A 115,343-nucleotide genomic window follows, 5' to 3' on the forward strand; every position below is an offset into this window, starting at 1 on the left:
AATAAAAATTTCGTGTGGCTAATTCTCATTATTATCTGGTTTTGCTGGCTTTATTTATGAAGTTAGTAACAAAACAGATAATCTTGCGTGATTCAATTTTATACGGCACTTTACAAACCCGTACTCATTGAAGTAAAATTCCGCACCATTTTAAATGATGGCTGGTGAACCAAAACCAGCGACAAACCGATTTCTATTGAGGTGAGAGGCACATGCCGGTAATTAAAGTACGTGAAAACGAGCCATTCGACGTTGCACTGCGTCGTTTCAAACGTTCCTGTGAAAAAGCAGGAGTTTTAGCTGAAGTTCGTCGTCGTGAATTCTATGAAAAACCAACGACTGAACGTAAACGCGCTAAAGCATCTGCTGTAAAACGTCACGCTAAAAAACTTGCTCGTGAAAACGCACGCCGTACTCGTCTGTATTAATTGATTGCGATCTTAATCGCAACCAACACAGACAGTACTAGTAAGCAGTTAAAGGCCGTGCTTTCCTAAAGGAAGCGCGGCTTATTATCGTTCATCAACAGGCGAAAAAAGAGGCTTATGGCTGGACGAATTCCGCGTTCATTTATCAATGATTTATTAGCAAGAACCGACATCATTGATTTAGTCGATGCAAAAGTCCCGTTAAAAAAACAGGGTAAAAACCATCACGCTTGCTGTCCTTTTCATAACGAAAAAACACCTTCATTTACGGTGAATGGTGACCGACAGTTTTATTATTGTTTTGGTTGTGGTGCCCATGGTAACGCCATCGATTTTTTGATGAATTACGACAAACTCGATTTTGTTGAAGCAATAGAAGAGCTGTCTGCACTACACGGTCTTGATGTTCCTTACGAAAAAGGAACTGGAACAAGCCAAATTGAACTCCATCAACGTCAAAATCTCTACCAATTGATGGAAAAGATTAATCAGTTTTACTGCGCTGCCTTAAATCATTCATCGGCAAATAAAGCCAAGGATTATTTAAGCCAACGTGGTTTAAGCCCGGAAATTATTGCTCATTTTTCTATTGGTTTCGCCCCAGCAGGTTGGGATAACCTCTTAAAGAAATTTGCGGTAAACCCAGAAAACCGTCAGCAACTTGATGAAGCGGGCATGCTGGTGACCAACGATAATGGGCGCGTTTATGATCGCTTTAGAGATCGCGTCATGTTCCCTATCCGGGATCGCCGAGGTCGCGTTATTGCATTTGGTGGACGAGTATTAGGCGATGGTGTCCCTAAATACTTAAACTCCCCAGAAACCGATATATTTCATAAGGGTCGCCAACTTTTTGGTCTTTATGAAGCGACACAAAATAGTAGTGAGCTGGCAAAATTACTTGTTGTTGAAGGCTATATGGACGTTGTAGCACTCGCACAGTATGACATCCGCTATGCGGTTGCATCACTTGGCACCTCTACAACTGCAGAGCATATTCAGTTGCTCTATCGTTCAACAGATACGGTGATTTGCTGTTATGACGGAGATAGAGCAGGAAGAGAAGCCGCATGGCGTGCTCTCGAAAATGCCCTTCCCTATCTCACCGATGGCCGCCAAATTCGTTTTATGTTTTTGCCTGATGGCGAAGATCCAGATTCATTGGTACGCAAAGAAGGAAAAGACGCTTTTGAGCAACGCATGGAAAATGCGCTAAGTCTTTCCACATTTTTATTTGACTCTTTAGTCCCACAGGTGGACTTAAAAACCCAAGAGGGTCGAGCAAAAATTAGTAAACTTGCTATCCCATTGATAAAGCAGATACCGGGTGAAACTCTGCGCCTGTATATGGCCCAAGAATTAGGAAATTTTATTGGTATACCGGATATTTCTCAGGTTCTTGCTATGATTGATAGAGAGAACACCGAGCAAATTAATTATCAGGCACCAAAGCTAAAACCGACAACAATGCGTATCCTTATCGCCTTGTTGGTACAGAATCCGAATTTTTCGGAGTTCGTTCCCTCGTTAGAGGGAATTGCCCACATCCAGATGCCGGGGCTTTCTCTATTTCAGGAATTGGTTGAAGTTTGCCGTTCCACCCCCGGAATGACCACAGGGCAGCTGCTAGAGCGTTATCGCGATAATAAATTTGCGAAACAGCTTGAAAAACTAGCAACGTGGAACGATATAGAAATAGAGGAAATAGCGGAAAATACCTTTATAGATGCTCTAAATCATCTATTTAATAGCGCCCTCGATGAGCGTTTCGACTATCTAATAGCGAAAGAACGAACACAAAGGCTGACACCTGAAGAGCGCGAGGAAGTCCGTCTAATCACTCTTTCACGAGTGAAAACATAAAGCATCCAAAATAGTACATAAAACGGCTTAAGTGCCGCAAATAACAAGGCAATTGCCTGTAAAATGCTACGAAACATAAAGGGCGTAGCACAGAGAAAAATGTCCCTTTGAATGTTCTTGTTGGCCGTTAGTTTCGCCGACCGACACCAATTTAAATACTCAGAAGTGTGGATACCGTCTTATGGAGCAAAACCCGCAGTCACAGCTTAAGCTACTCGTCACCAAGGGTAAAGAGCAAGGTTATTTAACCTATGCTGAGGTAAACGACCATCTGCCGGAAGATATCGTCGATTCAGATCAGATCGAAGATATCATCCAGATGATTAATGACATGGGCATCCAGGTCATGGAAGAAGCACCTGATGCCGATGATTTAATTTTGGCTGAAAATACTTCCGACACCGATGAAGATGCGGCAGAAGCTGCTGCACAAGTACTGTCCAGTGTTGAAAGTGAAATCGGCCGTACTACCGACCCTGTGCGCATGTATATGCGTGAAATGGGGACTGTCGAGCTTCTCACCCGTGAAGGTGAAATCGACATTGCTAAACGTATCGAAGATGGTATTAATCAGGTTCAGTGCTCTGTTGCTGAATACCCTGAGGCTATCACCTACCTGTTAGAGCAGTATGACCGCGTTGAAGCGGGCGAAAGCCGTTTATCTGACTTAATTACCGGATTCGTTGACCCGAATGCGGAAGAAGATTTAGCCCCAACAGCAACCCACGTTGGATCTGAACTTCCACAAGAAGAGTTAAATAACGACGAAGAAGAAGAGGAAGATGAAGACAGCGAAGACAGCGATACCGATGACGATAACAGCATCGATCCTGAATTAGCTCGTCAAAAATTCTCCGATCTTCGTGAACAGTATGAAAAAACGCGTTCACATATCAAACAATATGGGCGTAGCGACGCGAAAACTGTTGCAGCAATTAATCAATTGTCTGACGTTTTCAAAGAGTTCCGTTTAGTACCAAAACAGTTTGACTATCTGGTCAACAACATGCGTGAAATGATGGAGCGCGTTCGTCAACAAGAACGTACCATTATGAAGCTGTGTGTTGAGCAGTGCAAAATGCCTAAGAAAAACTTCATCACCTTATTCGGTGGTAATGAAACCAGCGAGACTTGGTTAACCGCAGCAAAAGCGATGAACAAGCCATGGTCTGAAAAACTGCTGGATGTTGAAGAAGACGTTTTACGTTGCCTGCAAAGACTGCGTCAAATTGAAGAAGAAACTGGCCTGACCATTGAACAGGTTAAAGATATCAACCGTCGTATGTCTATCGGTGAAGCGAAAGCTCGTCGTGCGAAGAAAGAGATGGTTGAAGCAAACTTACGTCTGGTTATCTCTATCGCGAAGAAATATACCAACCGTGGTTTACAGTTCCTCGACTTGATTCAAGAAGGTAACATCGGCTTGATGAAAGCGGTTGATAAGTTTGAATACCGCCGTGGTTATAAGTTCTCAACTTATGCAACTTGGTGGATCCGTCAGGCTATTACCCGTTCTATCGCCGACCAAGCACGTACAATTCGTATTCCGGTTCACATGATCGAAACGATCAACAAACTGAACCGTATCTCTCGTCAAATGCTGCAAGAGATGGGTCGTGAACCATCGCCAGAAGAACTGGCAGAACGCATGCTGATGCCGGAAGATAAAATTCGTAAAGTATTGAAGATTGCCAAAGAGCCAATCTCAATGGAAACGCCAATTGGTGACGATGAAGATTCACATTTAGGTGACTTTATTGAAGATACCACATTAGAGCTGCCATTAGATTCTGCAACTTCAGAAAGCTTACGTTCAGCAACTCATGAAGTGCTGGCTGGCTTAACTGCTCGTGAAGCGAAAGTTCTGCGTATGCGTTTCGGTATCGACATGAACACTGACCACACCTTAGAGGAAGTGGGTAAACAGTTTGATGTAACCCGTGAACGTATCCGTCAGATTGAAGCGAAAGCGCTGCGTAAATTACGCCACCCAAGTCGCTCAGAAGTTCTGCGTAGCTTCCTTGACGAATAATGCATTAAAATAAATAAAACACCTGCAAATGCAGGTGTTTTTTTATCCGCTACTTTCCCCTGACAATCTGGCTTGTTTTCATCATCAACGCGAGACAAAGCATAATTGATATCGCTCCCCCCAGCATCGCCAAATTAAAACCAGAAACAAATGCGGATTGTGTCGCTTGTTCGATAAAATGAGATGATGCCGCCACAGATCCTTTAATCAACCCGTCAACTTCTCCCTCTGATAACAGCCTACTTATTTGCGGGTCTTCCATTAATTGGTCAATAGCCCGATGGGTCATTAATGTTCCTAGCAAAGCGATCCCCAGAGTCATTCCCGTTTGCCTCAAAGCATTCATCACCGCAGAAGCTATCCCTGAATACGCTTTTTCAACACTCGCCATCACCAATGCACCAATTGCTGGTGTTGCCATACCCATTCCAGCACCAAGAATAAATAAGATAGCGGCAATTGGTAAATATTCGGTATCTGAATTAACGCGCGTCAGTAGCATCGATGCCGTCGCGATCAATAAAAATCCGATGACCATAATATTGCGCACACTTAACGTACGTGAAAGCCGTCCAAAGCTAAAGGAAAACAGCGCCATGGCAATAAATTCGGGTGCCATGCGTAGCCCTGCCTCAAAGGCTCCCCACCCTTGCCCTTTTTGCAAAAACAGCGCAATAAAAAACACGTTGCTATACGTGGCAAATCCCAAGGCAAAAGAGGCTAAATTGTATTGCAAGAAATAGGGATTTTGCTTGAAGAGAAAAATAGGCAACAAAGGGCGTGGGACGTTTAATTCCACAATCACAAAACCGAGCGCGGCAATACCGCCAATCATCAATCCAGCTATTGTGGGTAAACTCGTCCAGCCCATATCCCCCGCTTCTATCAATCCATAAGTGAGCCCTGCCAGCGCAACGACGCTAAGTAGCTGACCAAGAGGATCTAACGCCGCCTTATCCGGATCAGCACTTTCTTTGATCCCTAACCCCCAAGTAATAACGTTAATAGCCCAATGGGAAGATTGATCATAAAAATAAAGCTCCACTCGAAGGTATCGACTAAGAAGCCCCCTAAAATAGGTCCGATAATCAAAGAGAGAGCGCTGACTGCCGACCAAATGCCGATCACTTTAATCCTTTCGATATCATTACTAAAAGCTTGTGTAATGATGGATAGCGCCCCAGGAATCAATGCTGCGGCAGCAATACCTTGGATCACCCTGCCAAATAACAGCATTTGCGCACTCAGCGAAAAAGCGCAAATCAGCGATCCCACCGTGAAGATCACGATTCCCGTTAACCAAACTTTCTTGCGTCCATAGCGATCACTGATTGGGCCAACCGATAGGATCAATGCTGATAAACAGAGTGCGTAAGAATCAATGATCCACTGCAACATCGACAGATTAGCATTCAGCTCCTGACCTATCGCCGGTAGTGCAACATTAACAATGCTGATGTCGAGCGTTGCCATAAAAGTGCCGAGGCACACCGCTACGATCAAAAAAATTCGCTTCATTCTCTTTAACCTTATTGTCGATCTTTACTGCATGTTAAATCACGACCGACCGACGGTCAATAAAAATGAGAATAGAAATCATTTATAATTATTCTTATTGATATTGTTATAGAACCAAATATAAAAAACGGTCTATTGACCGTTTGCATGTTTCACTAAGTAACTATTTAACTGGAGTTTCATGAAGATATTGCCAATAACATTTTCCAGCTTCAATTTTTAGACCTACGGTTGAAGTGCGTAAGGTTCTCAGCCCCTCGACCGTTTGGTATTCTTGGTAGCGTAGCCAATATTGGTTATCTGCACACTCAAATAACGGCTCAATATTTTGAACCGTAATATCCAGCGAAGGCTTAGCACCAACATTATGACTAAATAATTCAGTCACTTGCTCCAAGCCAATACAAGCGCCTTGAATAGTCACCATTTTAAAATCTTTATCAAAGCTGGCTAATAGTGGCTGAAGGCTCTTCCCCTGATGACGCCCTGTAAATACATCCTCAATAAGCACATGAACATCAATGATGCTCTGTACGGCTAAAGCCATTTGCTGATCCATCTTATTTTCCTTTAATCACTGAAATTAACGATAACAGCCCCAGAAGTGCTGCAATAAAAAAAGTATATTGATAACGAACTAGATCGCTTGAAGAGGTCATCAAGTTAAAAATTGAAATTAATACCACGGTCCCCACACTGAATGCCACCTGTCGATTAATATTCCACAGCACGCTACCTTGTAATAAATCGCGATCTTTAAAATCAATCAGTGCACTAATTTGCGCCGTATTTGCGCTCATTCCACCGCCCATTCCCATTAATAAATAGGCAATAACCAGTAATCCTAGTTGGCTTTGGTTATCAATCCAGAATAGAGAAAATATCCCTAAACTGTGTAGCGTAATCCCCACAATAAATAAACTACGCTTGCCAAGACGATGATAAAAATGGCCACCGGATATCATGGAAAATAATGCCCCCGCAGCGTACAGCAACATAAATAACCCGGTCTGTTGAGCATTAAAGCCAATATTGGTTTGTAGGTTAAATATATTAAGTAAGTTAACCCCCGTAAAAATTCCCGGTACAGCGTAATAGACAATAAATCCATTACGTAAATTGTAATTTTTGAGTAGCTGCAAATTTAAAATAGGCGCTCGGCATTTTTTGGCATACCGTAAATATATCGCCAATAGCAATGCTGAAGCCCCAAAACTCAATAGTGCCAATATAAGATTTTGATAATCGTTATACAGGGAAAAAGACATTAATAAGCCCAGTAGACTAAGGCTAACTAATAGTAGACCGAAAATATCCGGTTTTTCACGAGCCTGTTTTTCACCATTTTTTACCCATCCCCAGGCTAATAATGCCGCTAAGAGAGAAAATGGAATATTGGCAAAAAATACCCAACGCCATGAGAAAGAATCAATGATCATGCCGCCAATCGCTGGGGAAAATGCAGGGGCAATCAGCGCTACCGTCATAATCATGGTCGATATTTTTTGGCGTTCTTGATTAGGAAATAAGCTAAAAACTAACGCTTGCCCTACTGGGATTAATAGCCCACCAGAAACCCCTTGAATAAAGCGCCAAAAAATTAAGCTATAAATAGAATCACTGATACCACACATTCCCACTGCAAGGGTAAATAGCAGCATGGAATAAGCGAGTAGCTTGCGCTCGCCGAGCCGCCCTGAAAGCCATAAGCTAATTGGCATAATCAGCACCAACCCTAAAATATAGGCATTCGCGACCCAAGCCACCATCGATTGGCTGGTTGAAAAATGCGTTGCGATATTGGGTAACGCAATGGCGGACATAAAAATATTAATACAATCAATGAAGAAACCGAGAAGAAATACTGTAGCAATTTGATAACGATAGGACATAACTACCTCCGGTCGCAAAGAGTAAGGCTGAGGGCTTTCTTTGTCGATGCAAGGGAAGTAAAATCATTGTTTAATACAATCAAACAATCGAGCTAATTATGCAAAAAAATCTCAAGCAAATTACCAGTTTTCTTCAGGTGGTCGATTCAGGATCTTTCACGAAAGCTGCTGAAATTTTGGGATTAAGCCGCTCGATGGTGAGTATTGATATTAAGCAATTGGAACAGCGCCTGAACGTCAGTTTATTGACGCGAAATACCCGCAATATTGCCCTCACAGAAGTGGGAAAACATTTCTACGATGACTTTAAACGCATTCAGTTGCAAATTGAGGAGGCATTTGAAAAGAGCCAAAATCTAGGATTGAATATCACAGGAACATTGCGTTTTTCTTCAACTAATGAATTTGGTCAGCGTTATATTTTGCCTTTATTACCTGAATTTTGTCGCCTATACCCCAAGCTACGTCTGCAATATACCTTCAATTCTTCTCTCGATGATTTGATCTCAGAAAAATTAGATATTGCTATTCGCTTAGGTAATTTGAAGAGTTCGTCATTAAAAGTACGTAAGCTGGGAGAATATGCCATTCATTTGGTAGCAACACCGCAATTTGCTCGCCAATACCCTATTGAACACATCAGCGATTTGGCCGAGATTCCGTGGATCACTCATTCATTATTAAATTGGCAGGATACCGAATATTTTTTGCAAAATAATTCCGGTGAAAAATTCGAATTACCGCTGATCAATAGCCAATATTCATCCAATTCAGCGGAGATTATCCATCAAATGGCTTTAGCTTCTTTAGGCGTTGCGATTTGCCCAGATTGGTTGGTAGAAGAAGATATTAAACATAACCGATTAATTCGTTTATTACCTGAGTTCAGTCTTCCAAAAAGAAACATTCAATTGCTTTACCCTAATACCAGTAACCTCCCCGCTAAAACACGGGCATTTATTGAGTTTTTGGTGGGTAATATTTCAGTAAAGTAATCCCTATTTAAAATAAAATTAAATTATCTATATTAATATTACTCGATAATTTATTATTTTTATTCCATGTAAACATAAATAGAGTCAAATCATCTTTAATCAGAAGTGAATGCCCAGCTAAAATTAATTGCTGTTGCTCATGAGAACATTCAGCCCAGAAACCATCGGTAGCAATGACTATATTCCCCTCGAATAACTCAATCTCATCCAGAAAATCCAATATCAAATCTCTTTGTAAATTAAAATTTCTAGTAACAATTTTTCTTTTTTCATCTTTAAGCATTTGGATATTAAAAAATCCCCCTAGTGGATTTGCTCCTGTATGAACATTTGTAACCCAATGAATAGGAGCATTTCCATTATATATTCCCAGCCTGACATCCCCTGCATGAAAACAAAAAAAAGATTGTTCAAGTTTACCAAATATTAAAATACTCGCTTTACCAATCTGATACTGTTTTTTCGTTTTTTCAAACGCTAATTGAATACAAAAATGAATAATTTCATCACTATATTCGGTTAAGGAATCTACTGTATTTGAAAGTATTTTAGAGAAAAAAACTGCCATTTCAGGCTGGGCTGGTGATGAAGTTGATATATCAAAAGCAATAATAAGGGTTATTTTTTCTCTGAGAATAAGCGCAAAAACATCTTTATTACACGCTCTATCCTGACCAATAACAGAATAAAATTCCCATGAAAAATCATTATCCTGTATTAATTTATGCATGCATTTAACCTATCATAGATAATATCTTCTCGCCGACGATCACCTTGAGTCGCACTCTGTACAACCATTTCAAAATCATATTCATTGATTATTTTTAATAATTTTTTTGAAATATATGTTTTTAACTCAATATCAGCGTGTGCAATATCATCTACAATACTTTCTCTTCCATCAAAGAGATTCAAAATATCTTCAATATCATGGCTACTCAGTAAGTCGCCATTTCCTCTACCAAGATAAGCTTCTAATTTAGTTGCAATAAAATACTCAGGGCGAATAAGTTTGATGATAATGCCACTTTCTATTGTGTAATCTAATGCTGTTTCTGCGGCTCTCTTATACCAAGAATTACTAAATCCTAATGCTTGCTCATCTATTGGCATAAAATCGACTTTTAATTCCCCCAATAACATTCGGCATATCACATCATCGGTTGGGTCTTCTTTGAATCCTTTACATCTCAGCTGCTCTTGCAACTTAGCAAATTTTGCATATCCAGTAATATTAACGATTAAATCGACATCATCAGTATATCGAACCTGCTCGCGAGTAAATTCATCTGTTACAAATAATCCCGTTGTACACCCACCGACAAATATAACTTGCTGTAGTAGCTCATTTCCTAATGCTTTAGCTACCGTTAAAAGCATCTCTTTCTGTAAATTAATTGTATTCACTTAACTCCCTCAAAAATAACTTTTAGCTTTTCTAAAGCTAAGTTATGTTCCCTTGGTCGACCAATTCTGATGGCGTCAACTAATGCTAACATCGCGTATAAGCGATTATCGTTTTGTATAGCTTGAAATATATTAGGGTGAAGTGGTGTAATCATCACTCCCTTAGTTTTTCCTCTAGGATCTGGCCATACAGGAGGAATTTCTCCTGATGACATTAGCTCCCCTTTTAATACAGGGGCGGCAATAGAGGTTGCGATTCCCCTAGATAAAATACCTTCTTTTGCTGGAAATACATATTTAATACCATATGCAATAAACTCTAATAGCCCTTTTATATTCACTTTTGGAATACCTAGGGTTCGATCTGGTTTTGCCAACCCTACTTCGTACATACGATTTAAGCTTAAACTCACTTGTGACTTACTAATCCCTGTGTATAGTTCAAGATTTCTAACCGTAAAATGGCTCTGGATATCATTTTCCCAGTCAATCCTACTCCCATGTAAATTGATAATCTCACTATCAGTATTACGATCATTCATCTCAATATACATAGACATAATTTTGAGAAGAAGCAAAATATCTTGGCTTTTCATCTTTCCTCCAATTTATCGTCCCGCATCCTAGGACTAAGGACAATTATCATAGCAAAAAAATTTATGTCAAGGAGGGAAGCTTTACGGGTATAACACAAATAAAATTTTAAACGTTTAAAACAGAGTCACACACTTTTTCCAGCAGTGCTTTGTTATGACTAAAAATAATCATAGCGAGGGGACGTTGTTGAGAGAGGCGGATCAAATGTTGCCAAACCTCTTTTTGCAAATGAGCATCGAGCTGGGCGGTGATTTCATCCGCGATCAGCACTTTTGTTCGAGGATCTAACGCTCTTAATAACGCAATGCGGGCAAGCTCTCCACCGGAAAGCTCGCTAGGGCGGCGAGTTAACCATTCAGATTTAATAGAGAGCATCTCCAAATATTCAGCACCAGGCTCCCACGCATCACGGACACTAGCACCCACCGTACGATAAGGATTAAAACTCTTTTCAGGGTGTTGAGGAACTAACTGAATGGGGCAATATCCATGACGCGGGAGTGGTTTACCATTAAACAAAATTTTCCCTTCGGTGGGCAATTGCCATTGACCGAGCACACGTCCAAGCGTGGTTTTCCCAAATCCACTGGGTGCAGAAATACCTAAACGTTCATTATCAGCGAGTGATAAGCAAAGGTCGTCCCACAATACGCGCCCCGCTTGCTCGATACGCAAATTTTGAACCTCTAGCATCCTATTATCTCCACTCATCCATCATCATAAACTGGTGCTCAGGCAACGCATTCCAGAGGGATTGGATCCACTTTCCTCCGCCACCTTGTTTAAGCTTTTGGCTACTGAGTACTTCTTCCAAAGTCCCATTACGCAACAGTGCAACTCGGTCAGCAAACCGTACCGCCATGGACAAATCGTGAGTCACCCACAGTACGCCCCGCCCATCACGGCATAAGGATTTGATATTTTCGAGTAACTGCAAAGCATGCTCATCATCCAACCACGAGGAAATTTCATCTGCTAAAATATATTCCGCACGGGATAGCGTGGCGCTGCTTGCCAGTACCCTTTTTGCCATGCCCCCAGAAAGTTGGCTGGGGTAGCTATTCACCAAACTGGACTGTAAGTTGTATTCCTGTAAATGCCGAGCCACATCATGCATTTTAAGATGCTGACCACTCAATACTGCGGCACGTTCTAGCTGAGGGCCAATCTGGATAAGTGGGTTTAAGGCGCTCACCCCTTGAGGCACATAGCACAAAGAATTGCCTCGATGCTGGGGCTTAGTTTTCTCCGTCAGCGCTTGACCATTTAGCTCAATACTTCCTTGGCAGCGCATATTCTCCGGCAGCAATCCGAGAGCGCTTTGTAGCAATAAACTTTTGCCTTCACCGCTTCCACCAATCAGTGCAACCATTTCACCCGGTTGCACATCCAGAGAAATATCTTGCAGTAGCGGAGACCAACTTTTCTTACCGAGCCAACGATATTGCGCGACGTCGATCGTCAAATTATCAAACCTCAGCATGTTGCTCCCCTTAGCCACAATTGTTGGGTGGATTTTGCAAACTGATCAAATAACAGAACCAGCCCCATCAGAGCAAGCCCCGGAAATACCACCATCCACCATGCACCGGTGCTTAAATAGCGTAAGGCCTCAGAGAGCAAGATACCTAACGAAGGCTCGTGTGGCGCTAATCCAAATCCCAAAAAACTGAGTGCGGCACTGTGTAAAACAGAGTGAGGAAACATTAATAACGTTCCGACCATCCATTGTGGCAACAGCATCGGTAAATAGTGATAGCGCAGGCGCTGGAAGGCACTGTTACCGATACGGCGAGATAACATAATATAATCGGCTTGCTGAACTCTCAGTAATTCAGAGCGTAGGATTAATGTAAGCTTAGGCCAGTGCGTTAACGCAACCGCCCAAATTACGCCCATCTTCCCCCCCCCAGCGTGAAACAAATCAAAACTAATAGCAGCAAATGCGGCAATGCGAGCAGCGAATCAATCACCCCGCGCACCATATAATCCATACTTTTACTAAGAGAAGATAATCCAGCCATAATCAAGGCAATCGCCCCGCTAGTCACGGCGGCGGTTAAACCAATTTGTAGACTGGTTGCCAATCCTTGAAACGTGCGGTCAAACAAATCACGACCCAGATTATCAGTACCAAATAGGTGCGCTAGCGAAGGCGCTTGTCGCCTATCCATCAAGTTCATTTCAACATCGGCGGATAGCAACCAAAAAGCATACACACCGAGCAGCGTTAAGCAGGTCAGTGAGATAATTAATTTTATTAAGGCGCGGTTCGGATTATAGGTCATGCTCCTCTCATTACTCCCTTATTTACCTTTCTGAGCAGCAGATCCGCAATGGTGTTACTGAAGAAAATCAGTACCGCACACAACATCACAATCCCCATAAGTAACGGAACATCCCCGCGTAGCCCAGCATCAATAGTCGCCTGCCCTAACCCTGGATAAGCGAACACTTTTTCTGCCAATAATGCCCCACTCAATAACTCCCCAACGGAAGCAAACTGCAAGCAGATGGCTGGAGTAATAGCATGCTTTAGAACGTGAAACCGCATCATTGACCAGCCTTGATCCCCCTGCGCTTTCGCATAATGGATAAATTCGCTGTTCATCACTTCCACGACTTTAGAACGCGTGTGCAGTGCAATGGTGCCGACACCCAGCATTCCCAGCGCAATAACTGGAAGAACTAAATGATGGAGTTTTTGTGAGAAAGTGGCGGTTTGCTCATCTAGGCCAATCGGCCATGCACAGCAGATAGGCGCCCATTTTAAAGACACCGCAAATAGGGATAGCAACAATAGCCCAATCCAGAACACCGGAATGGAGGCAAGAAGGTAGCAAAAAGCAGAGATAATTTTGTCAGGCCAGCGATTAAGGTAGCGCCCAGCAACTAACCCAAGTCCAAAACCCATGACCCCAGAAAAGATCCACGCGCTGCCCAGTAATGCCAGCGAGGGAACTAAACGGTCGGAAATCACTTGCAGAACTGGGGTATTGTATAGCATCGAATACCCCAAATCCCCCTGAATCATTTGCGAGAACCAGCGCCAAAACTGCATCCATAGCGGCTGATCAAGCCCCCAGCGCGCCGCAATCAGCGGATACTGCTCTGGGGGAACATGCATCAGGTCATTACCAATATAGGCTTTAATCGGATCAATTGGCGAGTAACTTAGTAGGATAAAAATCCCCACTGCCGTTACGGTTAGCAGACAAATAAATCGCAATAAAAGCCCAAGAGTGCTACGCATTACTTACACGTCCACTTCCATTCGTCGACATTATTAAGCACTGACCAAGAACCGTGAATTTCTGGCGCACTCTTACCTAAATCAACACACTGGTTAGAGAGATAGACATGCTGAACATTCATTAGCCAAGCCCATGCCGCATCACCTTTGATGCCAACACCCACTTTGCCGTTCCAATCCACTTGTTGCCATAATGGAATTGCCGCATCTTGGTCTGGCTGACGTAACGCTTCTTCGATAATTTCATCAACAGCAGGATTTTTATAGTAACCCGCATTGTAAAAACCGACACCCGCCGCTTTACTGCTGTAGTTGTGGACTAATTCCATTGGGTCAAGGCTTCCCCAACCAAATAGGGTTGGATTCGCATGCATATGTAACTCAACGGTTTCCCAGCTACCTGATTTTAAATCCATTTCAATACCAAGAGGTTTCAGGCTTGAACGAATCGCTTGTGCTAAGTCACGGCGAGTCGTGTCACCGCTGGCGTACCATAACGTCAACTTAGCCACTTTACCGTCTTTCTCTCTTAAACCGTCTTTATTCAATTTCCAACCAGCTTCTTCCAGAATGGCTTTCGCTTTCTCTAGGTCACCATCTTTAAATGCAGACTCAGGATTATTCCACGGAAGCCCAGCAACCCCAGTGTAAGCAGGAACTGCAAAGCCTTCTAATACAGATTCTGCCAATAATTTACGGTCTAACGCGTAGTTAATCGCTTTGCGGATAGCCACATCGGAGGTGATATCGTTACCAATCGGATTACCTTGCGCATCTTTTTCACCCGCTGGTGGAATCGGGAATGAAATCCCACGGTTTTCCACGCTGTAGCGCTCAATCAGCTTCATGTTTTTCACATCCCCTGCATGGCTTGCCACTGCAGGTGGAATTCGAACGACTTCAAGTTGAGCACTTTGCGCTGCGGCAAAAGCGGCATCTTCATCAAGGAACACAAACACCATTTTGCCATAGTCATTTTTTGGACCGGCGTAGTAAGGGTTTTGTTCTACAATCAGTTGTTGGCCCGGTTGAAATGCCACCAAACGGTATGGTCCTGCACCAATCGGATTATGGGCATAGGTTTTCGCGTCATATTTATCGGCAGAAACAATCCCTAAAGAGCCCAGCACATTGATAAAGGTACTTTGTGGGGAAGATAAGGTAATTTTAACGGTTTGCGGGTTAATTTCTTCGGCTTTGGCAAAGTTACCCATATCCACTTTACCGCCACTGGCTGCGGCATTGTTGTAGCTAAATACCACATCTTTTGCCGTTAATGGGGAGCCATCCGAAAATTTCAGCCCTTTTTTCAGGGTTAGCGTCCACTCTTTACCATCATCATTATGTTTATAGCTTTCCAGCATATAACTGTGCCAAGAGAGGTCGGCTTTTTGCTTCAACAATGGGCTGTGCAGGAGTAAATAACTTCCGTGACTCCAACCCAACATTGGGTCAAAACCTTCAGTGGGTTCTGCACCAATGGCAAGTCGTAGTGTATGTGAAGATGAAGCCGGTTCCGCCGCTTGTGCTTGGAGCGTTAAGCCCATTAAGCACATAGCAACTGCTAATTTTTTAATCATATCACCCTCTAATCCGTGGTTTTTATTTTCAAAAATTGCCAATCACTAACAAATTCTTGGTAGTGGCTCGCTGTGAGGTAAGTCTAATAATCTTGATGCGCCAAAAATACCCACCAATTTGACCTGTTTATGTTCAGTCACCGTACCGATGGTTGCTGCATTTTCACCTAATGGATGTTGACGTAATGCCGCCAAAACTTGTTGCTCAACGTCAGGTTTCACCACAATCACCAATTTGCCTTCATTAGCGAAATTCAGTGGCTCTAAACCGAGTAATTCACAGACGCCACGTACGGCAGAAGAAACGGGTAAATCCCCTTCATTGATCGAAATCCCGCAGCCGCTTGCTTGTGCAAACTCATGCAAAATGGCATTAACCCCACCGCGAGTGGCATCACGCAATGCACGCACACCGTCAATGTTACGCAGAGGTTCAATCAGTGGCGTTAAGACCGCACAATCGCTGCTAAGCTGGCCTTCCAGCCCCATCTGCTCACGCAGATTTAAGATTGTCGCGCCGTGATCACCCAATGTTCCGCTGACGATCACTTTATCACCTGCTTGAATTTGTTGAGCACCCCAATGAATATCTGTTGGGATCACACCGATCCCCGCCGTATTGATAAAGATTTTATCTGCGGCGCCGCGCTGCACGACTTTGGTATCCCCAGTAACAATTTGTACCCCTGCCGCTTTGGCCGTGGCCGCCATCGATTCGACAATCGTGGTTAATTCAGCAAGAGAAAATCCCTCTTCAAGGATAAACCCACAAGACAAATATTTAGGCACAGCACCGCTGACGGCAACATCATTCACCGTGCCACAGACTGCTAATTTACCAATATTGCCGCCGGGAAAGAAAATCGGATCAATCACATAGCTATCGGTACTGAAAGCTAGACGATCCCCTAACGCGGTGAGTTCCGCTAAAGATAGGCGGGCTTGGTCTTCACGTTCATCCAGCGCTTGGTTAGCAAAAGCCTGCAAAAACAGCTGTTCAATTAGCTGCTGCATCGCCTGCCCGCCACTACCATGAGCCATGGTGACGACATCGTTATGATTCATGCTCATTTTACGCCTCCCGACGATACTGATAATACGCGGCGCAAGCTCCTTCGGAGGAGACCATCAATGCACCAAATGCCGTTTGTGGTGTACAACGTTGACCAAATAATGGGCACTCATTCGGCTTACAACGACCGGTTAATACATCCCCACAACGGGCTTGAGGATCATCAGAAACCTGATGCGGCTGAACATGGAAACGCAGTTCAGCATCAAACGATTGGTAATCCAATGTCAGTTGAACACCGGAACCCGCTATTTCACCTAATCCACGCCATTCGCTCGTGGCTTTCAACTCAAACACATCGTCCAGCGCTTTCAGAGCCAGCAAGTTACCTTTGTCTGCGACAATACGTTTATATTGGTTTTCCACTTCACAGCGTCCATCTGCAATTTGATCCACCAGCATGGCGAGCGCTTGCAAAATATCCAGTGGCTCAAACCCAGTCACCACCAACGGTTTATGGAATTCTTGTGTAATAAATTGGTAGGGATGAGCGCCAATCACCATACTGACATGACCCGGCGCAAGGAAACCATCAATGCGTACATCAGGTTGTTCCAGCAGGCTACGCAGCGTAGGAATAATGGTGATATGTTGGCAAAATATACTGAAGTTTTTCACCTGACGCAGACGGGCTTGTTGCAAGGTAAGCGCCGTGCTCGGCATGGTGGTTTCGAAACCCAAGGCAAAAAATACCACTTCGCGGTCGGGATTTTGCTGAGCAAGGTTTAACGCATCCAGTGGCGAATAGACGATCCGCACATCCGCACCACGGCGTTTGGCATCTAATAAAGAACCATTTTTACCCGGCACGCGCATGGCATCGCCATAAGTGCAGAAGATCACTTCAGGGCGTTCAGCAATTTCAATACAGCCGTCAATTCGCCCCATTGGCAAGACACAGACCGGGCAACCCGGTCCATGGACAAACTCAATTTCAGGGGGAAGCAGCTGGTCAATGCCAAACTTAAAAATCGCGTGGGTATGTCCCCCACACACTTCCATTAATTGCAATGGGCGCTGCTTCGCTTGAGGAATTTGGGCTACCCGTTTACGGATATGCTCCAACAAAACTTTCGCTAAAGCAGGGTCGCGAAACTCATCGACATACTGCATCTGTTGCTCCCGAATTCAACCCACTAAAATCCCCCACTTCATGGTCTAATTGGCTCATAGCCATTAGCGCATCAAGGGTGGCTTGAGCCTCTTCTTCGTTAATGATACTCATCGCGAAGCCAACGTGTACCAAGACCCATTGACCTAATAGTTCCGCGGTGTCACCCTCGCAAATCAGCCCAATATTGACGTCGCGTTTTACACCACAAACGTCGACTTGAGCCAGTTGGTGAATATCTTCACCGACCGCGACAATTTTTCCGGGAATTCCTAAGCACATAACTGGGTCTCCAGCCACGCTAACCAAGCATCCATTCCCTCGCCACTTGTCGCGGAGACTTTGATCACTTGAATATTTGGATTAACGCGTTTGGCATTGGCAATACACTCTTCAACATCGAAATGTAGATAAGGCAGTAAGTCAATTTTGTTGAGGATCATAATATCTGACGCCGCAAACATGTGCGGGTATTTCAAGGGTTTGTCTTCACCTTCAGTCACAGACAATACCGCAACTTTATGACGTTCGCCGAGGTCAAAGCTTGCTGGACAAACGAGGTTACCCACGTTTTCAATAAACAGTAAGCTGTTGTCGTCCAAACCTAAACGGTCTACAGCATCATGAACCATTTGTGCATCTAAATGGCAGCCTTTACCGGTATTCACTTGAATCGCAGGTACACCCGTTTCACGAATACGCTGAGCGTCGTTGGTGGTTTGCTGATCCCCTTCAATCACGGCGCAGTTCAGTTTGTCGCGCAGACGTAACAAGGTTTCAGTCAATAAGGTGGTTTTGCCTGAGCCGGGGCTAGAAACTAGGTTCAATGCCAGAATATTTTTTGCCGCAAAATCTTCACGGTTATGTTCGGCTAGATGGTTGTTTTTATCGAGAACATCCATCTCAATTTGTAGCATGCGTTTTTGGCTAATGCCTGGGGCATGGGTGCCCGCTTCACCGTGACCATAATCAAGGTCGTGGTGCTCACCCGCAGGTTCAAAAGTCGTTTCAACCTCACCATGAAGATGCTGATGTTCGTGTTTATGTTTATGCTTATGTTTTTCTACTTTAACGCCGCTCGTTGCAGCTTCAGCTTGGTAGTAATGGTTAACATCACCTTGGTGATAATAGTGATGATGAATAATTACTGTTTTACCACTTTGTTGAGGAGCATGCTCATGGTCGTGATGGTGGTCATGATCGTGATGATGGTCGTGATCATGACTATGACCATGATGATCATGATCGTGATGATGATCATGAGAATGAGGATGCTGATGGTCATGTCCATGGTGATGCTCATGATTATGGTCATCACCTTCAATTCTGCGCTCTCCCGATGCACAGCCACAAGTACTACACATGGTATTACTCCTTAGTCGAGTGTTATCACGTCAGCTTAGTTCAAGCCCCAAAAAAAAGGTTGATTCACCGCAAGGTCAATCAACAAATTTCACGCTAAATCACACAAAAGGTTACTAGATCAAAATTCTACTCAATTTCAAGTTCTTTGATTCGAAGGCTATCCCCGTTTTCAACTTTCAGGTTGAAACCGTGACATTTTGGGCAAGGAGTCTCGTGGGTATGGATTTCAACACTTTCACTACAATCCCAACACCAAGCTTGAGCAGGACGATACACAATATGTAATTGGCTACCGTGTGCCACGGTGTCGCGGCACGCGATATCAAAACAAAAACGTAGCGCACTCTCTTCTACGCAAGAGAGCGCACCAATTTCTAACCAAACTCCCGTCACTTTATTCACGTTATGCTGCCGCGCCTGCTGCTCAATAATGTCAACGGCACTTTGGCACAAAGAGACTTCATGCATTATTTATCTCCCAAGTAACGGGCAAACACGGCTCTACGCTCTGGTGATTTCGGTACATTTGGATCTGTCACTGGCAAGGATAGCAACATCCGAGCACAGTCATCCGCCAGATGCACACCTTGTTCCGCCGTCAGTTTTCTGTCTAACGGCGACATCAATGAGCATGCTAAATACTGAGTTAACCCTTCAAGTTCCCCTACCGTGTAGGTCATTTCGCCATACGGTAGGATCAACCCAAGTTTTTCGCCAACCGTACGATGCTCCCAATACTGATCGGGTCCCGGCAGAATAATGGCACTCAGCATCCATGGGGTGATAACCACCCCAACCCACTGATTTTCAAACACGCTAAACGGACTGGCATAAATGCCCATCGTTGGGTGCAAGAAAGATAAATCATGCATCGACTGTTCAGAAACCCGTTCAAACGCAGCCTGAACTAACGGCTGCGGATTGTTTGAGTAACCTTGAATATCACTAGGCATAGTTTCATCAGGCATGGAGACTCTCTTCTTTTTCGATAATCTCTAACCCCTCACTACGTAATACTTCAATGACTTTTTGCAGTGCGGGTTCTAATGCGGCTTTACCTGTTTCTGTTAAACCAATACGTGGCTCCAAAGATTCAGGCACAATACCGACCAACGTTAAGCGCTTAGGGAATTCATCGGTAAGATGCAATGCGGACAACACGTCAGATAGCCCTAACTGATGAGGCGAAATTTTACGCGTAAACAGCGCAGGAACTTCCTCATCCCGTAACACCAAAATGTTACCAGGTTGCTGGCTCGACAAGACCACATCTGCAATAATCAAATGATCGCGATCCGCCATGGCGCCAATCAGCTCCATGCCTGCGGTTCCCCCATCCAATACTTCGACACATTCTGGCAAGTGATAACGTTGTTCGAGTGCCTCGACAATGCGGACACCGATCCCTTCATCACTGAGCAAAATGTTGCCTACACCTAAGACTAAAATTCGCATTAAAGCACCTTCACCTTAGTCACTTCGGAGCCTTCCGTATCAACGATATGCACCGCACAGGACATACATGGGTCAAATGAGTGGATAGTACGCACCACTTCCAATGGTTTAGATGGATCAGCCACTGGCGTTCCCACCAATGCTTGTTCGTAAGGACCCGGTTCGTCATTGAAGTTACGTGGGCCTGAGTTCCATGTTGATGGCACTACTGCTTGATAGTTTTCAATTTTGCCATCTTTAACCACGACCCAGTGGGATAACAGACCGCGAGGAACTTCACCAAAACCGACCCCTTTGATTGCCACATCTTGCGGGAAGTTTGGTTTGATAAAGGTGGTGTGGTCACCTTTCGCAATGTTATCCACCAGCGCTTGCCATTGGATGGATAAGGTTTCATTCAACACGCAGCAACGTACTGAACGACCAATAATACGGCCAAAGGTAGACTCTAATTGGTTTTTGGTAATTGTGTTGCCGGTTAGGGCTTGGTACAGACCCACAATTTGGTTGAAGTGTTTTTCTGTCGGCTCATGTTTTGCCGCCAGTTTACACAGCAAATCAGCTAATGGACCCACTTCCACAGTTTTGTCGTAGAAGGTTGGCGCTTTAACCCACGAATATTTACCGTCATCATCCCAGCCAGTGTAGTCAGGAATTGTGGTTCCTTCCCATGGGGCTTGTGGCTCATTATCTTTGTACCACGCGTGTTTACTGCTCTCTTTGATACCATTGATCAGGTATTCGTCAGTGTGGCTAGTAATTGGACGATAAGTACTGAAATCTGCATTTTCCAGATAACCACCCGGCAGTAAGAAGCTGCCATTTTTGTTATCCATTGGCATTTCTGGAACGCACATATAATGTTGCGCACCTTTACCAACTTCTAGCCATTCTGGGTAACCTGCGGCAATCACCGCAGCGTCAACTTTATAAACTTGCTCGATAAAGTCACCTAAGCGGTCAATAAAGGATTTCACATACATTAAGCGCTCAAGGTTCAACACGCCCAGACCGTCTAGATTGATTGGGTTTGCTACCCCACCCACCGCTAAGTTTTGAATATGTGGCGTTTTACCACCCAGCAGTGCCACGATACGGTTAGCATCACGTTGGCATTCTAGCGCTTGCAGGTAGTGAGCAACCGCAATCAGGTTCACTTCTGGCGATAATTTCATCGCTGGGTGACCCCAATAGCCGTTGGCAAAAATACCCAACTGCCCACTAGCAACTAAATCTTTAATTTTGTTCTGAACGCGAGTGAACTCTTCTGGGCTATTTAAAGACCATGTCGAAACGCCTTTTAGCATGTCTGCGGCTTTGGTTGGATCCGCTTGCAATGCCGAGGTGATATCAACCCAGTCCAGTGCTGACAACTGATAAAAGTGCACAATATGGTCTTGGATAGTATGCGCAGCCAAAATCATGTTACGGATGTATTGCGCATTGACTGGCACTTCAAGATTTAAAGCACTTTCAATGGTGCGCACGGAAATAATGCCGTGCACCGTGGTACATACCCCACAAATACGCTGCATGATCATCCATGCATCGCGAGCATCTTTTCCTTTTACAATCTCTTCCATACCGCGCCACATGGTGCCGGATGCCCAAGCTTTTGTGACTTTTCCATCTTCGATTTCACAATCAATGCGTAAGTGACCTTCGATACGAGTTACCGGGTCAATTGTTATACGTTGGCTCATGCTTTACCTCGGGCCTGAGAAGGACTCAAATTAGATTTTTTTAGTGCTGGAATAATTGGCAGTAAGCGGATCAGTAAGATGTAAGCACACACTTCGATCGCGACGAAACCAATTGAAATTAGTATCTCTTCAGTGGTTGGGAAGTAGTCATACCCACCACCTGGATTGAATGCGATTAGCGAGTAGTTCATACGCCACAGCGCCGCACCAATCAGCATGCTTAGACCGCTGAAATATAACCATCTTGAATCCATACGTAATGATGGTTTACGGAAAATCACTAATGGGATGACCATTAACGCCGTTTCGATCCAGAACATGATGGCGTAGAAATCAAAGCCCATCACGTAATGCATCTTGCCGCGATAAATCAGCTCACCAAAGCGACAAACCAAGAACAGCACTAAGAAGACTTGGAGAATATTGGTTATCTTGATAAACAGGGGTCGCTCATCAGCCCCTTGCCCTTTTAACGCTGCTTGCAGTAATGAGCCTTCAAATATGACAATGGAGAAGCCCATAATAAATGCGGTCAATAGCGATAAGAGCGGCAACATTTCATAGCTTTGCCAAATCGGATGGACTTTATAACCTGCGGCAATCATTAATGAACCCATTGATGATTGGTGCATCATTGGCAGTAATGCCCCTAACGCAATGATAAAGAACATCACTTTATTCAAGCGTTTTAAGGAAACTTTCCAACCAAATTTTTCACAAATTGCAGGGGCAAATTCCAATGCCATCACACCGATGTAGATAGTCATACAGACGGCAGTTTCAAACAGTACGGAGTTGGTATTGAAGTAGCCTGGAATATAGAAATATGGCAGGTTCCAGTAACGACCAACGTCGATGGTGATAGATAAGCCACCGAGGGAATAACCAAATAAGCTGGCGAGTAACGCGGGGCGTACTAGCGGATGGTATTCACCACGATTAAATACATAAACCGCCCATGCCAATGCCCAACCACCACAGGCAAAACCTGTACCAATTAGCAAGTCAAAGGCAATCCAGATACCCCATGGATAGCCGCCGTTCAAGTCAGAAACTGACCCCAATCCAAACACTAAACGTTTAACAATCAGAATCAGGCACAGGAAGACGAATGGGCCAAAGACAATCACTGGCCAACTGACTAAACGCCCGCCTAGCGGCTGTTCTTTATCATGCGTCGCCATTAGAGTCGTCTCCTTTGTTGTCATGAGATTTACCATCATGAGGTTTGCCATCATGAGATTGGTCGTCATGGGAATCATGATGATCCTGTTTCTTGGTGTTGCGATACACTAAGAAACTTAACCCCGCCAATGCGGCTAAAGGCAGAACCATACCTTTGTACAGTGTGTGCTGAACGTTTTCAGAACGCGCACCTGTTGCTAACTCATCCAGTTCAGGTAAGCCAAGGTTTTGGTACGGTACACCAGAGAGCACCATGACCTGCGTTCCACCGGCTTCTAATTCACCATAAACATGTTGCTGATATTTTGGCGCTGGCATGACGTTCGGGTCGTTGTGGTGTAGCGTTTGGCGAGGGAATCCATACTCTTCACCCACTTTCAGTGATAAACGTTTTTTGGCTTCCGCCAGAAGCTCTTCGCGAGTACCAAAAATAACTGCCCCCGTAGGACAAACTTCAACACAACCCGGTAAACCGCCTTTATCCAGACGTTCAACACCTTTCTGGTTACACAGTTCACATTTATGGATCGCACCAAATTTGTCATCGTATGCATATTTAGGGATGTTAAATGGACAACCCACCATGCAGTAACGGCAACCCGTACAGATATCGGGATCGTAATGCACAATCCCCGTTTTCGGGTCTTTAGTCAGCGCAGAAACTGGGCAAACAGAAACACAGTTCGGGTCAACGCAATGCATACACTGTTTTTTAATGTAGGCGTAACCGTCTTTTTCCTGATCTTTATGTAAGCCAGTACCGTCACTCCAGACTTGAATGATGTTATTGGTGTATGGCGTTAACTTATCGTTGTTTGACCATGTTTGTGGCCCCACAGGATTACGCTCAGGATGGTTGATATCCTGACATTTGGTTACGCACGCCTGACAACCTACACATAACGTTGAGTCGTAGAGCATTCCAAGTGAATTCGGAATTGGCGGTCTGTTTTCCGCTCCCGCCAAGCTAGGTGTTGAAGTGCTGGCTAACAGCGCTCCCCCAGCTGAGAGCTTAAGAAAATTTCGTCTATCCACGGTTATTCTCCCCGTGAGTCGTTATCATTTTGACGTTTTTGACGTCCCAACTCACGTACCGCCATCACACTGACACCTGCAACCAGACCAACCACACCACCGATTAGACCGACTGCTGTTGCAGAAACTTGACCACCTTCTTTGTTATTCAAATCCGGTTTTTCTGAGCGTGGCGTTTGGTTTTCAACGTTTGCAAGTTGGTGTATCGCTTTATGGAAGCCGACATTTTCTTCGTTACAGCCATAGCATGGGTGACCAATCGCCACAGGCCAAACTCCGCCCACATCACAGAATTGCAAGGTTGAACAGTTACCGTAAGTTTCAGGACCTTTGCATCCTAAATGGTATAAACACCAACCTTCACGGTGACCAGCATCGCCAAACTCTTTTGCGAAGCGTCCCGCATCAAAATGTGGTCGACGTTCACAATGTTCATGAATTAATCGACCGTACGCGAACATTGGACGGTTTTTGCTATCCAATGCTGGTGGGCGATTAAAAGTAATAATATGTGCGACTGTCGCTAAAAAATTGTGTGGGTTAGGTGGGCAGCCAGGAATATTAATAATGGTTTTATCTTTGATGACTTCACTCAGACCCACTGCACCTGTTGGGTTACTTCCCGCTGCGGCAACACCGCCCCAAGAAGCACAAGAACCGATAGCAATAATCGCCGCTGCATGCTCTGCCGCCATACGAATATGCTCAACAATAGGTTTCCCCGCCACCATGCAATAGATCCCATCGTCTTTCAGTGGAATCGAGCCATCAACCACTAAAACATATCGACCTTTGTATCTTTCAATCGCATTGTGTTTATTTTCTTCAACTTGTTCACCAAATGCGGCTGACAGTACTTCGTGATATTCGAGAGAAATGGTATCGAGAATTAAGTTTTCGAGCGTCGGGTGAGTTGCACACAACAAAGATTCTGTACAACCCGTACACTCTTGCGCACCAATCCAAATGACCGGTGGGCGTTCTGGATCACTGACCGCATCTGCCATTTGAGCAGCGGCTTTTCCACTTAACCCCATTGTCGCAGCGAGTGCTGTACATAACTTCATAAAGTCACGGCGATTAATGCCATGGGGAGAAATAATAGAGTTATCTCCTGCCATTTCTATTTCCTATTATGAGTGGCTTAAAGCCTATTTATTAGGCTATTTTTCTTTACGATTTTGTATTCAAAAAATACATAAATCCCTCCGCACATTTAAAATATGCTTCAGTTTTGATGTATTATTTGTATTCAAAATTGCTTCAACAATTACGTCTAATAAACAATATTCTTATTAGACGTTACCTGATGTGTAAATATGAATGAGATCCTAGTCCTACCACCTTTTAATCACTTGATCTTCATCAAGAGGCAATAAGAAATTTGGTCTTTTTTAAATTTATGATAGAAAAATCGATTCAGCCAAGAGTTAACAGATGATTTGACTTTTTATTGAAAATTTTAATATTCCAAAAAATAAAGATTATAATCAATTGAAAATAAAGAAAAAAACCAAAACAGCATCATTCCGTTAATATATTTAACAGAACTGAAAAGATTAATTAAACGAATTCCGAGTAGCTTTTTTTGATGTTCATTCAATTCTATTTAAAAACAAATAAGAATTAATCTCAAAAAAGATAAATAAGAATAAATATCAAAAAGAATAAAGCTAAATTTAAATAAGTTTATATATTCGGTTATTTAAAATAAAGCCTGACTATTATTGTCAGTTATTCATCTTTAATTTGAGCAGTAGCTATCGCCGCCTGTCCTAACGCTAATCCTCCATCGCCCATCGGCAATTGGTGCGCATATAGCACATCCAAAGGCTGCAATTTTTCAACCAGTAGCTGACGCAATAATAGGTTATGCATCACGCCACCAGATAAAACTACCTTATTAATTTCATACCGGTGAGCAGCTTGATGCGCTAGATCTGCAAATCCCTGCGCTAAAGCGACATGAAAAGCATGAGCACGCTCAGCATCAGGTGCAGAATAACTCAACCATTGCTGCCAAAATGTTTTCAAATCCAATTGTTGCCCAATCACTGGCAAGCTTACCGGATGCTGTTTTAGGACGCTTTGCCGAGCTAGTGCTTCTAGTTGGCAAGCTCCCTCACCCTCCCAGCTCATCTGCTGTTTACAGATCCCCAATGCTGCCGAAATCGCATCGAAAAGTCGCCCAGCTGATGACGCTGTAGGGCTATTAATTCCACGTAGCATCGCTTTTTGGAGTACTGGATAAGGGAAAGGCTGGAGCGTTGAAGCGATTGGCAATGTTTGCCAATTCGGAACAAATTGCTCCAACTGAGCCAATAAATTTCGCCATGGTTGGCGGGAGGCCAAATCTCCCCCCGGCATTGGAACGGGGGGTAATCCACCAATATGCTGGCTGGTACGGTAATCCACCAATAAACATTCTCCGCCCCATAAACGATTATCATCGCCAAAGCCTAAACCATCTAAGGCTAAACCGATCACTTTCTCATGGCCAAGGGGAATTCCATGCTCAACCATCACCGCCGCAATATGGGCATGATGATGCTGGACTTGAATAAATGGAATGTGTAATTGCTCGCTCAAAGATTTACCGTAGCGATGACTGACATAACTAGGGTGCATATCTCCGACTAATACTGTTGGTGTAAAGCGGTAAATTGATTCAAAAAGATGGATAGTTTTTTGATATTGTTGATAAATATCAATATCATCCAAATCGCCCAAATGTTGACTGAGCACCGCGTTTTTATCACGTAATAGGCAAAAAGTATTTTTTAAATCTGCGCCAAGCGCCAAAATAGATGGGGAGTTTTCGAAACCCGCGGGAAGTTCAATAGCATCCGGAACATAGCCCCTTGCTCGACGCAGCATTTCCGCCTGTCCCCCATGGTAGCGCACCAAAGAGTCATCCGCTCGTTGGACAATCTCCCGATTATGTATCAACCAAATATCGGCAATATTGGCTAAATCCGTCAACGCCTCTTGGTCGGTTAACACTGGCGGTTTGCCAGAGGCATTTCCTGAAGTCATGACTAAAGGTGTATTCACCTCTGACATCAATAGATGCTGTAAGGGATTTGATGGCAGCATGACCCCTATTTCCTGTAAGTGGGGCGCAATATCAGGGCTAAGTAAACTATTGGCCCAAATCGGGATCAAAACTATCGGAGCGGCAGAACTTTGAAGTAAAGCTCTCAGTCCATCAGTAACCTCAACCCCTTGCTCTGCTAACCAATTGATTGATGGGATCATGACCGCTAAGGGCTTGCTTGGGCGATGTTTACGTTGTCGTAATTGATTGACCGCAGAGGAATTTGTGGCATCACAAGCTAGATGGAATCCCCCTAACCCTTTAATCGCCGCAATTTCCCCAGCCAATAATCGTTGAGCCGTTTGCTTTAACGCGTCATATTTTGTCGCTAATAAGTTTCCCGACCTATCACACAGCTGGATTTCTGGTCCACAAACAGCACAAGCATTTGGCTGAGCATGAAAGCGGCGATCGGCGGGATCCTCATATTCTTGCTGACATTCAGAGCACAGCGGAAATTCTGCCATTGAGGTATTTGGGCGGTCATAGGGCATTTGACGGATAATCGTAAAACGAGGCCCGCAATGGGTGCAATTTGCGAACGGATAATGGTAGCGTCGATTTGAGGGATCAAAAAGTTCGCTACTGCACGCTTCACACGTGGCTGCATCGGGAATAACTTGGGTATCCATTCTGCCCGCACCGCTGTGACGAATGGAAAACTTTTCGGGTATTTCATCCCAATCAAAAGGCTGGGATTGCACCGATTCAATATGTGCCAGCGGTGGGCAATGCTGATACAGTAATTCAGTAAATACGCAGATATCCGCATCTGCAAGGAAACGGACTAGGACACCTTCCCCATCGTTACAGACATCACCTTTGAAAGCACATTGATGGGCTAACTGCCATACATAAGGTCGGAAACCAACCCCTTGCACTTTACCTTTGATCCGCAGCTGTATTCCGTTTTTCACCCAAATGCCCTCTTATGATGGAGAAGGTATTCTCGCGCTAATAAGTAAAAATAACCTAAGTTAAGATCAAAAAATGGCAGGGTAGTGGTCATCAAATTTCACCACCACTCTGCCATTTGCATATTATCAGGTTTGTTATTACGGAATTTCTACCGATAACAGGAAAATTCCAGAGTATTCGTCCGGTGCAAGATCCTTGGTTTTCACTAATCGGCTAGAGACTCGAAACTGTTTTCTCACAAAAGACTCAACCGTTAATATTGTTGAAGGTGAACCGTCCACATTAATTTCTGACTCTAACCCATCCGCAATAAAGATAAAGTTATCATTATCTAAACCAGCCACTGCTGCAATTTTTACATCTGTAGTATCCGTGCAACTAACGGTGAAGTTTTCTGTCACAGTATGCCCATTTAGGGAGCTATTGGATAAAGTGCCGTGGTCGATATAATCTGGACCTTCGATATTACAGTTTACCGTCCCCGGGTCTAATGGGGAGCAGAGTATAATCGGGTTATCCGCAGTTTGCTCCCTCTGCATTTTCTGCCGATAAAGAATTCCTAAATTGAAGCAATATCCAACACCCGGTCTTCTTGGATAAAATTGCCAACGACCCGGTATTTGTCTATTTAATACATTATCGTTTTCTAATGCTCGCGCAACTTCACTAAATGTAACGGGTTTTTCATCCCATGAACTTCTTTCTCTCAATCTGACAGAATGCGTGTCAAAGTTAACAATGTGTGAGTTGCCAGCACCATATCCACCATCAGCATAAGTTCCCCATGATCCTAATTCGATATCACAAGGGCAGCTTCCTGTCGTTTGTACTGCCATCGGACGATTATCATGTTGCAAATCGCCACGTAAAATATACCGTGTATCCATCCACGCACCATAGTCAGTGAGTAGCTCACCTTGCGCGGCGAATTCGGCTCGTGCAACTTGAAAAGGCGATATCAGTAATAAACAGATAAATATGAGTTTTTTCATAATAACCTTAACAACGTAGTTATTCGTAATAGATATTGAAGGTTGTTGTAGCGGTAAAATCACCTAATTTAATACTCTTATTCGCGATAGCATCATCTTCAGCAAGGATAGAGGCCTTAAAGGTAATAGCGGCCGGAAAATCATTATTTTTCATGCCACTAACTGGATATTGAGTATTAATATCTATATCGCTATTGTCGTGCGTGAGCTTGATGGCATACCCTAAATCCCCCGTATCACCATCAACCGCCAGAGAACCTTTAATTTTTGAATTTACGACGCCAGTGAATTCCATTGAATATGAAAAATCAGGCAGATACTCACAATCAGATAGCGTAATGTTAAAAACTTCGGCAATCTCTCTTTGTCTATACAGATCCTTATCATTAACCTCATGAAACGGTATCTCTAGATCAGCGCCATCATTGATATTACAAGGGATTGCGTTCCTCAATACTCCAGAAAAGCTCACTTCATCCGCGAAAGCATTCCCAGAGAAATAAAACAGTAGAGTAAAGAAGATTATTTTCATTGATAAGCAACCGTCAATGTTGCATTGGCGGTAAATGCACCAGCATAGACGACCGCGTTACTTGAGCCACTTTTCACTAAGCTTGCTTTTAAATCTGGTGTTTCACCATCTGAACGATAAGTATAAGTAAAATCATAATTTACTCTTAAAGGCCTAGATCCATTATAGAGCTGTAATCCAATCTCATCTTGTTCATTGATTGCTAACAGATCTCTATCAAATTCTGATTCAGCGCCATCGAAACTAAAAACAACGTCAGTTCCTGATGAAATACCGTTACATTCCCATTCAAAATCAATATCTTCAATATAGGTTTTGCCGTCTTTTGTTGGGACTAATGCCACAACCAAGTCATCACCAAAATATACGTTAATTGGTCGATTATCATTGATAACACAAGGTGTGCTTTCAATTAATCGCCCACTAAAGTTAACGGGTACCGCTAGCGCCGTGTGTGTAAAAGCCAACAATAAAAGTCCTGAAAGACAAATCTTTTTCATAAGAAAATACCTTAATGATACCCAACAGTGAGTGTTGCGGTAGTAGAAAACTCGCCTCCAACAGGTCTTATCCCATCAGCTAATGCTAGTTCTGCGGTTAAAGATGGTGGATTAGAATAGTTATCAATTTCGTATCGAGTTCCTATATTCATAGGGCCATTATCGAAATATAACTTAATATTCAAACCCGGCGTGTTATCGACTTCAAGGCTATTCGCCGTTTCCCCTCTGGCACCTTCAAAAATCAAATACAATTCATCAAACGAGGAATCACAATACAATTTATACTTCACTGGCTGGGTGTATTTTCCGGAATCAATTTGCCCGATAACCACATCGTCACCGAAATCGACATAAATTTCTTCATTGTCGTTTAATACACATCCGCCCGATAAAATATTCACTCTAACAGTCACAAATTTCCCATCTGCAAACGACAATACAGACACAAAAAACAGTAAACTAAGGCACAATAACTTCTTAACTATTGGCATGGTCTCTATCCATCATTTGCAGTTTGGTTATTTGGTCTCTTTCGCACGACATTCCGTTGCAGAACAGCTAAATGGTAAATCCACTTGTCCACCGTAGTCATTGATATAATTAATGACCGGCGCTGAACCTAATTGATCCGCCGTCAGCGATAATTTTGTTTCAGCAAACGGCGCAATATCGGTAGCAGTAAAACCCGCTATTTTTTCTGAGGTCGCATTTTTCTTAACGCTATTCATGATGATGTAATACGGTGTTGGGTTTTTGGCATATATTTCGCCATTTTTCTTAACCAACACTAATTTATGCTGCCATGGTGAATTTTTCATTTCAGTTGAATCCATTACTAATGATTCAGGACGATAAAAAAACTTCACTCGAGTTTGCAGTGCAATTTGTAATACGTTACTTTTTTTACTTGTTGGTGGAATTTCTCTCAAATTAAAGAAAAACATCGTTTCTCTATCTTGAGGTAATTTCACCACATCCGGTAAAGCTTCAATTCGTAATTGGCTAGTTTGCCCCGCGTTAATTCGCTGAATTGGTGGCAGGATCGTAAAATATGAAGTCAGTTTTTCGCCATTAGGCACTTGCATCCAACCTTGAGCTAAATAAGGCAGTTGGTTATTTTTATTACTGACTGTTAATGAAATTGAATTGCTATCTCCATTATAAATAATTCGAGTACGATCCATCGAAATAGCAGAATAGGCATTCGCTGTGACAAAACAGCTAAGTAATATTACGGATAATTTCTTCATCATAAACATTAGCCTTCTTTTTAATATATTTTATTAATTGCAGGGTAAGAGCAATTTGTCGAAAACATCGTGCGATTCAATATCTTTAGGGAATGTAATAACACATTCAGAACCTTGCCAAGTAACATTCATAGTTTCACCCGGTCTAATTCCCCCAATATAGGCTTCGCCTTGGTCTCCAACAATTCCCGTCACCTTACCGTCATTATTTTTAATATCGGATGCGAAAGGAGGATAACTCCCATCTTTTAATCTCAATAGAACCATTAATTTCGTACCGTAAATAACATCAAAATTTCGGTACCCTATTGCGCCTTCTGTTAACGTTGATTGAGCAATGGAATCCGCCACTTCAACATTTTTAGGTAGTTTATTAATGTCTATTGCTAAATTCGTTTTATAGTAGCTAGTTAAATCTGGAACGATGGCTTTACCAAAACTGTTCGAGCGCAATGTGGTTCCATTATATTTTACAGGTACATCTTTAACGCCGTTGGTATCAACAAAAATGCGGGTTCCACCAAGTGCGGTAATTGGATGAAATCCAGCCCCATAGCCTGTTAATGTCATTCCACCTTGCAGTGTCGATGACAGACTCATCGAGCTATTACTCATATAGTTGAAGCTAGAATTAAAGTCAGAATTGTTCCCTTTGTGGCTGTAATATCCACTGAGTAAGGCACTGTGCCTGTTATTACCAACGCTGAGTGATACATTATTTCTATCGTCAATTCGGGTATTGGCAGTGAGCTTGTTGGTATTATCATTCCGACCATTGTACGTCGAAGCGCTGATATTCGTTCCACTTGTCAATGGCACAGAAACACTGACATAAACGCCATTATCTCGGAAACTCTGCATCTTACTGCTAAATACGTTGATAGATAATCCAACGTTGTTAAACATTTTCGTATCGAAATACTTGGAAAATGTCATGTTATACCGATGACTGTTGGGTCTATTCCAGTAAGTCTGATGGTTGTAGCTCAAATTCATGGATGAGCGCCAATCAGTAAAATTTTTGCTCACCGAGGCTGTGTATAGGTTTTTATTATGCCCGGCATACATCGATTCATGATTATTATAGGCGAGGAAATCACTCATCGTCATAAATTCACGATCCGTAAAACGATACGCCGATAACTGCAATTGACTACTGTGTGACTGAAAGCTTTTATAATAATCAATCTTGTATGCTTTACCTTTGAGCGTAGGACCCTCTGAGAGTGACGCTACTGAATGATTTAAGGTAAAAGAAACTGCGCCAAACTGGAATAAATCACGCCCAACCCCCATCGCAAATGAATTGAATTTGCTACTGTTAAGCGCTCCACCAAAAATAGACCAGCCATTGGTTATTCCCCATGATGCTTCACTTTGGGCAAAAATATCACCATTAACATGACGGTTTAAATCTGTTGGTCTACCCGCACTCATTTTATAACGAATAGAACCCGGTCGAGATAAAAAAGGAACATTTGTCGCTTCAACTTCAAATTCAGAGACTCGACCATCACTCTCTTCAACTCTAACCTGCAAAGTTCCTGTAATGCCGCTATTTAAATTTTGAATGCGAAAAGGACCCGCGGGCACTAAGCTTTCATAGATTAATCGACCATCTTGGCTGATTTTAACGATGGCATTTGTTTCGGCAAACCCCGTGACTTCTGGAGCGTAAGAACGCAAGCTAGGAGGCAGCATATTGTCATCGGAGTACAAAGAAATTCCGGCAAATTTAAAATTATCAAATAAATTAGATTGCAGATAATCTTCACCGACCGTTAATTTTGCCTTTAAGCTTCTAATCGCTCGATAGGCATAAATACTGGTCCACTGAAATTCTTTGGTATCTCCCGCATTGCTATGCTGTACATGATTATAAGTGCCCTGCCAGTGTCCTCGTAAACGCCAACTACCTAAATTTGCGCCTAATACACCTAATCCTGAAAAATAAACCGTGTCACCCGCTTTATTATCACCTAAGCTGCGATTAAATTGAGAGGTTAAATTATAATCAAGAATAAGGCCTTTAATTCCATCTTCCCAGCGTGATGCTGGCTCCCAGTCATCCGCAGAATATTCCTGATAATTTTTGGGAATATTTATATTCAACGTGCTATTTGATAATTCAGGTCTAACTTTCATTCCTGATAGGCTAGATGTATCTAGACATTCTAATCCATCTATTGATTCCCATTTTAATGAATTTAACGCCTGTGGATTTAAGTTAAACTTCTCAACAATTTCATTGGTTATACAAGCCTCAGACTTTTCATCTCGACTAAAAATTTGTATTTTTTCTTCCGGCAAAAAAGCATTGTTAATATAAATTTTAAATGGATAAATACCGGGAACAATATATAAATCTCTAGAAAAAACAGCTAAGTTTATGTTTTCCCTATCTTCTGCATTCAAAATATTGACATTAAAATCAATATCATCATCCTCAGCAAAAGAAACTGATGACTGAAGTGAAATAAGTAATATTACGAGTAGTTTTTTCATGGGATCAAAAAATATTAACATTTAAAAACACAGATTTGATAATTTTATTTTTATTATTCATCATTGCTATGCCCTTAAATTTTAATAAAGTTCCTAAGCTGAAGTAATGAGTTTATTCATTACTTCAGCTTATCGCTATAGATATCTTTATAAATATTGTTCTAAAGCGAATTAATTATAAGTCAAAATAAAATCAGTTACTGCTTGGAATTCACCAGGAATAATTTCTACTGGATCAGAAGCGCCCTTTAATGTTCCTAAACCTTTAATGTAAGCAGCAAATTGCAGTGTATTAGTTACACCTTGCAGTTTATGAGTCGATTTAGTTTTTTCATTTAATACAATTGGAGCATTGTTGCTATCGACGATTTGGATACCAGCACCACCCGCAGTACCTGTAATCGCTAATAATGGATTACCGTTATTCTCAGCGGCTGCACCTGAAAATGTCACATTCACGGTATCACCTGTTTCAACAGTACAGTCAATCAGTTTGATATCGAACATAACTGGGGATGATTGGCCATCTGAAGTTTCACCATTTTTTAATACAACGTCAGCAATTTGACCTAAATCCACTGTTTGGTCTAAAGACGCAGGGTCAATAGAACAAGGTGCGCTGATGATGCTACCAGTAAAAGTGACTTTACCGTTACCGTGGTTCACTGGCGCAGAGAACGCGCTGAAGCTAATTAAACTTGTTGCTGCGATAGCCATAATAGTTTTATTGAATTTCATAAGATAATTCCTTAATTAAGTAATATTTAGAAATGAAAAATTAAGCAAAAATAAATCAATAAAATCGTCATTAATTAACGATTCAGATATAGAATTCGGAATGAAAGAACAATACATAGATAAGATTATTAATTGAATCTATTTGCTCTTCAGCTTCGGTTCGCATAAATATTATAATTACACTTAAAAGCTGTAAAGGCAGATACACCTATTGATAGTATTAAGTTTAATAGGCAGTTATTTCTTGATACATTTAATCACATTCCGATTATCAACAGCCAATACAAATCAATGAGTTATACATAATGTTTCATTAATTCACAAAAACATTAATATAATGACAAAACATTAAAAATCACTTCTTTTCAGTTTGTTACATTTTAATATTTCAATTCATACAATAATTTTCAATTACTACTAAATAGCGTAATGATTTATTTTAAAATTATAGTCAAATTCCTATTTTTATTTCCTGATAGTAAAAATTAATTTATTTAAATTGTTTGAATCATTATCATTAACTAAGAAGAAAGATTAAATTATTATTACTTTTATCTAATGAGAATTATTTAATGACTTAAAAATATATTTCTCTATCACACAGGATACTGACAATCAAAAATGAGACTCATTTACGTTAATTTTATGGTTAGATTAATCTAAAGAGGGGGATCTCAATTGATGGGAAATGGGCAGAGGGAAGCCATTTTGTCGCCATTGGCTTTTTAGATACAAAAAAGCCACTTTTTTCAAAGTGGCTTAATGCGCTGATTTAACAGCTAAAATTTGGTGGCCCCTGCTGGACTTGAACCAGCGACCAAGCGATTATGAGTCGCCTGCTCTAACCAACTGAGCTAAGGGGCCAAAGTGGTGCGATTATACGTGCTGTTTTAGTGAAGGTCTAGTATTTCAAAACTATATGGCGAATTTGTGTTCAAGGCGATGAGTTTCTCTATAATTCAACATTCTAGCATCATCAAAAATTATTATTCCCATCCCAATGTTCGGATTTTATTCTAGCTTTCCATTCTTTATTAGATAACAGTTTGTAGATAAGTCTGAGTTAATGACTAACCTATATCAAATAGTCGAACGTTACCCCCGACTAATCGCTCTCTTTTTTATTTCGCATTCTTTGTTCAATTGATTGATATAAAACAATAATTTTATACTCTATATCTAACATGATGATTAAAAGATAAATAGCATAGGACGATAATGATGAAAAAAGTACGTGCAGTTCAATATGGTTGTGGAAAGATGGGTAAGTTTCTCATCCGTTACCTACAAGAACACGGTGCTGAAGTTGTGGCGGCTTTTGATATCAACGAAGCTGTTATAGGTAAAGATATCGGTGAGATTGCGGGTACGGCACCAACCGGAGTCAAAGTTAAGCCACTCCATGAAGCCGATAAGACCCTAGAAGCTTTAAAACCGGATGTCGGGATTATCGCTACCCTCAGTACCATGGCTGATTTAGAAGATGCATTCTCCCTATTTGCACGTCATGGTGTGAATGCTATTTCCACTGGCGAAGAAGCGCTCTACCCTTGGAACTCCTCTCCTGAAATTACCCAAAAACTCGATGAACTGGCCAAAGCCCATGACTGTACTTTAGCAGGTAGCGGCTATCCAGATATGTTTTGGGGTGTGCTTGTCGATACCCTCGCAGGTTCAATGCATAAATTGGTAAAAATTAAAGGTTCTAGCTGCTATAACGTCGAAGATTACGGGATCGCATTAGCCATCGGTCACGGTGCCGGACTGACTGTTGATGAGTTTAACCAGCAAATTGGCAACTATAATGACCTGCCTTATGAGGTGATTTCTCAAAAAATTGAGAGCGGCGAATATGCACCACCGTATATGTGGACTCAAAATGGTTGGCTGTGCAGCCGCTTAGGCTTAACTATCACTAGCCAAACTCAACGTTGCGTACCGCAAATTGCTAACGAAGATATTTACTCGGACACCTTAAAAATGACCGTGAAGAAAGAGGATGTTTTAGGTCTGTCAGCCGTGGTGATCACGGAAACAGCCGAAGGTGTCACCTTGGAAACCGAATGTATCGGTAAAATTTTAACGGCAGATGAGTGTGATAAAAATAGCTGGCAGTTAATCGGCGAGCCAGATACTGCTATTGAAGTGAATAACCCAGCAACGGTAGAGTTAACCTGTGCCAATTTGGTTAACCGCATCCCTGCACTGATTAATAGTCCTGCGGGCTACATCACTACAGAAAAAATGCCAAATAACGTCTATATGACTAAACCAATGCACGAATATCTATAAATTAATCATAAAGACAATAGCCCACTCTTTTGTGGGCTATTTTGTATCTCAACGCGGTTTTGTCATCAGCCATTCTATATGACGACGCACTGCCGGCCATTCATTATTTAAGATGCTATATACGCAAGTATCACGCAACTCTCCTGTACGCGTCACCATATGATTGCGCAAGATCCCATCCAGCTTAGCGCCTAAACGTTCAATAGCTTTACGGCTTTGATGGTTTAAAAAATGCGTTCTCAGCTCAACAGCAACGCACTCAAGTTCTTCAAAAGCATACTTTAATAGTAAGTACTTAGCTTCAGTATTTATGGGGGTACGCTGCGCCTCAACCCCATACCATGTGGCACCAATTTCAACTCGACGAACTCCGTGATCAATGCGCATATAAGACGTCATTCCAACCGCTTTATTGGTACGTTGATCAATAATGGCGAATGGCAGCATTTCTTTGCTAGCAAAGCGAGCTAAACGCGTGTCCACGTCTTTGGCTAAATTCTCTGGCTCAGGTACGGAGGTATACCATAAATGGTGAAGCTTATCCCTAGCAATAATATCTGTAAAAACAGCGTCATGCTGGTGAGATAATAACTCTAATCGAACGTGCTTGCCTTCTAAGGTCACAACTTGGCAAATCTCTTTCATTGGCATGTTTCCTGAATTGAACAGATTATATGAACCCACTTACTATCGAATTACGACGACTTAATGACTTTCGATTGTTGTAACCCTTTTTTATGACAAAAAAATAAAATGGGATCTGCGTTCGTTGTTATTTAGCCGTTCTGTGTAAAACATATGATAAAAATCACAATTTCTTAACATCATTCCCAATTCACGCAGCCAGTACGCTACAGTTAACTCATCTGACCTGTTATCAACTGCCCCAAATGGGAGCCATTATGAGCAATTTTTCACATCTTTTTACCCCTCTTGATTTGGGGCATACCGTTCTGAAAAACCGTATTTTGATGGGGTCAATGCACACAGGCTTAGAAGAACACCCACAAGGTAGCCAGCGTTTAGCCCACTTTTATCGGTTACGTGCTGAAAATGGTGTCAGCCTAATTATTACTGGGGGGATCGCCCCTAATCCAGAAGGCGCATTAGCCCCTCATGGCGCAGTATTAAATAATGAAGAACAACTGCCTTTTCACCAGCAAATCACCCAAGCCGTTCACCAAGCTGACGGGAAAATCGCTTTACAAATATTACACGCAGGGCGATATAGTTTACATCCATTATTAGTGGCTCCGAGTGCTATTAAGTCTGAAATCACCCCATTTCCTCCTCGGGAATTGTCAGGGGATGAAATCCATACAACCATCGATGATTTCGTAAAAACAGCCAAGCTTGCCCAGCAAGCGGGCTACGATGGGGTCGAAGTGATGGGCTCCGAAGGTTATTTAATTAATCAATTTATAACATTACGCACCAATCACAGAACCGATGAGTGGGGAGGCAGTTATCAAAATCGTATTCGCCTTCCCATTGAAATTGTTCGGCGAATCCGTGAAGCTGTGGGTAAAAATTTTATTATTATTTATCGCTTATCGATGCTGGATCTTGTCGAAGGTGGCTCCACATGGGATGAAATCGAATATCTTGCCAAAGAGATCGAGAAAGCTGGAGCAACCATGATTAATACGGGGATTGGCTGGCATGAAGCGCGGGTTCCGACTATCGCGACTCAAGTTCCTCGCAAAGCATTTAGCTGGGTAACGGAAAAATTGATGGGGAGAGTCAGCATTCCGTTGATTACCACCAACCGTATCAATGACCCGTTTGTTGCCGAACAAATTATTGCTAGCGGGCAGGCAGATATGGTGTCAATGGCACGCCCATTCCTCGCCGATGAAGCGTTTGTCTTAAAAGCACAAGAAAATAGAGCCGATGAAATCAACACCTGTATTGGCTGTAATCAAGCTTGTCTTGACCAAATTTTTAATGGCAAATTAGCCAGTTGTTTAGTCAATCCCCAAGCGGTAAGGGAGATGGATTATCCGAATGAATTGGCGGCTCGTCAGAAAAATGTGGCTATCGTTGGCGCAGGTCCTGCTGGGCTATCTTGCGCCATTTATGCGGCTAAACGCGGGCATAAAGTGACACTGTTTGAGCGCGCTAATCAAATCGGTGGGCAGTTTAATCTGGCGAAGCAGATCCCCGGTAAAGAAGAATTCTACGAAACCATTCGCTATTTTGCGCGCCAGCTCGAGAAACTTAATGTGGATGTCCGCTTAGAGCAAGCCGCCGACGTTAATAGCCTTACAGAGTTTGATGACGTGATTATTGCCACGGGCGTGATCCCTCGATCCGTCAGTTTATCGGGGGCAAACCATGCAAAAGTTATCACCTATATTGAGGCACTGAATCACCCTAATGCTGTCGGTAAGAATGTCGCCATTATTGGTGCGGGAGGCATCGGATTTGATGTCGCCGAGCTATTAACTCAACAAGGTATCAGCAGCAGTTTGGATGATGATAAGTTTATTCAGGAATGGAATATCGACCCCTCGATTACCACCCATGGCGGTATTTATCCACCGAATAAACAGCTCGAACCTTCACCTCGTCATCTCTATTTATTGCAACGTAAAAATAGCAAAGTAGGTGCAGGCTTAGGAAAAACGACTGGTTGGGTTCATCGACTTTCGCTGATGAAGCGCGGGGTTAAAATGTTTAACGGCGTAGAATATATGCGTGTCGACGATCAAGGGCTACACATTCGTTATCAAGATGAAAATATCTGTTTACCCGTTGATAATGTGGTTCTGTGTGCAGGTCAGGAACCTTACCGCCCATTACAGAAACAACTAGAAGAACGAGGGATCCATCCCCATGTGATTGGTGGTGCGGATATTGCTGCGGAGCTGGATGCTCGCCGAGCCATCGAACAAGGTATGAAAATCGCCTACTCACTCTAATCAAATACCAATAAAAAACCCCGCTTGCAGTATTGTCGGCGGGGTTTTTATTTGTCTGTTATTCGCTATTTAATGCTTAATCTTGAGTCTGAGATAACTCAGAATCCGCATTGGCTAAACGGTCATCTTCAGCAATACAGACCGCCGCAGTAAACAGCACATCCGTCGAAGAGTTCAGTGCAGTTTCCGCTGAATCTTGCAGTACCCCAATCATCACGCCGACAGCAACAACCTGCATCGCGATTTCATTAGAGATACCAAACATGTTACACGCAAGTGGGATCAACAGTAATGAACCACCTGCCACACCGGAAGCACCGCATGCGCACACGGCTGCCACGACGCTTAATAGCAGAGCCGTTGGGATATCAACCGGAATACCCAATGTGTGAACTGCCGCCAGCGTTAATACCGTGATCGTAACCGCAGCACCGCCCATGTTGATGGTGGCTCCCAGTGGGATTGATACCGAGTAAGTATCTTCGTGCAAATTCATCCGACGGCACATTCCCATATTCACCGGAATATTTGCCGCAGAACTACGCGTAAAGAAGGCAGTGACGCCGCTTTCACGCAGGCAAGCAAAAACCAGTGGATACGGGTTACGTTTCATTTTCCAGTAAACAATCAGTGGATTAACCACTAACGCCACGATCAGCATACAGCCGATTAATACAGCCAGTACGTGGAAATAGCCTGTTAAGGTTTCGAAACCGGTTGTCGCAATCGTTGAGGAAACTAAACCGAAAATACCTAATGGTGCTAAGCGGATCACTACACGAACTAACTGGGTCACACTCAATGAAAAATCTTGGATCATGGTTTTCGTCGAGTCGCTTGCATGGCGTAATGCAATACCCAGACCGATAGCCCATGCCAAAATCCCAATATAGTTACCTTTGATCAGGGCATCTACAGGGTTGGCAAAGATATTAATCAATAACCCTTTTAAGACTTCAGCAATGTTACCCGGAGGAGTCAGTTGAGTGTCACCCACCGCTAAAATCAGCTTCGAGGGGAACATAAATGAACCGATAACTGCAACAACAGCCGCAAAGAAAGTCCCTAAAATATACAGAACTAAAATTGGGCGAATACTGGTTTTTTGCCCTTGGCGATGGTTTGCAATCGATGCCATAACCAGCACCCAAACCAACACTGGAGCCACTGCTTTTAACGCGCTGACAAATAAGTCACCCAGCAGACCGACGTTTTTCGCTGCGGATGGCCATAACCAAGCAAGTAAAATACCTGCAATTAAGCCAACAAGGATCTGTTTGACCAAACTGCCCTGACTAATCACTCGCCATAACCCTGTTTTATTTGTATCCATGATAGACCTTTATGATTATCTTTTTTAGGAATTAAATGTGTTTGCTGAGCAAGTATAAGGAATATTAATCGCCTGAAAAGGCTATTATTCAAAATATACACAATGATTGCGTATTGATAACATTTAGTTTACATATCTGTGATCGCAATAGAATTTTGTTTCTTATAGTGGAATGCGCTCATCCAAAATCAATGATATTTTTCAGAGGGTTAAAATAAAAAAACACTCTGCGAATGGCTAGAGTGTTTTTCTTAATGAGGCTCAATATTGCGAAGAGAAATTTAACGTTTTCGTCAATAGTCCCCAAAATATTCAGCGACTTTTTCCTCATTTACCTTCAAATTTCCTTTCCAACCCGCCCAAGGCATTTCCATATCAGAACGCCCTTTTGTATTGCTAAGTTGGTTTTCTGCACTGGTAATATCGCCAAAATCAGTCCAGCTATCGAGGGATAATGGAATAAAAGCATTCGGAATAACGCCAATTAATGCCAGTGAATGCAATATGCCTCGCAGGGTATATTTATCCCCTTTGACCAATTTCGCTTGAGATAAGCGCTTCTCAAATTTTCCCGGCGTTTCATCTTCAGGCGCATTGCGTAATAAATCCAACAGTTGGTTAAAGATTTTTTTGTCTTCATCTGTGGGTACAACCGCTTCAACGGTCAGTAAATGTCGGAGATTCAAATAAGCGTAAGTGGCATTTCCAGTATAGGAGTTTCCGTAATATAAACAGTATTGGAAATAGCTGTCATTGATATGAATACGCTTATTATAGTCACTACAAACCCAACAACAGGCATATTGGGGTTTTTCTATATAGGCATGGGCGGGTAACGTATGCAGTTTATGGTAAGCCCCTAATACAGAGCGCCCACGCAGATAACTACCACCCACTCCCGCAACAAAAGCATCCAAACAACGTTGACGTGTTAATGCCGTTTCCTGTTTTAAACTGTGCAGCTTATTAATAATATCTTGATGATCAGCAAAAGATTCAATGATATTGGCTTGCCAGTGAACCTCGTCTAATACGTCGCGTTCTTTATCAGATAAAGAGTCCAACGGATAAACTGAAACCGCCCGCTCCCCATCATATTGGCTATTTTCGTATTTATACAATTTCCGTAATACCCGCATGACTGATTGCACAGAGCGTCCTTTTATTGAGTTAAATCCAATGGATGATTACAGACAAAAAAGCGCCCAACGTTATCACTAACATTTGGACGCTTTTTAACTTAACCTAAAATTATTCGTTTATCAGATTTTTTGCTTCGTTGCGCTTATTCACAATCGCATTAATCACTAATGTCAGAATCAGAATAGCAGCAACGGTGCTTAACGAAATTGCTGTTGGAATATGATAAATATCGATTAGCAGCATCTTCACACCGATAAAGGTCAGAATAATGGCTAAACCATATTTCAGCATCGAGAACTTCTCAGCCACACCTGCTAATAAGAAGTACATTGCTCGCAGACCTAAGATAGCAAATAAGTTCGACGTTAAGACAATGAACGGGTCAGTGGTAACAGCAAAAATTGCTGGGATACTGTCTACCGCAAAAATGACATCACTAATTTCCACTAAAATTAACACTAAAATCAGTGGAGTCGCGAACAATACCCCATTGCGTTTAATGAAAAATTTCTCACCGTGCAGCTCATCCGTCATACGCAGATGCGAGCGAACCCATTTCACCAGTGGCTTATCATTGATCGGGGAATCATCTTCTTTGGCAAACGCCATCTTTATACCCGTGAATAATAAGAACGCACCGAACACATACAGGATCCAACTAAATTGCGACACTAACCAGCTACCCGCGAAGATCATAATCGTACGCAGCACGATAGCCCCAAGTACACCGTAAACTAGTACGCGGCGCTGTAAATTTGCTGGGATTGCAAAATAGCCAAACAACATTAACCAAACAAACACGTTATCGACCGCTAACGCTTTTTCTAACAGGTAGCCTGTTAAGAATGCCATAGTTTGCGTATCGGCAAATTCACGTCCAACCGTGTCATTGAAATACCACCACAAACCACCCGCAAAAATTAGCGATAACGTTACCCACAAGATGCTCCAGCCAGCCGCTTGTTTCATCGACATAGCCTGACCTTTATGTTTTCCTTGCCAAAACATGTCGACCAGCAACATAACTAGGATCATGACAGCGAAGCTGCCCCACAAAATTGGATTACCCACAGAGTTCATTTTATACCCTTACCAAACAAAAAAATGACGCAAAAAAACGGCTGATATCCAGAAGACATCAGCCGCTTAAATGTTTTTCCCTCAAGTTATCACTTTTGGTTGTAAACGATGAGCAAACCTCGCCTTCTGGCAAGGTCTCACTTACAACACAGATAACCTAAGATTAGGAATTTGTGGTGCTCGGTTACCGGGTACAATGTGTGTACCGTAATGACGATAATCCGACAGAAGAAGTTACTCCCCTTTGCTATGCGTATACGATAAGGTAATTAGTCTTAAAATGCAATAATTAGCTAACAATGATTTAATACTATTTTTTATTAACTAAACGGAAATTAACTGACTAATTATGGGAATTTCTAACTATCTATAGTGGCATCCACGTATTTTGATTATCTTTAATGGTTTAACAAATGATGAGTAAATTGTAAGAATCCCCCTCAAATTAAATGGATCCTCAAAATAAGCTTAAAATTTGCTGTTTAGTTATTTTTTGTTTTGTTAAAGTGGTCGGGTTTTACACTAACAGTCTGAAGAAACAACTCGTTCATTCAGGCATTTACTTAATCCATTTATCCCTGCCCAACAACAAGTTTGTTGCTGTTATTGCCGTTTAGGAAACATTAATGGAATTAGTTAGAGAACTTTTTTTCGCCCTTTGGCACCAAGATTACGAAACCTTATCTAACCCCTCGTTGATATGGTCCATTTACTTCATGCTTTTTGCTATCCTGCTATTAGAAAACGGGGTCTTACCCGCAGCTTTTCTACCGGGAGATAGCCTGCTGATTCTGGTTGGCGTATTAATCGCTAAAGGCACGTTAAGCTACCCCTTAACCATTGTTATTTTAACTGCTGGTGCAAGTATTGGCTGTTGGATTGGTTATATACAAGGGCGCTGGCTAAGTAATACCAAAATAGTTAAAGGATGGTTAGACCATCTTCCTGAGCACTACCATCAACGTGCCTATGGTCTGTTTCACCGCCATGGGCTTGCTGCGTTATTGATTGGTCGCTTCTTAGCGTTCGTTAGAACATTACTCCCAACCATCGCGGGTCTTGCTGGTTTAAAAAATGGTCGTTTTCAGCTATTCAACTGGTTAAGCGGTCTATTATGGGTACTGATTTTAACTGCTATTGGTTATGGGTTTGGTAAAAGTCCTATTTTCCAACAATATGAACACCGAATTATGAATGTCCTGATGCTAATTCCAGTCTGTTTATTAGTATTGGGTCTTGTCGGTAGTATCGCAGTTGTGGTTAAGAAAAAGTTTTCTCGTAAGTAAATAACCTTCTCGGATTTTATGCAGGAATAATTTTGTTATTCCTGCCTCCTTCCTTTTCAACTCTCTCAATTACTGATTGCACTTAATTCAAAAAAAGCTATTGTAGGTATTATTACGGCAACTTTTTTCTATTGATAGGAGATTCGACTATGTCATCTAACCATTCATCCGAAGATCTACGTGCAGAACTTAAATCACTCGCAGATTCTCTAGAATCGATGCTTAACACTACCCAAGATAAATCAAAAGAAGAAATTGAAGGCTTAAAGGCCAAAGCGCGTGAAGCCCTTTCCTCTTCAAGAGCAAAATTAGGGCAAGCCAGCGAAAAAATCACCGCGCAAACAAAAGAAATTGCGGGTCAGGCTGATAACTACGTCCACGAAAACCCATGGAAGAGTGTCGGAATCGGTGCCGCTGTCGGTGTTGTTCTTGGCATGTTGCTCTCTAAACGTTAATTGGTCACTATGGAACAGCCATCACCACGTCAAGGACCCGGTAAAAGGGTCCTAGATTCACTACAAAGAATATTGGGTCTTACCGTGAAAATGGTGGAGACACGTATCCAACTGATTGCGGTTGAACTCGAAGAAGAAAAACTTAACCTTGTTCATTTATTATTATTAGCAGGGCTGACACTTCTATTTACTGCATTTGGTCTGATGTGTCTTATTGGGCTGATTTTTTGGTCCGTGGATCCAATATACCGTTATCAAGCTTTAGCTATCACCACTGGCACCTTGGTGTTACTGGCGATTATCTTTGCTATTTGGACGCTAAAAAAAGCCAAACAATCGACACTGTTAGGATCAACTCGCGAACAATTACGTAAAGATACTCAAGCGTTAACGGGAGTTGATGATGAGCAAAAGTAAACGCCAATTGCTCGCAGAAAAAAAACTCAGGCTGGTTGCTGATATTGAACAGCAACGAGCCGAGTTATCGGCCAATAAACAAGATTGGTTACAAGCCACTGCCCCTTATGATCGTGCATGGCAAACCTTGATGACATTCCGCCCAATATTTATCGCAGCGACAGGGCTTATTTCAATTATCTCTCTAAGACATCCCAATCGATTTATCTCATTAAGCAAAAAAGCGATTGCGACATGGGGTTTAATTCGCACACTAAAAAGCAGCTTAAATAGCATTAATCAGAAATAGCCTATCCCATTCAGACCAAAATAGTCACTATTTGTCAATTAGATAGAGTTAACTATCTCTATTTACTCTCTTTTTCACGCCTAACTAAACACATTCAATTTTTTTGTCTATCTTTGTTAATAAGCTTAGCTTTTTATTGAATGAGTTAAGCCATAAGATAAGCGCATCAAAGATTTCTAGCCCTTTCGTGCTGAAACTTAGCTTATAACGCGATAATTATCGCAATTAGTTAAAATTTAATGACCGTTTTATCTGGAGAGATTCAATGAAAAATTTAGAAAGTGGAGCTATTTTATTAGCACGTATTTTGATGCCAATTCTGTTTATTGTTGCTGGCTACGGCAAGTTAGGTGATGCCTACGCAGGAACTCAACAATATATGCAAGCGATGGGTGTCCCGGGCTTTTTACTGCCTCTGACCATTTTACTTGAGCTGGGTGGCGGAATTGCAATTCTACTGGGTCTGTTAACCCGTACAACCGCAATTTTTACCGCATTATTCACTGCATTAACCGCGCTGCTGTTCCATACGAATTTCAGCGTTGATCCAAACAGTTTGATGTTTATGAAAAACCTGACCATCGCAGGCGGCTATATTCTGTTAGCGGTCACTGGCCCAGGTAAATTCAGTATTGACCATTTATTAAACAAGAAATGGTAATCTCGATTTTTTAGTCACTATCGAGCCAGTAGACATTAGCGTTACCCTCAATTAGACATCTTCATCCTATTTGTCCAATGCCTTTGCACCTCCTCGGAGGTGCTTTTTTTGCTTCCGTTCTCACTTCTGTCTTTGCTTTTTGCTTCTGTCTTTGCTTTCTTTTTTATTTTTGCTTTTCCGAGTAGCTCCACGAGTGATCTCTAAATAATTCGAGTTGTAGCAAGGCGGCAAGTGAAGTTATCCCTAGGAGCATACACAAGTATGTGACTAGGGTAACTTTATGAAGCCAACACAGCTACGGCTTGAAGTATGACGAGATCAAGATCTAAATAATTTAGGGATTTCACGGAGACACCATGATTTAGCCTCCCCCATACTATCGCGACGCCACGCCATAATCATATTCGATTCATGGCTAAATTCCGCCCCCACCACTTTCAGTCGACCTTCTTTAATATCCTGTTCCACCAGCGGGTATGGCATCGTTGCCACGCCTAGCCCGGCAATGAGTGCCTTACGCTTATCTTGAATACTCGATACCGTTAATCGCTGCTGTTTGTCTAACAGTTGCACGGTGATCACTGGGCGCTCACGGGCGGTATCCGCCACGGCAATTCCACGGTATTTCACCCGCGTTGTTTCTGATAGAGGTTCAGGTTCTTGATGGATAGGATGATTTGGGCTCGCCACATAAATATGATTAAGCGTATATAGAACCTTTGAGTTCACTTCCGATGATGAACGAAAATGCATATCAGGGGCGATAACAATATCCGCACGCCCATTTTCTAAACGTTCCCATGCGCCTGCTAGTACTTCAGTAATCAGTGACAACTGAGTTTCTGATTTTTCAGCCAGCTTATCGACAAGGGGAAATAACAATTCGGCAGGCACTAATGCTTCACACACGATAGTTAAGTGGGTTTCCCAACCTTTTGCTAAAGCTTCCGCATCTGAAGTCAGCTTATCCGCGGCTTCAAGGAGCACTCTGCCGCGCTCTAATAGCATGCGCCCTACATTGGTAAATTTAGTGCGATGTCCTGAACGGTCAAACAAAATAACATCAAGCTCTTCTTCTAGCTTCTGCATGGTGTAGCTTAGCGCGGAGGGAACTCGCCCTAATTCCTCAGCCGCTGCGGCAAAACTTCCACGACGATCGATTGCATCCATCACCCGTAATGACTCAAGTGTTAATGCTCTCTCTTTGCTCATGATGTATCTCTTTCAGGAAATTTGAATGAAGGAAACAGATTAACTGGCTAACAATTCAACGTCCAGATATTTATTATGACAATATATTATTACCACTATTTTTGAGTGAGGGTTAACCACTATGATGAAATTAAGATCAGCTAACCATTGTGGAAAAGCAGACTATGGTTGGCTACAAGCTCGCTATACCTTTTCATTTGGTCACTATTTTGATCCTGAGTTGATGGGATTCAAAACATTAAAAGTACTGAATCAAGAAATCATCGCGCCGGATAATGCCTTCCAACCACGGGTTTACCCACATGTAGATATTCTGAATATTATTCTGCAAGGGCATGCTGAATACCGTGATAATTTAGGCAATGTCATCAGTGCCAAGCAAGGTGAGTGTGTCAGCTTCTCCCCAAGGCCTGATTTGAGCTATAGCGAGCATAATATCTGCTCCAAAACGCCATTAACACGGTTACAACTGTGGTTAAATGCCTGTCCAGAGCAAGAATCATTGCCGCCACAAAAACTGTCATTATCAGAGCAAGAAAACCGGTTAATCGCCTCTCCAGATGGTGAAGAACAAAGCTTACAACTTCGCCAAAAAATTTGGATCAGCCAAATTTATTTAGCACCTAATCAATCAAAAACTATCTCATTGAGAGGGAAACATGCTTATTTACAGTCTATTTATGGTGGTTTACACGTTATCGGGAAGGAACCAAAACTATTAACCATGAACTGTAATGACGGCGTATTTGTTCAAGAAGAAAACCAATTAACCCTAAAATCTGAAAAAGCATTTCGTGGTTTATTGATTGATATAGGTGAGCAATTCTAGGTATCAATATTCCTCACAGGGTGACAGTTAACGGGAGATATACATCAAAATTTGCAAATAAAGCCGCAAATCTAATCATTTATACCTCCTATATACCGATCACCCTGTGTTAGAGTCCAGCCATGAGAGAGTTAAAAACCCCCATTTTTTAACTAAAACTTTTACTTTCTGATTTTAAAGGTGTTCTTGTGGCATTATTCATTCAACAGCGACACAACCAAATTTTTTCGAGAATTCTCAATGAGGTTGTGCCTCAAGATGAATTAGCCAAACTGTTTTCTGTTTCTACGCGAACAATCCGATCTGATATCAATGAAATCAACGAGCTAATTGAAGCTCACAGCGCCCATATTGTGTATGAGCGAGGACGTGGCTATCGCTTAAAAATCGAGAATGCAGAGCAATTTTCCGCATTTACTCAGCAGAATGATAACAACAGCAATATTCCCCGCACCAGTAAAGAACGTATTGATGCACTATTGTTGAAACTCCTAATGTTGTCACTGCCAGTTAAACTGGATGATATTGCTGAAGAGTGGTTTGTCAGCCGTAGCACCATTCAACAAGATATGGGCGCGGTGAGGGAACATCTTCACAAATACCAAGTTCAATTAGAAAGTATTCCTCATCAAGGCATTCGTTTGAGTGGCAGTGAATGGGCGATCCGAGCTTGTATGACTGAAGCGCTATGGCGACAATTTATCGAACAAATTACGCCAGACTTAGCCACGTTCCATCCTGATTGCATTGATAATTTGGATTTAACTTATATAGACAAAGTTATTCATAATAGTATGAATCGCTTTGATATTCGTATTAGTAATGAAGGGCATCTGTACTTAGTCTTTAACTGTGCCGTAACCATTTTACGCATTACTCGCGGTCACGAACTTACAGTGAATACCAAAAATGATGCGGTTGAAGAGGTGATTAACAAAGCCTGCGATGAAATTTCTAAAGGACTAATTTACTTTCTGGGAAATGATCTGTCCCATGCAGAACTCAACTTTTTGCATGACCAAATCATTGCCCAACGCATTAATAACCAGGATTCCACCACACAAAAAAGTGGCAGCCACAATGCACTCTCTGAACATATTTTAAATTACATCAATGATCGCTATAACTATGATTTACGCAGTGATGAAAAACTGAAAAAAGATTTAAATACCCACCTTTCCTCACTAATCACGCGGCTTCAGTATCATATTTCCACCCCAAATCCATTGCTATCAGATATAAAACAATATTATCCATTTGCCTACGATGTCACCTTAAGTGCATTAACCAGCGCCAGTAAGCATCTATTACCCTATCCCGTGAATGAAGATGAGTTGGGTTATTTAGCGGTACATATTGGCGTTAGCCTTGAGCGCAACTATGGGGCAGGCTCCATGCGTCAGACTGAGGTTTTGGTCGTGACCGATGCGGGTAACTCAACCTTTCGAGTGGTCGAATCCAAAATTATGCGTGAATTTCCACAGCTTAAATTCAGCCGTGGATTAACCCTGCAAGAATATGAGTCCTTAAGTGAAGTCACCGAAGATTTTGTTATCACGACGGTACGTATTTCTGAAAAAAATAAACCTGTGATTAAAATCGCGCCATTCCCCACGCCTTACCAGTTGGAGCAAGTCGGCCGCTTAGCCATGGTGGACCAAACTCGCCCATACATTATTGAGCGTTTTTTTGATGAGCGATTTTTTATGGTCATCAACGAAAAAATTAGCCAAGAGGCACTTTTCCAAACGGTATGCAGTAAATTGCAACAAGAAGGTTATGTCACCGCTGAGTTTTATCCCTCATTACAAGAACGTGAATCCATCGTTTCGACGCTGCTTGGCGAAGGGATCGCCCTGCCACATTCATTGGGCTTGTTAGCCAATAAAACCGTCGTTGTCACGATCCTTGCCCCCAAAGGTATTGAGTGGAATAAAGAAACGAAAGAGAATGCGTATGTCATTTTTCTGCTGGCAATCAGTAAAACGGATTACGAGGAAGCCATGGCGATTTATGATTTATTTGTCACTTTTGTCAAAGAAAAAACCACTCGCCGCTTAGTCAACGTCAAAAATTTCAATGAATTTCAAGCTATTGCTAAAGATAGTCTCGCGAGAATTCTTTAGCATAGCGTAGCTTCCACTTTTCCACGGAAAAAAGGAAGTTACGCATCTTTACGTGATCCTAACCACAACTCCATCAATTAGTTTCCCGTCAAAATGCATCCGTTGATGCGTAAATTGATCAAGTGGAAATAGAAATCCAGCGGATATCCGATTTCCACTTTGGTCATTTCCACTTTTCCGTCCTTCAGTGGGTGTCACTTCCATAAATTAAAAATAAAATTAACATATTGAATTTTAAAAATTTTTAATTTATTTATTAGAAAATACTTTATTTACATCCTATCTAAATACGTTATTTTTCCACTTACCTTCCTTTTAGACCAAAAATCACCCTATTTTCATCTTTCAATATTTCCAGCTTATTTCCACTTTGAAATGGAAATTCACTGTCTGCAAAAACACGTAGGAACCGATTAAGGTATTAGACATAAAGAAACCTCGTCATTTGATTTTTAATATTACTTTGGATTTTAAACAGTTATGAGTGAATCAGTTGTAGTTTTTAAGATGTTAGACGACGACCTTGATATCGATGAGGTCACTCAAAAACTGCTGGCAGTGATTACTGACTGGCTCAAACAGGAGGCGTGCTACACCACCGATGTACAACAACAAATGTTGGAGTCTCATCTAAAAGCCATGGTTGCCAGAGCAAAAACGGGTGAAGCATTACCTGAAGTGGATATCAGTTTATTTGACGAAATATCACCTCATTCTATCGCGTTGGCACAAAGAGTTGTCGACACACTGCCGGGCTTGGCACCTGAAGAGACTTACTTGCTCTCGGTTCACTTTGAAGTTGCCCGTTCTAATGATTAATTTTTAGCAAGATAAAGTTTGGAGAATTCATTATGAAACAAATCGTTATTGTTATCGGCGATCGTTTAGGTAAAGGTCAGAAAGTTGCAGTAGGCGTTGAAACTGCCGGAGGAAAAGCCATTGTAGTTCCCGGTGTCGCAGCAGATATGAAACTGGGCGATGTCATGCATCAAGAACAAGCTGACCTTGGAATTTCATTCTGTGGCAGCGGTGGCGCCGGAGCTATCACCGCTCAAACTAAATATGGCTACAAAGCTCGTTATGGGATGCGCTCTATTGAAGAGGGAGAAACCGCGATTGCAGATGGTTGCAATGTTTTAGGTTTCGGTTTTATGGACAAGGAAGAGTTAGGCGAGCGCTTAGTTAAAGCATTTAATAAAAAATACGGCAACGCTTAATGAAAAAATCTATCGAAACGGTGGTACGGGTGACAGGGCAAGGCGACACCAAGCAAAAAGCCATTGCTGACGCCTTAAATTCGATTCAAAAAACCGTACTTAAAGACAGCACAGACATCATTCTACGGATAGAACCTCGGGATGTTGAGATTGTTAGTGCTCACTCTCAGTCGCGGACAGAAAAATTTCTATTTCTCTTTTTGCCACGTAAACGTGAGCATTTTCGTGTCGTGCTCGACGTTTCACTAGATGTCACCTTACTTTCTGTTAACGAAATTCCATTTACAGAACAATAAAAGCAATCAGGTCTGGAGTTAATTCCATGAGTGAAACTGCATCTTTCTTAGAAATATTGGGCATGTCCCTGATTATCGGCGGTCTCTGCGGCTTTGGTTTAGGCGCAGGGGCGGCACGTATGTTCCATGCCCCCACCATTCAAGGTATGGGCGCATTCCGTACATTAGGTGAATTAAATGCTTGTGAGGGCGATCCTGCATCCCACTTCTCATTCGGCTTAGGATTTTTCTTCAACGCATGGGCATCCTCCGTTGCGGCTGGGGCATTTACCCAAGACGTTGATCACCGCATCATTCCAAACTGGGGTGCGGCAGCACTGCTTACCAAGAACCGTAGTGTGGCAGACACATTACATAATCCGAAAAAAATGGCGATCGCTTGTGCGATTATCGGGGCCTTTGTCGTCGCATTCTTAAATACCACAGCATCAGCGGTACCGGCTGCACTGCAAACGACAGCAATTAATGTGTTAGTTCCTGCGGCAAACTTACTGGTTAACACCGTGATGCCAGTTATTTTCTGGTTAGCTGCGATGGATGCCGGTCGCCGTTCAGGCTTCTGGGCAACCCTGTTCGGTGGCTGTGCACAGTTAATTATGGGTAACGCTATTCCAGGTTTGGTACTTGGTATCCTGATCGGGAAAGGCGTTGATGATAATGGCTGGAACCGTATTACGCGTACCATGATGATTACCGTTGTTCTGCTATTTGTTCTGAGTGGCTTCTTCCGTGAATTTGACCTGAAGATGATCACCTCCTTCAACCTAGATAAACCATTGTGGCTTGAATACGTCCACGGTCTGCTGAGCGGGAAATAATCATGACAACTGAAATCAACAAACAAGACTTTTGGTACGCAGAGTGGTCTTTCCCCATCTTTGTTGGGCTGCTCTCTTCGGGGATCTTTGCGGGTACCCATATGTACGTGGTTTATGGATTTGGGGCATTTAACGAAGTGGCTTTCGTCGCCATGTTACGTGCAGGTCTGGATACCGGCGTTTATGGCGCAGTTGCCGCATTCGGCGCAAGTTTCTTATTCGCCCGAATCATTGAAGGCTCCCTCGTGGGGATTCTGGATATCGGTGGCGCCCTACAAACGGGGATTGGCTTAGGTGTTCCAGCGCTATTTCTTGCCGCTGGCTGGGATATTTTAGTCACTAACTTTTGGATTTCGTTAATTACTGGATTATTCCTTGGGGTTTTAATCGGCTTAATCATTGTTTTTGCGCGTAAATTCACTATTGCACAAGCCAACTCCACATTTGGTGCCGATGTCATGATGGGTGCCGGTAATACTTCAGGTCGTTTTCTCGGTCCATTGATTATTCTGGCAGCCATGGCGGCCTCGATTCCAATTGGTATCGGCGCTCTGATTGGTGCTCTGATTTTCTATGTATGGCAAAAACCCGTAGCGGGTGGCGCGATCCTAGGTGCGATGTTGTTTGGGTATTTCTTCCCGCTCGCCGCCTAATCGTCTGAGAACTAAGAGGGCAGTTATGTATTCTCTGATAATCAAAAATGGTAAACGTATCGATGGCGAGATAATCGATATTCTGATTAAAAACGGCAAAATCGAGGCGGCGGGCCCGGAGTTGGCTCACCACCAGCAAGCTGAGAAAGTGATTGATCTTGAAGGTAAGATTTATGTTAGTGCTGGATGGATTGACTCTCATGCTCACTGTTTTGTCGAATCCCCCATCTACTTCGATGAACCTGATCTTGCCGGTGCTGCGGGCGGAGTTACCTCACTGGTTGATGCTGGAAGTGTCGGTGCCGATGATATCGACAAGTTTTATCAGCTCACGACACAATCTAAAACCAACGTCTTCTCGCTACTGAATATTTCGCGTATTGGCATCATCGCGCAAAACGAACTGTCCGATATGAGCAATATTGACGATGTTTGCTTCCAACAAGCCATTGAGCGCCATCCCGGTTTTGTCGTGGGATTAAAAGCTCGCATGAGTAAAAGTGTGGTTGGCGAAAACGGAATTGCCCCGCTGCTCCGTGCCAAAGAGATGCAGAAAAAGCACCGTTTACCATTAATGGTGCATATTGGAAATAACCCACCTAACATTGATGAAGTCGCAGATTTGCTGACTCGCGGGGATATTATTACCCACTGCTTTAATGGTAAACCCAACAAAATTCTTGGTGACGATGGCTATCTCAAGCCGTCTATCGCTCGCGCGTTAGCGCGTGGCGTGATCCTCGATGTGGGTCATGGCGGTGAAAGTTTTAGCTTTAAAGTCGCTGAACAAGCCATGCGTATTGGAACGTATCCCGACATTATTAGCTCTGATATCTATCACCGTAACCGCGTGAATGGCCCCGTTTATAGCCTTGCATTCGTGATGACTAAATTCTTGTGTATGGGCTTTAGCGCAGAGCAAATCCTACGTTGTGTGACAGAAAAAGCTGCCGACTTACTGGCGCTACCAGCTAAAGGTTATTTGAGACCCGGCTTTGATGCAGACATCACCCTATTTGACCTGAAAGAAGAGCCGACTGAGCTAACGGATGCAGAAGGAGAACGCCGCATTGGAACACAGCGTTTTGTTCCCGTTGCTGCCATCGTCGGTGGAAAACACATTATTCCTGCACAAGGCGAATCTGAACATGAAATCAATTTATGAGAAATATCAGCTAAGACACGTGATTAATGCCTCTGGTCGAATGACAATGTTAGGCGTTTCTACGCCAACGCCTGAAGTGGTTGAACGGGTTGCTTATGGACTGAATCACTATTTTGAAATTAAAGATTTAGTGAATAAAACGGGCGACTATATTGCTGAGTTATTAAACGTCGAATCAGCGGTTGTCGTTTCTTGTGCATCTGCAGGAATTGCTCAGGCAGTTGCCGCAGTCATCGTTAAAGATGACGATGATTTATTACTGAATTTACACTCATCCACCAAATCTGTTCCTCGGGAGATTATTCTACCCAAAGGGCACAATGTTAACTTTGGTGCTCCCGTGGATACCATGGTTGCGCTAGGTGGCGGAAAAGTGATTGAAGCTGGTTTTGCCAACGAATGTAATGCCACTCAGCTAGCCGCCAAAATCACCCCACAAACGGCGGCTATTTTGTACATCAAATCTCATCATACCGTGCAAAAAGTATGCTGACCGTTGCCGAAGCCGCCCAAGTAGCCCATGCACATCAATTACCGTTGATTGTCGATGCTGCCGCTGAAGAAGATTTAACGACCTATTATCAGGCAGGTGGCGACTTAGTGATTTACAGCGGTGCCAAAGCGATTGAAGGGCCCACCAGCGGTTTAGTGATGGGTAAAAAACAGTATGTAGAGTGGGTAAAACGTCAATCTCAAGGGATTGGTCGTGCCATGAAAGTGGGTAAAGAAGGTATTTTGGGCTTAACACTGGCTATCGAGCAGTATCTAACCGCGACCAAAGAAACGGGCGATGAGATGGTAAATCGCATGAGTAAATTCATTGCTGATTTAAATACGATTGCAGGTATTTCAGCCAAAGTGGTTTGGGATGCAGCTGGTCGGGATATTGCCAGAACAGAAATTAGCTTTGATGAAAAAGCGATTGGCAAAACGACCTATCAAATTATGGCTGAATTAAAACAAGGAGATACCGCGATTTATTTCCGTGAATACAAAGCCAATGAAGGTAAGGTCGAAGCCGATATTCGTAGCGTCAGTACTGAGCAGCTTGAGGTTATTTCGCAGCAGATTCGTCGATTAGTAGAAGGAATTTAATATGAAGTTGTCACCTAATTTTTACCATGACCGTGTGTGTTTGAATGTCTTAGCGGGAAGCCATCAGAACGCGAAAGATATCTATGCCGCAGCCGAGAGTTTTGTCGTCGTCGGGGTGTTATCCAAAAACTATCCCGACCTTGAAAGCGCGATTGCGGATATGAAAATCTACGCCAAAGAAGTTGATAATGCACTATCTGTCGGTCTAGGTGCTGGCGATCCAAAACAATCCACTATGGTGTCATTGATCTCTAAAGAGGTTCAGCCCCAGCACGTCAACCAAGTATTTACGGGTGCACCGATCAGCCGTGCATTATTGGGTCAAAATGAGACTTTTGTGAATGCGGTGGTATCCCCAACGGGTACAGTGGGTATGGTAAAAATTTCAACGGGTCCATTAAGTTCCCAAGCTCCTGATGGCATCGTTCCCATCGAAACAGCAATTATGATGTTGAAAGATATGGGTGCGGATTCGGTGAAATTTTTCAATATGCAAGGCTTGAAGCATATCGAAGAATATACTGCCATTGCTAAAGCCTGTGCCAAATTCGATTTTTCCTTAGAACCAACTGGCGGCATTGATTTGGATAACTTCACTGAAATTTTGCAAATCGCCCTCGATGCAGGTGTGAAGAAAATCATTCCTCATATTTACAGTTCAATTATCGACTCAGCGACGGGGGATACTCGCCCAGAAGATGTGCGTCAATTATTAGAAATGGTCAAACAAGCGGTTAATTAATCGCTATACCTAAGAAAATAGAAGCAAGACCTTTGCCCCACGCGTAGCCCAATGCAGTGGGGCTTTTTTCATTACGTACTAATGACCGATCATTTTGGCATTCGGGATAATATGGAACCAATAATTATCAGGGACAGGGCTATCCCAAACGCCTATGTAAGCTGCAACTGCGATAGTGACGAATAAAATACCTAAGGTCAAAATGGCCATCATCATTCCCGATAAGGCTATTTGGCGTTTTTTCGTCGGGGCTTGTAATGAGAAAGCCAATGTTGATGCAACTGGGCAAGATTCAACGCACGTCATGCATCCCGTACATTCTACCGTTCTGACGTTGATTAGCTTATCGACTGGAATTCGTGACGGGCAGTTTTTGGCGCACTTACCACAATCAATACAGCTTTCCACATTACGGCGAATTTTAACGGGTGAGAATAGAGAGAATATCCCCAACAGAGCACCATAAGGGCAAAGATAACGGCACCAAGCATTGCGAATAAATAAACTAGCTACCACGAGAACACACACGCTAATGAGTGAAACACCACTAATATAGCGAAAGAAATCCAGCATTTTCACGTCGATGATGATCCCATAAGGCGACATCATAAAGTATTGGATCATTTGTGCTGGCATGGAGAACGCAATATAGAGAAAGAAGGCTAATAGTAGGTATTTTAATCCTCTTAAGGGGATATCGAGCCATTTAGGAACTTTGATTTGGAAACGAAACAGTTTCTGACCTATTTTTCCTATGTATTCGGATATTGTGCCTATTGGGCACAGCCATGAGCAAAAGGATTTTTTCAGCAATAAACTGATGATAATAAAAGAAGCTAAAAGAAACATTGATGCCGCATGGATCGGAGGGAAAGTGCCAGTTTCGAGGGTGTATTTTAAATTCATTAGCCCCGCAATAGGCAGCCACCCTTCAATTCCTCCCGGACGAGGAAGATAAAACGTCGCGCCACCAGTTTCGTAATAACGAACCCAGTAATAGAAGGTAATTCCAATATAAATATTGATTGCCAATAACGTTATTTGTACGACTTTTCTCCACGTGGAGGCATTTCGCCAATCATTCCAAGGAAGTTTTCCGCCAACAGTGCCAGGACGACGTGGGTATCGTACTGAGGGTTTCTTTATCATAACCGCATATCTCTTTAACATGCATTTTAAATACCATTATTGTATTTGAATATTCAAAATGCATATTGATTTGCATCAGGGGGCTATGATGTAGCGGGTTTGATATGGCGAATTCCAATTGCGGTAAGAATCAAAATAACACCTAACGATTGAAGGTAAAAATGTTCTGGTAGGCCGTGCTGAATAATATCTATCACTACACTAGAAAGAACCTGGCCACCAATGGCTAAAATCGTCGTGAGTGTTGCGCCAAGTAGTGGCAATACATAACTGTTGATCACCACAAAAAAAGCGCCAATAATTCCGCCACAAAAGGCAATTAATGGGATATTCGCTAAATTGAGCGGAAATAGAGGCGATGTGAACAAAATGATGATACTTAGAAATAGAAACCCAATAACATGGTTTACCAATGAAGCATAAAAAGCACTGGTGACTTGAGAAAGCGCGCCATTAACACTTCGGCTTAATATAATAAAAATCCCATTGCTCAATGCAATCATGACAAAAAAAAGCAGCATGGTTATCTCCCCATCACAATTAATGCAGACCCCAAAAGCAGTAACAACACCGTTAAACCATCACGCGGGGTAATTCTTCGTTTGGTTAATCCCAATAGCCCAGCATGGTCAATCAACAGCCCCGTCACAATTTGCCCTGTCAACATTAGGACTATCGAGCCTGAAAGTGAAAGCGGGCTATTTACGGTAATGGCAGCAAGCAGGACAGTAAAAGCACCGGGAATACCGCCTAAGTAACACCAAACAGGTATTTTGATATCTGATTTATGGGTTCGAACTGTTTTTCTTCTCACCATTATCCAAATCAAAAAAGCCATAACACTGCCGATCCCGTGGGTCAACCAAGATGCATGTAGTGGAGAAGTAAACGTGGATAAATAGCTATTGCTCATAATCATTAATGTCAGCAATACGCCGGATAAAACGGCAATCATGGACAGCGTTATTTCTTTTCTCATTTTCTTTATTTCTTTGCTAATAATCTTAAAAGTATAAAGATTGATAGGAAGTCAAAAAAGGCATATAAAAGAAAAAGTCTGTTTCCTATTGGTTGACAATAAAATGATTGATATAGATTATTCGCTAATTCCGATTTTTATCACTGTTGTAGAACAAGGTAGCTTAACGAAGGCAGCTGATACGCTACATATGACCAAATCCGCGGTCAGTAAGAAGCTAATGGCGTTTGAAACGCAAACCGGGATACGTCTAATAACACGTTCAACTCGCCACCTACAACTAACTGAAGCTGGCGAAATCTATTATTCTTGGCTCAAAAAAGCACATGAAACCATCAATGATGGAAGAGAGGCTATTGCCCGTTATGCAGATACGGTAGACGGTATATTGAAGATCAGCGCACCGATGATTTTTGGTACGTTGCACCTTAATAAGCTATTACCTGAATTTTTAAAGCGGTGGCCACAATTACGCACTGAAATTATTTTTGACGATAAGCTGGTCGATCTTATCGGTGAGGGTTTTGATATAGCGATACGAATAGGTGAATTGCAGGATTCATCGTTGATATCTCGAACACTGTCACCATGTCGAAGTGTGTTGTGCGCCTCTCCTGCTTGGCTAGAAGAACGCGGAATACCAAAAAATCTTCAAGAATTAGCGGAACATAATTGCTTATTGTACAGTTACTTTCAGGCTGGGCAGACATGGAGTTTTACTCATCTTGGTGAGAAAGTGAGATTTACTCCAAAAGGGAACTTTCGTGCCAATAATAGCCTATCTTTACATCAGGCTGCGTTACAAGGGTTAGGGGTCTGCCAACTGCCACAATTCATTGTTGCACCAGACATTCTCGCTGGGCGTTTAATTCCATTGCTCCCTGATTATCACCTGCCACTCCATCACATTTATGCGGTGTATCCAGACAAAGAGTTTTTACCAAAGAAAGTCAGCGCCTTTTTGGATTTTTTACAAGAAAAATTCAACAAATCAAGTGATTACCAAAATGATTATGAACGAGTTCTCTATTGATATTTATGACTTGATGTAACCGAATGGCGAGAAATAAAAAAACAATTAAGTGTAGTATTATCAATTAATTAGATTTTTTTCTAAACAATTTAAGATTTTTTCTAGATAGTTCGAGGTGTGCCAAGGCGGCAAAATGAGGAAATCCCTAGGAGCATACACAAGTATGTGACTAGGGTTGACGAGTGAAGCCAACGCAGTCACAACTTGAAATATGACGAAAAAAATTTTTCTAGATAGTTCGAGATGTGCCAAGGCGGCAAAATGAGGATATCTCGGGGAGCATACACAAGTATGTGACCAGAGTAGCCAAGTGTAGTCAACGCAGTTGCACCACTAAATATGACGAAAAAAATTTTTCTAGATAGTTCGAGATGTGCCAAGGCGGCAAAATGAGGAAATCCCTAGGAGCATACACAAGTATGTGACTAGGGTTGACGAGTGAAGCCAACGCAGTCACAACTTGAAATATGACGAAAAAATGGGAGTTGGCCGATAAGCCGGGTTCTGTCGTGGACAACCATTCATCTAGGCCAGCACTTGCGCACTGGCTCCAGCAACCTACCCGAGTTCAATGCGGGCCGCACCATATGAACCCCTATTTGGTCTTGCTCCGGGTGGAGTTTACCATGCCACGAACTGTTGCCAGTCGCGCGGTGCGCTCTTACCGCACCCTTTCACCCTTACCTGATCCTGTAAACAGGCCATCGGCGGTTTGCTCTCTGTTGCACTTGTCGTAGGCTCGCGCCTCCCAGACGTTATCTGGCACCCTGCCCTATGGAGCCCGGACTTTCCTCCCCTCTACCCGTCTCCCGAAGGGACTACGATAAAGCAGCGGTTGTCTAGCCAACTCCGCGGCGAATTATAGGCACTTTACGGTAGCTTGTACAGGCTCAAAGGCAGTCTATTTACCACAAAGCTAGTACTTGGACGAAAATCACTCGCTGTCTTGCTGATCCAGCATCAATTTATATAGCTGATTTTTTTTCAAGCCGTAGATTTCAGCAGTAATTGCCGCGGCTTTTTTCGGCGGTAATTCTTTTTGTAATAAATTCAACGTGCGCATCACATCCGGCGTGATAGCGGATTCTTCATCTTGAGGCTTATAACCTTCAACAATCAGAACCATTTCTCCACGATGGCGATTTTCATCTTCTTTAACCCACTCAAGTAGTTCGCCAACCGGACGACCTTCAATGGACTCCCAGGTTTTTGTCAATTCACGCGCGAGAACCACTCGGCGGTCAGGCCCCCAAACTTCAACCATATCCGCTAAACTGTCTAACAAACGGTGAGTCGATTCATAAATAATTAATGTTCGTGTTTCTTGCTCAAGGGACTTCAGTACATCTTTACGACCTTTAGTTTTCGCTGGAAGAAAACCTTCATAGCAGAAACGATCGGATGGTAATCCCGCGGCTGATAATGCTGTTATCGCAGCGCATGCACCCGGTAATGGGACAACTCGAATGCCCGCTTCACGGCAGCGATTGACTAAATGATAACCAGGATCGTTAATTAAAGGTGTACCTGCATCAGAGACTAATGCGATACTATCCCCTTGTTGAAGTTTGCTAATTAACAGATCTGCCTTTTGCTGCTCATTATGATCATGTAGCGCAAACATACGTGCATTAATGGCAAAATTCTGTAATAGAATTCCCGAATGCCTTGTGTCTTCCGCAGCAATTAGGTCAACATGTTTAAGCACATCCAACGCGCGTTGCGTGATATCTCCCATATTACCAATTGGGGTTGGCACGATGTATAGCGTGGATGCCATAACCACTGCTTGATTAGGTTGGTTCATTGTTTCATCCGAATAGCCGGTTTAAAATTAAGCAATTGAAAAATACACCATTGGATACAGTATGCGTCCTTCAATTTTTTTGCATTTGAAAAAAAAGTTACTCTGCACTGCGATGTTGTCCACTCTCGCATTAACGGGGTGCCAACTCGAACAATCGACAACCTCGACAACCACACAGCAGCAAAGTGTTTCTGATGCCAGTCATTATCAGTCTATCATCGACGCGGCTCAAGGTAAGCCCTCAATGGAAGTGCTACGCGCTTATATAAGCCAAGAACCTCTGCTTACCGACCCTGCACAACATCAAGCTAATATTGATTCTCTGTGGCAAATGTTAACACAGATGCAGCCAGAACAGATTCAAGGGATCGCAGCAGATGAAAATATTTTATTAGGCTGGGTCGACCTTCTCGATATCTATCAAAATAATAAAGATGATCCAGAAGCCCTACGAGTGGGCATTGCCGATTGGAAAACCCGTTATCCACATAATCCAGGGGCAAAAAATCTCCCAACTGCATTAGTTCAAGGTACTGTCGCAAAAGTAGGCGATGCTCCACGTATTGCACTATTCTTACCAATGAGTGGTCAAGGGCAAGTGTTTGGTCAAGCTATCCTGCAAGGCTTTACCGATGCGCAAAAAGGGTTGCCTCAGTCATCAGCCCCTTCAGTCACTGAGCCAACAGCTCCCCAAAGTACTGGCAATGATGTTTTAGACCAAATTTATCAAGAAGTTGCGGCGACAGTGAATGAAAATGCTAATGGCGATGTCGTCGCTTCAAGCCTAATGATTGATGCTGTACCGACTAATGCACAAAGCGTCAAAGTATTTGATACTCAAGGTAAAGCGATCCCTCAGTTAGTCCAACAAGCAACTGCCGAAGGCTATAACTTGATTGTGGGCCCACTGCTGAAAGCTGAAGTTCAAACAATAGCTCAAATGAATGCGCCAATCAGTGTTCTGGCTTTAAATGAATTAGATGCAAATCAGTTAAAACCTAGCCCAAATCTATGTTATTTCTCTTTATCCCCTGAAGATGAAGCGAAAAATGCCGCTAACCAAATGCGAGCTGATGGGAAACAGATGCCGTTGGTGTTAGTTCCAGCAAATCCATTTGGCGATAGAATTGCCAAAGCTTTTGCACAAGAATGGCAAGCAAAAGGCGGTGGAACGGCATTAGTACAAACATTTGGTTCAGTAGGTTCGCTAAAAGAATCTATAAACCGTGGGCAAGGGATCCGTATGACGGGTACGCCTATCAGCGTTGACGCCCAGCCAATGGTACAAACTGAAGGTGGTGTTGACGCTGTATATATCGTGGCAACCCGTGATGAGCTAACGTTAGTTAAGCCAATGATCGACATGGCTATTAGTTCACGTCAGCGTCCTGCTTTATATGCAAGTTCTCGTAGTAACCAAGGTAGCTCCAATGCGGATTACCGTTTTGAAATGGAAGGCGTGAAGTTTAGTGAAGTCCCATTATTAGCAGGGGCGAACAGTAATCTTCGGAAGCAAGCCCAAGGTAAAGTGAATAATGACTATTCATTATTCCGCCTCTATGCCATGGGCATTGATGCGTGGTCACTCGCAAATAACTACGATAATTTGCAAAAGAATGCTCAATTCCGTATTCATGGGGCATCAGGCACATTAACGGTTCATGAAAATTGTGTCGTTTATCGTGAATTGCCTTGGTTACAATTTCAGCAGGGTCAAATAAAACCCGTGCAATAATATTTACAAGGCAATCATGATGATTGCCTATTTTTCAGACTAGGATGTCATGCAAACAATAAAAAAATCATTAAAATGGTTAACTGGTAGGCATTACGAAAACCAAGCACTCGCCTATTTGCAACAACAAGGGTTGACGTTAATTGCCCGTAATGTTCGCTGTCGAATGGGCGAAATCGACCTGATTATGCGTGATGGGACGGTTTTGGTCTTTGTCGAAGTGCGTTTTCGCAAGAATAGTGATTACGGAAACGCACTTTTATCAGTAAACTGGCACAAACGCAGAAAAATATTGGCAACTGCCCAATATTGGCTTGCTCAGCGACAACAAAGTTTTGAAACAACCCCCTGCCGCTTCGATATCTATGCAATCACCGGCAAACAGTTTGAGTGGGTTCAAAACGCGTTTAATCTTAGTGAACAGGAAAACAAGTAAGTGCTAGATAGAATAAAAGTTTGTTTTACCGAAAGTATTCAAACTCAAATTGCTGCGGCAGAAGCACTGCCCGATGCGATTTCTCGCGCAGCGGTAATGATGGTTCAGTCATTGCTGAATGGTAATAAAATTCTGTGTTGTGGTAATGGTGCATCAGCTGCAACAGCACAGCGTTTTGCTGCCAGTATGATCCATCGTTTTGAGACAGAACGCCCAAGTTTACCTGCATTGGCGCTAAATACCGATAATACAGTGTTGACTGCGATATCCGGAAGCAAGCAACCTACTGAAATTTATGCCAAACAAGTCCGAGCACTTGGTCAGCATGGTGATGTTTTAATGGCTATCTCCACTCATGGTAATAGCGCTGATATCATTAAAGCAGTTGAAGCCGCAGTAACCCGTGATATGACGATTGTGGCTCTGACTGGCTATGATGGTGGTGAACTGGCAGGGCTTCTTGGTCCACAAGATGTTGAGGTTCGTATCCCATCCCAGCACAGTGTCAGAATTCAAGAAGTTCATTTATTAACCGTCAATTGTTTGTGTGATTTAATTGATAACACGCTGTTCCCACATCAGGACGAGTAAGGAGACAAAATGCGATTACTTCCAATTTTTGCCATGGTTTTTAGTTCGGTTCTTCTACAGGGCTGTATTGGTGCTGCGGTAGTCGGTACTGCTGCAGTCGCAACGAAGAGCGTTTCAGACCCTCGCTCGGTGGGTCAGCAAGTTGATGATGGTACACTAGAAGCGCGTGTCAGTGGTCAACTGAATAAAGATAAAGATATCACAAGCAAAGCTCGCATCGTGGCAACTGCGTATAAAGGACAGGTTCTATTAACCGGTCAGTCTCCAGATATGGCATGGGCTGAGCGAGCAAAACAAATCGCCAGCAAAGTGGATGGAACGACCGCGGTCTACAATGAAGTTCGTCAAGGTGAACCTGTCGATTTAGGTACAGCATCAAAAGATACTTGGTTAACAACCAAAGTGAAATCTAAGATATTAACCAGTGATGGTGTTAAATCAGGTAGCGTAAAAGTAATTACCGAGAATGGGGAAGTTTTCTTATTAGGAGTACTGACTCGACAGGAAGGTGATGCAGCCGCCAAAATTGCAAGCGAAACCGATGGTGTCCGTCGAGTTACGACCGCTTTCACTTATCTTAATTAATCATAAACGATAATCAATTGTTATAAAAAGCCAAGCCATGAACTCAAAATCATGGCTTTTTTTTTAATCCTCACCAATCTGGTTATTTTTCAGATAATTCCTATCTCCTAAAAGGTTCATCTGATTAAGTATCCACGCCTGCCTTTTTAAAACATAGGAAGATGGCTTTTTTACACTGAATCGATGTGGATTTGGAAGAACAGCGGCCAAAAGTGCAGACTCTTCTCTAGAAAGCTTGATGGCAGGCTTATTAAAGAATTTATTTGCTGCTTCTTCAACACCAAAAACCCCCTCACCAAACTCTGCAATATTGAGATAAATAGTTAGTATTCTTGTTTTTGACCACATAACTTCCATTATTGGTGTCATAGCCGTCTCAATTCCTTTTCTTAACCAGCTTCGGCCATCCCATAACCATAAGTTTTTTACTGTTTGTTGAGAGATCGTAGAGGCGCCTCTAACAGGTCGTTTATCATCCAAATTATGCTTATAAGCACGCTCAATCGCATCGAGATCAAATCCCCAATGATGGGGAAAATTTTGATCTTCTGAAGCAATAACAGCAAGATAAACATAGGGGGAAATCTGCTTTTCATTGACCCATGTCGAATGAGAAACATAAGAAAAATTAAAGTTAAGCCAAGCGGATAGCTGTCTTTCGACCATCACTGCGGAAAAGGGAACGGGCACAAACTTAAAAATGATGACAGAAAATAACCATAAAGAAAGCAATGAGATTATAATTCTCTTAAGCCAGTGCCCTAATCGGAAAACAATCTTTTGCATTCCGTTAATTACGCCATTTCCAGTACTTTCTTCACGAGCTTACTGATCCCACTATTCGCCTCTGCAATAGATTGAGCCAGCATATAAGCAGGAGTTGTAACAACCTTGTGAGTTTCATCCACAACAATATCATCAACAGAACAGACAACATGCTGACCGCCCATTTTTTCAATTTGAGCAATCGTTTCAGCATCATCACCAATTGTTAGTTTCACTGATGTATTAAGCATCTTTGGTAGCATGACAGGAGCAATGCACATCAGTCCTAGTGGCTTTTTCTGCTGGTACATTGCCTGAACTAAACTTAATAGTTCTTTATTAATTTCACAGTCACTTCCTTTCACTGCGAAATTACATAGATTTTTTGCCACACCAAAACCACCTGGAATTATAAGGGCATCCAGCTTATTCGCATCAGCTGATGATAAAGGGGCTATTTTACCACGAGAAATGCGTGCAGATTCTTCCATTTGATTGCGTTTTTCTGTTTTTAAACTGCCATTAATGTGATTAATTACAGTAGCTTGATCTTCATCTGGAGCAAAAAAATAGACTTCAGCATTATTTTCACTTAAAGCCAGCATAGTTAATACTGTCTCATGAACTTCACTCCCATCAAAAACACCACAGCCACTTAAAATTACCGCAATTGATTTCATATCTTCCGCCTTTTGTAGTAAATTACTCCTCAGACACCAAACAGACAAACATCAATCTTCATCACAGATTTTAATGAATCTTGTAACAGGTTCACTAAATTTTGGTATCGTGGTAATGTCTGAGTCACGACAAACGTATTTTAATGATTCGCCTACAATAAAATCATAAGCGAATCAATGATTTCCCTGGTGTTGGCGCAGTATTCGCGCACCCCGACTTCGGTTGGGGTTATTTTTTTGTACGGTTATCAACCCAGTTTCTCAAAGTTTCTATATCTGACTTCCAATCCTGTTTTAGCTCATCTACCCACTCTTGAACATTATCCCACCAAGCCGGTAATTCCGGTGATTGAATTTGCTGAGCAAGTTTCTGTAAATTTTTCAGTCCAATGGAACCCGCTGCCCCTTTGATTTTGTGAGCTTCTTCAACAATCCCTTTTTGATCTTTAGCCACCATATTGGTATCAAGAATAGCGAGATAACCAGGGATCATCTTCTCGAATACCGCCAACCCGTCGTAAATCAGCTTTGGTCCCACTAAATCAATATATTGCTCAAGCATGTCACAATCTAGAATGGATTCATCAACTTCAGACATTGAGATATTCTCCGTATGTTCATGGTTAGCGGAGGCATTGTCGCCCCAGAATTGCTCAATAACTTGAGTCAAGGCTGGAACGGATAAAGGTTTGCTTAGAACACCATCCATTCCCGCATCAAAGTACTCTTTCTTGTCTTTCAATACATTGGCAGTTAATGCAATTAATGGTGGTAAATCTTCCTTGTCGTACTGCTGTTTTAGTTGTCTAGAAATATCCAAGCCTGTCATATCTGGTAATTGGATATCTAGTAGAACAAGGTCATACTCACCTGGTGCGAACATTTCCAATGCATCTTTACCCGTCATGGCGACGTCAACCGTATTGCCAAGGTTCTCTAGCACAGAACACGCCACAACCACGTTAAGTTCGATATCTTCGACTAGTAAGATATGAAGAGCTGGGAGCGGATAATCATCTTCATTTTCTTGTTGCTCCTCAATTTGATCTTCAACAACAGGGGCTGTAATGGATAATGTGAATGTTGAACCCTGACCAATTTTGCTTTCAACCTGAATATCTCCACCCATACTTTGTGCTAGCCTACGAGATACAGAAAGCCCAATCCCCGTTCCGGTTGCAGGGCGTCCACCCGCAGAATCTCGAACTTGGTAATACATCGCGAAAATTTTATCGAGTTCATCCTGTGGAATACCAATACCACTGTCTTTCACTTGGAAAAATAGTTTGTTATCTGCTTCTCGCCATATACTCAGCTTCACTTCACCTTTTTGAGTAAACTTCACTGCATTACCAATGAGATTCCACAAAATTTGGCGTAAGCGAGTGCCATCCGTCAAAATAGTTTTTGGTAGCCCTCGAGCGACATCCAGAACAAATTTCAGCCCCTTTGGCTGAACAAGTAGTCCACTCAAGTTTTCGAGATCATTGACAAATTCAGGTAGAACGACGGGTTGGTTATCCAACTGCACTTTACGACGTTCAATCTTATCCATCTCGATAACGTCATTAAAGATATTTCCCAACGTAATGGCGCTGACATGGATAGTTTTCAGGTAGCTGGCTTGCTCCTTACTAAGTTTGGTATCCAGAAGTATGCGGCTAAGTCCCACAATGCCATTAAGCGGCGTACGAAGCTCGTGGCTGATCGTTGAAATAAAGGTGGTCTTATCCCTACTCGCATTCTCTAACGCCTCCTGATAACGTTTACGCTCGGTTATATCGCGACCAAAGCCCATTAACCCATGTCGTTTACCAACACGATCATAAAATGGTACTTTACGTAATTCAAAACAGGCCTTACGTCCGTCGGGATACACCAACCACTGTTCATAAGTAAGTGCAACGTTATGTCTGAAGACTTTTTCGTCAGTCTCCATTACTTTTGCCGCTATTTCGGCATCATAAATATCTAATGGTGTTAGCCCCACCAGTTGTTTCTCACTTTTACCTGTGAGTAACTCCATGGCGCGGTTACACCCCGAAAATTCGTTATTTTCATTACGGTAATAAACGAGGTCAGGAGAGGCATCCAGAAACGAGCGTAACAGCACGGATTGCTGTTCAAACTCAATTTGGGTTTGTTCCCGAAATTTCATTTCTTGTTTTAATTGTTCTAATAATTCGAGGTGGGCGCTTTCTGCTTTTTCTCGTTCAATAATTTCTAGATTCAGTTGCTCAATATTGCCTTGAAGTTGGGTATTTAGCTCCGCATCCCGATGTCTCATAACCTCAAGTTTATCGACCATACGCGTTAAGCGCTGACGTGACTCTTCCAATTGTTCGACCACCACGGAGAGAAAATAAACAGCCAATGGCGTAATGATTAATCCAAATAGGATTGAGCCTACCATATCGAGGCTATCCACGTGTCCACGTAAGAAAATTGCCACTGCCATTTGCATTATCATCGCAAGCACAATCAACGCTGATGCTAGTAGCAAAGAGAAACGTACTAACCCCAGTTTCATCATCAGGTCGACATAATATTGTGCTAGACCGCGAAGTACTTTCATAACCACCCCTTAGTTAAATTCTCTATGAATCATATATCAAACAAGGATGTTTCGAATGTAGATTCATACGAAATGTCGATCCTGCTCATTAAATCACCTCATCATCGATAGATTATCATCGGCTCAATTGGCGACTTTATTATGATAATCACTATTTAAATCAACTTTATCAAAGTAAACTTTAATTCACGTCATAACCCATGAAACAAATTGCTGAGTAAGGATCAACATGTCTGCATCCCATGACGGTTCACAACGTGTTGAACCACAAACCAAAGCTCTCAATATCCGTAAAATCGAGTTTATCGAAATTTACCAACCAATCAGTGGTATCGAAGTGCAAGGCCAAGCTCAGCGTTGTTTGTCTTGTGGAAGCCCTTACTGTGAGTGGAAATGTCCGCTACATAATCACATTCCCAACTGGCTAAAATTAGCGGCGGAAGGCAAAATACTTGAAGCTGCGGAGCTGTGCCATCATACCAATAGCCTGCCCGAAGTCTGTGGCCGAGTATGTCCTCAAGAAAAATTATGTGAAGCGGTATGCGTGCTGAATGAAACCTTTGGTTCAGTCACTATTGGGCATCTTGAACGTGAGATTACCGATAAAGCTTTTGAGCTGGGCTGGCGTCCTGATATTTCCCATGTCACAGCGACGAATAACCGCGTCGCCATTATTGGAGCGGGTCCGGCAGGTTTGGGTTGTGCGGATGTGCTTGCGCGCAATGGCGTACAAGTCACCGTGTTTGATCGCCACCCGGAAATTGGAGGCTTACTCACTTTTGGTATTCCCGCGTTTAAACTTGAAAAAACTATCATGCAACATCGTCGACGGATTTTTGAAGAGATGGGGATCAAATTTAAATTAAATTGCCAAATTGGACATGATATTCCCTTTGAAAGCTTACTGAATGACTTTGACGCGGTTTTTATTGCAACGGGAACCTATCAGCCTATCGAGGAGCAACTTACTAACCTAAAGGCGATAGGAGTCTATAACGCACTCCCCTATTTAGTCGCCAATACTCGGCATTTAATGCACTACCCTGAAAATACCGATTTTCCTTACATCAATGTGGCACATCAGCGTGTTGTGGTATTAGGTGGCGGAGATACGGCGATGGATTGTGTACGAACCGCTATTCGACAAGGAGCTCAACACGTTAGCTGCCTCTATCGCCGAAAAAAAACAGACATGCCCGCAGCAAAACGGGAAGTTTTGCATGCCGAAGAGGAAGGCGTAGATTTTTATTTTAACTTGCAACCAGTGAGTATTAAAGTTAATAAAAATCATCATGTTGTAGGAATTAACACCACGAACACTCAACCCAGTGTTAATGAAAAAAATACTGTTGAACTCCCCGCAGATATCATCATTATTGCGTTTGGCTTTGAATCTGATCCTATGCCATGGCTTCTGTCATGTGAGATTCAGCGTGATCCTCAAGGACGAATCAAGGCTCAACGCCATAGCGAATTTCCATATCAGACTTCACATCATAAGGTTTTTGCTGGTGGGGATGTCGTTCATGGCTCTGATTTAGTTGTAACTGCCATTGCCGATGGTCGAGGTGCAGCTGAAGGTATATTACTGTATTTAGGTATTTAATTTATTTTTGATAAAAAAAAAGAGGAATAAATCCCTCTTTTTTTATCTATTTAACAACTCGCAGAGTCGGGCGCCCTTTCGGTGGTCTTGGCGGCTCATCGTCTGGTGTAGATGATTCGTCAGTTTGAGCTGACTCGTCATGAACCAAGATAATATTGTCTGCCAATGCTTCGTCTGTTATGTCATTTTCTTCTGAAAAATGCTCATCATAAGCTGCTTCAGGTTCAAACATCATACCAGCACCATTTTCACGAGCATATACAGCCATAATTGCAGCCATTGGAACGTATACCTGACGAGGTATTCCACCAAATCGAGCATTGAAGCGAACCTCTTCGTTGGTAATTTCAAAATTACCCACGGCACGAGGCGCTACATTTAATACAATTTGCCCATCTCGGGCAAATTCCATCGGGACATTGACTGCGGGAAGTGTGACATCAACCACCAAATGTGGAGTCATATCGTTATCCAGCAACCACTCATAGTGAGCTCGCAGTAGATAAGGTCGACGTGGTGTCATTGGTGTCATTTCCATCATACGACTTAGCCTCTATTTAATTAACTTACGCATTTCGCGCTCTAATTCAGTTAAAGATGCTAAGAATGCATCACGCTCAAATACACGCTGCATGTACAGCTGTAAATGCTTGCTGCTAGATGGCTTTAATTCAATACCCAATACAGGTAAACGCCATAATAGCGGCGCTAAGTAGCAATCGACTAAGCTAAACTCATCACTCATGAAGAATTGCATGTGTCCAAATGTAGGAGAGACTGCAATCAGCTCTTCAGCTAATTGGCGACGCGCGTTTTCAGCTTCCTGGGCACTACCTTTCTCTATTTTATTCATCAGTGAATACCAGTCTCTCTGAATACGGTACATCATTTGACGACTAGTACCACGAGCTACTGGATATACTGGCATTAATGGTGGATGCGGGAAACGCTCATCGAGATATTCCATGATAATCAGTGGGTCATAGAGTGTTAAGTCACGATCAACCAGTGTTGGTACACTTTCATACGGGTTTAAATCAATAAGGTCTTGAGGTATATGACCAGGCTCGACATGTTCAACTTCAACACTCACGCCTTTTTCAGCCAAAACAATACGTACTTGATGGCTAAAAATATCAGTTGGACCTGAAAACAATGTCATTACCGAACGTTTATTAGGAGCAACAGCCATTAAAACCTCCAAATTATAAAAATGACTCGCACAAGCTAAAGACCGGCTTCATCATTTTTATTTTTTAAAATCCCCTGCGCTTAACCTTCACTACCCAGATTGAAAGCCAGCACAACCATCCCGCGAAATAAAAGCGAGAAATAATTGAATAAAAAAACTGGGACATATTCTAACAGATTTTGTACAGTTTAGGGGGCTAACCTAGAGAAAATCATCGGTTAATTTTGTTTTTTCGAGGGATGGCAATCAAAAATCAGAATTAAACACTTAATTAAGGCATAAACTAAAGAATAAAAACCCTAAAGTTAACTCTAATGTTTGTGTGTTAAATATTAATAATAAATGTGAATGGCATTAAAAGACTATGCATAACTGTAGTGGAATTAATCATCTTTGTCTTTTATTTTTAATTAAACTCACTCGTAACTCAATATTCCATTTTCTATAGATAATAAAAAACCCGCCATAAAGACGGGTTTTTTCATTAACTTCATGCCCAGAGGGCAATAAATTAACGTTTGGAGAATTGTGGACGACGACGTGCTTTACGCAGACCCACTTTCTTACGTTCAACAGAACGCGCATCACGGGTAACAAAACCAGCTTTACGCAGATCAGAACGAAGAGTCTCGTCATAAGCCATCAGTGCACGAGTAATACCGTGACGGATTGCGCCTGCCTGACCAGAGATACCACCACCTTTAACAGTGATGTATAGGTCAAATTTTTCCAACATTTCAATCAGTTCTAACGGCTGACGAACAACCATGCGCGCAGTTTCGCGACCAAAGTATTGTTCCAGTGTACGTTGATTGATTGTGATGTTACCGCTACCCGGCTTAATAAAGACACGAGCAGATGAGCTTTTGCGGCGACCAGTGCCGTAGTATTGATTTTCAGCCATTGCTATAATCCCGATTAAATGTCAAGAACTTGCGGTTGTTGAGCCGCGTGGTTGTGCTCATTACCTGCGTAAACTTTCAGTTTACGGTACATTGCACGACCCAGAGGTCCTTTTGGCAACATGCCTTTAACCGCGATTTCAAGCACACGCTCAGGACTACGAGCAATCATCTCTTCGAAAGTTGCTTGCTTGATTCCACCTACATGGCCAGTGTGGCGATAGTAGATTTTGTCTTCGCGTTTTTTGCCGGTAACAGCAATTTTTTCTGCATTCAGAACGATGATGTAATCACCAGTGTCCACGTGCGGAGTATATTCCGCTTTATGCTTACCGCGCAGACGGCTAGCAATTTCAGTTGCAAGACGGCCTAAAGTTTTGCCATCTGCATCAACAACATACCAGTCACGTTTTACGGTCTCTGGTTTAGCTGTAAAAGTTTTCATTAAAACTTACCCAATATTGAAGTTACACGTTGAGTGAACACTCATGTTCGTAAAGTTACTAGAGGTTCACGCGACTCATTGTCCAGCAAACCTACCCCTTCGAGCAGCCTAGCCGGCATTAATGCGTTATTTTTTGGGAAATAAAAAATAACGCTGTAACGTGGGGTCGCAAGATTATAGAGAAGTCAGCGACAAAAATCGACCCCAAATGCATTTTTTTTACATTCGAATCGATAATCAGCGTTATATGCTCATTAAACGCCCAAACTTACGCTGTTTTTATCGTACTGATAAAAACCTATGATAAATGCGGGATCTTTAAATATTCTTCGCTCTGCATTTCTTGTAGGCGAGAAAAGCAACGTTGGTACTCAAATGCTAAAAGTTGCCCTTGATAGAGTGACTCCATCGGCACTTGCGCATTAATCATTAATTTTACCTTACGCTCGTAGAACTCATCAATAAGCGCGAGAAAACGTCTAGCTGGATTCTCATCCGCCATTCCCATTACAGGCACATCGTACAGAAGTACAGTGTGATAGCAGTTAGAGAGGTAGATATAGTCATTTTGACTACGAGGCTCTTCACACAACACTTTAAAACTAATGGCAAGTACCCCTTCTGCGGAGCGAATTGCCTGCATTTGGCGATGATTTACTTCCAATACAGGGGTTTTGTGCCCCTCTTTACCTGCTAATTTAATGAACGTTTCATCGAGGTGCTGACGGTTTTGCTCATTAATTGGTGATAAAAATAGATGTGCTTGTGTCAATGTACGCAGGCGATAATCAATTCCAGCATCCACATTCATGACATCGCAATATTTTTTAATTTGCTCAATGGCAGGTAAGAAGCGTGCCCGTTGTAGTCCATTACGATAAAGGTTGTCTGGAGTAATATTCGATGTAGCAACTAACGTAATTCCACGAGCGAATAGACCTTCAAGCAAAGTCCCTAAGATCATGGCATCGGTAATATCAGACACGAAAAACTCATCAAAACACAATACATCCGTCTGTTTTTTAAACTCATCGGCGATAGTTTCTAATGGGTTTTCTTGCCCTTGTAATGCCATTAAATCTTCCTGCACTTTCTTCATAAAACGGTGGAAATGTAAGCGCAGTTTTCGATCGCCAGGCAGGCTGTCATAAAACATATCCATCAGCCATGTTTTTCCTCGACCAACTCCCCCCCACATATATAACCCTTGTACAGGCTCGCAGCTTTTTGTTGATGGTTTGCCAAGCAAACGACCAAAACGTTGTTTTAAGCCTGTCGGTTTCTCATTGGGAAAACAAGGTGTTGCACTGCAAAGTTGTTGATAAATTTTATCTAAACGCTCGACTGCTTGCTTTTGAACATCGTCCGGCTGAAAATTGCCTTGAGCAATTGCCTGCTGGTAACGCATAGTAGGGGTCATCGGCGACATTAACTGAATAATCCTTAAAATTTTCGGTTTTTTTTACCGTTATATGATATACACTGCCTTTATTATAACCAGATTCTGTTATCATTTAACTTTCGATTAACCATTCGGCATAGAGTAAGGAATTTTGCTTTATTATTCCACTCTTTAGTCATTAACAGATTGGCCATTAACGGGTATAGTTAGGGTAATCGAGCTAAATTTTTGGCGAATATTTTCTGTGAATTTTGATTGAAGTAAACGAAGGAGTTAGCATGACTTGGGAGTATGCACTAATAGGATTAGTTGTTGGTTTTATCATCGGCGCATTGGTTGTGCGTTATGGCAATCCAAAACTTCGTCAACAAAAAACAGCACAGGCTGAATTAGACAAGAAAAGTACTGAACTCGAAGAGTATCGTAAAGAACTTGTCAGCCACTTTGCTCGCAGCGCAGAATTACTGGATAAAATGGCACGTGACTATCGCCAGCTATATCAACATATGGCTCAAAGCTCATCAGAGTTAATGCCTGATATGCAAGATAATCCGTTCAACTACCGTTTGACTGAATCTGAAGCTGATAACGACCAAGCTCCGGTAAAAATGCCACCAAGAGATTATTCTGAAGGCGCTTCAGGGTTATTCCGCCCTGTTGAAGAAAAAGAGAAGTAATTACGCTATTCAGCCACCCGTAATCCTACATTACGGGTGGCTATTCAATATTTCAGTCTATTCCCCTCAGTACATTCATATCCCATCCAATTATGAATAAAATCTTATAGTTAATTTAATAACTGTATAGAAGTTCGAGTTTCACTTAAATATCATGTAAACAGATGTAAAATAGTGGATAAGTACTATCCGCATTGGGAACTTTTGAGCATAATCTGTAGTCATAGTACTCAGTTAAGTTAAATTTGAGACCAACAAATATCTCAATTCATGATGTTTTAATCGAGGTTTCTATCGTGAGTTGATATTTTATTTTTGAGAGAATCTACGGAATGATGAAAAGAAAAAATTTTTTTCTAACTGCTGTCGCAATGAGTTTAGGGTTAACTCTATCAACTATCCCTACAATTAGTAGTGCTGCGTTGCCTGCAACGTTGCCAATATCTGCACAAAGTCAAAATATGCCAAGCTTGGCACCTATGCTGGAAAAAGTACTACCGGCAGTGGTTAACATTCACGTTTCAGGTACTCGCGTTCAAACACAACAGATTCCAGATGAATTGAAATTCTTCTTTGGGCCAAATACTCCATCGCAACAACAAAGCGTACGTCCATTTGAAGGGTTAGGTTCTGGTGTCATTATCGATGCCACTCAAGGTTATGTGCTAACCAATAACCACGTTATTGATGGTGCGGACAAAATCCAAATCCAACTTAACGATGGTCGAGAAATTGATGTCAAACTGATCGGTAAAGATCCCCAAACAGATATTGCGTTATTAAAAATATCTAATGCTAAAGATATCAAAAATTTAACTGCTGTCTCTATCGCTGACTCAGATAAGCTGCGTGTTGGAGATTTTGCTGTTGCTGTCGGTAACCCATTCGGTTTAGGACAAACTGCAACATCAGGGATTATTTCTGCACTTGGTCGTAGTGGATTAAATCTGGAAGGTTTAGAAAACTTTATCCAGACTGACGCCTCAATTAACCGTGGTAACTCAGGGGGTGCTCTGGTTAACTTAAACGGTGAATTGATTGGTATCAACACCGCTATTTTAGCGCCAGGCGGCGGTAACATCGGTATTGGCTTTGCTATCCCTAGCAACATGGCGAAAAGCCTGAGTGAGCAACTGATTAAACATGGTGAAGTCAAACGCGGTATCTTGGGTATTAAGGGTACTGAAATGAACTCTGACATCGCTAAAGCGTTCAATATCGATGCCCAACGTGGTGCATTCGTCAGCGAAGTCATTCCTAAGTCATCGGCAGCGAAGGCCGGTATTAAATCTGGTGACGTATTAGTTTCTGTTGATGGTAAACGAATCAATAGCTTTGCAGAATTAAGAGCCAAAATTGGAACGAGTCAACTAGGTAAAGAAATCACCCTTGGCCTGATCCGCTCAGGTAAGCCAATGGAAGTGAAAGTCGTCCTAGACAGCGATGAAGGTTCTGCGACAAAAGCGGAAAAACTCAGTGAATCATTATTAGGTGCAACAATCTCAAATGCGATTGTTAGCAATACTAAAGGGGTTCAAATTGACAATGTAGCACCGAAATCACCAGCGGCATTAGTTGGCTTAGTGAAAGGTGACCTGATCTTTGGTGTGAATGATGCTCGAGTCGAAAACATCGAACAGTTCCGCAAGATCATAGAGAGCAAACCTCCAGTACTGGCAATGAAAGTCTTACGTGGTGGTGAAACCCTCTATTTATTGATGAAAAACTAATTCATTAATAAAAACTATTTAAATCAATAAAACAGGTACAGTACACTCTGCTGTACCTGTTTTTTTATGTTATGCTCAAAGTATCTACCTATAAAATAAATCTAATCAAGCTAACCTTGGTAACCTTTAATATGGTCAAAAAGCTACTTTTGTCTGTCGTGCTAGGTTTAGTTACCGCCTCGATTATCATTATTGCGGTCCCTTCCTTGCGCCCACAAGGGTTAGCCAACTTACTGTATGGCAAAACCAATAGCGAGCCAGTTAGTTACAATAAAGCTGTGCGCCGTGCCGCGCCAGCGGTTGTGTATGTTTATAGTAGCTCTAAAGGCAGTTTCTCCCAGTCCGGGCGGGAGTTACAATCACTGGGTTCTGGAGTGATCCTTAGCGCCAATGGCTATATTATTACCAACAAACATGTCGTTGATAACCCTGACCAAATCCTCGTCGCATTACAGGATGGCGCTATTTTTGATGCCTTATTGGTGGGTTCTGATCCCCTAACTGATCTTGCTGTATTGAAAATTGATGCGGAAAATCTTCCAGTGATCCCAATTAATACGCGTCGAGTTACTCATGTAGGAGATGTGGTTTTAGCCATTGGTAATCCGTATAACCTTGGACAAACAGTCACTCAAGGTATTATCAGCGCCACTGGGCGTGTTGGATTAAGTTCTACACGTAGACAAAATTTTCTACAAACCGATGCCTCGATAAACTCCGGTAACTCCGGCGGTGCGCTGATTAATACTGAAGGTGAATTAGTTGGGATCAACACCCTCTCCTTTAGTGCGGGACAAGGTCTTAACTCCGAAGGGTTAAGCTTTGCCATTCCAACGCCTCTAGCCACTAAGATCATGGAGAAATTAATCCGTGATGGCCGAGTGATCCGCGGTTATATCGGTATTACTGCCCGCGAATTGCCACAAATTCGTTCAAACAATAACAATATTAATCAGATTCAAGGTTTACGTATCTTCCAAGTATCACCAAATGGACCTGCGGGTAAATCTGGTATTATTCAAGGGGATATCATTTTGTCCTTAGATGGTAAACCGGCTGTCTCTGCCGCAGAAACTATGGATTACGTGGCTGAAATTCGTCCTGGCAGTAAAATTCCAGTTCAAATCCTACGAGATGGTGAAATAAAAAATATTGATGTTGTCATTGAAGAATTACCTGAAGGGCAAGCAGCCAGCTAAAATTTTTCTAATAAAAAAGGCTGTTCCGCTACAGAACAACCTTTTCTTCATTTAGCGATTCAACCCGCTCTATACTCAATTATTCTTCAGAGTGAACTCGTTGAATATTTGCACCTAAACCACGTAATTTATCTTCAATATTTTCATATCCACGGTCGATATGATAAATACGGTCAACCGTCGTGGTTCCTTCCGCGATACAGCCCGCAATCACTAAACTTGCTGATGCACGTAAGTCAGTTGCCATAACCTGCGCCCCTGTCAGTTTTTCAACTCCGTGACATAATACCGTATTACTTTCGATATCTGCGTGAGCCCCCATACGAATCAGCTCAGGAATGTGCATGAAACGGTTTTCAAAGATAGTCTCCGTGATCATACCTGCACCTTCGGCGACTAAATTCAGTAAACTGAACTGGGCTTGCATATCAGTAGGGAAACCAGGATGTGGCGCTGTACGTAAAGTCACTGCTTTAGGACGTTTGCCTTCCATATCAAGACTGATCCAATCGTCACCAACTTCAATCTTAGCACCTGCTTCACGTAATTTGGCTAACACCGCATCCAACGTATCTGGACATGCGTTGCGACAAATAACTTTACCGCGAGAAACTGCCGCAGCAATTAAAAAGGTACCTGTTTCAATACGGTCAGGAAGAACACGATACACTCCGCCACCTAAGCGCAGCACGCCTTCAATCACAATGCGGTCAGTTCCTGCACCTGTAATTTTAGCGCCGAGTGTGTTTAAGAAATTCGCAGTATCTTCAATTTCAGGTTCACGAGCTGCATTTTCAATAGTCGTGGTACCTTCAGCGAGTGTGGCTGCCGTCATGATGCTGATGGTTGCACCTACACTCACTTTATCCATCACGATATCTGCGCCTTTTAAACGACCATCAACGGTCGCTTTCACATAGCCGTCTTCTAAAACGATATGTGCGCCTAATTGTGCTAAGCCACTAATGTGCAAGTCAACAGGACGTGCGCCGATAGCACAGCCGCCCGGTAAAGAAACTTCACCATGACCAAAACGCGCCACCAGCGGAGCTAATGCCCAAATAGATGCACGCATGGTTTTCACTAGGTCATAGGGGGCACAATATTCAGTCACATTGCTAGCATCAACAAAAATAGAACCATTACGTTCAATTTTGACACCAAGTTGGCTCAGTAACTTAATCGTTGTATCGATATCTTTCAGCTTAGGGACATTCTGTATTTCTACAGGCTCTTCAGCTAATAAAGCAGCGAACAGGATTGGGAGTGCGGCGTTTTTAGCGCCTGAGATAGAAACTTCCCCCGACAGGCGGGTTGGTCCTTTGACTAAAAATTTATCCATTCTGATATTCTCGTGTGTCAAATATTACAAACTGTTCGCTTACATTTTAATGCTTATAGCCCACTCAGTTTACGGTCTCGCTCCCACTGTGCTGGCGTATAAGCTTTGATTGAAAGCGCATGAATCCGGTTGTCCGCAATATATTCCATTAACGGAGCATAAATAGCCTGCTGCTGCTTAACACGGCTCATGCCGTCAAATAGGCTGCCCACAGCAATGACTTGAAAGTGGCTGCCGTCGCCAGTCACGATCGCTTCATCCAGAGACAGCTTTTCCATCAATACTTGCTTTATTTCGTTGGTTTCCATAATAACTCAATCTTATGATTATTCATGATAGTAAATATAGGTGCCTATCCTAATAGATCCAGCACAACACTTAAACCATAGAAAACGCCTCTGGTACACAAAAACACACAGAGGCGCTCTTTTTTACATAACTTGACCTAATTGATGAGAAAAGCTTTCACACCATACAGCTCAATCAAGGTATTCAGGTTATCGCTGATACCCACAAATTTCAGTGGACGCTGCTGGGATTGATATTCGCCTTTAAGGCGGACTAACATCGCTAAGCCTGTTGAATCCACATGGGATAAATTGGAAACATCAATAGACTCTATATGGCTGAGTAACGACTGGCGTTTTTCCCAAAACCCTAATATTGAATCTCGATCCAAAATCCCTGAAATAACTAATGTTGTTTCATTCTGCGCCCATGACAGCTGACCGCTCATATTACCTGTTCTCTTCTAAAGTAATAGGGATTTGAGCACTGCGCTCTAACTGTTGAGTTAAGCCATCAATACCTTGCTTACGTAGAATATCGCCCCACTCATTCTGTTTTGTGGTGATCATGCTGACACCTTCAGCGATCATGTCATAAGCTTGCCAGTAACCCGTTTTACTGTTTTTACGCCATTGAAAATCTAGACGTACAGGCGGGCGACCATTGGTATCATTTATCGTCACACGGATTGCAACAATATTTTTATCCCCTAACGGTTGTTCTGGGGCAATGCTATAAGTTTGACCATGATACATAGCTAATGCTTGACCATAAACTTGCTCAAGATAGGCTTCGAATGCTTTAAAATAAGCATCGCGCTGTGCAGGAGTTGCACCTTTATAATAGGTCCCTAATACCAATGCCCCTGCATATTTAATCTGTACATATGGCAGTAATTCTTCACGCACAATAGTACGCAAATAATCAGGATTCTGTCTAATTTTAGGCTGCTCTGACTTTAAGCGATTAAAAGTTTTATCTGCCGCCTCATCCATTAATTTATAAGGATTGGTTTGGTCGATTGCCATCGCAAATGGGGCAATCGCAAGCATCGCAACCATCAATAAACGTTTAAACATAATTTATTCCTTTTAAATTCACAGGGAATACCAAAATTAATGTGCCGGTGCAGGGACTTGAGCAGGCTCTGTACCTTGGCTATCGCCACTCTTATATAAGAACTGACCGATTAAATCTTCTAACACCATGGCAGGCTTAGTATCTTCTAAACGCCCCCCATCTTTCAAAATCGCAATTCCCATATCTTCATCATCAGGTCCAATATTCATCGCAATATATTGCTCGCCCAGCAAACCTGAGGTACGAATCGACAAAGAACTGGAATCCGGAATATTGTCGTACTCACTCAATAAGTCGATTTTCACTTCGGGAACATAGTTCTTTTTGTCTAACGAGATACTCGCAACACGCCCAATAACCACACCACCGACCTTGACGGGAGAACCGACCTTTAAGCCACCCACATTTTCGAAGGGGGCTGAAACTTGATAGGTTGATTGACTCCCAATCGATTTTAAATCAGCGACTTTTAAGCATAAGAATACAATTGCGGCGATCGCCAACAACATAAAACAACCAACCCATATTTCACTTTTTTTACTTTGCATGACTTAGTTCCCAAACATCAGTGCTGTCAGTACGAAATCTAACCCCAAAACCGATAACGATGCATGAACAACTGTTTTAGTTGTCGCTCGGCTAATCCCTTCTGAAGTTGGAATTGCATCATAACCATTAAAGAGTGCAATCCAAGTCACCGTTATCGCGAAGACTAAACTTTTGATAAAGCAGTTCACTATATCTAATCGCCATTCAATGGAAGACTGCATTGATGACCAAAAGAAGCCTGGATCAATCCCTTTCCAATCCACCCCAACAATCGCACCGCCAATAATACCGACGGCAACAAAAATTAGGGATAATAATGGCATGCTAATAAAACCGGCCCAAAATCTTGGTGCAATTACGCGTCTTAGAGGATCGACGGCCATCATTTCTAAACTCGAAATTTGCTCCGTTGCTTTCATTAAACCAATTTCGGCTGTTAATGCTGATCCCGCGCGCCCCGCAAACAGCAAGGCAGTGACAACGGGGCCTAATTCACGCAACAGTGATAACGCCACCATCATGCCAAGACTAGCTTCAGCACTAAATGTGGTTAATACCAAATAACCTTGAAGCCCCAAAACCATGCCAATAAATAAACCCGATACCGCAACAATCAGGAGCGACTGAACGCCCACTGAATAAAGCTGCTGCATTAATAGCGGCCACTGTTTCGCAAATTCAGGCTTACCGAATAATGCACGAAACAGCATATAGCCCGCACGACCAAACGCTGCAAAAGTCTCAATCCACCGACGTCCGAAGGCAGCTATCGCCTTTATTATCATCTTTATTTACCCTAATAAATCAGCTGAGTAGTCATTAGCCGGGAACCGAAACGGCACCGGACCATCAGCAATACCATCCATAAACTGTCTCACTCGCGGGTCTTGATTTTCCCGTAGCTCTTCTCCCGTTCCTTTCGCAATCACATGCTGCTGCGCAACAATGTAAGCTTTATCAGCAATGCTCAAAACTTCAGGAACATCATGGGAAACCACGACACAGGTAACCCCAAGTGCTTGATTGAGTTCATCGATTAGCTTGACCAAAACACCCATTGTAATCGGGTCTTGCCCAACAAAAGGCTCATCAAACATAATTAAATCTGGATCCAGTGCAATCGCTCTGGCTAGCGCTGCACGGCGAGCCATTCCACCCGATAATTCAGACGGCATCAACTGTGCCGCACCACGTAGCCCAACCGCTTCTAATTTCATCATCACTGTCGTATGAATCAATGATTCTGGTAAGTTCGTATGCTCGCGCAATGGAAAAGCCACATTATTAAACACGTCCATATCCGTAAACAACGCACCGGATTGAAACAGCATGCTCATTTTCTTACGTGATTGATACAATTTAGAACGAGACAACGCAGGAATATTGTCGCCATCAAACCATATTTCACCTTCTTCAGGACGTAACTGACCACCAATCAGGCGTAACAATGTCGTTTTACCGATCCCTGAAGGCCCCATAATCGCCGTGATCTTACCGCGAGGTACCGTTAGGTTAATATTCTCAAATATTTTCCTATTTCCCCGCGTAAATGACATATTTTTGACTTCGATTAAGTTGTCTGTCTGTGCTTGCATCGTTTAATAACTCGGTTATATGCCAAACTTAGATTTTTAAAATTAAGTCGGGATTTTACAGAAAAATAAACCCAAAATCGTCCTATATCACATCAACCTATTATTTATAGTACTATATCGCCGAAAATATGACGGTGGATGTGACTATAAATAGAGATAAACCACTATGCGGATGAATATGAGTTAAATTTCACTATAGTTAACGAATATTTTACCTAATTAATAGAAGATAGCTCTTAGAAATTTACCTATCCAACACAAGAGTATGCGAACTAGAAAATATTTTTTTGGACATCGGTGCTGCTAGGTATTTATTCGGACGTTTTTTCTCTTTATTAGATAATAACTAGCTGTACTGACAGGATTAATGAAAGCTTAGCAGACAAAATACTTACTGATACTAAGTATTCGTTATACAATCCAATTTTGCTAATTTGATCCAACCGAAACTACCCATGGAACTAGAAATGTCAAATATCGATTTTCAGAAAGTAGGTAAAGAAGTTCTCCATATCGAACGCGAAGGTCTAAAAACCTAGAACAATATATCAATCATGATTTTGACCTCGCTTGTCAGAAAATTTTTTCTTGCCAAGGCAAAGTTGTCGTTATGGGGATGGGAAAATCAGGGCATATTGGAACAAAAATCGCAGCAACACTTGCGAGTACAGGAACACCTTCATTTTTTGTTCATCCCGGAGAAGCAAGTCATGGTGATCTTGGTATGGTCACCGATAAAGATATTGTATTAGCGATCTCAAATTCAGGGGAATCAGGGGAAATTTTAGCTCTGCTTCCAGTACTTAAACGCATTAAAGTGCCATTAATCTGCATGACCAATAACCCAGAAAGCAGCATGGGAAAATATGCGGATATTCATCTGTGCATCAAAGTACCACAAGAAGCTTGTCCGTTAGGTTTAGCACCGACCACCAGCACCACTGCAACCCTAGTAATGGGAGATGCATTAGCCATTGCATTGTTAACTGCACGAGGCTTTACAGCAGATGATTTTGCCCTGTCACATCCAGGGGGCGCACTTGGACGCAAACTTTTATTATTAGTTCGTGATTTAATGAGTACTGGTGATGATATCCCGCATATTTCTAAAAGTGCTTCTTTACGTGAAGCCTTAATTGAAATCACTCGCAAAAAACTAGGTATGACCGTTATTTGTGGCGATGACATGAATATTGAAGGTATTTTCACCGATGGGGATTTACGCCGTATCTTTGATATGGGCATTGACCTCAATAACGCCAAAATTGCCGATTTAATGACTCCAGGTGGTATTCGAGTTGCCCCGGGTATGCTGGCTGTTGAAGCACTAAATCTTATGCAATCTCGACATGTTACTTCACTGTTAGTCGCTGACGGCAACAAATTAGTGGGTGTTCTTCATATGCACGATCTGCTGCAAGCAGGGGTTGTATAAATAAAGGAAATGATATGAACGCTAATTATCAGAATACTTGCTATGGGGCAGTGGCCAATTCTGTGATAGAAAAAGCAGCCAAAATTAAACTGTTAATTTGTGACGTCGATGGCGTGATGTCCGATGGCTTAATTTTTATGGGTAATAATGGTGAAGAGCTGAAAGCCTTTAATGTGCGTGATGGCTATGGTATCCGCTGCTTATTAACCTCGGGAATCGAGGTTGCGATTATCACTGGACGCAAAGCTAAACTCCTTGAAGATAGAGCCAAAACATTGGGTATTACATATCTTTACCAAGGACAAAGCGATAAGCTTTTGGCGTATCGTGAACTGTTAGATACACTACAGTTAACTGAAGAGCAAACGGCGTATATCGGCGATGACTTAATTGACTGGCCTGTGATGGCAAAAGTTGGGTTATCTGTGGCTGTAGCTGATGCGCATCCCCTATTGTTACCTAAAGCAGACTATGTCACTCGTATTGGTGGCGGAAAAGGTGCTGTACGTGAACTATGCGACCTGATCTTGCTAGCCCAAAATAAACTAGACGAAGCTAAAGGCTTATCGATTTAAAGAATAGATATCATTCATGAGTAACGCGAAGAAGTGGTTAATCCTTATTTTATCCCTGATAGCTTTAGGGCTTATTGGCTGGAACTTTACCGGGCAAGATGACCTCCAAGTAGCAGGTACCGAAATAAATGACGGGCAACCTAATTATCAAACTGATGATTCAGTAACTTTCGTCTATAATCCGATGGGTGATTTAGCGTATAAACTCGCCGCCAAGAAAGTAGATAATTATACCAGTGGGAAAATTACTTGGTTTACGAACCCAGTATTAACAACCTATAACGATGCAGGGGTTCCGACGTGGACCGTTAAGTCGATAAAAGCAAGATTAACCAAAGAGCGTGTACTCTATCTTTATAGTGATGTTCAGGTTGATAGCTTGACTCAGGAGTCACAAATCCAGCGTGTTCTAACGGATAATGCCGTCGTCAACCTCGTGACACAAGATGTTTCATCTGACGATAAAGTCACCATTATCGGGAAAGGGCTAAATTCAACGGGCTTAAAAATGCGCGGGAATCTTCGCAGTCGAACCGCTGAATTAATTGAAGATGTTAAAACTCAATATGAGTTACAACCGAAAGAGCAACAAAATGAATCCAGTCACTAAGAAACGTTTTATTCAAGGAGCTATTGCTAGCGCAATGTTAGCTCTAAGTCTGCCGGCAATGGCACTGAAAACTGATACTCAGCAACCGATGACAATCAACTCGGTTAAGCAATCCCTTGATTTAGAAAAAAATGTCACCACATTTACTGATGACGTGGTGATCAAACAGGGCTCTATTGATATCCGTGCAAACAAAGTGGTTGTCACTCGCCCAAGTAGCGATTCAGATAAAATTGTCATTGAAGCTTTCGGTACGCCAGTCACATTCTTTCAGCTACAAGATGATGGTAAGCCAATTAAAGGTCACGCATCAAAAGCACGCTATGAAGTTGATCAGCAACTTGTAACGTTAACTGGCGACGCTTATCTCGAGCAGCTCGATAGCAATATTAAAGGCGATAAAATTACCTATGTGGTTCCAACTCAAAAAATGGAAGCATTCAGTGATAAAGGTAAGCGCGTAACCACCGTCTTGTTACCTGCACAGTTACAAGAAAAAGGTCCGGCCGCACAAGGTTCATCAACCAGTAAGAGTAAATAATTGTCATGGCAACATTAACCGCAGAGCATCTGGCTAAATCCTATAAAAAACGCAACGTTGTTGAAGATGTTAGCCTGGAAGTTAAATCAGGTGAAATCGTCGGTCTATTAGGCCCAAACGGTGCAGGTAAAACCACTACCTTTTATATGGTCGTCGGGATTGTTCAGCGGGATGCAGGTAAAATTTTAATCGATGGGGAAGATATTAGTTTACTGCCTCTGCATGAACGTGCGCGTCGCGGGATTGGTTACCTTCCTCAAGAAGCCTCTATCTTTCGTCGCCTAAGTGTCTATGACAATCTGATGGCGGTATTAGAGATCCGCTCTGATTTAGATTCTCAGCAACGAAAAGATCGCGCTGAAGAGCTAATGGAAGAGTTCAGTATTACTCACTTGCGTGACAATATTGGTCAGTCACTTTCTGGTGGTGAACGCCGCCGAGTGGAAATCGCACGAGCACTGGCTGCTAATCCAAAGTTTATTTTATTGGATGAGCCATTTGCAGGGGTTGACCCAATTTCAGTGTTGGATATCAAAAAAATTATCCAGCATTTACGAGATTATGGATTAGGCGTATTAATCACCGACCATAATGTTCGTGAAACGCTCGATGTTTGTGAAAGAGCTTATATTGTGAGTCAAGGACACCTGATTGCCCATGGCACTCCAGAAATGATCCTTGAAAATGAACAGGTTAAACGTGTGTATTTAGGGGAAGGTTTCAGACTGTAGTCCAGAAAGTCTTTTCGTCTTTAGCCGTATCGTTGATTGCCATGATATTGGTTGTGTGGGTTGTAATGGAGAATAAAGCACATTCATGAAGCAAAGTTTACAGCTCAGAGTCAGTCAACAACTTGCAATGACACCGCAATTGCAGCAGGCCATTCGTCTGTTGCAACTGTCTACACTCGAGCTGCAACAAGAAATCCAACTTGCTCTTGAAACAAATCCGCTACTTGAACAAGAAGAACAATCCCCCGAGCAGGACAACCTCGATATCTTAAGTAGTCATACTGACAGCAGCGAAATCGATACCAAAGATGCCCTCGAAAAAAATGATATCCCCGATGAACTTCCTTTAGATGCCGATTGGGATGAGATTTATACCGCTGGCACACCATCGGGAACCAGTAATGACTACAGTTTTGATGAGCTTCCTGTTTATCAAGGGGAAACGACGCAAACCCTGCAAGATTACTTAATTTGGCAGGCAAATTTAACACCATTTACTGATACCGACCGAGCCATCGCGACGTCCATCATTGATTCCATCGACGAATCGGGCTACCTCACCAATACCATTAGTGAAATCCATGAAGGTATCGATGATCCCGACATTAGCTTAGAAGAAGTCGTGGCTGTCTTAAAACGTATCCAGCACTTTGATCCCCTTGGTGTGGCGGCTCAAGATCTCAAAGAGTGTTTGTTGATCCAGCTATCTTTATATCCTAAGGAAACCGCTGGGTTACAAGAAGCTCGCGTGATTATTAGCGATCATATTGATTTGCTCGCCAACCGTGATTTTAGGCAACTAAGTAAGCTCACTCGCCTCAAAGAAGACGCTTTAAAAACAGCAATTGACCTGATCCTGACACTCAATCCCAAACCAGGTCAATCCATCAATACGGGTGAATCGGAATATGTTATTCCTGATGTGCTGGTGAAAAAAGTCAGTGGGCACTGGCAAGTTGAGTTAAATACAGATAGCATTCCTAAACTAAGTATCAATAATCATTATGCATCAATGGTTAATAATTCAGCCAATGAAAGTGACTCCCAGTACATTCGCAGTCACTTACAAGATGCAAAATGGCTAATTAAGAGCTTAGAGAGCCGTCATGAGACTCTGCTAAAAGTGGCGACTTGTATTGTAGAACAACAACAAGAATTCTTTGAGTTAGGCGAAGAGCATATGAAACCGATGATTTTGGCAGATATAGCCTATCAAGTGGATATGCACGAATCGACTATCTCAAGAGTGACAACTCAAAAGTTTCTCCATAGTCCACGGGGAATTTTTGAGTTGAAGTATTTTTTCTCCAGCCATGTGAGTACCGACACCGGAGGAGAAGCCTCCTCAACCGCCATTCGTGCGCTGGTGAAAAAACTGGTTGCTGCTGAAAACCCAGCAAAACCATTGAGTGACAGTAAATTGACGAGTATGCTGGCTGAACAAGGTATTCAAGTTGCCCGTCGAACTGTTGCTAAGTATCGTGAGTCGTTATCTATTCCGCCATCAAATCAACGTAAGCAGTTGGTTTAATTGATAATATAAGGAAGATTGTATGGAATTTCAGATTACTGGGCACAATATTGAAGTTACACCTGCATTGCGCGAAATTGTTGATAAAAAACTCAAGAAATTAGAGCAATTGTTTGACCGTATTAACAGTATCCAAGTTGTTCTGAAAGTTGAGAAAGTTCAGCAAATTGCTGAGGCTACCGTGCAAGTCAATGGTGCAGAACTCCACGCAACGGCGGAAGAGAATGACATGTACGCTGCAATCGACTTACTGGTGGATAAACTTTCCCGCCAATTAACCAAACATAAAGAAAAACTGAGACAACACTAATACATATTTTCAATCTATTGATTGATTAATGTTCTAAACCAGATGATGGCATACATCATCTGGTTTTGTAGTCCTAAGTGAACAATAAAATGAACAGTGATATAGAAATCCAATTAAGCGATGTTTTATCTGCAAGTTGTACTCGTAATAATCTCATCTGCACGAGCAAGAAAAGAGCGCTAGAGATTATTAGTGAACTGGCTGCCGCTGAGTTGGAATTGCCGGAAAATACGGTATTTGAAGCGTTATTAACCAGAGAAAAAGTAGGAACCACGGGGATTGGCGGGGGAATTGCGATTCCTCATGGAAAGCTAAATGAAGGCGAAAATGCTCGCGCTGTTGGCGTATTTTTGCATTTAGAAGAGCCAATCTCTTTCGATGCTATTGATAACCAACCTGTTGATCTACTTTTTGCATTACTCGTTCCATCAGATCAGTGTAAAACACATTTGCATACATTATCCTTGATCGCTAAAAAGTTAGCGGATAAAACATTATGTAAACGTCTGCGTTCAGCACAAAGTGATGACGAGTTATATAATATAATTGTAGAGTAGGTTATTGTTTATATGTGTTGGTGCCAGGATGATGAAATTGTTATGATTTCCCATCTTAGGCATCATAAACACGGCGAAATACAAAAAAGAATTCGATGTGCTCGATAATCACAATTGGGTGATCAGTTAGAAATCGATCATTAAGATACAGATCCTAAAGATACAGAAGGGAGTTAGCTCATGGTGCTGATGATTGTCAGCGGCCGTTCCGGTTCGGGAAAATCCGTTGCCTTACGCGCGCTGGAAGATATGGGTTTCTATTGTGTGGATAACCTACCGGTTGTATTACTGCCGGAGTTAGCTAATTCACTCGCTGATCGTAATATTTCAGCGGCGGTGAGCATTGACGTGCGTAACATGCCGGATAACCCAGAGGTTTTCGAAGAAGCGATTGATAGGCTACCATCAAGCTTCTCGCCGCAATTATTATTTCTGGATGCGGATCGCAACACCTTAATTCGCCGTTATAGTGATACACGCAGATTACACCCACTTTCTAGCAAAAACTTATCATTAGAAAGTGCGATTGATGAAGAAAACGAGCTGTTAGAGCCACTGCGCTCCCGTGCCGATTTAGTCATTGATACCTCTGAAATGTCGGTACACGAGCTAGCAGAGATGCTAAGAACTCGCTTAATGGGCAAACGAGAACGTGAGCTTACCATGGTGTTTGAATCCTTTGGTTTCAAACATGGTATTCCTATTGATGCCGACTACGTGTTTGACGTACGTTTTTTACCTAACCCACACTGGGATCCTAAATTACGTCCAATGACTGGTCTTGATCGTCCTGTGGCGGCATTCTTAGACCGACACACTGAAGTGCATAACTTTATTTATCAGACGCGTAGCTACCTTGAATTGTGGCTACCGATGTTAGAAACCAATAATCGTAGTTACCTGACCGTTGCCATTGGCTGTACGGGAGGAAAGCACCGCTCAGTGTATGTAGCTGAACAACTGGCTGACTATTTCCGCTCAAGAGGGAAAAATGTACAGTCTCGCCACAGAACATTAGAAAAACGTAAGTAATGACAGCCAAAGCGACTATCACGCTTAAAAATCGCTTGGGCATGCATGCTAGGCCCGCAATGCTTCTCTATGATTTAGTTAAAAAATTTAACTCTAGGGTTATTTTAAAAAATGACAGTCAAATTGAGGCAGAGGCGGATAGCGTTATTGCTATGTTGATGTTAGACTCGGAACAGGGTAGTAAAATTGATATTGAGGTTAGTGGACCCGATGAAGAATCGGCATTATCTGCAATCATTAAGCTGTTCGAAAGTGGGTTTGACGAAGAGTAATCTTGTCAGCTAATCCCTCCGGAACTAACAATATACAAGGTTTTACACGCATAGGCGCCGAGTTCGTGATCGCGATCTCTTCCCTTTAACGCCCATAGCGCCTAATATTTTAAAATAATTTATTTCTAGCAAACACCCCCTACCTTCTGGGTGGGGGGTGTTTGCTTTGTACGTTTCTATTGGAGTGTGGTATGACAAAGCCAACAATTATTATCAATGATTTAGATGCTGAACGCTTAGATGCACTGATGGAGCAACCTGCTTATGCCGGTACTCCTGTTGCAGAAGCCCTTAACGATGAATTAGATCGTGCGGATATTGTATCTCCGCAAGAGATCCCCGCGGATGTTGTCACAATGAACAGCACCATTCGTTTCTTGGATCTGATTAGTAATGAAGAGCGCACTCGTACGCTAGTTTATCCCGCGTCACTCAAAGACAGCGCAGAACAACTGTCTGTCATGGCACCGATTGGTGCAGCGCTGTTAGGCTTACACGTCAATGATGAAATTAGCTGGGCACTGCCTAATGGCGTAGAAACCCGCGTTCGTGTGTTAGAGATTGTTTATCAACCTGAAGCGGCTGGCGAATTCCATCGTTAATCGCGATGTTAGAGAGAAGTAAGAAGACTAATCTAAAAAAATTTCCACCAAGAAATTCTCGTTAGTCTTCCGGCGTATTCAGGCACTCAATTGAGTGCCTTTTTGTTGCCAGAAAGAAATTATTCCCCTGCAATACTCATTTCAGGGATCAATACAGAACCACACTGAATATTGCTACGGGTTTCAATATCATCTGCGATAGTGACCATATTCATCCACATATCCTTTAGATTACCCGCAATCGTAATTTCGCTAACAGGGTATTGGATTTCACCGTTCTCAACCCAAAAACCCGATGCGCCGCGAGAATAATCCCCCGTAATGCCACTAACACCCTGCCCCATTAGCTCAGTCACAACCAACCCGGTTCCCATCTGCTTTAATAATGCATCAAATGATAACCCTTGACCGGCGATGCGCCAGTTATGAATGCCACCCGCATGACCGGTACTTTGCAGTCCTAACTTTCTTGCTGAGTAGCTGGTCATTAACCATGTTTGCAGAATACCATTTTCTACAATATTACGCTCAGTGGTACGAACACCTTCACTATCAAACGGTGAAGACGCTAGCCCTCCCATTAAATGTGGCTGCTCGTTGATGGTCAACCAACTCGGTAAAATTTGTTTTCCTAAACTATCGAGTAAAAATGATGATTTTCGATAAATACTGCTGCCGCTAATCGCCCCCACCAAGTGACCAAATAACCCTGTCGCCACTTCTGAGGCAAAAATTACAGGGGCTTTCATGGTTGGTAACTTACGTGGTGATAAGCGCGATAATGTACGACGAGCACATTCTTGCCCAACCCATTCAGCGGATTTCAGCGCATCAATGCTACGACCAATGGTATAGGCATAATCGCGCTCCATTTGACCATTTTCCTCGGCGATTACGCAGCTCGACATAGAATAGCGGCTGGAACTGTAGCTTTTCAGTAGGCCATGTGAGTTACCAAAAACACGGATACCATAATGGCCATTAAAGCTGCCGCCTTCGGTATTAATAATCCGAGAGTCTGCTTTCAAAGCCGTCATTTCAGCGATGGATGCATATTTAATCGCGTCTTCTGGAGACAATTCACTGGCTTGGAATAAATTCAAATCTGGGGCATCGAATGCCAATAAAGATTTTTCTGCGGGACCGGCATAAGGATCTTCTGAGGTATAGCATGCAATATCGATAGCAGCTTGCACCGTACGCTCAATAGCCTCATTACTCAAATCGGTTGAAGAAGCACTACCTTTACGTTGTTTATGGTAAACCGTAATGCCTAATGCGCCATCACTATTAAATTCAACATTTTCCACTTCACCTTGGCGAGTACTAACGCTAATTCCAGTGCTTTTATTAACAGCAACTTCAGCAGCGTCACAACGACTTTTGGCATACTCCAATGCGTGGGCGACGGCTTCTTCTAATTTTTTACGTTGTTCGGTAACTTGTTCAGTGACACTCATGCATTTAGTCCAATAAAGTGGGGAAAAGTAATTTTCTACCTAGACATATCAATGTTAAGTAGTCATAAGGGGGCTTTCCCAGTTACAATAGCGTTAATAGTAAGAATGTTAACACTCATAACGCCGTAGATCATCTCTGCGTTTAGTAAAAAGGAAAATCCCTATGGCCAAACAGCCTGATGACTGGCTGGATGATATCCCAGCGCCCGAAGAAGACGAGGACGATGAGATTATTTGGGTCAGTAAAAGCGAAATTAAACGCGATGCTGAGATCCTCAAAAAATTAGGGGCCGAGCTTGTCGACTTAAGTAAAAATGAACTTGAGCGTATCCCATTAGATCCTCAATTGCTTGAAGCGGTAGAGCTAGCCCAGAAAATAAAACGAGAAGGACGTCGTCGTCAGTTACAACTTATCGGTAAACTGCTACGTTCTCGTGAAGTTGAACCGATCACAGAAGCTCTAGATAAACTGAAGAACCGCCATAACCAGCAAATCGTGATTTTCCACAAATTGGAAGATCTGCGCACTCGCTTGCTGGCAGGTGGTGATGAGGTGATTGAAGAGGTTGTTGCGCTATTCCCACACACTGACCGTCAGCAGTTACGTGCACTGGTACGTAATGCGAAAAAAGAGCGTGATGCGAACAAACCACCAAAAGCATTCCGTCAAATCTTTCAATATTTGAAAGAGCTTTCTGACAGTATCTAGCGAATACTCCCCTATATCGCGATGATTATAGGGGAGTTATCTTTAAAACTGTGTTTTTAAGATATTCAGTAATGTTTGGAATTCGGTATACCCTTCCCTATCTAAAAAATGCCCTGCATTTTCTTCAATCACTATATCTGCTTGTAGTGCACAAGCTAAATCTTTTGATGCTTGCGGCTCCACCACCCGATCATTGGATGAAATCAGTGATATTCGTTTATTTGCGATATGAGTTAACTTACGATAATCCAATAAAACCTCAGTATGAGACTCTAAACTAGGTAATGTTTCAAGGTTATGGTCAAAGCCTGCCACTAATACATATCCCCCGATTTTAACGCCTTGAGGTACTTGTTGTTCAAGAAAGCGTAAAACGGTAACACAACCAAGGCTATGGCCAATCAGGATAGTATCTTCATCAAACTGAATATGAGAATTGAGCAAGTGTTGTTGCCATTTTTGAGGGTCTGGAAAATTAGACTCTGGCATGGCAGGCACAGTCACTATCGCCCCTAAAGACTCTAATTCTTCTTTTAGCCAAGGAAACCAATTTTTCTCAGGTGATGCTGTATAGCCATGAACAATAATAATTTTTTTGCCTTTCATTACCGGCTCCTCAATATCATTTTCATGGAAAAGATTACTACTCTGCATTGTGTATTACCTACGTTAAAAGAGATAAACCACACTATTTCAGCTTTCAGGGATATCTAACAGAAAGATAAAACGCCCTTCTAATTCATCCTCAGCCTCGTTCATCAGATCAATAATTTCCGCAAATTGGTGCTGCTGCGCTAGGCTCAAATGACTAAAAATTATTGTCATCGGTAACTCAATCTCACCGGAAATCATATCCCATAATGCATCGAGGTTATGCCCAAACCAAGAAGGTAGCGAGAGTTTTTGCTGGAATTGACAATAAAAATCCTCGAGATCCCTTATCTGGCAAAAATCAAAAATAACGTTATTGTTCATCGGAATGTCCATTATTTGACTTGCTGGAAGCTTTTATAGTGGTCGGTCGTGACAAAAATCATGCCATCCGATGAATAGAGTAAACGGTCAGCACCGCGATGCCCGCAGCGATAGTTGATATCCGCTTCGTACCATTGGCGACTGTCTGTCATCGGCAAGCGTTTTTCACGATTAGAAAAACGGTCGCCACCAATAGCTCTGCCCGGCAATACATCACAAAGATTGCCCTTTTTCGCATCCCAGCCGGCTTCTCGTGCCTGTTTTTTAGTGATATAGAATGCCGGCAACTTTTGGTATTTCTCCATAAAGCTGACCACATTATTTTGCGCGGTCAGTTGGTCAATCGTTTTCGGCATCTCTTTTGATGCGGCAACTTCATGGGATGGCGAATTCGCCGCTGGCTCCGTCGCAGGTTGCTCTCCACCTTTAAAATAGAGGCTAACCGCAATTAAAATTGCCATTAAAACTAATGAAATAACGCGTTTATTCATCTTTTTCTACCTTATTTGGATTATAAGCTGATAAGCAATCGCCCTAGTGGCACAGGCAACTAGGGCGATTAAATAGAAAAGCTTAATATATCCGTAATTACGCCGTGCCGCCGACAGTCATTTTATCGAGTTTCAATGTAGGTTGCCCAACACCAACAGGCACACTCTGTCCCTCTTTACCGCACACACCAACGCCTTTATCTAGTGCAAGGTCATTACCAACCATGGAGATCTGTTGCATCGCTTCTACACCAGAACCAATTAAGGTTGCGCCTTTCACTGGCGAGGTAATTTTACCGTTCTCAATTAAGTAAGCTTCTGACGTTGAGAATACAAATTTACCCGAGGTGATATCCACTTGTCCGCCACCAAAGTTCGGTGCATATAGACCTTTTTCAACACTCGCAATGATCTCTTCCGGTGTGGACTGCCCTGCCAACATGTAGGTGTTGGTCATGCGTGGCATTGGCAAGTGTGCATAAGATTCACGACGTGCATTTCCCGTTGGAGCAACGCCCATCAAGCGAGCATTATGTTTATCTTGGATGTAATTCCGTAAAATACCGTTTTCAATCAAGATATTATATTGACCCGGTACACCTTCATCATCCACCGCTAATGAACCACGGCGCCCAACAATCGTGCCATCATCCACGACAGTACAAAGTGAAGATGCCACCTGCTCGCCAACTTTGCCGGAGAATACTGAAGTACCACGGCGATTGAAGTCCCCTTCAAGTCCATGACCTACCGCTTCATGCAGTAAAACACCCGGCCAGCCTGCACCTAATACCACGGGCATCATTCCCGCAGGAGCCGCAATCGCAGAAAGATTTACCAGCGCCATACGCACGGCTTCGCGAGCATATTGTTCCGCGACAACCTGCCCTTGATGAATCTCGAGGAAGTATTCGTAACCATAGCGACCACCGCCACCACTTGCGCCACGCTCACGTTTACCATCATGTTCCACCAGCACACTAACGGATAAACGCACCAGAGGACGAATATCCGAGGCTAACGTTCCATCAGTGGCAGCGACTAAGACTTGCTCATAGACACCGGTTAAGCTGGCATTGACTTCAATAACACGAGGGTCTTCTGCTCGCGCGACTTGGTCCACACGATGTAACAGTTCAATTTTCTGCTCACGTGGTAAACTTTGTAAAGGATCCGCTTCTGAATAGAGTTTTTTGTAGTCAACATTGGTTAAGATCTGTGACTTTCCAGAACCTTGTTCAGTCACGATGCTCCGTGCCGCTGTTGCGCTTTGGGTCAGTGCTAACAAGGAAATTTGGTCTGCATATGCAAACCCTGTTTTTTCACCTGTGATCGCTCGAACACCCACACCTTGGTCAATATTGTAGGAACCATCTTTGATAATTCGGTCTTCTAATACCCATGATTCATGGTAACTAGACTGAAAAAACAGATCCCCATAATCCACACGACGCTCAGATAAAAGCGTTAAAATATCGTACAGATTATCTTGTTTAAGACCATTGGCAGTCAGCAATTGTTCGCTGACAGAAGCTAAACTCATATTCGTTACTCTTTTTATCGTTTATTTTTTAATTAATGACGTCAATTGCGGTCTAAAGCGGTTATGTTTTACCACTCGAATTTGTTGACGCATGACATTTAAACTTTCCGGTTGAATATTCACAACCAATGCCGATACTGCATCGACATTTTTTTTCATCACTTTACCCCAACCATCGACGGCTAAAGAGTGTCCCCATGTACGACGAGTTCCATGAACTCCCACTTGGGCTGGTGCTAATACATAACATTGGTTCTCAATTGCACGAGCTCTTAACAGAGGCTCCCAGTGGGCTTGCCCTGTATAGCGAGTAAATGCAGCGGGAACCGAAATAATTTCCGCACCTTGCTCACGCAATGCTTGGAATAAACCAGGGAAACGTAGGTCATAACAGATAGTTAAACCTAAACGTCCCACGGGGGTATCCACAACCGTGATATGCTCACCCCGTTGATAAATCACAGATTCGTTATATTCACCTTGCTCATCTTCAATATTCACATCAAACATGTGAATTTTATCGTAGCGTGCGGTGATATTGCCTTCGGCATCAAACAGTAAACTGCTGCTAGTAATACGTGTCGGATCTTCACGACTAATCAATGGCATCGACCCAATCAGGATCCAAACTTTATAGCGGATAGCCATCGCGCGAATAGCGTCTTGTAATGGGCCTTTGCCTTCTGTTTCAGCCTTTTTACGATAGGTTGCAGCATCGGCAAATAGCAATGCGTTTTCGGGAGTTAGTACTAACTGCACGGTATCAGGCAACTGTTTAATTTGTTGCTCGATCTGTGCCAAGTTGTGCTTCGTATTATCTCCACTGCATAACTGCAAAAGTGCAACATTACCCGTTTTCATTACTCTTGAGTCTCCTTAAGCTGACGTAATACTTCATCAATTTTTGGTTCATCCACACTGCCAGTGACACGATAACGAATGACCGAAATTTTGCTCCATAGCGGGCCAAGGACTTTCGATGCCGCAAACACTGCTGCCCCAGCAAATGGGTTAATCACGAATGCGGTGGCTACACCTACTGTAGCAGAAATTTCAGGGGTGATAACCGCCTCAATATTTAATTGGCGGTTAACCAGATCAATGTCCCCATTCAGTGCAATATCTGCCAATAATCCATCGATATATAAATTTTTCGAGGTTAGAGTACCATTTTTAATGGTCGCGTCACCTTTGATGGAATCAAAATCAAAGTCGTTACTGAACGTGTCGCGAAAATCGAGCTGTAATTTACGTAATAAAGCATCAAAGCTGACTAAACGGAGAAGTTGACCTGCACGTCCCCCGCCCATGTGAGCAATCGCCCCTTTGCCTAACTGGGCCGACATTTTACCGTTTAGTGTTGGCAAATCTGGCGACCAAGGAACGTCTATCCAATTCAAGTCAAACTCGACGACATAAGGAGAGTCAATGATCGGAACCAATACACCAAAATAAGCTGCCGTTTCATCGAAAGCGTCTCCCGTTAGTGAGCCTGCAATTTCGGTTTTATTTTCTTGCCCACTACGCCATATTGCATCCAGTTTCAGATCAGAGGCACTATTTTTTAACGATCCTCCAGTGAGCTTCAATGTATGGAGGTCTTCAGGGATCACTTTGGCACTAATTTCGCCCAATTTTTGCCCCCCGACCCAACAATCTGCACAATAAATATTGACTCGTGGCCAGTCACTAAAATTGAACGTTTCAGGTTTAACCTTATCGTCTTTTGCGGTAGTTGAAGATTCAGGGTTGTAATAGAGATAATCAATATTTAGCGCCCAATACTGTTTACTGTACGTTTGTAGAGTACCTTTTAAGTTCTCACTATCAACACGGATTAATTGTTCATTACGATGTAAATCGTATGAAAAACTTAGGTTTTTCCAATACTGTCCAGCGAGGTAGATTGACGGTACTTTGACTTCAAGCATGTCAGGTAAAGCCACTTTGGCGACTTTATCGCTAGCAGGAGAAGCGAGGAAACCACTGGCTAAATTTTCCCAGTTCACATCATTCACCGCAGGTAAATCCACTAAAATGACCGAGTTAGCCGGTAACTCAGGTATTTTATTATTCCACGCTGAGATATGAGCCTTTAATAACTTCAATGGCTCACTCGCGAAACGCCATTCGGTATTAAAGCCAAGACGTTGACCGATATCACCGCCAATAACCAGTTGTTCCGTGGAACCTTTAGCTTCAACATTCACGTTACCAAGCTGCGTTAATAACGCCGTATTAAGTGCTGGCAATTGGCTTTTTAGCTTATTAAGACCGGCGGTAATTTCAATTTGTAATCCTGTAGCCTGTTTGCTGGATTCAGGAATAGTAATATTAATATGGCTTTTCCAATCACTGATCCCAGTGACTTTTCCTTTCAATTCTTGGGACTCTATCGGTAACTTGGCGAATTCCCAGCTACCGCCTAGATTAATGTCCACTAAGTAATCTTTGGGGCGTGTTAAGGTCGTAAAATCTAGAGATACCGGCTGACCGATCCACTGCCCGGTAATTTTATCACTCACTAAATCCCCATTAGTGAATTTAAAGCTACCAGTAAGCCCATGAAGAGTGCTGTCGATGGGGCGAACAAATACATTATTTTTATTTAGATTGACTTGCCCTTTAGCCACTACATCTTTACCAGCAACCAGAGGGATTGCCAGATCTAAATTACCCGTGACGGTGCCATCAATTTGCAACTCGTCAAGAGTATCCCCGATAGAGTGTTTCAGTGGAGTATGAGTGAAATACTCTTGGATCTGTTTGCCTGTACCCGTCACGCCTGAATCTATATGCAGCATGCCATCGCTGTAGTCACGGATAACCGCATTCAGGTTGGTGGCGGTGGCGTCCCCTAATTTCACGGAGTCGGTATGCATCGCCAGCCCAGCACGGCTAAAATCAAGGTCGAGGTCTAAATTTAGTAGCGCAGGCCATTGGTCATCATACTCAAAAGTTCCCTCACGTAGAGGGACATACACTTGGAATTGACCATCATTTTTGTAATAAGGGAAATGCTCTGGATTGCCTTTGTACACCAACGTTGCATTATCGACATGCCCAGCAATAATCGCTTTCGTCAGATAATCCGCAACCTCTTGTCCCATCAATTTTTGAGGGAAATAACGCCATGCATTCCCCGCATCATCCGTACTAATTCCCAGTAAAATGGCTAAATCCGTAACATCCGATTTCTTTGCTTGAGCGTAGCTAAATGATCCATTGGCCCAGACAGAGTTGGCTTGTAAATCAATGGAAGGCCCCCATAACTTGAATTCACTGTCATTGTTGACCCAATGTAATTTACCTTTAGCGCTGCTAATTTCAAAAGGCGCTTTAAATTCATCACGATAATCGACAATGCTATCTTTCAGGCTAAAAGAGAGATTTCCTTCCTGAGAATTCCCCATTAAAACCCCTGAAAAATGGTTCACAGAGGGTAATTCTTTCCATTTTTTCCAGCTCACATCCTGCCAATCCATACTGATTTGCATATGATCTTGCAGATCTTGAGTGAGATCGAGAGAGAATTCAGTGACGACCCCTGTTGGCTGACGATGTTGCCAATCTTGTACCATTTCAGGGGTGACAAATGAGAATGTGGGGAGAACTTCACTGAGACGTTCTAATTCAATATTTTTGGCACGAATTCGCCAGTGATCTTTATTTTGATACTTAGCTGATGAAGGTAGATAGAGCACAGAAACACTGCCCTGAGGCCAGATATATTCATTGGTTTTCAGAGTATCCAGCTCCGGAATATTGAATAACCAGCCATTGCCCTGACGCTTCATTCGAACTAATAAATCATTAACTTGCAGGTTTTGTGCTGAGTCTTTCTCACCCCAGTTTGCCTCTCCTTGACGTAGCTGGATCAGCCCCATATCAATACGGTTATTTTTAAGGGTGACCCAAGATGAGAGGCTGAAGTTAGCATCACGAAGACCGGTATTTTCGCGCAACCACTGACTGAGCCATGGCTGCATATCAATGTTATCGGCCTGTAGATAAAAAACACCGTCACTTAAAACGCCATTTTTATCAGAGACATCCAACTTTACTTGCAGGTAACTATTCTGTTTATTCAGTGTTTCAAGGCTAACAAAGCCCTGAGCTCGGTGGCGCTCACTCTCGTTTAACCAAGAGAGTTCAGGTAGCAATAACGTCATTTTCTGTTCTGATGGGGTCAGAAACGTTAACTGGCTATCTTTTAAAATGAAATGGTCGAACTGACGTAAAAATAAGTCATCAATCGCATCATAATTGGTTTCTTCTTCAGACCCGTCAAGACTGAGAGGAACTTTATGATCCACATTGAGTTGATAAAAAGTGAGGTCACGAAAGCGCCAACGAAGAGAAAATAAAGAGTTCCAAATGTCTAATTCTACCGTGACTTTATTCACGTCGACATCAGTAGAGGCACTCTTTAGAGAGACATTGTGAATGATAATTTCAGGACCATAATAGCGCCATGCTCCTGCAATCTCACCAATCTGTAGCTTGATATCGCCCTTTTTTTCAATGTAACTGATAATTTCTGGACGATAATTATTAATATTAGGTAATAGGAAACGCAAACTGGTGAGTACCAACGCACACAGCAACAATACAGCAGCAGTTGTCACGAGAACTACACGTGGCAGTCGTTTCACCAGTTTCTCCTTAAAGCGAAATACTACATCATGACAACATCAAAGCGTTCTTGGCTGTATAACGGCTCAATCTGCACTTTAACTTGTTTCCCTACAAAAATTTCCACTTCCGCTAATGCGTGGGATTCGTCTCCAGTGAGCACATCAACCACGGCTTGAGAAGCGTAGACTAAGAATCGGTCTGCATCAATGGTACGATGTACTCGCACGATCTCGCGCAAGATTTCGTAGCACACGGTTTCGACTGATTTAACGGTACCGCGTCCTTGGCAAGTCGGGCAATCATCACAGAGAACATGCTCAAGACTTTCACGGGTACGCTTACGTGTCATCTCAACTAATCCTAGCTGAGAAAAACCATTGATGGTGGTTTTGACTTTATCTTTACTCAATGCCTGTTCGAGCGAGGCTAAAACTCGGCGGCGATGCTCTACATCAATCATATCGATAAAGTCGATAATGATAATGCCCCCTAAATTTCTCAATCGTAACTGACGAGCAATGGCTTGGGTTGCTTCGATGTTGGTATTGAAAATCGTCTCTTCCAAATTACGATGACCAACAAAAGCGCCGGTATTAATATCAATGGTCGTCATGGCTTCAGTTTGATCAATTATCAGATAGCCACCCGATTTCAATTCAACTTTTCGCTCCATCGCTCGTTGAATTTCATTTTCCACATCGAACAAGTCAAAGATTGGCTGATTGCCTTGATAGAGTTCCAGTTTTGCTGTCATTTCAGGAACATACTCAGCAATAAACTCTTTTAATTCTGAATAGGTTAAGCGGGAATCTACACGAATACGGTCTAATGATGCTCCAGCAAAGTCACGAATGATCCGATAGGCTAATGAAAGCTCCCCGTAAATTTTCGTTCGAGTGACATTACGCTTTTTACGCTCGATGACTTTTGCCCACAGGCGTTTTAAAAACGCCGCATCTTGTTTCACATCGTCTTCAGCTACGCCTTCTGCAGCTGTACGAATGATAAAACCGCCATTTTCGTCACAATACTGAGCGACACACGCTTTTAAGCGCTCACGTTCTGCTTCGCTTTCAATACGTTGAGAAACACCGACATGAGAAGCTCCGGGCATAAACACTAAGTAGCGAGAAGGAAGCGTGATATCTGTTGTGAGTCTAGCCCCTTTAGTTCCTAGAGGATCTTTGACCACTTGAACAATCAAATCTTGACCTTGCTTAACCAGCTCCGCAATGTCTCTTACATGGAAATTTTTCTGTTCATCACCCGCAATACATTCTGTGTGCGGCATAATATCAGAGGCGTGCAAAAAGGCGGCTTTATCCAGACCAATATCAACAAAGGCCGCCTGCATGCCAGGCAATACGCGACTCACGCGACCTTTGTAAATATTCCCTACCAGTCCTCTTTTCGCTTCTCGCTCAACATGTATTTCTTGTAAGATCCCACCATCAATGTAAGCAACGCGCGTTTCAGATGGTGTTACGTTTACTAATAGTTCCGTAGTCATGACTTCCCCTTCCCATCACCTAACGCTAAAAATCGTTGTATTAACTCTTCCGTTTCCACAAGTGGTAAACCCACTACTGCATGATAACTGCCATTGATTCGGCGTATAAAGCGTCCACCAAGGCCTTGAATTCCATAAGCGCCCGCTTTATCCATCGGTTCACCGGAATCTATATAATCCTGTATTTCAGTTAAAGATAACTCGCGGAATGTCACATCTGTCGTAATCAATGCGGTCAATGTTTCATGAGAGTTCGACAATGCAATCGCAGTCATCACCTGATGCGTCTTACCAGAAAGGTCACTGAGAATTTGTTGGGCATGAGCGGAATCTCTGGGTTTTTCTAATATTTTCCCATCAAGCACAACAATGGTATCAGCCCCTAGAACAGGGTGATTTTCTGGAGCAATCGCAACGCCAGCTAATGATTTATCTCGCGCTAAGCGCTGTACATACTCTTGCGGTGATTCTCCAACTTGCCATTTTTCTTCTACGTCAGGGCGTAGAATTTCAAATTGGTAACCAAGGAGTTGCACTAATTCACGCCGTCTAGGTGAACCTGATGCCAGATAAATTAAGCTCATAAATCGTCTTTCCAGTTATCGTCAACAGTCACATCTTAACATACTGAAAACTGGCGACGAATTTTTCGTAATAGCAAAAATAACCATGGCCACAGAATACCATTCACTAAACTATTCCAGAATACTTGAGGATGGAATAATACCTGCGAAGAGATAAATTCAGCCCAAAAAACAGCCAAATCTTGTACGGCGGTCAGTAAAACAATCACTAAAGCTTGCTGCCAAAGTGCCATATTACGTAGTAATTGATGTTTATAGGCAACCAAATAGCAAATGATACTGAATGACAGGGCATGAACGCCCAACGCAGAGCCTTGAATAGAGTCGACAATGATCCCTAAGATAAAGCTGGTTCCCACACTGACTCTATGCGGTAATGCCATCACCCAGTAGATTAAAATCAATAGCAGCCATGTTGGTCGATAAAATGCTAGCTGCTCAGGCCAAGGCATCACCTGCAAAATCAGTGCGATAAAAAATGATAACCAAATAATGGCGCGACCATTACCGCGGTACTCATCCATTGTTGTTAATCCTCCTACCCAATACCATACAATTCGCCTATTCCTTATTGTGGTTGAGGCGCCGCTTGCTCAGCGGGTTGCATGGATGATGGTAATGGTGGCCCCTGAATTTCGCTCGGCGTTGGGAGAACTTGAGGCAAGACTTTCATCAAGCGCTCATTTGCAGCACGGTAAACATCCGAAGGCCGCAATGCCGTATTAGGATCACTTTCATTACCCCATAAAAGGAGCAAATAACGTAGACGTTGTAACTCAGCACTTGGTCTTGCTGAAATAATGGTATACGCACGTTGTGTATCGTGTTTGACCGCCGAAACAACCGCAACTGGATAACCTTCAGGGAAACGTCCCCCTAATCCTGACGTCACTAACACATCACCAACACGGATATCCGTATTTTCTGGCAGAGGCTCCAACTGTAGATCATCGGCACAACCGGAACCCGCAGCGATGACTCGGATATCATTGCGTAGGACTTGTACTGGTAGAGCATGCGCAGTGTCGCAAATTAATAATACGCGACTATTGAAATTACTGGTTCCGACGACTTGCCCAACAACCCCTTTATCACTGATAACAGGTTGCCCATCATAAACACCGTCATTACTCCCTTTATCGATCACAACTTGATCTCGGTAAGGCGTATTTGCGCCTGAAATGACTTGGGTCACCATCATGTGTTCATCTTGGCGTAGTGGAGAACCCAGTAATTCACGCAGACGGGCATTTTCTTGCTTCAATTGCTCAAGAAGTAAGTTATCTGCTTTTTTCAGCAGTAATTCTTGGCGTAGCGCTTTATTTTCAAATTGAAGTTGGTCTCGAGTTGAAAAGTTCTCGGAGATATTATCAAGAAACTGACGAGGTCCGTTGGCTAAAAAATAGAATGGGCTAACCGCCGTGTCTAAATAATTACGGATTTTATTGAAAGGCTCAAAACGATGGTCAATCACCACCAGCACTAATGCAATTATAACTGCAATAAAAATGCGTAACTGTAGGGAAGGACCTCGCCTAAAAATTGGCTTCATGTATGGCTACGTTTCGCTAATGTCGGAGAATAAAAAAATAGTCAAAGCAACTGGAGCAAAACTCCAGTTGCCTATGGCGTGATTTAGTCTTCGCTAAACAAGTCACCACCGTGCATATCAATCATCTCTAACGCTTTACCGCCACCACGGGCAACACAGGTTAAAGGATCTTCAGCAACGATAACTGGGATACCAGTCTCTTCCATTAATAAACGATCTAAGTTACGCAGGAGAGCACCACCGCCCGTCAATACCATTCCACGCTCTGAAATATCAGAGGCTAATTCTGGTGGACACTGTTCTAACGCTAACATAACCGCGCTAACAATACCGGTTAACGGTTCTTGTAACGCTTCTAAGATTTCGTTGGAGTTCATTTTGAAACCGCGAGGTACGCCTTCAGCAAGGTTACGACCACGAACTTCAATTTCATAAACTTCATCAGTTGGGAAAGCCGAGCCGATTCCGTGTTTGATTCGCTCAGCAGTCGCTTCACCAATCAGAGAACCATAGTTACGGCGCACGTAATTGATAATTGACTCGTCAAAACGGTCACCACCAATACGTACAGAAGAAGAGTAAACAACACCATTCAGGGAGATAACGGCAACTTCAGTTGTACCACCGCCGATATCCACCACCATAGAACCCGTTGCTTCAGATACTGGTAAGCCAGCTCCGATTGCAGCCGCCATAGGCTCTTCAATTAAGAAGACTTCGCGAGCACCGGCACTTAATGCTGATTCGCGGATGGCTTTACGCTCAACTTGCGTTGCACCGACAGGCACACAAACTAACACGCGTGGGCTTGGGCGTAAGAAACTGTTGCTGTGAACTTGCTTAATGAAGTGTTGTAACATTTTTTCGGTTAGGAAAAAGTCAGCAATCACCCCATCTTTCATTGGGCGAATAGCTGAAATGTTACCCGGTGTACGCCCCAGCATCTGCTTAGCTTCACCACCAACCGCAGCAACACTTTTTGCCGAACCGGAACGGTCTTGGCGAATAGCGACAACAGAAGGTTCATTTAATTTGACGCCTTGTCCTTTGACATAAATGAGGGTATTGGCAGTACCCAAGTCAATCGACAGGTCATTAGAAAACATGCCACGAAATTTTTTAAACATAACGAAAGGGTTATCCTGCAAGCTGGGGACGAATAAAAACCCGTCTACTCTACCAACCACTTGAAGTTGCCTCAAGGCGTAAATCAATCACTTCATAAATATGGTTAATTCATTTATTTTCACATACTAATATTGTACATGCTTCTATACTAAACGAAGCAGATAAAAACCTCGAAAGCGACCGCTAATTCATACGTTACTGTTATCGAAAACTATTCACGCACAAATCAAGGACAGCCATCTGGTTGTTATATACTCCATCTTTATGGTCTTCCCAGTGTGACAAGCTTTAACGCCTACAAGTTCAAATATAATTTATCTATTTTAATTATTGCTATACAACCCGCTTTTTACCAACAAAATAAGTGAACTTAAATCTAGTGAATTCTATTATCAACCAAAAATAAGGCTTAAATATATCTATATGCCGATGTATAAGTCAGAGTAGGACATTTTGCATGATAAAAGCCTAGTTATGCCAGTAAAAAAATGCATTTTTACAAATTAATTACACAAGTAAAAATGCAAACACCATAATGGGGTCAAGGAAAACAATTTTACCTATGTGTAAATTAAAAAATATTTTTAATTCATCAATTAGGGGTAGATCATGAAAGCGCTTATTTTGCATCGACAAAACGACAGTATTACTCCGGAAATTAGTCATATTCCCACCGAGGATTTACCTGCGGGTGATGTGATTGTTGATATTCACTGGTCAACAATTAACTATAAAGACGCGTTAGCTATCAACGGAAAAGCAGGAGTCGTTCGCCAATATCCGATGATTCCAGGCATAGATTTCTCTGGTATTGTTCACCATAGCGAAGATCCTCGTTTTCGTATTGGGCAGCATGTACTCTTAACCGGATGGGGTGTTGGCGAAAATCATTGGGGTGGATTAGCAAGCCAAGCTAGAGTGCCAGCAGACTATTTAACTCCCCTACCTGAAGCTTTATCACTGAAACACGCAATGATTATTGGAACCGCAGGATTTACGGCAATGCTCTGTGTCAATGCTCTCGAAGACGCTGGCATCACCCCAGAAAGTGGTGAAATTATTGTCAGTGGTGCCAGTGGCGGTGTCGGAAGTATTGCTACCCAACTGTTATCAATATTAGGCTATCACGTGGTTGCCATTTCAGGACGACCTGAGAATTACGACTATCTTCAACAAATTGGCGCAAAAAGTGTGCTTCCTCGCCATGATTTCACTAACCCCGCGAAGCCCCTCGACAAACAACGTTGGGCTGGTGCTGTTGATACTGTCGGCGGAGACGTTCTCGCCAATATTTTAGCGCAAATCAATTATAATGGTGCCGTTGCCGCGTGCGGATTAGCTGGCGGGATAGCATTACCAACTACCGTTATGCCGTTTATCTTACGCAATATTCGCTTACAAGGCGTAAATTCTGTCTACCACCCTGCGGCTAAACGTCAAAAAGTCTGGGAGCGACTCACACAATTACTTCCTGAAAGCTTCTATGACCAAGTTAGCCGTGAAATTACACTAGAAGAAACCGTAGAGTGCGCCAAAAAACTCTTAAAAAATCAGATTACAGGGCGTACCTTAGTTAACCTTCAAATTTAAATCATCTACTTTTGAAATAGTGCTGTAACTATGTGGATTACCCCACAATTTATAAAATAAATTCAGGTAATTTCTCTGATAAGACCAGTATTTTGCTGCTATATGCGACGAAATAATTATAATGACCGTCCTTGTCAGTAGAAAATCTATTTATTTTTATGATAAAAGATGACAAACCGGTGACATAGAGTTATGTTGTCGGATTATTGACATATCGTCGGAGTTAGCAACACAATGACAGAAGATATTCATATTTTGCTCCTTAACGGACCGAACCTAAATATGCTGGGTTCGAGAGAACCAGACAAATATGGACCTCGTCCTCTTTCTGAAATTGTATCGAACCTGATGCAAGAAGCAGAGAATTTAGGGGTGAAGTTGAGCCATTTTCAGTCAAACGCAGAGCATGAGCTAATCGATAGAGTCCATGCTGCAAAAGATAACACTGATTATATTCTAATCAATCCGGCCGCATTTACGCATACGAGTGTTGCTTTGCGTGATGCGCTATTAGCAGTTTGTATTCCGTTTATCGAAATTCATCTGTCTAATATTTATGCTAGAGAACCCTTTCGCCATCATTCTTATTTCTCCGATATGTCAAATGGAGTTATTTGTGGTCTTGGCGCAGAGGGTTACAGTTTTGCATTGCAAGCCGCGGTTAACCGTGTGCGACAAATTAATTCAATCCAAATATAAGAGTACGGAATCATATCCATGGATATTCGTAAGATTAAAAAGCTGATCGAGCTAGTTGAAGAGTCTGGCATTTCTGAACTGGAAATTTCTGAAGGTGAAGAGTCAGTACGTATCAGTCGCATGTCAGCAGCGCCTCAAATGATGGCCGCTCCTCAGCAGTTTTACTCAGCACCTACTGCACAACAACCCGCATTATCTAATGCCGTTGCACCTGCACAAGATGCTGTAACACCAGTCGCTACAGCGGCAGTTTCTGGTCACCAAGTTCGCTCACCAATGGTTGGTACTTTCTACCGTTCTCCGAGCCCAGAAGCCAAACCATTCGTTGAAGTTGGTCAAACAGTGAATATTGGTGATCCTCTTTGCATCGTTGAAGCGATGAAAATGATGAACCAAATCGAAGCAGATAAAGCTGGTGTTGTTAAAGCTATTTTGTTGCAAAACGGTGATGCAATAGAATTTGACGAGCCATTAGTTGTCATCGAATAACGAGGCGTTTCCATGTTGGAAAAAATTGTTATCGCGAACCGTGGGGAAATTGCACTGCGTATTCTGCGTGCATGTAAAGAACTCGGCATTAAAACTGTTGCGGTTCACTCCACGGCAGATAGAGATTTAAAACACGTGTTGCTGGCAGATGAAACAATCTGCATCGGTCCAGCAGCATCAGCCAAAAGCTACTTAAATGTTCCAGCAATCATTGCGGCGGCTGAAATTTCAGGCGCACAAGCTATTCACCCAGGATACGGCTTCCTGTCTGAAAATGCGGATTTTGCAGAACAAGTAGAGCAATCAGGCTTTATTTTTATCGGCCCAAGAGCTGAAACTATCCGCCTAATGGGTGACAAAGTTTCGGCAATTAGCGCGATGAAAAAAGCCGGTGTTCCTTGCGTACCGGGTTCTGACGGCCCATTAGGCAACGACACAGAAAAAAACAAAGAAATTGCTAAACGCATCGGTTTCCCTGTCATCATCAAAGCATCTGGTGGTGGTGGTGGTCGTGGTATGCGCGTCGTTCGCAATGCAAAAGATTTAGAATCATCGATTAACCTGACTCGCGCTGAAGCAAAAGCCGCATTCAACAATGACATGGTTTACATGGAGAAATACCTTGAAAACCCACGTCACGTTGAAATTCAAGTCATGGCCGATGGTCAAGGCCATGCGGTCTACTTAGCAGAGCGTGACTGTTCAATGCAACGTCGCCACCAAAAAGTGGTTGAAGAAGCACCTGCACCGGGAATTACACCGGAAATTCGCCGTAATATCGGTGAGCGCTGTGCCAACGCATGTATTGAAATTGGTTACCGTGGTGCAGGTACCTTTGAGTTCTTATATGAAAACGGTGAATTTTATTTCATTGAAATGAATACCCGTATTCAGGTTGAGCATCCAGTAACAGAAATGATCACTGGCATTGACTTAATCAAAGAACAACTGCGTGTTGCATCTGGATTACCCCTGTCTGTGACTCAGGATCAAATCAATGTTCACGGTCATGCGATTGAATGTCGTATCAACGCAGAAGACGCGAACACATTCCTGCCAAGTCCAGGTAAAATCACCCGTTTCCACTCTCCAGGTGGCTTCGGTGTTCGTTGGGAATCACATATTTACGCGGGCTACACTGTACCTCCGTACTATGATTCCATGATTGGTAAATTAATCACCTACGGTGAAACTCGTGAAATCGCTATTGCTCGTATGAAGAATGCGCTGAACGAACTGATCATCGATGGCATTAAAACCAATATCGAACTGCAACAAATGATCATGAATGATGAAAACTTCGCCAAAGGTGGGACTAACATCCACTATTTGGAGAAAAAACTCGGTATTCAAGAATAATTACTTGAACCATTGAGATTTATCATCAAAAAACATGAATACCGGAAAGTACATTTCCGGTATTTTTTTGTTTTGAATTCATCAGATTATTGCTTTTGTTTCGCTATTTTTCACACTCAATCATTAGATTGTCGTACAATCCCCGATTATTTTTGTCACCATGAGGAGGAAAAACGGATGGATAAACGTTTTCTTCAATCAAACAGGGAAGCTCGCTGGGCACTGTATCTCACAATTGCCTATATGATCGGCTGGATAATCAGTGCTTACTTACCCAGTAATGCCATTGGTGTTACTGGACTACCATTATGGTTTGAATGGTCATGTCTGATTCTTCCCATCATTTTTATTTTACTGTGCATCATGATGGTTAAACTCATTTTCAAAGATATCCCTCTGGAGGAGAAAGATGCAGACTGAAGTTCTCCTACCCTTAATTGGTTATCTCATCCTCGTCTTTCTCCTTTCACTCTATGCGTACAAAAAACGCACTAAAGGGGAGTTTCTTAACGAGTATTTCTTAGGTAACCGTTCCATGGGCGGCTTTGTGCTCGCCATGACCATTACGGCAACCTATATCAGCGCCAGTTCATTTATTGGCGGACCAGGAGCTGCATACAAATACGGGCTTGGCTGGGTGCTTCTCTCCATGATCCAGTTACCTGCAATTTGGCTTTCCCTCGGCGTTCTAGGTAAAAAATTCGCAATTTTGGCACGACGTTATAATGCCGTTACCTTAAATGACATGCTATATGCCCGCTATCAAAGCCGCTTTTTAGTCTGGTTTGCCAGTGTCAGCTTATTGATCGCTTTCTTTGGGGCGATGACTGTACAATTTATCGGTGGTGCGCGGTTATTAGAAACCGCCGCAGGCATTCCTTACACGTATGGGCTGCTCATTTTTGGTATCTCAATTGCACTGTATACCGCCATTGGTGGTTTCCGTGCCAGTGTGCTGAACGATGCCCTCCAAGGGCTAGTTATGCTGCTGGGTACCGTAATTTTATTAGTCGCCATTATCTATCATGCAGGAGGATTACCTGCTGCCGTAGAAAAACTGCATTCCATTGATCCAAAATTGGTTTCTCCAGAAGGTGCTGATGACATATTAAGCGGTCCATTCTTAGCGTCATTTTGGGTTTTAGTCTGTTTCGGCGTAATTGGCTTGCCCCATACTGCGGTACGTTGTATTTCGTACAAAGACAGTAAAGCTGTCCATAAAGGAATTATCTTGGGCACCATCGTCATGGCAATCTTGATGTTTGGTATGCACTTTGCGGGGGCTTTAGGTCGCGCAATATTGCCGGATTTAACTATTCCTGACCAAGTAATCCCAACCTTAATGGTACAAGTCTTACCACCATTTGCTGCGGGTATTTTCTTAGCAGCCCCAATGGCCGCTATCATGTCGACCATTAACGCCCAGTTATTACAGTCATCAGCAACGATTGTGAAAGATATTTATCTCAATACGGTACCTAAACAGATTACTAATGAGAAAAGGCTGGCGCGTATTTCCAGTTTCTCAACCTTAATTTTAGGAGCGTTATTGCTGATTGCCGCTTGGAACCCACCACAGATGATCATCTGGTTAAATTTATTAGCCTTTGGTGGTTTAGAGGCGGTATTCCTCTGGCCATTAGTCCTAGGACTGTATTGGGAAAAAGCCAATGGAACAGGCGCCTTGAGTGGAATGATCGTAGGCGGCGTTTGCTACGCCATTTTCGCCTCATTCAAGATTGAAATTATGGGCTTCCACGCCATCGTTCCGTCGCTGCTCCTCAGTTTAGCTGCATTTTTGGTGGGTAACCTTTTTGGTAAAAACCCCGTACAATCGGCAGCAAATGAACTATCAACAAATTAGAATTTAAGATAAGAGAAACGAATATGCCTTGGATACAAATCAGACTAAATTCAAATGCAAGCAATGCAGAAGCACTTGGCGATGAATTAATGGAAACCGGCGCTGTTTCTGTTACTTTTCAAGATAGCCATGACACCCCAGTATTTGAGCCACTTCCGGGCGAAACGCGTTTATGGGGCGATACCGATGTTATTGCGCTGTATGATGCTGAAACTGACATGAAACTCGTGATAGCACAGCTAGAAAATAGTCCTTTGCTGGGTGCAGGTTTCGTTCATAAAATTGAACAGATTGAAGATAAAGACTGGGAACGTGAATGGATGGATAACTTCCACCCAATGCGTTTTGGTCAACGTTTATGGATCTGCCCAAGCTGGCGCGATGTACCAGATCCAACCGCTGTCAACGTGATGCTAGATCCGGGATTGGCATTCGGTACTGGCACCCACCCAACAACATCTTTGTGTCTTGAATGGCTTGATGGAATTGATCTTGAAGGTAAAACTGTGATCGATTTTGGCTGTGGATCCGGTATTTTGGCCATTGCCGCACTAAAATTAGGTGCCGCCCATGCCATCGGGATCGATATTGATCCTCAAGCAATAACCGCAAGTCGAGATAATGCTGAACGTAACGGCGTCTCAGAGCGTTTATCCCTCTATCTAGCGAAAGACCAACCTCAAGACTTACAAGCCGATGTGGTGGTTGCTAACATCCTTGCTGGCCCATTACGCGAACTGGCTCCAATGATTAGCGTTCTACCTCGTGCTGGGGGATTATTAGGCCTTTCTGGTGTTCTGGCGACACAAGCTGAAAGTGTGGCGGATGCTTATCGTGCTGACTTCGAAATTGACCCTGTCGCAGAGAAAGATGAATGGTGCCGGATCACTGGTGTCAAGCATTTTTAAAGGGTTTGCGATAAAAATCGAAGAATAATTTCTTTGTAATTAATTGCGGAATAGATTATCTTATAGCTCAAATATTGCTCAGCAATTGATGGTAATCTGTTCTGCTCGAGAACTGAACAGGCAATAATCAAAGTAATCGTTCTTTTAATGATTTGCTGTTAGAAACCATCTAACGAATTGTTAAATAACACTAATTTCATGATTTTTAAAAAATCAAGATAAAAAAGTTAGTGATAAATACGCGTTTGCTCAAAGTTTGTCCTTTCATATCTCGTAAAAAATGCGTAATATACGCGCCCTTGCAGTCACAGTATGGCCCCCATTTTAGTTATGCGAATCGGACAATATCAGTTGAGAAACTGTCTTATTGCTGCCCCCATGGCAGGCATTACAGATAAACCTTTTAGGACTCTCTGTTATGCGATGGGTGCTGGAATGACAGTATCGGAGATGCTTTCTTCTAATCCTCAAGTATGGAAGACAGACAAATCTAAGCTCAGAATGGTTCACCGTGATGAACTCGGGGTGCGTTCCGTTCAAATAGCTGGCAATGATCCTGATGAAATGGCCGCAGCAGCTCAAATTAACGTTGAGAGCGGCGCTCAAATCATTGATATCAATATGGGTTGCCCAGCTAAGAAAGTGAATCGTAAGCTTGCAGGCTCAGCATTACTGCGTTATCCGGAGATTGTTAAATCAATCCTAGAGACCGTTGTAAAATCTGTGGATGTTCCAGTAACACTGAAAATCCGCACAGGCTGGTCACCTGAAGAGCGTAACTGCATAGAGATTGCCAAGTTGGCCGAAGATTGTGGCATTCAAGCTCTCACCATTCATGGCAGAACTAGAGCCTGTTTATTTAATGGTGAAGCTGAATATGACAATATTCGGGCAGTTAAGCAGACTGTTTCCATTCCGGTTATTGCCAATGGCGACATTACTGACCCGCTAAAAGCCAGAGCTGTTTTAGACTACACAGGGGCGGATGCCTTGATGGTAGGCAGAGCAGCTCAGGGAAGACCCTGGATCTTTCGGGAAATCCAGCATTATCTGGACACAGGTGAAATATTGCCACCAATGCCTATGGCAGAGGTGAAAAGCACTATGTTAGGGCATGTACGGGAATTGCACGACTTTTATGGTCAAGGCAAGGGAGCCCGTATAGCGCGCAAACATGTTTCTTGGTACTTACAAGAACATGCACCTGATGACCAGTTTAGGCGCTCCTTCAACGCCATTGAGGATGCCAGCGAACAGCTGGAGGTGTTGGAAGCATTTTTTGAAAATTTTTGCGTAATTAAAAGATAAGAGCTGACAGAACTATGTTCGAACAACGCGTAAATTCTGACGTACTAACCGTTGCAACTGTAAATTCACAAGATCAAGTAACACAAAAACCGTTGCGTGATTCAGTTAAGCAAGCACTGAAGAACTATTTTGCTCAATTAAATAACCAAGATGTTAACGATTTATATGAGCTAGTATTGGCTGAAGTAGAACAGCCTTTGTTGGACATGGTTATGCAATATACCCGTGGAAACCAGACCCGTGCAGCCCTGATGATGGGTATCAACCGCGGAACTCTGCGTAAGAAACTGAAAAAATACGGCATGAACTAATCCTAGTCGGTTAATGCAGTGTTTTTAGAAGCCCTTTCTGATGTTAGAAAGGGCTTTTTTGTACTTAACAATTACGCCCCCTATGTCGTTCCTTCGAAATAATCACTCGCATTTCTAATACGATAATTATTTATTTTACAAATAAATCAATCTTGTTTTAATCCTATGCTTTATTCATGAGCATCATCACAATTAATAAAATCCTATTTTTTAACCCTTGCTATTTTCCAGCTAGATTTATAAATTCAAAAATCTTATTAAATTCACCAATAAAAATTGGCCATGAAAATTAAAAGGATTTGAATGACAACTATTGATTTAAGAAGTGATACACTGACAAGAATAAATAAAGAAGACTTGAATAATATAAATCACAATTATATTAGTGATGATTGTTACAATGAAGATATTTACGTGAAAGAATTAGAATCTTATATCTCTCAACTTTTTAATAAAGAAAGTGCCTTATTTATGCCATCCGGCACGATGAGTAATCAAATTGGTTTAAAAGTTTTATCCTCTTTAGGCGATGAAGTTATTACTGAAGTTGGCTACCATATTTGTTTCTTTGAATCAGCCCAAACTTCGATACTCAGTGGTTTAATTATTAATAATGTTAAAATTAAAA

General features: G+C 42.5%; 116 protein-coding genes, 1 tRNA gene, 1 other RNA gene and 3 pseudogenes (1 of these 121 running past the window's edge). 52 read left to right on the forward strand and 69 right to left on the reverse strand.

Annotated elements, in window-relative coordinates; all coding sequences use genetic code 11:
* Positions 1-212: 212 nt before the first annotated feature.
* The 3 genes from rpsU to rpoD all read left to right on the forward strand — a co-directional run bounded on the left by rpsU (position 213) and on the right by rpoD (position 4,323).
* Positions 213-428, forward strand: coding sequence for a 30S ribosomal protein S21 (gene rpsU, locus EL244_RS14250; protein ID WP_001144069.1), 216 nt, complete (start codon positions 213-215; stop codon positions 426-428).
* Between the two features lie 117 nt (positions 429-545).
* The gene (dnaG, locus tag EL244_RS14255; RefSeq protein ID WP_126461745.1) at positions 546-2,291 is read left to right on the forward strand and encodes a DNA primase; all 1,746 of its coding nucleotides are present in this window, start codon (positions 546-548) and stop codon (positions 2,289-2,291) included.
* Between the two features lie 181 nt (positions 2,292-2,472).
* Positions 2,473-4,323 (forward strand): RNA polymerase sigma factor RpoD, encoded by a 1,851-nt coding sequence (gene rpoD, locus EL244_RS14260; protein WP_006814132.1) that lies wholly within the window; start codon positions 2,473-2,475, stop codon positions 4,321-4,323.
* Positions 4,324-4,372: 49 nt separating this feature from the next.
* On the opposite strand, the gene EL244_RS14265 is transcribed toward rpoD, so the two are convergent.
* From EL244_RS14265 to EL244_RS14275, 4 genes are all read right to left on the reverse strand, one after another.
* Positions 4,373-5,368, reverse strand: coding sequence for an MFS transporter (locus EL244_RS14265; protein WP_232004551.1), 996 nt, complete (start codon positions 5,366-5,368; stop codon positions 4,373-4,375).
* The gene (locus tag EL244_RS18085) at positions 5,305-5,841 is read right to left on the reverse strand and encodes an MFS transporter (protein WP_232004552.1); all 537 of its coding nucleotides are present in this window, start codon (positions 5,839-5,841) and stop codon (positions 5,305-5,307) included. Before EL244_RS18085 ends, EL244_RS14265 begins: the two co-directional genes overlap by 64 nt.
* A 163-nt stretch (positions 5,842-6,004) precedes the next feature.
* Positions 6,005-6,400 (reverse strand): hypothetical protein, encoded by a 396-nt coding sequence (locus tag EL244_RS14270; protein WP_112837337.1) that lies wholly within the window; start codon positions 6,398-6,400, stop codon positions 6,005-6,007.
* A 1-nt stretch (position 6,401) separates the two neighbouring features.
* Positions 6,402-7,733: an MFS transporter gene (locus EL244_RS14275; protein WP_126461748.1), complete on the reverse strand. Its 1,332-nt coding sequence runs from the start codon at positions 7,731-7,733 to the stop codon at positions 6,402-6,404.
* Positions 7,734-7,831: 98 nt separating this feature from the next.
* Here EL244_RS14275 and EL244_RS14280 point away from each other — a divergent pair, with 98 nt between their 5' ends.
* Positions 7,832-8,728: a LysR family transcriptional regulator gene (locus EL244_RS14280; RefSeq protein WP_126461751.1), complete on the forward strand. Its 897-nt coding sequence runs from the start codon at positions 7,832-7,834 to the stop codon at positions 8,726-8,728.
* 7 nt (positions 8,729-8,735) lie between these two features.
* On the opposite strand, the gene EL244_RS14285 is transcribed toward EL244_RS14280, so the two are convergent.
* From EL244_RS14285 to EL244_RS14420, 28 genes and pseudogenes are all read right to left on the reverse strand, one after another.
* Positions 8,736-9,458, reverse strand: a complete 723-nt coding sequence (locus tag EL244_RS14285) for a hypothetical protein (protein WP_126461754.1) — start codon at positions 9,456-9,458, stop codon at positions 8,736-8,738.
* Positions 9,446-10,135 (reverse strand): hypothetical protein, encoded by a 690-nt coding sequence (locus tag EL244_RS14290; RefSeq protein ID WP_126461758.1) that lies wholly within the window; start codon positions 10,133-10,135, stop codon positions 9,446-9,448. The genes EL244_RS14285 and EL244_RS14290 overlap by 13 nt, the downstream gene beginning before the upstream one ends.
* Positions 10,132-10,731, reverse strand: coding sequence for a hypothetical protein (locus EL244_RS14295; RefSeq protein ID WP_126461761.1), 600 nt, complete (start codon positions 10,729-10,731; stop codon positions 10,132-10,134). Before EL244_RS14295 ends, EL244_RS14290 begins: the two co-directional genes overlap by 4 nt.
* 106 nt (positions 10,732-10,837) lie before the next feature.
* Positions 10,838-11,425 carry an ATP-binding cassette domain-containing protein gene (locus EL244_RS14300; protein WP_126461764.1) on the reverse strand — a complete coding sequence of 196 codons (588 nt, stop codon included), beginning with the start codon at positions 11,423-11,425 and terminating at the stop codon, positions 10,838-10,840.
* Between the two features lie 4 nt (positions 11,426-11,429).
* A complete protein-coding gene (locus EL244_RS14305; protein ID WP_006814140.1) occupies positions 11,430-12,215 on the reverse strand; it encodes an ATP-binding cassette domain-containing protein in 786 nt (261 codons plus the stop codon).
* Positions 12,209-13,020: pseudogene (locus EL244_RS14310) on the reverse strand (ABC transporter permease). The gene EL244_RS14305 and the pseudogene EL244_RS14310 overlap by 7 nt, the downstream one beginning before the upstream one ends.
* Positions 13,017-13,985, reverse strand: coding sequence for an ABC transporter permease (locus EL244_RS14315; protein ID WP_126461767.1), 969 nt, complete (start codon positions 13,983-13,985; stop codon positions 13,017-13,019). The pseudogene EL244_RS14310 and the gene EL244_RS14315 overlap by 4 nt, the downstream one beginning before the upstream one ends.
* Positions 13,985-15,541: an ABC transporter substrate-binding protein gene (locus tag EL244_RS14320; RefSeq protein WP_409277672.1), complete on the reverse strand. Its 1,557-nt coding sequence runs from the start codon at positions 15,539-15,541 to the stop codon at positions 13,985-13,987. The genes EL244_RS14315 and EL244_RS14320 overlap by 1 nt, the downstream gene beginning before the upstream one ends.
* Before the next feature lie 69 nt (positions 15,542-15,610).
* The gene (gene hypE / locus EL244_RS14325) at positions 15,611-16,636 is read right to left on the reverse strand and encodes a hydrogenase expression/formation protein HypE (RefSeq protein WP_006814144.1); all 1,026 of its coding nucleotides are present in this window, start codon (positions 16,634-16,636) and stop codon (positions 15,611-15,613) included.
* A 1-nt stretch (position 16,637) separates the two neighbouring features.
* Entirely contained in the window at positions 16,638-17,750 is a 1,113-nt protein-coding gene (gene hypD / locus EL244_RS14330; protein ID WP_126461773.1) for a hydrogenase formation protein HypD, read from the reverse strand.
* Complete coding sequence (gene hybG, locus EL244_RS14335; protein ID WP_126461776.1) at positions 17,734-18,030, reverse strand: hydrogenase maturation factor HybG; 297 nt, start codon at positions 18,028-18,030, stop codon at positions 17,734-17,736. The genes hypD and hybG overlap by 17 nt, the downstream gene beginning before the upstream one ends.
* Positions 18,021-19,112 carry a hydrogenase nickel incorporation protein HypB gene (gene hypB, locus EL244_RS14340; RefSeq protein ID WP_126461779.1) on the reverse strand — a complete coding sequence of 364 codons (1,092 nt, stop codon included), beginning with the start codon at positions 19,110-19,112 and terminating at the stop codon, positions 18,021-18,023. The genes hybG and hypB overlap by 10 nt, the downstream gene beginning before the upstream one ends.
* 127 nt (positions 19,113-19,239) lie before the next feature.
* Complete coding sequence (gene hypA, locus EL244_RS14345) at positions 19,240-19,581, reverse strand: hydrogenase maturation nickel metallochaperone HypA (RefSeq protein WP_006814149.1); 342 nt, start codon at positions 19,579-19,581, stop codon at positions 19,240-19,242.
* Positions 19,581-20,066: a hydrogenase-2 assembly chaperone gene (gene hybE / locus EL244_RS14350; protein ID WP_039854946.1), complete on the reverse strand. Its 486-nt coding sequence runs from the start codon at positions 20,064-20,066 to the stop codon at positions 19,581-19,583. The genes hypA and hybE overlap by 1 nt, the downstream gene beginning before the upstream one ends.
* 7 nt (positions 20,067-20,073) lie before the next feature.
* On the reverse strand, positions 20,074-20,568 hold the full coding sequence (locus EL244_RS14355) for a HyaD/HybD family hydrogenase maturation endopeptidase (RefSeq protein WP_006814151.1): 495 nt from the start codon (positions 20,566-20,568) through the stop codon (positions 20,074-20,076).
* Entirely contained in the window at positions 20,568-22,271 is a 1,704-nt protein-coding gene (gene hybC, locus EL244_RS14360; protein ID WP_006814152.1) for a hydrogenase 2 large subunit, read from the reverse strand. The genes EL244_RS14355 and hybC overlap by 1 nt, the downstream gene beginning before the upstream one ends.
* Complete coding sequence (gene hybB / locus EL244_RS14365) at positions 22,268-23,455, reverse strand: Ni/Fe-hydrogenase cytochrome b subunit (protein ID WP_112837344.1); 1,188 nt, start codon at positions 23,453-23,455, stop codon at positions 22,268-22,270. Before hybB ends, hybC begins: the two co-directional genes overlap by 4 nt.
* Positions 23,442-24,491: a hydrogenase 2 operon protein HybA gene (gene hybA / locus EL244_RS14370; protein WP_006814154.1), complete on the reverse strand. Its 1,050-nt coding sequence runs from the start codon at positions 24,489-24,491 to the stop codon at positions 23,442-23,444. The genes hybB and hybA overlap by 14 nt, the downstream gene beginning before the upstream one ends.
* 2 nt (positions 24,492-24,493) lie before the next feature.
* Entirely contained in the window at positions 24,494-25,612 is a 1,119-nt protein-coding gene (hybO, locus tag EL244_RS14375) for a hydrogenase 2 small subunit (protein WP_006814155.1), read from the reverse strand.
* Between the two features lie 613 nt (positions 25,613-26,225).
* A complete protein-coding gene (gene hypF, locus EL244_RS14380) occupies positions 26,226-28,505 on the reverse strand; it encodes a carbamoyltransferase HypF (RefSeq protein WP_126461782.1) in 2,280 nt (759 codons plus the stop codon).
* A 138-nt stretch (positions 28,506-28,643) separates the two neighbouring features.
* Entirely contained in the window at positions 28,644-29,498 is an 855-nt protein-coding gene (locus tag EL244_RS14385; RefSeq protein ID WP_126461785.1) for an MrpH family fimbial adhesin, read from the reverse strand.
* Positions 29,499-29,517: 19 nt separating this feature from the next.
* The gene (locus EL244_RS14390) at positions 29,518-30,030 is read right to left on the reverse strand and encodes a fimbrial protein (protein ID WP_006814159.1); all 513 of its coding nucleotides are present in this window, start codon (positions 30,028-30,030) and stop codon (positions 29,518-29,520) included.
* Positions 30,027-30,530: a fimbrial protein gene (locus EL244_RS14395; protein ID WP_126461788.1), complete on the reverse strand. Its 504-nt coding sequence runs from the start codon at positions 30,528-30,530 to the stop codon at positions 30,027-30,029. The genes EL244_RS14390 and EL244_RS14395 overlap by 4 nt, the downstream gene beginning before the upstream one ends.
* Positions 30,531-30,541: 11 nt before the next feature.
* Positions 30,542-31,024 (reverse strand): fimbrial protein, encoded by a 483-nt coding sequence (locus tag EL244_RS14400; protein ID WP_006814161.1) that lies wholly within the window; start codon positions 31,022-31,024, stop codon positions 30,542-30,544.
* Positions 31,025-31,051: 27 nt separating this feature from the next.
* On the reverse strand, positions 31,052-31,786 hold the full coding sequence (locus EL244_RS14405) for a fimbria/pilus periplasmic chaperone (protein WP_223844720.1): 735 nt from the start codon (positions 31,784-31,786) through the stop codon (positions 31,052-31,054).
* 30 nt (positions 31,787-31,816) lie between these two features.
* Positions 31,817-34,309: a fimbria/pilus outer membrane usher protein gene (locus EL244_RS14410; RefSeq protein WP_232004553.1), complete on the reverse strand. Its 2,493-nt coding sequence runs from the start codon at positions 34,307-34,309 to the stop codon at positions 31,817-31,819.
* Positions 34,310-34,459: 150 nt separating this feature from the next.
* A complete protein-coding gene (locus EL244_RS14415; protein WP_006814164.1) occupies positions 34,460-35,026 on the reverse strand; it encodes a fimbrial protein in 567 nt (188 codons plus the stop codon).
* A gap of 787 nt (positions 35,027-35,813) precedes the next feature.
* A tRNA-Ile gene (locus EL244_RS14420) sits at positions 35,814-35,890 on the reverse strand.
* Between the two features lie 357 nt (positions 35,891-36,247).
* Between EL244_RS14420 and EL244_RS14425 the strand changes: the two genes are divergently transcribed.
* A complete protein-coding gene (locus EL244_RS14425) occupies positions 36,248-37,318 on the forward strand; it encodes an NAD(P)H-dependent amine dehydrogenase family protein (protein WP_230084810.1) in 1,071 nt (356 codons plus the stop codon).
* Between the two features lie 48 nt (positions 37,319-37,366).
* On the opposite strand, the gene EL244_RS14430 is transcribed toward EL244_RS14425, so the two are convergent.
* Positions 37,367-37,963: a GNAT family N-acetyltransferase gene (locus EL244_RS14430; RefSeq protein WP_126461797.1), complete on the reverse strand. Its 597-nt coding sequence runs from the start codon at positions 37,961-37,963 to the stop codon at positions 37,367-37,369.
* A 257-nt stretch (positions 37,964-38,220) separates the two neighbouring features.
* On the opposite strand from EL244_RS14430, the gene EL244_RS14435 reads away from it, so the two are divergent.
* Positions 38,221-40,242: an NADPH-dependent 2,4-dienoyl-CoA reductase gene (locus tag EL244_RS14435; protein ID WP_126461800.1), complete on the forward strand. Its 2,022-nt coding sequence runs from the start codon at positions 38,221-38,223 to the stop codon at positions 40,240-40,242.
* 76 nt (positions 40,243-40,318) lie between these two features.
* Here EL244_RS14435 and sstT read toward each other — a convergent pair whose 3' ends face one another.
* From sstT to EL244_RS14450, 3 genes are all read right to left on the reverse strand, one after another.
* Positions 40,319-41,575: a serine/threonine transporter SstT gene (sstT, locus tag EL244_RS14440; RefSeq protein WP_006814168.1), complete on the reverse strand. Its 1,257-nt coding sequence runs from the start codon at positions 41,573-41,575 to the stop codon at positions 40,319-40,321.
* Positions 41,576-41,868: 293 nt separating this feature from the next.
* The gene (locus EL244_RS14445) at positions 41,869-42,726 is read right to left on the reverse strand and encodes a hypothetical protein (protein WP_232004554.1); all 858 of its coding nucleotides are present in this window, start codon (positions 42,724-42,726) and stop codon (positions 41,869-41,871) included.
* 100 nt (positions 42,727-42,826) lie between these two features.
* Complete coding sequence (locus tag EL244_RS14450) at positions 42,827-43,798, reverse strand: TerC family protein (protein WP_006814176.1); 972 nt, start codon at positions 43,796-43,798, stop codon at positions 42,827-42,829.
* Between the two features lie 626 nt (positions 43,799-44,424).
* Between EL244_RS14450 and EL244_RS14460 the strand changes: the two genes are divergently transcribed.
* From EL244_RS14460 to EL244_RS14480, 5 genes are all read left to right on the forward strand, one after another.
* Positions 44,425-45,084, forward strand: coding sequence for a DedA family protein (locus EL244_RS14460; RefSeq protein ID WP_006814178.1), 660 nt, complete (start codon positions 44,425-44,427; stop codon positions 45,082-45,084).
* Positions 45,085-45,233: 149 nt separating this feature from the next.
* Positions 45,234-45,539 (forward strand): ElaB/YgaM/YqjD family protein, encoded by a 306-nt coding sequence (locus EL244_RS14465; RefSeq protein ID WP_006814179.1) that lies wholly within the window; start codon positions 45,234-45,236, stop codon positions 45,537-45,539.
* Positions 45,540-45,548: 9 nt separating this feature from the next.
* Positions 45,549-45,956, forward strand: a complete 408-nt coding sequence (locus tag EL244_RS14470) for a phage holin family protein (RefSeq protein WP_006814180.1) — start codon at positions 45,549-45,551, stop codon at positions 45,954-45,956.
* Positions 45,943-46,245 carry a YqjK-like family protein gene (locus EL244_RS14475; protein ID WP_039854741.1) on the forward strand — a complete coding sequence of 101 codons (303 nt, stop codon included), beginning with the start codon at positions 45,943-45,945 and terminating at the stop codon, positions 46,243-46,245. Before EL244_RS14470 ends, EL244_RS14475 begins: the two co-directional genes overlap by 14 nt.
* Before the next feature lie 265 nt (positions 46,246-46,510).
* Positions 46,511-46,906, forward strand: coding sequence for a DoxX family protein (locus EL244_RS14480; protein WP_006814182.1), 396 nt, complete (start codon positions 46,511-46,513; stop codon positions 46,904-46,906).
* Between the two features lie 318 nt (positions 46,907-47,224).
* Here EL244_RS14480 and EL244_RS14485 read toward each other — a convergent pair whose 3' ends face one another.
* Positions 47,225-48,118: a LysR family transcriptional regulator gene (locus EL244_RS14485; RefSeq protein ID WP_006814184.1), complete on the reverse strand. Its 894-nt coding sequence runs from the start codon at positions 48,116-48,118 to the stop codon at positions 47,225-47,227.
* Positions 48,119-48,239: 121 nt separating this feature from the next.
* Here EL244_RS14485 and EL244_RS14490 point away from each other — a divergent pair, with 121 nt between their 5' ends.
* From EL244_RS14490 to dagF, 10 genes and pseudogenes are all read left to right on the forward strand, one after another.
* Positions 48,240-48,947: a pirin family protein gene (locus EL244_RS14490; RefSeq protein ID WP_126461803.1), complete on the forward strand. Its 708-nt coding sequence runs from the start codon at positions 48,240-48,242 to the stop codon at positions 48,945-48,947.
* A gap of 188 nt (positions 48,948-49,135) precedes the next feature.
* A complete protein-coding gene (locus tag EL244_RS14495) occupies positions 49,136-51,073 on the forward strand; it encodes a BglG family transcription antiterminator (protein ID WP_115164684.1) in 1,938 nt (645 codons plus the stop codon).
* Positions 51,074-51,553: 480 nt separating this feature from the next.
* Positions 51,554-51,892: a transcriptional antiterminator gene (locus EL244_RS14500; protein ID WP_006814188.1), complete on the forward strand. Its 339-nt coding sequence runs from the start codon at positions 51,554-51,556 to the stop codon at positions 51,890-51,892.
* Positions 51,893-51,924: 32 nt separating this feature from the next.
* Positions 51,925-52,290: an SFCGS family glycine-rich protein gene (locus EL244_RS14505; protein WP_006814189.1), complete on the forward strand. Its 366-nt coding sequence runs from the start codon at positions 51,925-51,927 to the stop codon at positions 52,288-52,290.
* The gene (locus EL244_RS14510) at positions 52,290-52,586 is read left to right on the forward strand and encodes a DUF4312 family protein (protein ID WP_126461806.1); all 297 of its coding nucleotides are present in this window, start codon (positions 52,290-52,292) and stop codon (positions 52,584-52,586) included. Before EL244_RS14505 ends, EL244_RS14510 begins: the two co-directional genes overlap by 1 nt.
* Before the next feature lie 26 nt (positions 52,587-52,612).
* On the forward strand, positions 52,613-53,404 hold the full coding sequence (locus EL244_RS14515; RefSeq protein ID WP_006814191.1) for a DUF4311 domain-containing protein: 792 nt from the start codon (positions 52,613-52,615) through the stop codon (positions 53,402-53,404).
* 2 nt (positions 53,405-53,406) lie between these two features.
* The gene (locus tag EL244_RS14520) at positions 53,407-54,057 is read left to right on the forward strand and encodes a DUF4310 family protein (RefSeq protein WP_126461809.1); all 651 of its coding nucleotides are present in this window, start codon (positions 53,407-53,409) and stop codon (positions 54,055-54,057) included.
* 25 nt (positions 54,058-54,082) lie between these two features.
* Positions 54,083-55,222, forward strand: coding sequence for an amidohydrolase/deacetylase family metallohydrolase (locus EL244_RS14525; RefSeq protein ID WP_126461812.1), 1,140 nt, complete (start codon positions 54,083-54,085; stop codon positions 55,220-55,222).
* Positions 55,206-56,317, forward strand: a pseudogene (locus tag EL244_RS14530) (DgaE family pyridoxal phosphate-dependent ammonia lyase). The gene EL244_RS14525 and the pseudogene EL244_RS14530 overlap by 17 nt, the downstream one beginning before the upstream one ends.
* A gap of 1 nt (position 56,318) precedes the next feature.
* Positions 56,319-57,059, forward strand: coding sequence for a 2-dehydro-3-deoxy-phosphogluconate aldolase (gene dagF / locus EL244_RS14535; RefSeq protein ID WP_112837352.1), 741 nt, complete (start codon positions 56,319-56,321; stop codon positions 57,057-57,059).
* 78 nt (positions 57,060-57,137) lie between these two features.
* Here dagF and EL244_RS14540 read toward each other — a convergent pair whose 3' ends face one another.
* From EL244_RS14540 to EL244_RS14550, 3 genes are all read right to left on the reverse strand, one after another.
* Positions 57,138-58,208 carry a 4Fe-4S binding protein gene (locus tag EL244_RS14540; RefSeq protein ID WP_409267623.1) on the reverse strand — a complete coding sequence of 357 codons (1,071 nt, stop codon included), beginning with the start codon at positions 58,206-58,208 and terminating at the stop codon, positions 57,138-57,140.
* 83 nt (positions 58,209-58,291) lie between these two features.
* A complete protein-coding gene (locus EL244_RS14545; RefSeq protein ID WP_126461818.1) occupies positions 58,292-58,729 on the reverse strand; it encodes a DMT family transporter in 438 nt (145 codons plus the stop codon).
* Positions 58,730-58,731: 2 nt separating this feature from the next.
* Complete coding sequence (locus EL244_RS14550; RefSeq protein ID WP_126461820.1) at positions 58,732-59,187, reverse strand: DMT family transporter; 456 nt, start codon at positions 59,185-59,187, stop codon at positions 58,732-58,734.
* 103 nt (positions 59,188-59,290) lie between these two features.
* Here EL244_RS14550 and EL244_RS14555 point away from each other — a divergent pair, with 103 nt between their 5' ends.
* A complete protein-coding gene (locus EL244_RS14555; RefSeq protein ID WP_126461823.1) occupies positions 59,291-60,220 on the forward strand; it encodes a LysR family transcriptional regulator in 930 nt (309 codons plus the stop codon).
* 477 nt (positions 60,221-60,697) lie between these two features.
* Here EL244_RS14555 and rnpB read toward each other — a convergent pair.
* Both rnpB and rsmI read right to left on the reverse strand, forming a co-directional pair.
* An RNA gene (gene rnpB, locus EL244_RS14560) (RNase P RNA component class A) lies at positions 60,698-61,071 on the reverse strand.
* 83 nt (positions 61,072-61,154) lie between these two features.
* A complete protein-coding gene (rsmI, locus tag EL244_RS14565; protein WP_006814200.1) occupies positions 61,155-62,027 on the reverse strand; it encodes a 16S rRNA (cytidine(1402)-2'-O)-methyltransferase in 873 nt (290 codons plus the stop codon).
* Positions 62,028-62,088: 61 nt separating this feature from the next.
* Between rsmI and EL244_RS14570 the strand changes: the two genes are divergently transcribed.
* From EL244_RS14570 to dolP, 4 genes are read left to right on the forward strand one after another with little or no spacing between them, the layout of a single operon-like run.
* Positions 62,089-63,762: a penicillin-binding protein activator gene (locus tag EL244_RS14570; RefSeq protein WP_126461826.1), complete on the forward strand. Its 1,674-nt coding sequence runs from the start codon at positions 62,089-62,091 to the stop codon at positions 63,760-63,762.
* Between the two features lie 49 nt (positions 63,763-63,811).
* Complete coding sequence (locus EL244_RS14575) at positions 63,812-64,198, forward strand: YraN family protein (protein ID WP_006814202.1); 387 nt, start codon at positions 63,812-63,814, stop codon at positions 64,196-64,198.
* A complete protein-coding gene (gene diaA, locus EL244_RS14580) occupies positions 64,199-64,789 on the forward strand; it encodes a DnaA initiator-associating protein DiaA (protein ID WP_006814203.1) in 591 nt (196 codons plus the stop codon).
* 9 nt (positions 64,790-64,798) lie between these two features.
* Entirely contained in the window at positions 64,799-65,374 is a 576-nt protein-coding gene (gene dolP, locus EL244_RS14585; protein WP_126461829.1) for a division/outer membrane stress-associated lipid-binding lipoprotein, read from the forward strand.
* A 63-nt stretch (positions 65,375-65,437) separates the two neighbouring features.
* On the opposite strand, the gene mtgA is transcribed toward dolP, so the two are convergent.
* The 3 genes from mtgA to arcB all read right to left on the reverse strand — a co-directional run bounded on the left by mtgA (position 65,438) and on the right by arcB (position 69,394).
* Positions 65,438-66,160 carry a monofunctional biosynthetic peptidoglycan transglycosylase gene (mtgA, locus tag EL244_RS14590; protein ID WP_126461832.1) on the reverse strand — a complete coding sequence of 241 codons (723 nt, stop codon included), beginning with the start codon at positions 66,158-66,160 and terminating at the stop codon, positions 65,438-65,440.
* Between the two features lie 8 nt (positions 66,161-66,168).
* A complete protein-coding gene (gene elbB / locus EL244_RS14595) occupies positions 66,169-66,819 on the reverse strand; it encodes an isoprenoid biosynthesis glyoxalase ElbB (RefSeq protein WP_126461835.1) in 651 nt (216 codons plus the stop codon).
* 229 nt (positions 66,820-67,048) lie between these two features.
* On the reverse strand, positions 67,049-69,394 hold the full coding sequence (gene arcB, locus EL244_RS14600) for an aerobic respiration two-component sensor histidine kinase ArcB (RefSeq protein ID WP_006814207.1): 2,346 nt from the start codon (positions 69,392-69,394) through the stop codon (positions 67,049-67,051).
* A gap of 229 nt (positions 69,395-69,623) precedes the next feature.
* On the opposite strand from arcB, the gene EL244_RS14605 reads away from it, so the two are divergent.
* A complete protein-coding gene (locus EL244_RS14605; RefSeq protein WP_126461838.1) occupies positions 69,624-71,000 on the forward strand; it encodes an FAD-dependent oxidoreductase in 1,377 nt (458 codons plus the stop codon).
* Between the two features lie 46 nt (positions 71,001-71,046).
* Here the strand turns inward: EL244_RS14605 and sspB are convergent, their stop codons facing one another.
* The 5 genes from sspB to zapE form a co-directional block, all read right to left on the reverse strand.
* Positions 71,047-71,541, reverse strand: coding sequence for a ClpXP protease specificity-enhancing factor (gene sspB, locus EL244_RS14610; protein ID WP_126461841.1), 495 nt, complete (start codon positions 71,539-71,541; stop codon positions 71,047-71,049).
* Between the two features lie 12 nt (positions 71,542-71,553).
* Positions 71,554-72,192 (reverse strand): stringent starvation protein SspA, encoded by a 639-nt coding sequence (gene sspA / locus EL244_RS14615; protein ID WP_126461844.1) that lies wholly within the window; start codon positions 72,190-72,192, stop codon positions 71,554-71,556.
* 511 nt (positions 72,193-72,703) lie between these two features.
* The gene (rpsI, locus tag EL244_RS14620) at positions 72,704-73,096 is read right to left on the reverse strand and encodes a 30S ribosomal protein S9 (protein ID WP_006814212.1); all 393 of its coding nucleotides are present in this window, start codon (positions 73,094-73,096) and stop codon (positions 72,704-72,706) included.
* 14 nt (positions 73,097-73,110) lie between these two features.
* Complete coding sequence (gene rplM / locus EL244_RS14625) at positions 73,111-73,539, reverse strand: 50S ribosomal protein L13 (RefSeq protein WP_006814213.1); 429 nt, start codon at positions 73,537-73,539, stop codon at positions 73,111-73,113.
* Between the two features lie 298 nt (positions 73,540-73,837).
* Entirely contained in the window at positions 73,838-74,968 is a 1,131-nt protein-coding gene (gene zapE, locus EL244_RS14630) for a cell division protein ZapE (RefSeq protein WP_126461847.1), read from the reverse strand.
* Between the two features lie 251 nt (positions 74,969-75,219).
* Here zapE and zapG point away from each other — a divergent pair, with 251 nt between their 5' ends.
* From zapG to degS, 3 genes are all read left to right on the forward strand, one after another.
* Positions 75,220-75,618: a Z-ring associated protein ZapG gene (zapG, locus tag EL244_RS14635; protein ID WP_006814216.1), complete on the forward strand. Its 399-nt coding sequence runs from the start codon at positions 75,220-75,222 to the stop codon at positions 75,616-75,618.
* Between the two features lie 335 nt (positions 75,619-75,953).
* Complete coding sequence (locus tag EL244_RS14640; RefSeq protein WP_172597552.1) at positions 75,954-77,348, forward strand: Do family serine endopeptidase; 1,395 nt, start codon at positions 75,954-75,956, stop codon at positions 77,346-77,348.
* A gap of 131 nt (positions 77,349-77,479) precedes the next feature.
* Positions 77,480-78,547, forward strand: a complete 1,068-nt coding sequence (degS, locus tag EL244_RS14645) for an outer membrane-stress sensor serine endopeptidase DegS (RefSeq protein ID WP_126461855.1) — start codon at positions 77,480-77,482, stop codon at positions 78,545-78,547.
* 79 nt (positions 78,548-78,626) lie between these two features.
* Here degS and murA read toward each other — a convergent pair whose 3' ends face one another.
* The 7 genes from murA to mlaF form a co-directional block, all read right to left on the reverse strand.
* On the reverse strand, positions 78,627-79,889 hold the full coding sequence (gene murA, locus EL244_RS14650; protein WP_006814219.1) for a UDP-N-acetylglucosamine 1-carboxyvinyltransferase: 1,263 nt from the start codon (positions 79,887-79,889) through the stop codon (positions 78,627-78,629).
* Positions 79,890-79,942: 53 nt separating this feature from the next.
* Positions 79,943-80,197 carry a BolA family iron metabolism protein IbaG gene (gene ibaG / locus EL244_RS14655; protein ID WP_006814220.1) on the reverse strand — a complete coding sequence of 85 codons (255 nt, stop codon included), beginning with the start codon at positions 80,195-80,197 and terminating at the stop codon, positions 79,943-79,945.
* Between the two features lie 137 nt (positions 80,198-80,334).
* Complete coding sequence (mlaB, locus tag EL244_RS14660) at positions 80,335-80,625, reverse strand: lipid asymmetry maintenance protein MlaB (RefSeq protein ID WP_006814221.1); 291 nt, start codon at positions 80,623-80,625, stop codon at positions 80,335-80,337.
* A gap of 1 nt (position 80,626) precedes the next feature.
* Positions 80,627-81,256: a phospholipid-binding protein MlaC gene (gene mlaC, locus EL244_RS14665; RefSeq protein ID WP_006814222.1), complete on the reverse strand. Its 630-nt coding sequence runs from the start codon at positions 81,254-81,256 to the stop codon at positions 80,627-80,629.
* A gap of 36 nt (positions 81,257-81,292) precedes the next feature.
* Positions 81,293-81,805 (reverse strand): outer membrane lipid asymmetry maintenance protein MlaD, encoded by a 513-nt coding sequence (gene mlaD / locus EL244_RS14670; RefSeq protein ID WP_126461858.1) that lies wholly within the window; start codon positions 81,803-81,805, stop codon positions 81,293-81,295.
* A gap of 3 nt (positions 81,806-81,808) precedes the next feature.
* Positions 81,809-82,591: a lipid asymmetry maintenance ABC transporter permease subunit MlaE gene (gene mlaE, locus EL244_RS14675; RefSeq protein WP_006814224.1), complete on the reverse strand. Its 783-nt coding sequence runs from the start codon at positions 82,589-82,591 to the stop codon at positions 81,809-81,811.
* Between the two features lie 6 nt (positions 82,592-82,597).
* A complete protein-coding gene (gene mlaF, locus EL244_RS14680) occupies positions 82,598-83,401 on the reverse strand; it encodes a phospholipid ABC transporter ATP-binding protein MlaF (protein WP_006814225.1) in 804 nt (267 codons plus the stop codon).
* A gap of 455 nt (positions 83,402-83,856) precedes the next feature.
* On the opposite strand from mlaF, the pseudogene kdsD reads away from it, so the two are divergent.
* The 11 genes and pseudogenes from kdsD to rnk all read left to right on the forward strand — a co-directional run bounded on the left by kdsD (position 83,857) and on the right by rnk (position 91,597).
* Positions 83,857-84,836 (forward strand): annotated as a pseudogene (kdsD, locus tag EL244_RS14685) (arabinose-5-phosphate isomerase KdsD).
* Positions 84,837-84,850: 14 nt separating this feature from the next.
* Positions 84,851-85,411, forward strand: a complete 561-nt coding sequence (gene kdsC / locus EL244_RS14690; protein ID WP_006814227.1) for a 3-deoxy-manno-octulosonate-8-phosphatase KdsC — start codon at positions 84,851-84,853, stop codon at positions 85,409-85,411.
* Positions 85,412-85,427: 16 nt separating this feature from the next.
* Positions 85,428-86,021 (forward strand): LPS export ABC transporter periplasmic protein LptC, encoded by a 594-nt coding sequence (lptC, locus tag EL244_RS14695; RefSeq protein ID WP_126461862.1) that lies wholly within the window; start codon positions 85,428-85,430, stop codon positions 86,019-86,021.
* Complete coding sequence (lptA, locus tag EL244_RS14700; protein WP_006814229.1) at positions 86,005-86,562, forward strand: lipopolysaccharide ABC transporter substrate-binding protein LptA; 558 nt, start codon at positions 86,005-86,007, stop codon at positions 86,560-86,562. The genes lptC and lptA overlap by 17 nt, the downstream gene beginning before the upstream one ends.
* Positions 86,563-86,567: 5 nt before the next feature.
* Positions 86,568-87,293, forward strand: a complete 726-nt coding sequence (gene lptB, locus EL244_RS14705; RefSeq protein WP_006814230.1) for an LPS export ABC transporter ATP-binding protein — start codon at positions 86,568-86,570, stop codon at positions 87,291-87,293.
* Between the two features lie 85 nt (positions 87,294-87,378).
* Positions 87,379-88,824, forward strand: coding sequence for an RNA polymerase factor sigma-54 (gene rpoN / locus EL244_RS14710; RefSeq protein ID WP_126461865.1), 1,446 nt, complete (start codon positions 87,379-87,381; stop codon positions 88,822-88,824).
* Between the two features lie 22 nt (positions 88,825-88,846).
* On the forward strand, positions 88,847-89,134 hold the full coding sequence (gene hpf, locus EL244_RS14715; protein ID WP_006814232.1) for a ribosome hibernation promoting factor: 288 nt from the start codon (positions 88,847-88,849) through the stop codon (positions 89,132-89,134).
* Between the two features lie 89 nt (positions 89,135-89,223).
* On the forward strand, positions 89,224-89,691 hold the full coding sequence (gene ptsN, locus EL244_RS14720) for a PTS IIA-like nitrogen regulatory protein PtsN (RefSeq protein ID WP_006814233.1): 468 nt from the start codon (positions 89,224-89,226) through the stop codon (positions 89,689-89,691).
* 180 nt (positions 89,692-89,871) lie between these two features.
* Positions 89,872-90,723, forward strand: a complete 852-nt coding sequence (gene rapZ / locus EL244_RS14725) for an RNase adapter RapZ (protein ID WP_006814234.1) — start codon at positions 89,872-89,874, stop codon at positions 90,721-90,723.
* Positions 90,723-90,995: a PTS phosphocarrier protein NPr gene (gene npr / locus EL244_RS14730; protein ID WP_006814235.1), complete on the forward strand. Its 273-nt coding sequence runs from the start codon at positions 90,723-90,725 to the stop codon at positions 90,993-90,995. The genes rapZ and npr overlap by 1 nt, the downstream gene beginning before the upstream one ends.
* A gap of 191 nt (positions 90,996-91,186) precedes the next feature.
* Positions 91,187-91,597 carry a nucleoside diphosphate kinase regulator gene (gene rnk, locus EL244_RS14735; RefSeq protein WP_006814236.1) on the forward strand — a complete coding sequence of 137 codons (411 nt, stop codon included), beginning with the start codon at positions 91,187-91,189 and terminating at the stop codon, positions 91,595-91,597.
* A gap of 119 nt (positions 91,598-91,716) precedes the next feature.
* On the opposite strand, the gene pmbA is transcribed toward rnk, so the two are convergent.
* Positions 91,717-93,057 carry a metalloprotease PmbA gene (gene pmbA, locus EL244_RS14740; RefSeq protein ID WP_126461868.1) on the reverse strand — a complete coding sequence of 447 codons (1,341 nt, stop codon included), beginning with the start codon at positions 93,055-93,057 and terminating at the stop codon, positions 91,717-91,719.
* Between the two features lie 163 nt (positions 93,058-93,220).
* On the opposite strand from pmbA, the gene yjgA reads away from it, so the two are divergent.
* Positions 93,221-93,766: a ribosome biogenesis factor YjgA gene (gene yjgA / locus EL244_RS14745; protein ID WP_006814239.1), complete on the forward strand. Its 546-nt coding sequence runs from the start codon at positions 93,221-93,223 to the stop codon at positions 93,764-93,766.
* A 42-nt stretch (positions 93,767-93,808) separates the two neighbouring features.
* On the opposite strand, the gene EL244_RS14750 is transcribed toward yjgA, so the two are convergent.
* The 11 genes from EL244_RS14750 to EL244_RS14800 form a co-directional block, all read right to left on the reverse strand.
* Positions 93,809-94,372: an RBBP9/YdeN family alpha/beta hydrolase gene (locus EL244_RS14750; protein WP_039854759.1), complete on the reverse strand. Its 564-nt coding sequence runs from the start codon at positions 94,370-94,372 to the stop codon at positions 93,809-93,811.
* Positions 94,373-94,459: 87 nt separating this feature from the next.
* Positions 94,460-94,741, reverse strand: a complete 282-nt coding sequence (locus tag EL244_RS14755; protein WP_126461870.1) for a barstar family protein — start codon at positions 94,739-94,741, stop codon at positions 94,460-94,462.
* Positions 94,742-94,752: 11 nt separating this feature from the next.
* Positions 94,753-95,232 carry a ribonuclease domain-containing protein gene (locus EL244_RS14760; protein WP_006814242.1) on the reverse strand — a complete coding sequence of 160 codons (480 nt, stop codon included), beginning with the start codon at positions 95,230-95,232 and terminating at the stop codon, positions 94,753-94,755.
* A 97-nt stretch (positions 95,233-95,329) separates the two neighbouring features.
* A complete protein-coding gene (gene tldD / locus EL244_RS14765) occupies positions 95,330-96,775 on the reverse strand; it encodes a metalloprotease TldD (protein WP_126461872.1) in 1,446 nt (481 codons plus the stop codon).
* A 21-nt stretch (positions 96,776-96,796) separates the two neighbouring features.
* Entirely contained in the window at positions 96,797-97,636 is an 840-nt protein-coding gene (gene nit1, locus EL244_RS14770) for a deaminated glutathione amidase (RefSeq protein WP_006814244.1), read from the reverse strand.
* Entirely contained in the window at positions 97,636-101,430 is a 3,795-nt protein-coding gene (gene yhdP / locus EL244_RS14775) for an AsmA2 domain-containing protein YhdP (RefSeq protein WP_126461874.1), read from the reverse strand. The genes nit1 and yhdP overlap by 1 nt, the downstream gene beginning before the upstream one ends.
* Positions 101,431-101,453: 23 nt before the next feature.
* Positions 101,454-102,923 (reverse strand): ribonuclease G, encoded by a 1,470-nt coding sequence (gene rng / locus EL244_RS14780; RefSeq protein WP_006814246.1) that lies wholly within the window; start codon positions 102,921-102,923, stop codon positions 101,454-101,456.
* Positions 102,920-103,507: a Maf family protein gene (locus EL244_RS14785; RefSeq protein WP_126461876.1), complete on the reverse strand. Its 588-nt coding sequence runs from the start codon at positions 103,505-103,507 to the stop codon at positions 102,920-102,922. The genes rng and EL244_RS14785 overlap by 4 nt, the downstream gene beginning before the upstream one ends.
* A gap of 35 nt (positions 103,508-103,542) precedes the next feature.
* Positions 103,543-104,031, reverse strand: coding sequence for a rod shape-determining protein MreD (gene mreD / locus EL244_RS14790; RefSeq protein ID WP_006814248.1), 489 nt, complete (start codon positions 104,029-104,031; stop codon positions 103,543-103,545).
* Between the two features lie 44 nt (positions 104,032-104,075).
* A complete protein-coding gene (gene mreC, locus EL244_RS14795) occupies positions 104,076-105,059 on the reverse strand; it encodes a rod shape-determining protein MreC (protein ID WP_006814249.1) in 984 nt (327 codons plus the stop codon).
* A gap of 83 nt (positions 105,060-105,142) precedes the next feature.
* Positions 105,143-106,186, reverse strand: coding sequence for a rod shape-determining protein (locus EL244_RS14800; protein WP_039854762.1), 1,044 nt, complete (start codon positions 106,184-106,186; stop codon positions 105,143-105,145).
* 610 nt (positions 106,187-106,796) lie between these two features.
* Here EL244_RS14800 and acuI point away from each other — a divergent pair.
* The 10 genes from acuI to EL244_RS14850 form a co-directional block, all read left to right on the forward strand.
* On the forward strand, positions 106,797-107,777 hold the full coding sequence (gene acuI, locus EL244_RS14805; RefSeq protein WP_126461879.1) for an acrylyl-CoA reductase (NADPH): 981 nt from the start codon (positions 106,797-106,799) through the stop codon (positions 107,775-107,777).
* A 234-nt stretch (positions 107,778-108,011) separates the two neighbouring features.
* Positions 108,012-108,476, forward strand: a complete 465-nt coding sequence (aroQ, locus tag EL244_RS14810; protein ID WP_115164697.1) for a type II 3-dehydroquinate dehydratase — start codon at positions 108,012-108,014, stop codon at positions 108,474-108,476.
* An 18-nt stretch (positions 108,477-108,494) separates the two neighbouring features.
* On the forward strand, positions 108,495-108,965 hold the full coding sequence (gene accB, locus EL244_RS14815) for an acetyl-CoA carboxylase biotin carboxyl carrier protein (protein WP_126461883.1): 471 nt from the start codon (positions 108,495-108,497) through the stop codon (positions 108,963-108,965).
* A 12-nt stretch (positions 108,966-108,977) separates the two neighbouring features.
* Positions 108,978-110,324, forward strand: coding sequence for an acetyl-CoA carboxylase biotin carboxylase subunit (accC, locus tag EL244_RS14820; RefSeq protein WP_006814255.1), 1,347 nt, complete (start codon positions 108,978-108,980; stop codon positions 110,322-110,324).
* A gap of 177 nt (positions 110,325-110,501) precedes the next feature.
* Positions 110,502-110,744: a DUF997 family protein gene (locus tag EL244_RS14825; RefSeq protein ID WP_006814256.1), complete on the forward strand. Its 243-nt coding sequence runs from the start codon at positions 110,502-110,504 to the stop codon at positions 110,742-110,744.
* Positions 110,734-112,188, forward strand: a complete 1,455-nt coding sequence (gene panF, locus EL244_RS14830; protein WP_006814257.1) for a sodium/pantothenate symporter — start codon at positions 110,734-110,736, stop codon at positions 112,186-112,188. Before EL244_RS14825 ends, panF begins: the two co-directional genes overlap by 11 nt.
* A 23-nt stretch (positions 112,189-112,211) precedes the next feature.
* On the forward strand, positions 112,212-113,096 hold the full coding sequence (gene prmA / locus EL244_RS14835) for a 50S ribosomal protein L11 methyltransferase (protein WP_006814258.1): 885 nt from the start codon (positions 112,212-112,214) through the stop codon (positions 113,094-113,096).
* Positions 113,097-113,426: 330 nt separating this feature from the next.
* The gene (gene dusB, locus EL244_RS14840) at positions 113,427-114,404 is read left to right on the forward strand and encodes a tRNA dihydrouridine synthase DusB (RefSeq protein WP_039854958.1); all 978 of its coding nucleotides are present in this window, start codon (positions 113,427-113,429) and stop codon (positions 114,402-114,404) included.
* 14 nt (positions 114,405-114,418) lie between these two features.
* The gene (fis, locus tag EL244_RS14845; protein ID WP_004258438.1) at positions 114,419-114,715 is read left to right on the forward strand and encodes a DNA-binding transcriptional regulator Fis; all 297 of its coding nucleotides are present in this window, start codon (positions 114,419-114,421) and stop codon (positions 114,713-114,715) included.
* A gap of 303 nt (positions 114,716-115,018) precedes the next feature.
* On the forward strand, positions 115,019-115,343 hold the 5' portion of the coding sequence (locus EL244_RS14850) for a beta-eliminating lyase-related protein (protein ID WP_126461887.1). It continues 239 nt past the right edge of the window; the window shows 325 of its 564 coding nt (coding positions 1-325); it begins with the start codon at positions 115,019-115,021; the stop codon falls past the right edge of the window.

Source organism: Providencia rustigianii (assembly GCF_900637755.1).
Classification (GTDB): domain Bacteria; phylum Pseudomonadota; class Gammaproteobacteria; order Enterobacterales; family Enterobacteriaceae; genus Providencia; species Providencia rustigianii.

What these genes read in the sequence shown, in the direction of transcription:
- mlaF (WP_006814225.1), bottom strand. Translation starts at nt 83,401, where the DNA reads ATGCAAGCACAGACAGACAACTTAATCGAAGTCAAAAATATGTCATTT.
- EL244_RS14275 (WP_126461748.1), bottom strand. Translation starts at nt 7,733, where the DNA reads ATGTCCTATCGTTATCAAATTGCTACAGTATTTCTTCTCGGTTTCTTC.
- rapZ (WP_006814234.1), top strand. Translation starts at nt 89,872, where the DNA reads ATGGTGCTGATGATTGTCAGCGGCCGTTCCGGTTCGGGAAAATCCGTT.
- panF (WP_006814257.1), top strand. Translation starts at nt 110,734, where the DNA reads ATGCAGACTGAAGTTCTCCTACCCTTAATTGGTTATCTCATCCTCGTC.
- EL244_RS14575 (WP_006814202.1), top strand. Translation starts at nt 63,812, where the DNA reads ATGCAAACAATAAAAAAATCATTAAAATGGTTAACTGGTAGGCATTAC.
- EL244_RS14305 (WP_006814140.1), bottom strand. Translation starts at nt 12,215, where the DNA reads ATGCTGAGGTTTGATAATTTGACGATCGACGTCGCGCAATATCGTTGG.
- EL244_RS14450 (WP_006814176.1), bottom strand. Translation starts at nt 43,798, where the DNA reads ATGAACTCTGTGGGTAATCCAATTTTGTGGGGCAGCTTCGCTGTCATG.
- EL244_RS14525 (WP_126461812.1), top strand. Translation starts at nt 54,083, where the DNA reads ATGTATTCTCTGATAATCAAAAATGGTAAACGTATCGATGGCGAGATA.
- EL244_RS14285 (WP_126461754.1), bottom strand. Translation starts at nt 9,458, where the DNA reads ATGCATAAATTAATACAGGATAATGATTTTTCATGGGAATTTTATTCT.
- EL244_RS14470 (WP_006814180.1), top strand. Translation starts at nt 45,549, where the DNA reads ATGGAACAGCCATCACCACGTCAAGGACCCGGTAAAAGGGTCCTAGAT.
- accC (WP_006814255.1), top strand. Translation starts at nt 108,978, where the DNA reads ATGTTGGAAAAAATTGTTATCGCGAACCGTGGGGAAATTGCACTGCGT.
- dolP (WP_126461829.1), top strand. Translation starts at nt 64,799, where the DNA reads ATGCGATTACTTCCAATTTTTGCCATGGTTTTTAGTTCGGTTCTTCTA.
- EL244_RS14465 (WP_006814179.1), top strand. Translation starts at nt 45,234, where the DNA reads ATGTCATCTAACCATTCATCCGAAGATCTACGTGCAGAACTTAAATCA.
- EL244_RS14490 (WP_126461803.1), top strand. Translation starts at nt 48,240, where the DNA reads ATGATGAAATTAAGATCAGCTAACCATTGTGGAAAAGCAGACTATGGT.
- sspA (WP_126461844.1), bottom strand. Translation starts at nt 72,192, where the DNA reads ATGGCTGTTGCTCCTAATAAACGTTCGGTAATGACATTGTTTTCAGGT.
- elbB (WP_126461835.1), bottom strand. Translation starts at nt 66,819, where the DNA reads ATGAAATCAATTGCGGTAATTTTAAGTGGCTGTGGTGTTTTTGATGGG.
- EL244_RS14435 (WP_126461800.1), top strand. Translation starts at nt 38,221, where the DNA reads ATGAGCAATTTTTCACATCTTTTTACCCCTCTTGATTTGGGGCATACC.
- mlaB (WP_006814221.1), bottom strand. Translation starts at nt 80,625, where the DNA reads ATGAGCGGTCAGCTGTCATGGGCGCAGAATGAAACAACATTAGTTATT.
- EL244_RS14755 (WP_126461870.1), bottom strand. Translation starts at nt 94,741, where the DNA reads ATGAACAATAACGTTATTTTTGATTTTTGCCAGATAAGGGATCTCGAG.
- mlaE (WP_006814224.1), bottom strand. Translation starts at nt 82,591, where the DNA reads ATGATAATAAAGGCGATAGCTGCCTTCGGACGTCGGTGGATTGAGACT.
- EL244_RS14320 (WP_409277672.1), bottom strand. Translation starts at nt 15,541, where the DNA reads ATGTGCTTAATGGGCTTAACGCTCCAAGCACAAGCGGCGGAACCGGCT.
- EL244_RS14785 (WP_126461876.1), bottom strand. Translation starts at nt 103,507, where the DNA reads ATGAGCTTAATTTATCTGGCATCAGGTTCACCTAGACGGCGTGAATTA.
- EL244_RS14355 (WP_006814151.1), bottom strand. Translation starts at nt 20,568, where the DNA reads ATGCGAATTTTAGTCTTAGGTGTAGGCAACATTTTGCTCAGTGATGAA.
- kdsC (WP_006814227.1), top strand. Translation starts at nt 84,851, where the DNA reads ATGAACGCTAATTATCAGAATACTTGCTATGGGGCAGTGGCCAATTCT.
- rplM (WP_006814213.1), bottom strand. Translation starts at nt 73,539, where the DNA reads ATGAAAACTTTTACAGCTAAACCAGAGACCGTAAAACGTGACTGGTAT.
- rpsI (WP_006814212.1), bottom strand. Translation starts at nt 73,096, where the DNA reads ATGGCTGAAAATCAATACTACGGCACTGGTCGCCGCAAAAGCTCATCT.
- dusB (WP_039854958.1), top strand. Translation starts at nt 113,427, where the DNA reads ATGCGAATCGGACAATATCAGTTGAGAAACTGTCTTATTGCTGCCCCC.
- hybB (WP_112837344.1), bottom strand. Translation starts at nt 23,455, where the DNA reads ATGGCGACGCATGATAAAGAACAGCCGCTAGGCGGGCGTTTAGTCAGT.
- hypB (WP_126461779.1), bottom strand. Translation starts at nt 19,112, where the DNA reads ATGTGTAGTACTTGTGGCTGTGCATCGGGAGAGCGCAGAATTGAAGGT.
- dagF (WP_112837352.1), top strand. Translation starts at nt 56,319, where the DNA reads ATGAAGTTGTCACCTAATTTTTACCATGACCGTGTGTGTTTGAATGTC.
- EL244_RS14395 (WP_126461788.1), bottom strand. Translation starts at nt 30,530, where the DNA reads ATGAAAAAGATTTGTCTTTCAGGACTTTTATTGTTGGCTTTTACACAC.
- EL244_RS14415 (WP_006814164.1), bottom strand. Translation starts at nt 35,026, where the DNA reads ATGAAATTCAATAAAACTATTATGGCTATCGCAGCAACAAGTTTAATT.
- EL244_RS14390 (WP_006814159.1), bottom strand. Translation starts at nt 30,030, where the DNA reads ATGAAAATAATCTTCTTTACTCTACTGTTTTATTTCTCTGGGAATGCT.
- aroQ (WP_115164697.1), top strand. Translation starts at nt 108,012, where the DNA reads ATGACAGAAGATATTCATATTTTGCTCCTTAACGGACCGAACCTAAAT.
- EL244_RS14460 (WP_006814178.1), top strand. Translation starts at nt 44,425, where the DNA reads ATGGAATTAGTTAGAGAACTTTTTTTCGCCCTTTGGCACCAAGATTAC.
- mlaD (WP_126461858.1), bottom strand. Translation starts at nt 81,805, where the DNA reads ATGCAAAGTAAAAAAAGTGAAATATGGGTTGGTTGTTTTATGTTGTTG.
- EL244_RS14400 (WP_006814161.1), bottom strand. Translation starts at nt 31,024, where the DNA reads ATGCCAATAGTTAAGAAGTTATTGTGCCTTAGTTTACTGTTTTTTGTG.
- EL244_RS14520 (WP_126461809.1), top strand. Translation starts at nt 53,407, where the DNA reads ATGACAACTGAAATCAACAAACAAGACTTTTGGTACGCAGAGTGGTCT.
- EL244_RS14315 (WP_126461767.1), bottom strand. Translation starts at nt 13,985, where the DNA reads ATGCGTAGCACTCTTGGGCTTTTATTGCGATTTATTTGTCTGCTAACC.
- EL244_RS14760 (WP_006814242.1), bottom strand. Translation starts at nt 95,232, where the DNA reads ATGAATAAACGCGTTATTTCATTAGTTTTAATGGCAATTTTAATTGCG.
- mreD (WP_006814248.1), bottom strand. Translation starts at nt 104,031, where the DNA reads ATGGATGAGTACCGCGGTAATGGTCGCGCCATTATTTGGTTATCATTT.
- EL244_RS14510 (WP_126461806.1), top strand. Translation starts at nt 52,290, where the DNA reads ATGAAAAAATCTATCGAAACGGTGGTACGGGTGACAGGGCAAGGCGAC.
- EL244_RS14410 (WP_232004553.1), bottom strand. Translation starts at nt 34,309, where the DNA reads ATGTTAATATTTTTTGATCCCATGAAAAAACTACTCGTAATATTACTT.
- EL244_RS14540 (WP_409267623.1), bottom strand. Translation starts at nt 58,208, where the DNA reads ATGATAAAGAAACCCTCAGTACGATACCCACGTCGTCCTGGCACTGTT.
- hpf (WP_006814232.1), top strand. Translation starts at nt 88,847, where the DNA reads ATGGAATTTCAGATTACTGGGCACAATATTGAAGTTACACCTGCATTG.
- EL244_RS14515 (WP_006814191.1), top strand. Translation starts at nt 52,613, where the DNA reads ATGAGTGAAACTGCATCTTTCTTAGAAATATTGGGCATGTCCCTGATT.
- zapE (WP_126461847.1), bottom strand. Translation starts at nt 74,968, where the DNA reads ATGTCGCCGATGACCCCTACTATGCGTTACCAGCAGGCAATTGCTCAA.
- EL244_RS14505 (WP_006814189.1), top strand. Translation starts at nt 51,925, where the DNA reads ATGAAACAAATCGTTATTGTTATCGGCGATCGTTTAGGTAAAGGTCAG.
- degS (WP_126461855.1), top strand. Translation starts at nt 77,480, where the DNA reads ATGGTCAAAAAGCTACTTTTGTCTGTCGTGCTAGGTTTAGTTACCGCC.
- hybC (WP_006814152.1), bottom strand. Translation starts at nt 22,271, where the DNA reads ATGAGCCAACGTATAACAATTGACCCGGTAACTCGTATCGAAGGTCAC.
- EL244_RS14405 (WP_223844720.1), bottom strand. Translation starts at nt 31,786, where the DNA reads ATGATGAAGAAATTATCCGTAATATTACTTAGCTGTTTTGTCACAGCG.
- EL244_RS14570 (WP_126461826.1), top strand. Translation starts at nt 62,089, where the DNA reads ATGCGTCCTTCAATTTTTTTGCATTTGAAAAAAAAGTTACTCTGCACT.
- ptsN (WP_006814233.1), top strand. Translation starts at nt 89,224, where the DNA reads ATGAACAGTGATATAGAAATCCAATTAAGCGATGTTTTATCTGCAAGT.
- hybE (WP_039854946.1), bottom strand. Translation starts at nt 20,066, where the DNA reads ATGCCTAGTGATATTCAAGGTTACTCAAACAATCCGCAGCCGTTAGTT.
- nit1 (WP_006814244.1), bottom strand. Translation starts at nt 97,636, where the DNA reads ATGAAAACGGGTAATGTTGCACTTTTGCAGTTATGCAGTGGAGATAAT.
- hybG (WP_126461776.1), bottom strand. Translation starts at nt 18,030, where the DNA reads ATGTGCTTAGGAATTCCCGGAAAAATTGTCGCGGTCGGTGAAGATATT.
- rsmI (WP_006814200.1), bottom strand. Translation starts at nt 62,027, where the DNA reads ATGAACCAACCTAATCAAGCAGTGGTTATGGCATCCACGCTATACATC.
- EL244_RS14550 (WP_126461820.1), bottom strand. Translation starts at nt 59,187, where the DNA reads ATGAGAAAAGAAATAACGCTGTCCATGATTGCCGTTTTATCCGGCGTA.
- EL244_RS14430 (WP_126461797.1), bottom strand. Translation starts at nt 37,963, where the DNA reads ATGAAAGAGATTTGCCAAGTTGTGACCTTAGAAGGCAAGCACGTTCGA.
- EL244_RS14270 (WP_112837337.1), bottom strand. Translation starts at nt 6,400, where the DNA reads ATGGATCAGCAAATGGCTTTAGCCGTACAGAGCATCATTGATGTTCAT.
- prmA (WP_006814258.1), top strand. Translation starts at nt 112,212, where the DNA reads ATGCCTTGGATACAAATCAGACTAAATTCAAATGCAAGCAATGCAGAA.
- EL244_RS14500 (WP_006814188.1), top strand. Translation starts at nt 51,554, where the DNA reads ATGAGTGAATCAGTTGTAGTTTTTAAGATGTTAGACGACGACCTTGAT.
- rnk (WP_006814236.1), top strand. Translation starts at nt 91,187, where the DNA reads ATGACAAAGCCAACAATTATTATCAATGATTTAGATGCTGAACGCTTA.
- EL244_RS14385 (WP_126461785.1), bottom strand. Translation starts at nt 29,498, where the DNA reads ATGAAAAAACTCATATTTATCTGTTTATTACTGATATCGCCTTTTCAA.
- EL244_RS14485 (WP_006814184.1), bottom strand. Translation starts at nt 48,118, where the DNA reads ATGAGCAAAGAGAGAGCATTAACACTTGAGTCATTACGGGTGATGGAT.
- murA (WP_006814219.1), bottom strand. Translation starts at nt 79,889, where the DNA reads ATGGATAAATTTTTAGTCAAAGGACCAACCCGCCTGTCGGGGGAAGTT.
- ibaG (WP_006814220.1), bottom strand. Translation starts at nt 80,197, where the DNA reads ATGGAAACCAACGAAATAAAGCAAGTATTGATGGAAAAGCTGTCTCTG.
- EL244_RS14280 (WP_126461751.1), top strand. Translation starts at nt 7,832, where the DNA reads ATGCAAAAAAATCTCAAGCAAATTACCAGTTTTCTTCAGGTGGTCGAT.
- sstT (WP_006814168.1), bottom strand. Translation starts at nt 41,575, where the DNA reads ATGGATACAAATAAAACAGGGTTATGGCGAGTGATTAGTCAGGGCAGT.
- rng (WP_006814246.1), bottom strand. Translation starts at nt 102,923, where the DNA reads ATGACTACGGAACTATTAGTAAACGTAACACCATCTGAAACGCGCGTT.
- mtgA (WP_126461832.1), bottom strand. Translation starts at nt 66,160, where the DNA reads ATGCAAAAGATTGTTTTCCGATTAGGGCACTGGCTTAAGAGAATTATA.
- EL244_RS14605 (WP_126461838.1), top strand. Translation starts at nt 69,624, where the DNA reads ATGTCTGCATCCCATGACGGTTCACAACGTGTTGAACCACAAACCAAA.
- rpoN (WP_126461865.1), top strand. Translation starts at nt 87,379, where the DNA reads ATGAAGCAAAGTTTACAGCTCAGAGTCAGTCAACAACTTGCAATGACA.
- sspB (WP_126461841.1), bottom strand. Translation starts at nt 71,541, where the DNA reads ATGATGGAAATGACACCAATGACACCACGTCGACCTTATCTACTGCGA.
- mreC (WP_006814249.1), bottom strand. Translation starts at nt 105,059, where the DNA reads ATGAAGCCAATTTTTAGGCGAGGTCCTTCCCTACAGTTACGCATTTTT.
- fis (WP_004258438.1), top strand. Translation starts at nt 114,419, where the DNA reads ATGTTCGAACAACGCGTAAATTCTGACGTACTAACCGTTGCAACTGTA.
- lptA (WP_006814229.1), top strand. Translation starts at nt 86,005, where the DNA reads ATGAATCCAGTCACTAAGAAACGTTTTATTCAAGGAGCTATTGCTAGC.
- arcB (WP_006814207.1), bottom strand. Translation starts at nt 69,394, where the DNA reads ATGAAAGTACTTCGCGGTCTAGCACAATATTATGTCGACCTGATGATG.
- dnaG (WP_126461745.1), top strand. Translation starts at nt 546, where the DNA reads ATGGCTGGACGAATTCCGCGTTCATTTATCAATGATTTATTAGCAAGA.
- EL244_RS14300 (WP_126461764.1), bottom strand. Translation starts at nt 11,425, where the DNA reads ATGCTAGAGGTTCAAAATTTGCGTATCGAGCAAGCGGGGCGCGTATTG.
- rpoD (WP_006814132.1), top strand. Translation starts at nt 2,473, where the DNA reads ATGGAGCAAAACCCGCAGTCACAGCTTAAGCTACTCGTCACCAAGGGT.
- EL244_RS14800 (WP_039854762.1), bottom strand. Translation starts at nt 106,186, where the DNA reads ATGTTTAAAAAATTTCGTGGCATGTTTTCTAATGACCTGTCGATTGAC.
- mlaC (WP_006814222.1), bottom strand. Translation starts at nt 81,256, where the DNA reads ATGTTTAAACGTTTATTGATGGTTGCGATGCTTGCGATTGCCCCATTT.
- hybO (WP_006814155.1), bottom strand. Translation starts at nt 25,612, where the DNA reads ATGGCAGGAGATAACTCTATTATTTCTCCCCATGGCATTAATCGCCGT.
- lptC (WP_126461862.1), top strand. Translation starts at nt 85,428, where the DNA reads ATGAGTAACGCGAAGAAGTGGTTAATCCTTATTTTATCCCTGATAGCT.
- tldD (WP_126461872.1), bottom strand. Translation starts at nt 96,775, where the DNA reads ATGAGTTTAGCTTCTGTCAGCGAACAATTGCTGACTGCCAATGGTCTT.
- acuI (WP_126461879.1), top strand. Translation starts at nt 106,797, where the DNA reads ATGAAAGCGCTTATTTTGCATCGACAAAACGACAGTATTACTCCGGAA.
- accB (WP_126461883.1), top strand. Translation starts at nt 108,495, where the DNA reads ATGGATATTCGTAAGATTAAAAAGCTGATCGAGCTAGTTGAAGAGTCT.
- hypA (WP_006814149.1), bottom strand. Translation starts at nt 19,581, where the DNA reads ATGCATGAAGTCTCTTTGTGCCAAAGTGCCGTTGACATTATTGAGCAG.
- EL244_RS14545 (WP_126461818.1), bottom strand. Translation starts at nt 58,729, where the DNA reads ATGCTGCTTTTTTTTGTCATGATTGCATTGAGCAATGGGATTTTTATT.
- EL244_RS14295 (WP_126461761.1), bottom strand. Translation starts at nt 10,731, where the DNA reads ATGAAAAGCCAAGATATTTTGCTTCTTCTCAAAATTATGTCTATGTAT.
- rpsU (WP_001144069.1), top strand. Translation starts at nt 213, where the DNA reads ATGCCGGTAATTAAAGTACGTGAAAACGAGCCATTCGACGTTGCACTG.
- EL244_RS18085 (WP_232004552.1), bottom strand. Translation starts at nt 5,841, where the DNA reads ATGAAGCGAATTTTTTTGATCGTAGCGGTGTGCCTCGGCACTTTTATG.
- EL244_RS14480 (WP_006814182.1), top strand. Translation starts at nt 46,511, where the DNA reads ATGAAAAATTTAGAAAGTGGAGCTATTTTATTAGCACGTATTTTGATG.
- EL244_RS14475 (WP_039854741.1), top strand. Translation starts at nt 45,943, where the DNA reads ATGAGCAAAAGTAAACGCCAATTGCTCGCAGAAAAAAAACTCAGGCTG.
- EL244_RS14640 (WP_172597552.1), top strand. Translation starts at nt 75,954, where the DNA reads ATGAAAAGAAAAAATTTTTTTCTAACTGCTGTCGCAATGAGTTTAGGG.
- npr (WP_006814235.1), top strand. Translation starts at nt 90,723, where the DNA reads ATGACAGCCAAAGCGACTATCACGCTTAAAAATCGCTTGGGCATGCAT.
- hypD (WP_126461773.1), bottom strand. Translation starts at nt 17,750, where the DNA reads ATGCAGTATGTCGATGAGTTTCGCGACCCTGCTTTAGCGAAAGTTTTG.
- EL244_RS14825 (WP_006814256.1), top strand. Translation starts at nt 110,502, where the DNA reads ATGGATAAACGTTTTCTTCAATCAAACAGGGAAGCTCGCTGGGCACTG.
- pmbA (WP_126461868.1), bottom strand. Translation starts at nt 93,057, where the DNA reads ATGAGTGTCACTGAACAAGTTACCGAACAACGTAAAAAATTAGAAGAA.
- EL244_RS14425 (WP_230084810.1), top strand. Translation starts at nt 36,248, where the DNA reads ATGAAAAAAGTACGTGCAGTTCAATATGGTTGTGGAAAGATGGGTAAG.
- hypE (WP_006814144.1), bottom strand. Translation starts at nt 16,636, where the DNA reads ATGAGCATGAATCATAACGATGTCGTCACCATGGCTCATGGTAGTGGC.
- yjgA (WP_006814239.1), top strand. Translation starts at nt 93,221, where the DNA reads ATGGCCAAACAGCCTGATGACTGGCTGGATGATATCCCAGCGCCCGAA.
- zapG (WP_006814216.1), top strand. Translation starts at nt 75,220, where the DNA reads ATGACTTGGGAGTATGCACTAATAGGATTAGTTGTTGGTTTTATCATC.
- lptB (WP_006814230.1), top strand. Translation starts at nt 86,568, where the DNA reads ATGGCAACATTAACCGCAGAGCATCTGGCTAAATCCTATAAAAAACGC.
- EL244_RS14750 (WP_039854759.1), bottom strand. Translation starts at nt 94,372, where the DNA reads ATGAAAGGCAAAAAAATTATTATTGTTCATGGCTATACAGCATCACCT.
- EL244_RS14555 (WP_126461823.1), top strand. Translation starts at nt 59,291, where the DNA reads ATGATTGATATAGATTATTCGCTAATTCCGATTTTTATCACTGTTGTA.